The sequence below is a fragment of the Roseicella sp. DB1501 genome (assembly GCF_013112485.1).
Taxonomy (GTDB): domain Bacteria; phylum Pseudomonadota; class Alphaproteobacteria; order Acetobacterales; family Acetobacteraceae; genus Paracraurococcus.
Map to the genome: position 1 here is coordinate 221,065 of NZ_JABFHG010000007.1, position 108,969 is coordinate 330,033.

The window sequence follows — 108,969 nt, forward strand, 5'->3', positions numbered from 1 at the left end:
ATCGCCGGTGAGGTTCACCTCCATCGGGTAGCGCAGGCTGAGCATCCCGGGCTGGATGTCGATCTGCACCCCGCGCGCCTGGCCTTCCTTCGGCAGGAACTCGGAATAGGGGAAGCCGGAGCCGACCATGAGCAGCGTGTCGCAACCGTTCATCAGCTCCCAGCTCGGCCGGGTGCCGAGCAGGCCGATGGAGCCGGTGACCCAGGGCAGGTCGTCCGGCAGCGCCGCCTTGCCGAGCAGCGCCTTGGCAAGGCCAGCCTGCAGCCGGTCGGCCACCGCGATCACCTCGTCGGTCGCCTGCAGCGCCCCCGCACCGACCAGCATGGCGACGCGCTTTCCCTCGTTCAGCACCGCAGCGGCGCGGCGCAGCTCCTCGTCATAGGGCACGACCTTCGGCGCCGCGTAGCCGATGCCGGAATGCACCGTGCCGTGCTTGCGCGGCGGCTCCTCATAGGGCTCGTCCTGCAGGTCGTTGGGGAAGACGAGGGCGGTGACGCGCCGCTCGGCGATGGCGATGCGCACCGCGCGGTCCACCAGGTGGCGGACCTGCGGCGGCGTCATCGCCTGCTGCACGAAGGCGCCGGCGACGTCCTTGAGCATCGCCGGCAGGTCGAGCTCCTGCTGGTAGTGCCCGCCCACCGCCGCGCGCGCCTGCTGCCCGACGATGGCCAGCACCGGCTGGTGGTCGAGCCGCGCATCGTAGAGCCCGGTGACGAGATGCGAGGCGCCGGGGCCGGAGGTGGCGATGCAGACGCCGAGCTCGCCGGTGAACTTGGCATGGGCGGAGGCCATGAAGGCCGCCATCTCCTCATGCCGCACCTGCACGAAGGCGATCTTGTCGGTGCCGAAGCGGTTCAGCGCGCCGAGCAACCCGTTGATGCCGTCGCCGGGATAGCCGAAGACGCGCCGCACGCCCCATTGATGCAGCCGTTCCCAGAAGAAATCACCAACCGTCTGGCTCATGGAGGCGCTCCATCGCTTGGATGGGCCCGCGCGATCATGCCGGCATGGCCCGTGCTCGGGCACTTCAACGGCCCTGACGCGGCAGGGTCGCGAGACGTTCCGGCGCCCAGACCGCGCGCCAGAGCGTGATCGCTTAAGGTGGACTCACCGAAAAGCGTGAATCACGCGCTCAAACAACGGCCTGGACCATGATCCGTGCACCTGTGTGAGCGGATCATGGTCTGGAGCGAAGCGTGGGAGGGCGCGAACGCTCGGACGCGTGAATCCGCCCTGAGAACAAGAAACCACAGCGGGGCAGCATTCAATGCTGAATCCTGCCCCGCTGTAGAAGGGCGGCCTCAGCGCCGCGGCCGGGCTGCGCCGCCGGGCCGGCCATCCAGCCGCCGCAGCGCGCGCCGCAGCAGCCAGCCATGCAGGCCCGCCGCGCGCTCGAGCGCGGCGCGCAGGGTCTTCAGCTCGCCCTCGGCGCGGGAGCGGGCGAGCGCCGCCTCGACAGCCAGGCCGCGCGCCACCTTCTGCCCTTCCTCGAGCTCGGCGATCCGCCGCGCCGCCAGCGGCTCGCCACCGCCCTGCTCGAGCTGCCGGATGCGCGCCTGCGCCTGGGTCAGCTCGCGGCGCAGCCGGTCGATCTCGGCCCGCAACTCGGCGAAACCGCCTTCCGGGACATTGCCCTTCTGGGGGCCGCTCCTGCGGGATGGACGTCGGCTCATGCTTCCTCGCCTCCGAAGCCGCTCAGGCCTCCGCGGCCAGCGCCGCCGGCGCCAGGTCCCAGGCCTTGGCGCCGGGCCCGGGCGGCGTGCAGCGGATCGGCAGGGCGTTCGGCGTGCGAACATTCGGCTCATGCCCGAAGGCGAGCCGCAGCGCGCGGAACAGCGCGCCATGCGCCACCACCAGCACCGGGCCGGGCTGCGCCGTCGCTCGGTTCACCGCCGCGACGGCGCGGGCGAGCAAGGTGGCGAAATCCTCGGCGCCTTCGGGCGTGTAGGTCCCGGCGATCCAGTCGTCGTACCAGTCGCCCATCGGCTTGCCTTCCTGCTCGCCGAAATTGACCTCCTTCAGCCCGTCATCGAGGGCCACCGGCAGGCCGAGCGCCTCGGCGGCGATCTCGGCCGTCCGTCGGGCGCGCAGCAGGGGCGAGGTGACGATGGTGGCGATGCCGCCGATGCCCTGCAGCGTGCGCGCCGCGCGCTCCGCCTGGGCCAGCCCGACCGCGTTCAGCGGAATGTCGGTATGGCCCTGGGAGAGGCCCTGCGCGTTCCAGTCGGTCTCGCCATGGCGAAGAAACCAGAAGGGTATCGGGTTCAGCCTCTCCGCCATGCGGTCCTCATCCTCCTCGTGGGCCGGCCATCGGCCCCAGGGGAGGCCCGCAGCGCGACCGCCGCCCGGCCTCCTGTTGGCGCCGGGAGCCAGGCGCGGTCAAGCCTCAGGCCAGGCCCTCGGCCTTGAGCACCCGCTGCACCGAGGGGCGGGCCTTCATGCGCTCGTAATGCTTCGCCACATTCGCCGGCAGGGGCTTCTTCAGCCGGTCGCCCCACCAGAAGGAGAGATAGAACAGCGCGCTGTCGGCGAAGGAGAAATCGCCGAGCAACCAGTCCTTGCCCTCCAGCGCCTTGTCGAATACGCCGAGGCCCTTGCTGAAGATCTCCTCGCCCCGCGCCTTCACCGCCGGGTGGTCGGCTTCCGAGGGCGCGAAATTCGCAGGACGGAAGATGCGCGAGAAGCCCTGCATGTGCAGGGTGGCGACGGCGTAGTCGGTGAACTCCAGCGCCCGGGCGAGACCATCGGCGCCCTGCGGCAGCAGCTTCGCCTCAGGGAAGGTGCCGGCGAGCCAGACCGCGATCGCCGGATACTCGGTCAGCACGCTGCCATCGTCGCGGACGAGGGTCGGGACCTTGGATTTCGGGTTGATCGCGGTGAAGGCCGGCTGGAATTGGCCGCCCTCCCGCAGGTTGACCGCCTCGGCCTCGTAGGGCGTGCCTATTTCCTCGAGCAGCACATGGATGCCGATGGAACAGGCACCGGGCGAATAATAGAGCTTCATGACGTCCCTCCCCCTGGGTTGGGATGCCGAGGTTACCGCCTGCCAGCCGCTTGCATAACCCGGCACGCTCGCTTCACGCCTACGCGAAGGGGACTTACCAACCCGCCATGATCTGATAGGTTGATGACAAGGCGCCGACGATCCACCGTACTACCGGCCGAACGCACTTACGGGGCCTCGAAGGGAAACCAACAACCGCTTCGGGATCGTCGGCGCCTGTCGGAGCAGGCCTGCCCTTAGTTGAAGAGCGAGGAGACGGAACTCTCGTCCGAAATCCGGCGCACCGCCTCGGCCATGAGCGGGGCGATGGTGATCTGCCGGATGTTCGAGGAGATCCGCACCGCCTCGGTGGCCAGGATGCTGTCCGTCACCGTCATGTTCTCGATCGGCGAGGCGCCCACCCGGGCGACCGCGCCGCCCGAGAAAACCCCGTGCGTCACATAGACCGAGACGCCGTTGGCGCCGTTCTTGATGAGCGCTTCGGCGGCATTGCACAGCGTGCCGCCGGAATCGACGATGTCATCGATCAGGATGCAGTGCCGCCCCTCGACCTCGCCGATCACGTTCATCACCTCGGAGACGCCGGCCCGCGGGCGGCGCTTGTCGATGATGGCGAGATCGGTGTGCAGCCGCGCCGCCAGCGCCCGGGCACGCACCACGCCGCCGACATCAGGTGAGACCACCATCAGCTCGCGGCCGCGGTAGCGCTCCTGGATGTCGCGGGTGAAGAGCGGCGCGGCGAAGAGGTTGTCGACCGGGATGTCGAAGAAGCCCTGGATCTGCGCCGCGTGCAGATCCATCGTCAGCACCCGGTGCGCGCCGGCCGCGGTGATGAGGTTCGCCACCAGCTTGGCAGAGATCGGGGTGCGGGAGCCGGATTTCCGGTCCTGCCGCGCATAGCCGAAATAGGGGATCACGGCCGTGACCCGCCGGGCGCTCGCGCGGCGCAGGGCATCCAGCGTGATCAGCAGCTCCATCAGGTTGTCGTTCGCCGGGTAGCTGGTGCTCTGCACCACGAAGACGTCCTCGCCGCGGACGTTCTCGTTGATCTCGACGAAGACCTCCATATCCGCGAAGCGCCGGATGGAGGCGCTGGTGAGCGGCAGGCCGAGCGCGGCCGCGACCGCTTCTGCCAGGGGCCGGTTGCTGTTGCAGGCGACGATCTTCATGGTCCGCCGGACCCTCTCTCCTCGCGACCCCAGCGCCGCCGATGCACCGCTTTCCGCACGGTGGGCGGGACATATCAAGCTGACGAAACCGTGTAAATCGCACTCGCCGCAGGGCTGTGTCCCGGCGGCCGGGCGGCTTTACCGCTTCGCAACCCTCCATGCGGCAAATCTTGCCCCCCGGCGGCGCCTTGCCCCCGCCTGCCTGCCTATCCCCTGGGCAGCGGCGGCGGCAGGTCCGGCCAGCGCCGGGACGGGTCACAGGAGGTGGCTGCATGGGCGGGGTGATCGCCGGGCTGAAGGCGCTCGGGCCGAAGCGGCTGCTCGCCCTCGGCGGCGTCGGGGTTGTCCTGCTCGGCCTGCTCGCCGTGCTCGCGCTGCGCGCCAGCGAGCCGGAGATGGCGCCGCTCTTCGGGGAATTGGAACCGCGTGACGCCGCCGCGGTGGTTGCCGCGCTGGAGCGGCAGAAGATCCCCTATCGCCTCGCCGCCGGCGGCACCCAGGTGCTGGCCCCGGCCGAGCAGGCGCCGCGGCTCCGCCTGTTGCTGGCGCGCGAGGGGCTGCCGGCCGGCGGCGGCGTCGGCTGGGAGATCTTCGACCGCGGCGAGAGCCTGACCACCACGCCCTTTCAGCAGGATGTGAACAAGCTGCGCGCCCTGGAGGGCGAGCTGGCCCGCACCATCCGCGGCATCGCCGGAGTGCGGGCCGCCCGCGTCCACTTGGTGCTGCCGCGGCGCGAGGCCTTCTCGCGCGAGCGCGGCGAGGCGCAGGCGAGCGTGGTCCTGGCCATGCAGGGCACCCAGCGCCTGGATGCCGAGGGCGTGCAGGCGGTGCTGCACCTCGTCGCCACCGCCGTGCCAGGGCTGAAGCCGCAGCACATCTCGGTCGTCGACAGCCGTGGCACCCTGCTCGCCCGCGGCGGCCAGACCCTCGCCGGCGCCGCCATGACCCAGTCGCAGGAGGAGCTGCGCCGGGCGCAGGAGATGCGCCTCGGCCGCGCCGTGGAGGAGCTGCTGGAGCGCAGCCTCGGCGCCGGACGGGTGCGGGCCGAGGCGACGGTCGAGATGGATTTCGACCGCATCGAGACGCGCGAGGAGCGCTTCGACCCCGAGAATCAGGTCGCCCGCAGCCAGCAGAGCAGCAGCGAGCAGAACCGCGGCGCCGAGCCGCCGCCGACCACCGTCGCCGGCAACCTGCCCGGCACCGAACCCCCAGGCGGCGGCGGGAGCCAGGAGAATCGCTCGGAGGAAACCACGAATTTCGAGATCGGCCGCACCACCCGCAACACGCTGCGCGAGCATCCGGTGATCCGCCGCATCTCCCTCGCCGTGCTGGTCGATGGCGTGACCGAGCCGGCCGAGAGCAGCGGCCCGCCGCGCTGGCGCGAGCGCAGCGCCGAGGAGCTGGCGCGCATCGCCACACTCGCGCGCAGCGCCATCGGCTTCGACGAGAAGCGCGGCGACAAGGTCGAGGTGGTCTCGATGCGCTTCGCCGAGGAAGCACTGGGCGCGGAGCCGCCGGAGCGGTTCCTCGGCCTGCCGCTCTCCCCGGCCCTCGGTACGCGGCTGGTCGAGAGCGCCCTGCTCGCCCTCGTCGCCCTCCTCGCCATCCTGCTGATCGGGCGCCCGATGGTCGGCCGCATCACCGCGAGCCTGATGCCGGTGCCGGCGCTGGCCGGAGCGGGCGGCGCCCTGCCGGGCTCGATGCTGCCCGGTGCGGCGGAGGAGGCCGCGGCGCTACCCGGCGGCGAGACCGCCGCCCTGCCGCCCGGCGCCGCCGGCGAGGGCATGGTCAGCCTCGCGCATGTGCAGGGCCAGATGCGCGCCTCCTCGCTCAACGCCCTCGTCAACCTCGTCCAGAGCCACCCGGACGAGAGCCTTGCGGTCATCCGACGGTGGCTCGACCCGGAGAATGCGCGATGAGCGGCATCCGCCAGATGACCGGGCCGCAGAAGGCGGCCGCCCTGATGCTGGCGCTCGGCGAGGAGCATGCGGCCGCCCTCTTCGCCCGCATGCATGAGGACGAGATCCGCGACCTCTCCGCCGCCATGGCCTCGCTCGGCACCGTGCCGGCCGCGGCGATCGAGGAGCTCTGCCGCGAGTTCGGGGAAAATCTCGGCCAGGCGGGCACGCTGATCGGCAGCTACGAGAGCACCGAGCGGCTGCTCCTCAAGACGCTGCCGAAGGACCGCGTCGCCCAGATCATGGAGGAGATCCGCGGCCCCGCGGGCCGCACCATGTGGGACAAGCTGGGCAACGTGAACGAGGCGGTGCTGGCGAACTACCTGAAGAATGAATACCCGCAGACCGTCGCCGTGGTGCTCACCAAGGTCCGCAGCGACCATGCCGCCCGCGTGCTCTCCCTGCTGCCGGAGGGCTTCGCCATGGAGGTCGTCATGCGCATGCTGCGCATGGAGACGGTGCAGAAGGAGGCGCTCGAGGGCGTCGAGCGCACGCTGAAGGCGGAGTTCATGTCGAACCTCGCCCGCTCGCAGCGGCGCGACGCGCACGAGATGATGGCGGAGATCTTCAATAACCTGGACCGCCAGGCCGAGGGCCGCATCCTCGCCGCACTTGAGGAGCGCAACCGCGAGTCCGCCGAGCGCATCCGCGGCCTCATGTTCACCTTCGAGGACCTGCAGCGCGTCGACGGCGCCGGGCTGCAGGCGCTGCTGCGGGCGGTGGAGAAGGACAAGCTGGCGCTGGCGCTCAAGGGCGCCTCGGAGCAGCTGCGCGAGATGTTCATGCGCAACCTCACCGAGCGCGCCTCCAAGCTGCTGCGCGACGATATCGCCGCGCTCGGCCCGGTGCGGCTGCGCGACGTGGACGAGGCGCAGGCGACCATCGTGCTGCTCGCCAAGGACATGGCGGCGCAGGGCCAGATCCAGCTCCAGGATGGCCGCGAGGAGGAGATGGTGCAGTGAGCGCCGCCTGGCAGCCGATCCGCGCCCCCCTGCCCTTCGCGCCCGCCGCCGGGCTGGCGGCGCCGGCCGATCTCCGCATGGCGCTCGTCATCCCCGATTTCGACGCGCCGGAAGCGCCGCCCTCGTCCGCGCCCGACCCGGCCCTGGCCGAGGCTGCCGCCCGGGACACGGCGGCGCTGGAGGCCAGCCTCGCCGCGGCGCGCGAGGCCGGCCTTGCCGAGGGCGCGGCGCAGGCGCGTGCCGAGGCCGCCGACAGCCTCGCGGCGCGGGAGGCCGTGGCGCTGGAGCGCATCGCCGCGGCGCTCAACGCCGCCGCCACCGAGGCGCGCGACGCGGCGCCGGAGGCGGCCGAGACATTGGCCGGGCTGCTGCTCGCCGCCCTCGATGCCGCGCTGCCCGAAGCGGCGGCGCGGCTGGCGCCGGAGGCGGCGGCCCGGCTCGCCGCTGATCTCCAGCCGCTGCTTGAGGAGGGCATCGCGGTGACGCTGCGCGTCGCGCCGGGCTGCGCCACCGCCGCGGCGGCCCGCATCGGCGATGCGCGGCTGACGGTGACCGAGGACCCGGCGCTGCCGCCGGGCGATGCCGCCGCCGCCTGGCGCGGCGGCGGGGCGGCGCTCTCGCTCGCGGCGCGGCGCCAGGCGGTGGCCGGGCTGCTGCGCGCATTCGATCTGCTGGAGGGATGAGACATGGCCGAGGGCAGTAGCTTCGAAGCGGTGACGGCTGCGGAAGCCGGCAGCGGCCGCGCCGCCATGGGCGCCGCGGCCCGCGACCTCGAGGCGGTCTACGACATTCCCGTGCAGGTCAGCGCCGTGCTCGGCCGCGCCACCATGCAGGTCTCGCAGCTCCTCAAGCTCGGCCGCGGCGCGGTGGTGGAGCTCGACCGCAAGCTCGGCGAGGCAGTGGACATCTACGTCAACAACCGGCTCGTCGCGCGCGGCGAGGTGGTGATGGTGGAGGACAACCGCCTCGGCGTGACGATGACCGAGATCGTCAAATCCGACCGGCAGGGCTGAGCGATGCCGAATCCCGCCCCGGATGCCCGCGCATGACCCGCCTCCTCATCATCGGCGGCCTCGCGGCCGAGCTTGGCCAGGCCGCCCGCATCGCCGCGGCGCGCGGCGCCCGCATCGGCCAGGTGGACGGGCCGGCCGCGGCGCTGGTCCAGCTGCGCTCGGAGGGCGCCGACCTCGTCCTCTGCGACCTCGCGCATGACATCGCCTGGCTGATGGAGCGGCTGGCCGCCGAACGCATCGCCTGCCCGGTCATCGCCTGCGGCCGCAACGCCGATGCCGCGGCTGCGGTGCGCGCTATCCAGGCCGGCGCCCGCGAATTCCTCCCCCTGCCCCCCGATGCCGAGCTCATCGCCGCGATGTTGCAGGCGGTCTCGGGCGAGGCCGAGGGGCCGGTGCACCGCGACCCGATGATGGGCACGCTGCTCGCCCGCGCCGAGGCGCTGGCCCGCGCCGAGGCAAGCATCCTCATCACCGGTGAGAGCGGCACCGGCAAGGAGGTGCTGGCCCGCTACCTCCATGCCCATTCCCGCCGCGCCCGCGGCCCCTTCGTCGCGCTGAACTGCGCCGCCCTGCCCGAGACGCTGCTGGAGAGCGAGCTCTTCGGCCATGAGAAGGGCGCCTTCAGCGGCGCCGTCGCGGCGCGCAAGGGCAAGTTCGAGCAGGCCGATGGCGGCACGCTGCTGCTCGACGAGATCGGCGAGATGGACCCCCGCCTGCAGGCCAAGCTGCTGCGAGTGATCCAGGAGCGCGAGGTGGACCGGCTGGGCGGCACCGCGCCGGTGAAGGTGGATGTCCGTCTGCTGGCCGCGACCAACCGCGACCTCGGCGCCGAGGTGCGGGCGGGGCGGTTCCGGGAGGACCTCTACTTCCGCCTCAACGTCGTCGCGCTGCACATCCCGCCGCTGCGCGAGCGGCCCGGCGATATCGGCGCGCTGGCAGCGCATTTCGCCCGCCGCTTCGCCGAGGCCAACGGGCTGCCGGTGCGGCCCCTCGCGCCGGCCGCCGAGGCGGCGCTGCTGGCGCATCCCTGGCCGGGCAATGTCCGCGAACTGGAGAACACGCTGCACCGCGCGGTGCTGCTGGCCGAGGGCGGCTGGATCGGGCCGGAGGCGATCGAGCTGACGCCCCTGCCGCCGGCCGCGCCGGGCGCCGCCCCGCCGCCCGCCAGCACCGCCGCGGCGGCCGCGCCGGCCGCACCCGGCGGCGTCGCCGGCCTGGTCGGGCGCCGGATGGAGGAGGTGGAGCGCGACCTGATCCTCGAGACGCTGACGCATTGCCTCGGCAATCGCACCCGCGCCGCCGAGATCCTCGGCATCTCGATCCGGACGCTGCGCAACAAGCTGCACGAATACCGCGCCCAGGGCGCCCCCGTGCCGGTCGCGCCCGGCGCCGGGCTGCCGCCGGGCCTGCCGCTCGTTCTTCCCGCCGGGGCGGGCCGCTAGCGCATGGGCAGCCTCGCCCTGCCGGGATGGCTGCGCGAGCTCCGCCTGGGTGGCGACGTCGCGCTCGCCCTCGGCGTCGCGGTGCTGCTGGCGGTGCTCGTGGTGCCGCTGCCGACGCTGCTGCTGGATGCCGCGCTCGCCATCTCCATCACCCTCTCGATCCTGGTGCTGATGGTCGCGCTCTTCCTGCAGCGGCCGCTCGACTTCACCGCCTTTCCGCAGGTGCTGCTGCTCAGCACGCTGCTGCGCCTCGCCCTCAACGTCGCCACCACGCGCAACATCCTCACCCACGGGCATGAGGGGCCGCATTCGGCCGGCCAGGTGGTCGCCGCCTTCGGCGGCTTCCTGATGGGCGGCGACGTCCTGGTCGGCCTGATCGTCTTCGCCATCCTGCTGGTGGTGAATTTCATGGTCGTCACCAAGGGCTCGGGGCGCATCGCCGAGGTGGCGGCGCGCTTCAGCCTGGACGCCATGCCCGGCAAGCAGATGGCGATCGATGCCGATCTCTCCTCCGGCCTGATCGACGAGAAGGAGGCCCGCCGCCGCCGCCGCGAGCTGGAGGAGGAGAGCGCCTTCCACGGCGCCATGGACGGCGCGGCGAAATTCGTCCGCGGCGATGCGATCGCCGGCCTCATCATCACCGCCATCAACCTCGTCGGCGGCCTCGGCATCGCGGTGCTGCGGCAGGAGCTCGGCATCGCCGAGGCGGCCGCCACCTTCTGCATGCTCACCGTCGGCGACGGGCTGGTCAGCCAGATCCCGGCGCTGCTGATCTCGGTCGCGGCCGGCATCGTGGTGACCAAGGGCGGCGGCGAGGAGCGGGCCGACCAGGTGCTGGGCCGACAGCTCGGCGGCGGCTGGAAGCCGATGGCGCTGGCCGCCGGCGCCGCGGCCGTCATGGCGCTGCTGCCGGGCATGCCGCTCATCCCCTTCCTGGCGCTGGCCGGCGCCGCCGGCGCCGTGGCCTGGACGCGGCGGGAGGCGGAGCGGCGCGGCGCGGCGGCCCCGGCCGAGGCGCCGGCCGCCGCGGCCGCCGAGCCGCCGGTCTCCGAAGCGCTGCGGCTTGACCTGCTGCGGCTCGAGCTCGGCTACGGCCTGCTCTCTCTCGCCGCCGGCGAGGCGCCGCGGCTGACCGAGCAGATCAAGGCGCTGCGCCGCTCCATGGCGCAGGAGATGGGTTTCGTCCTGCCCTCCGTGCGCATCCAGGACAATCTCGAACTGCCGCCCGACACCTACATCCTGCGGGTCAAGGAGATCGAGGCGGCGCGCGGCCAGCTCCGCCCGCCGCTGCATCTCGCCATCGATCCCTCGGGCGGCGTCCCGGCCATGGCCGGCGAGCGCACCACCGAGCCGAGCTTCGGCCTGCCCGCCCTCTGGATCGAGGAGGCGCTGCGCGACGAGGCGCTGGCCCGCGGCTGCACCGTGGTCGACTGCGCCGGCGTGCTGGCGACCCACCTGACCGAGGTGGTGCGCGACACCATGCCCGAGCTGCTCTCCTTCGCCGAGACGCAGAAGCTGCTCGACGAGCTGCCGCAGGAGCACCGCAAGCTGGTCTCCGAGCTCATCCCCTCGCAGATCAGCACCAGCGGGTTGCAGCGCGTGCTGCAATCGCTGCTCGCCGAGCGCGTCTCGATCCGCGACCTGCCGACGATCCTCGAGGGCATCCAGGAGGCGGTCGCCGGCGGCAGCCGCGGCATGGCCGGCATCCTGCCGGTGGTGCGGATGCGCCTCGCCCGGCAGCTCTCCGAGGCGGCGCGCGGCCCGGGCGGCTACATCCCGCTCATCGCCCTCTCGCCCAACTGGGAGATCGCCTTCGCCGAGAGCCTGGCGGGCCCGCCGGAGGACCGGCAGCTCGCCATGGCGCCCTCGCGGCTGCAGGAGTTCATGCACCGGCTGCGCGAGGTCTTCGACGCCGCGGCGCAGGCCGGCGAGGCGCCGGTGCTGGTCTGCTCCGGTGCGATCCGTGCCCATGTGCGCGCGATCGTCGAGCGCTTCCGGCCGGCGACCACGGTGCTCAGCCAGGCGGAGATCCATCCGCGCGCCCGCCTCCGCACCTTGGGGAGCATCTAGCGCATGCAGCTGCGCCTGTTCCGCGCTCCGAGGATGGCCGAGGCGATGGCGCAGCTGCGCGCCGCCCTCGGCGAGGAGGCGGTGATCCTCGAGACACGCCGCGTCGCCGGCGGGGTGGAGGTGACGGCGGCCCTGGCCGGGCCGGACGAGGCGGCGGAGGAGCCGGAGCCCTGGCTCATCCCGCCCACGCCGCCGGTGGTCCAGGCGCCGCCGGCGGATCCGGCGCTCGCGCGGCTGCTGGCGCGGCACAACCTGCCGCCGACCCTCGGCGCGCGCCTGAGCGGTGGCGCCGGGCTGGAAGCGGCGCTCGCCGCCTGCCTCGGCTTCGCCGGCCTGCCGGACGCGACGGCGCGGCCGCTGCTGTTGGCCGGGCCGCCGGGCGCGGGCAAGACGCTCTCCTGCGCCAAGCTGGCAACGCGCGCGGTGCTGGCCGGCCGGTCGCCGCTGGTCATCACGACGGATGGCCAGCGGGCCGGCGCCGCCGAGCAGATGGCGGCCTTCACGCGCGTGCTCGGCCTGACGCTCGCCGTGGCGCCGCAGCCCGGCACGCTGGTCAAGGCGCTGGCGCGGCGGCAGCCCGGCCAGCCGGTGCTGATCGACACGGCGGGCTGCGATCCCTTCGATCCGGCGCAGGCGGCGGCGCTGCTCGGGCTCGCGCGCGCCGCCGGCGCCAGCATCCTGCTGGTGCTGCCGGCCGGGCTCGATCCGGCGGAGGCGGCGGAGACGGCCCGCGCCTTCCTGGCCCTCGGCGCCCGGCACCTGCTGCCGACGCGGCTCGACGCGGCGCGCCGCCTGGGCGGGGTGCTGGCCGGCGCCGCGGCGGGACTCGCCCTGACGGAGGCGGGCATCGGGCCGGACCCCGCCGGGGATCTGGTACCGGTCGATCCCGGCTGGCTCGCGGCGCGGCTGCGGCGCGCCTTGCATTCTGAGGAGGTGGCATGACGCAGGCAGCCGAGGATGTCGGGACGCGACAGTTGCATGACGGGCCGGTTGTTCCCCGCCTGATCGCCATCGCCTCAGGCAAGGGCGGCGTCGGCAAGACCTGCCTGGCGATCGGCCTTGCCCAGGCGCTGGCCCAGGCGGGGCGGCGGGTGCTGCTGGTCGATGCCGATCTCGGCCTCGCCAATGTCGATGTGCAGCTCGGCCTCGCCCCGGGCGCCGATCTGGCCGCGGTGCTGGCCGGCCGGCTGAGCGCCGCCGCCGCGGCGGTGCCGCATGAGGCGGGCTTCGCCGTGTTGCCCGGCCGCTCCGGCTCCGGCGCCCTGGCGGGACTCGATGCCGCCATGCTCGGGCGGTTGGAGGTGGCGCTCGGCGCGGCGACCGAGGCATTCGACCTGGTGCTGCTCGATCTCGGCGCCGGGCTCGATGCCTCGGTGCGGCGCCTCGCCGCCCTGGCCGAGCTGCTGCTCGTCGTGGCGACGGAGGAGCCGACCAGCCTCACCGACGCCTATGCCGTGGTGAAGCTGCACCGGCGCGACCGTTCCGGCGGCCTGGCGCGGCTGGTGGTGAACCAGGCCAGCGACCGCGCCGCGGGTGAGCGCACCTGGCGGACGCTCGACCAGGCTTGCAGCCGCTTCCTCGGCGCCGGCCTGCCGCTGGCCGGGGTGGTGCGCCGCGACGCGCGCGTGCCGGATGCGATCCGGCGGCAGGTGCCGCTGCTCACCCGCCATCCGGGTTGTGCGGCGGCACAGGATATCATGCATCTGGCGAGAGCCTTGACGGCATGCCCCCTGGCGCCGTGACCACACTCCTCCCCGTTTTGCAGGCGCGAAGGAAATTGCGTTGCGCTTTCGTGAGTTCCGGGGAGTATGGGGCTTCCAATCCCTTGCTTTCGGGCGGGCGCCCCTGCCTCGCCCCGGAGTTGTCGATGACGTTCCGCCGCCTTCTCCTGGCCGCCACCCTGGTTGCGGCGCCCTTTGCCGTTGCCTGGGCGCAGCCCGTGGAGGGACTCTATCTGGGTGCCGGTGCCGCCCTCTCCTTCACGCCTGACCTGAACGACCATGGGGTGCGGCTCAACACGCAATCGCCCGGGCCCGGCGGCGTCCTCTCGCTCGGCTGGGGCTTCGGCAATGGCTGGCGGGCGGAGATCGAGGGCAATTACCGGTCCGAGCAGGTCGATCATCTCAGCCTGAACGGCGTCCGGGCAGGCAGCTCAGGCACCTATGCCCGCTACGGCGTGATGGCGAACATGCTCTTCGATTTCGACCTGTCCGGCTTCGGCATCGCGCCCAGCACCTACCAGCCCTATCTCGGCTTCGGCGGAGGCTATGTCTGGAACGAGATCCGCAACGCCCGGATGCAGCTTGGCGGCAGCGGCTTCCGCATCGACGACACTGATCCGCAATTCGCCTACCAGGCCATCGTCGGCGGCGCCATCGGCCTCGGCAGCATGGTGCCGGGCCTGTCGCTGACCGCCGAGTACCGCTTCCTCGGCACGCTCGACCCGAAGTTCAACATCAACCGCACCAGCGGGCCGGCGGTCCCCAGCGTTCCCGGCAATTTCGAGCCCGGGAACGTCAATCACTCCGTTCTGCTCGGCCTGCGCTACGCCTTCAACCCGCCGAGGCCGGCCACGCCAGCCCCCGCCCCGCTCCCGGCCGCGCCGATGGAGACGACCCGCACCTATCTGATCTTCTTCGACTGGGACCGTGCCGACCTGACCGAGCGCGCCCGGCAGATCATCACCGATGCGGCGGGCGCCGCGCGGCGGGTGCAAACCACCCGGATCGAGGTGGCCGGCCATGCCGACCGCTCGGGCACGCCGCAATACAACCAGCGCCTGTCGCAGCGCCGCGCTGAGGTCGTCGCCAACGAGTTGGTGCGGCAGGGCATCCAGCGCGAGGAGATCGAGGTCACCGCCTTCGGCGAGACCAAGCCGCTGGTCCCGACCGCCGACGGCGTGCGCGAGCCGCAGAACCGCCGAGTCGAGATCGTCCTGCGCTGAGAGAGGGCACCGAAGGGAGGGATGGGGCCGCCCTGCGGCGGCCTCGCCTCAGCCCAGCACGCGGCCGGCCACGGCATCCAGCTTCGCCAGCAGCGCCGGGTCGCGCATCTCGGGCGCGGTGATGATGGCATGGTCGAGCGCCCGGTCGCAGCCGGCGGGGCACGGGCCGCGCGGCGCGCCAAGGGCCGGCACCACGGCCTTCACCAGCGCCTTGGCCTTGTCGGCATTGCCGAGCAGGACCTTCACCACCTGATCGACCGTGACGTGGTCGTGCTCCGGGTGCCAGCAGTCGAAATCCGTCACCATGGCGACCGTCGCGTAGCAGAGCTCCGCCTCTCGGGCGAGCTTCGCCTCCGGCATGTTGGTCATGCCGATGACGCTGCAGCCCCATTGCCGATACAGCTCGCTCTCCGCCTTGGTGCTGAATTGCGGCCCCTCCATGACGAGATAGGTGCCGCCGCGCGTCACCGGCAGGGCGAGGCCGCGCGCCGCCGTCTCCAGCGCATCGCCGAGGCGCGGGCAAACGGGATGCGCGACGGAGACATGCGCCACGCAGCCGGTGCCGAAGAAGCTCTTCTGCCGGGCGAAGGTGCGGTCGATGAACTGGTCGATGATGACGAAGTGACCCGGCGGCAGGTCCTCGCGCAACGAGCCGACAGCGGAGAGGGAGAGGATCTCGGTGCAGCCGGCCCGCTTCAGCGCGTCGATATTGGCGCGGTAGTTCAGCTCGCTGGGCGGCGTCGGATGGCCGCGACCGTGGCGGGGCAGGAAGACGCAGCGCACGCCCTCGAGCCGGCCGAAGAGCAGCGCATCCGAGGGCGCGCCCCAGGGCGTCTCCACCCGCCGCCATTCCCGCTCCTCGAGCCCGTCGATGTCGTAGAGGCCGGAGCCGCCGATCAGGCCGATGACGGGGGTGATGCGGTCGGACATGGTGGGGCCTCCGGTTGGGCGCGGCTTCGGGGATGAGCTGCCGGTTCTAAGCGGATCGCGGGAAGGCGTGAACGCCCGGACGCATGAATACGATCTTGCAACCACAACCACTGCCATGGAACGGATCGCCCCTGGCCACGCTGCGGCAGCCTGTGTCGTCGGCGATGGGCGATGCCTGCCGCAGCATGGACATGGCATGATCACGGCGAATCGCGCGCCGGCTGGTCCGTATTCGAGGAGTGAGCCCTTTGTCCCGTGTCCTGAGCCTGGCCGCGCTGCTGCTGCCCATTCTTGCCGCTTGCGACCGGCCGCCCTCGCCGATCCCCGATCGCGGCATCGAGCGCGGCACCGCCCTGCCGCCGCCCGGGCTCACCCCGCCGGCCCGCTGAACCGCTTCGATCACGGTCCCGGAATTGCCGAGGGCCGCACGAGGCGGCCCTTGGTCATCGTCCGAAGCTGGCAATGACACCGCAGCTCAGTGCACGTCCGACCAGACCTTGCGCTTGATCGCATAGGCGAAGCCGCCAAGGATGACCAGGAAGATCACCATCTTCACGCCCATCGCCTTGCGCTGCTCAAGCTCCGGCTCGGCCGCCCAGGTCAGGAATTGCGACACGTCGCGCACCATCTGCTCGACGGTCGGCTGCGTGCCGTCGGTGTACTCGACCTGTCCGTCGCTGCTGAGCGGCTGCGCCATGGCGATCTGATGGCCGGCGAAATACTTGTTGTAATTCATGCCGGGCATGAGGGTGACGCCGGGAGGCGGATCCTCGTAGCCGGTCAGCAGGGCGTGCACGTATTGCGCGCCGCCCTCGCGGGCCTTGGTGATGAGCGAGAGGTCCGGCGGCAGGGCGCCGTTATTCGCCGCCCGGGCGGCCTGCTCGTTCGGGAAGGGGCTGTGGAAGCGGTCCGAGGGCCGGCCCGGCCGCTCGAACATCTCGCCCTCGTCGTTCGGCCCGTCCTTCACCTGCACGCTCGCCGCGATGCCGCGCACCTGCGCCTCGGACAGGCCGAGCTCGCGCAGGTTGCGGTAGGAGAGCAGGTGCATCGAGTGGCAGTTCGCGCAGACCTCCTTGTAGACCTGGAAGCCACGCTGGGCCGAGGCCCTGTCGAAATGCCCGAACAGCCCGTCGAAGGAGAAGTTGACATGCGGTAGGGCCTCCCCCCCGCTCGCGGCGCGGGCCGGGAGGGTGCCGAGGCCGGCGCCGGCGAGCAGGCCGGCAGCGACCACGACGGCCTTGAGGGTAGCCTTCACCGGCATCACGCCTTCTCCATGGGCTTGCTCATGGCCCCGACCGGCAGCGGCCCGCCGCCGCGGAGAACGGGCCGCGCGATGCTCTCCGGCAGCGGCAGCGGCCGCTCCAGCCGGCCGAGCAGCGGCAGGATCACGAGGAAGTAGAGGAAGTAATAGGCCGCCGCCACGCGGGCGATGGTGACGAAGGGCTCCTCGGGCGGCTTGCCGCCGCAATAGAGCAGCACGAAGAAGGCGATCAGCCACAGGAAGAGGAAGATCTTCGCCACTGGCCGGAAGCGCATGGAGCGCACCGGCGAGGTGTCAAGCCAGGGCAGGACGAAGAGGATGGCGATCGAGCCGAACATCAGGGCGACGCCGCCGAGCTTGTCCGGCACCGCGCGCAGGATGGCGTAGAAGGGCAGGAAGTACCATTCCGGAACGATATGAGCCGGCGTGACCAGCGGGTTGGCCGGGATGTAGTTGTCCGGATGCCCGAGCATGTTCGGGAAGAAGAAGACCAGGATGGCGAAGACCACGAAATAGGCGATCAGCCCGACGCTGTCCTTGGCCGTGTAGTAGGGGTGGAAGGGCACCGTGTCCTGCGGTCCCTTCGGGTCGATCCCGAGCGGGTTGTTGGAGCCCGTGATGTGCAGCGCCGCGACGTGCAGGAAGACGACGCCGAAGATCACGAAGGGCAGCAGGTAGTGCAGGCTGTAGAAGCGGTTCAGCGTCGGGTTGTCGACCGAGAAACCGCCCCAGAGCCAGGTCACGATGTCCGGCCCGATCAGGGGCAGTGCGCTGAAGAGGTTGGTGATGACCGTCGCGCCCCAGAAGGACATCTGGCCCCAGGGCAGCACGTAGCCCATGAAGGCGGTGGCCATCATCAGCAGGAAAATGACGACGCCGAGCATCCAGAGCAGCTCGCGCGGCGCCTTGTAGGAGCCGTAGTAGAGGCCGCGCCAGATATGGATGTAGACGACGATGAAGAACATCGAGGCGCCGTTGGCGTGCACGTAGCGCAGCAGCCAGCCGAAATTCACGTCGCGCATGATGCGCTCGACGCTGTCGAAGGCCATGCTGGTGTGCGGCGTGTAGTTCATCGCCAGGAAGACGCCGGTCGCGATCATGATCAACAGGTTGACCATGGCGAGGGCGCCGAAATTCCAGAAATAATTGAAGTTCCGGGGCGTCGGGAACGTCCCGTACTCCTTCTGCATCATCGTGATGACGGGCAGGCGCGCGTCGATCCAGCGGAGGACCGGATTGGCGACGTCGCTCTCGTGCAGTCCGCTTGCCATTGCCTGCTCCTCAGCCGATCCGGATCTTGGTGTCGGTTTCGAAGGCGTAGTCCGGGATCGCCAGGTTGGTCGGCGCCGGCCCCTGCCGGATCCGCCCCGAGCTGTCGTAGGCGCTGCCGTGGCAGGGGCAGAACCAGCCGTCGAAGGGCCCCTTGGGATCGGTCGGCTTCTGGCCGAGCGGGACGCAGCCGAGATGCGTGCAGATGCCGATCATCACCAGCCATTCGGGCTTCTTCACCCGGCTCTGGTCGGTCTGCGGGTCGCGCAGCTGGTCGAGCGGGACCGCGCGGGCCTCGTCGATCTCCTTCTGCGTTCGGTGACGGATGAAGATCGGCTTGCCGCGCCAGACGGCGGTGATCGCCGAACCAACCGCGATCGGCGCGATATCGACCTCGGTGGTGGAGAGGGCGAGGACGTCGCGGGCGGGATTCATCGAGCTGATGAAGGGCCAGACCAGCGCGCCGACACCCACGGCGGCGAAGGATGCCGTCACCAATTGCAGGAAGTCGCGCCGGGTCCCGCCATCCTCCGGCGCTCCCGGCGCCATACTATCGGCCATGCCTCTTCGTCCCTGACCTCGGCCGCGCCCGCGTCCCGAGGCGGGACCGGCGGGAACCGACATGCGTTTGGCGTTGCGGGCGCCGCCGGCCCGGGCATGGCCGGGCCTGCGCTACCCTTACGCGACGCGCCGCATATAAAGGGAGGGCGCATGGGGTGGCAATCCACTGGAACCGCAATAGAACCTCGATGGTGCAGGAGGATGCCGTGACCAACGCCTCGGAATCGGCCTTCGGGGCCGCCCTAGGGGCCCCCGCTGGCGCCGCCGCGGAAGGCACGCCCGGACCGGCCGGCGCGGGGCCGGCCTCGCACCCCCTCGCCGCCCGGGCCCGCGCCTGGTTCGAGCGGCTGCGGGACGAGATCGTCGCCGCCTTCGAGTCGATCGAGGATGCGCTGGCGGAGGGGCCGCATGCCCGCCTGCCCCCCGGCCGGTTCGAGCGACGCCCCTGGCAGCGGCCGGAGGGCGGCGGCGGCGTCATGGGCCTGATGCGCGGCCGGGTGTTCGAGAAGGTCGGAGTCAGTGTCTCGACCGTCCATGGCGAGTTCTCTCCCCAGTTCCGCCAGCAGATCCCGGGGGCGGAGGCGGATCCGCGCTTCTTCGCCACCGGCATCTCGCTGGTGGCGCATATGCGCAGCCCAAGGGTGCCGGCGGCGCATTTCAACACCCGCTTCCTGGTGACCACCCGGCCCTGGTTCGGCGGCGGCGGCGACATCACGCCGATGGCGCTGGAGGCGCCCGAGTCGGTGGCCGATGCGGCCCGCTTCCACGGCGCCTTCCGGGAGGCCTGCGATCGGCACGACCCGGCCTACTACCCGCGCTTCAAGGCTTGGTGCGACGAGTATTTCTTCCTGCCGCATCGCGGGGAAACCCGCGGCCTCGGCGGGATCTTCTTCGACTGGCTGGGCGACCGCACGCCCGGCCACGGGCTGGAGGCCGATTTCGCCTTCGTTCAGGATGTCGGCCGCGCCTTCCGCGACGTCTATCCGGCCATCATCCAGGACCGGATGCATGAGCCCTGGACGGCGGCGGAGCGCGAGCACCAGCTCATCCGCCGCGGCCGCTACGTGGAGTTCAACCTGCTGCACGACCGCGGCACGCTGTTCGGCCTGCGCACCGGGGGCAATGTGGACGCCATCCTGATGTCCATGCCGCCCGAGGCGAAATGGCCCTGACGGCGGCCCTGGCCCGGCAACGATACGGAGGAGACGAGGCATGAAGGCCGTTTGGTACGACCGCAACGGCGGGTCCGAGGTGCTGCAGTATGGCGAGCTGCCCACCCCCTCCCCCGGCCCGGGCGAGGTGCTGGTGCGCCTTGCCACCTCCGGCGTGAACCCTTCGGACTGGAAGACCCGCCGCGGCTCCCGCCCCATGGCCTTCCCGCGCGTGGTGCCGCACAGCGACGGCGCCGGGACCATCGAGGCGGTCGGCGAGGGGGTCGACCGCGCCCGCATCGGCGAGCGGGTCTGGATCTGGAACGGCCAGTGGAAGCGCGCCTTCGGCACCGCGGCGGAATACATCGCCCTCCCCGCCATCCAGGCGGTGCCGCTGCCCGAGCATGTCCCCTTCGATGCTGGCGCCTGCCTCGGCATCCCGGCGCTGACCGCCCTGCAGGCGGTGCTGACCGATGGCGGCGTGACCGGCCAGGCGGTGCTGGTCACCGGCGGCGCCGGCTCGGTCGGCCATTACGCCATCCAGTTCGCCCGGCTGCTGGGCGCGGCCCAGGTGATCGCCACTGTCAGCTCGGAGGAGAAGGCGGCGCATGCCCTCTCGGCCGGGGCCGATGCGACCGTCAATTACCGCAGCGAGGACGTGCCCGAGCGGGTCCGCGCCCTCACCCGCGGCGCCGGGGTGCAGCGGGTGGTCGATGTCGACCTGTCCTCGACGGCGGCGCTGCTGCCCGGCCTGCTCGCGCATGGCGGGATCTGCGCCGCCTATGGCTCGAACGGCCCGGATGCGACGATGCTCTTCGGCCCGGCGATCATGCGCGGCATCGCGATTCGCTGGTTCATCGTCTACGAGCTCACCCCGGCGCAGCGCAGCCTGGCGGTGGAGACGCTGCAGGCCTGGCTGCGCGCCGACCTGGTGAGGCATGCCATCGCCGCCCGCGCGCCGCTGGCGGATTGCGCCCGGGCGCATGACGCCGTCGAGGGCGGGCGGCATATCGGCAATGTCGTGCTGGACTGCTGACGCCGGGGCCGGTTGGCGCACTGGCGCTGCCGGCCTCCGCATGCTTGACCGGGGCGAGACCAGGAGACGAGACGCATGAGCGATCAGAAGCAGGGTACGGGAGCGACGGCGGAAGCCGGCAAGCTGGTCACGGTCCATTATACCGGCTGGCTCTACGATGCCGGCGCGCCGGAGACCAAGGGACGAAAGTTCGACAGCTCGCGCGACCGCAACGAGCCCTTCCAGTTCCAGCTCGGCGCCGGCGAGGTCATCGCCGGCTGGGACCAGGGCGTGGCCGGGATGCAGGTCGGCGGCCAGCGCCGCCTCACCATCCCGCCCGAGCTCGGCTATGGCGCCCGTGGCGCCGGCGGCGTCATCCCGCCGAATGCCACGCTGGTCTTCGATGTCGAGCTGCTCGGCGTCGACTAGACCATGATCCGCTCACAGAGGGTCATGGATCATGGTCCAGGCCGTTGCTTGATCGCGTGATTCTCGCTTTTCGGTGAGTCCACCTCAAGCGATCACGCTCTAGACAGCCGGCGCCACCGCGCGCGGGGCGGTCTTCAAGCGTCCATCAAAACCGTCGCTGCCCGTTGTCCTGCCGCGGCTTTGCCGCAGCAGGCTGTGACGGGTCTTGGGGCAGGAGGGGACTCCATGGAACCCCTGCAAAGCCGCGAAGCGATTTTGCGGGGGGTTCTTAAGCAGGCCGCCCGGCGGTCGTGAAGCGCTCCACCGCCTCGCCGCGCCGGTAGACCAGCAGCGTCGCCAGCACCCCGCAGGCGCCGCCGAAGGTCAGCCACAGGCCGGGCGCGGCGCGGTTGCCCGTCGCCTCGATCAGCCAGGTCGAGACCAGCGGCGTGAAGCCGCCGAAGAGGGCGGTGGCGAGGGAATAGGCGAGCGAGAAACCGGCAGTGCGCACCGAGGCCGGCACCACCTCGGTCAGCGCCACCACCATGGCGCCGTTGTAGCTGCCATAGAGGAAGGATAGCCAGAGCAGCGCCAGCAGCATGTTGGCGAAGCTCGCATGCGCGACCAGCCAGGCCAGCACCGGATAGGCCGTCAGCATGGTCAGCGCCGAGAAGCCGAGCAGCAGCGACCGTCGCCCGATGCGGTCGGACAACGCCCCCATCACCGGCAGCCAGATGAGGTTCGAGAGGCCGACGCAGAAGGTCGCCAGCAGGCTGTCGGCCTGGCTCAGATGCAGCACCGTCCGGCCGAAGGTCGGCGTATAGACCGTGATGGTGTAGAAGGCGACGGTCGTCATCGCCACCAGCAGCATGCCGAGCAGGACGATGCGCCAGCCGCGCGCCAGGGTGCCGAGCACCTCGCGCAGCCCGGGCCGGTGCGCCTGCCGCTGGAAGGCCGGCGTCTCCTCCAGCGAGCGGCGGAGATAGAACAGCACCGGGATGATCAGGCAGCCGATGAAGAAGGGCACACGCCAGCCCCAGGCGGCGATGGCGGGGGCATCGAGCACGCGGCTCAGCGCGAAGCCAAGCGCCGCGGCCAGCATGATCGCCACCTGCTGGCTGCCCGACTGCCAGGCGACGAGAAAGCCCTTGCGCCCCGGCCGCGCCATCTCCGCCAGGTAGACCGAGACGCCGCCGAGTTCGACCCCGGCCGAGAAGCCCTGCAGCAGCCGTCCGGCCAGCACCAGCAGCGGCGCCAGCAGGCCGATCGTCGCATGGCCCGGCGTGCAGGCGATCAGCACCGTGCCCACCGCCATCAGCAGCAGGGTGAGGATCAGGCCCTGGCGCCTGCCGATCCGGTCGATATAGGCGCCGAGCAGCACGGCCCCGAGCGGCCGCATCAGGAAGCCGGCGCCGAAGGTGGCGAAGGTCAGCATGAGCGAGGCGAACTGGCTGCCAGCCGGGAAGAAGGCGTGCGCGATGTCGGTCGCGTAGAAGCCGAACAGGAAGAAGTCGAACATCTCGAGGAAATTGCCGCTGGTGACGCGCAGCACCATGGCGAGCGTCGAGCTACCGCGCTCTGCCTCCGCCGCTTCCGCCATGGCACGCCTCCTCTCCCGCCCGGTCTGCGCCGCCATGGCCGCGACCGAATGGGAGAGCATGCGGCCGGGCCGCCGCAACCCGCATGGCGAGGGGATTGCCCTGCCGCAATGCAGTGCGCGTTTTGCGGCGCGGCGCCGCGCGGGCTGGCCGGATGCGGATTCCGCCGCCATCGTCGCGGCGCGGTCGGGCGGCCGTCCGGGACTGTCCGCCCATATTGTCGCCTTGGATGGCCGAAGACTGGAATTACCCCCATGCCCGCCAATGACCTCCCGCCTAGCCTCGTCCTGAAGGAGAGCCCGGCCGGTCCCGCCACGCCTGCATCCGCGGCCACGACGCCCCCGGCGCGCGAAGCCCCCCCGCCGGAGCGGCAGCGCTCGCCCTTCTTCACCCTCTTCCCCTCGATCGTCCTGCCGATGTTCCTGGCGATCGTCGACCAGACGATCATCTCCACCGCCCTGCCGGCGATCGGCAGCGCGCTCGGCCAGGTGGAGCGGCTGTCCTGGATCGTCGTCGCCTATCTGGTGGCCAATACCATCGCCGCCCCGGTCTATGGCCGGCTCGGCGACGCCTTCGGCCGGCCGCGCCTGATGTTCGTGGCGCTCGGCATCTTCCTCCTGGCCTCCGCGCTCTGCGCCATGGCGACCAGCGTCGAGATGCTGGCGGCCTCCCGGATGCTGCAGGGGCTGGGCGGCGGCGGGTTGATGACCCTCTCCCAGGCGCTGGTCGGCGAGGCGGTGCCGCCGCGGGATCGCGGCCGCTACCAGGGCTATCTGGCCGGGGTGATGGTTTGCTCCAGCACCTTCGGGCCGGTGGCGGGCGGCTTCCTGACGCAGCATTTCGGCTGGCGCTCGGTCTTCCTGGTGAACCTGCCGATCGGCCTGCTGGCGGCGCTGCTGCTGCTGCGCCTGCCGCGGCGCGGCGGCAGCGGCGGCCGGGCGCGCTTCGACCGTCTCGGCCTCGCCCTCTTCGTGCTCTTCATCGCGCCGATGCTGCTCGCCCTCGAGGAGGTGCAGCGCTTCGACCTGCGCTCCCTCCTCGTCGCGCTCGGCCTCGCCACCCTCTCCCTCACCGCCCTGGTCCTGCTGCTGCGGCAGGAGAAGCGGGCGAGCGCCCCGCTGCTGCCGATCGCGCTGCTGCGCCAGGGGCCGATCTGGCGCGCCGATGCCATGGCGGCCTGCCACGGCGCGGCGCTGGTCTCGCTCTTCACCTTCCTGCCGATGTACCTGCATGTCGTGCGCGGCACCTCGGCGGCCGAGACCGGGCTGCTGCTGCTGCCGCTCACCATCGCCATCGGCTTCGGCTCCCTGGTCACCGGCCAGCTCGTCAGCCGCAGCGGCAGGACAGCAATCTTCCCCTCCCTCGGCCTCTGCCTCGCCACCGCGACGCTGGTCGGCCTCGGCCTCTGGGCGCCGCATCTCAGCACCCGCGCGGTCGCCTTCGGCTTCGGGCTGAACGCGCTCGGCATGGGCACCGTCATGGGCGTCGTGCAGGTGATGGTGCAGAACGCCGCCGGGCCGCGCATGCTCGGCGCCGCGGCCGGGTCGGTGCAGTTCTCCCGCTCGGTCGGGGCGGCGCTCGGCACGGCGCTGGTCGGCACGGTGCTCTTCGCCACGCTGGCCCTGCAGGGCAGCGGCTCGGCGGAGTTCTTCGTCGACTTCATCCGGCACGGGTCGGAGGCTCTCGCGGCCATCCCGGCGGCGACGCGGGCGCAGCTGCAGGCGGATATCGCCCGCGCCTTCAGCAACGCCTTCCTCACCGTCGCCGGCTTCACCGCCTGCGGCGCCGTGCTGGCATGGTCGATGCCGGTGCGGCGGATCTGAGCGGCCCGGTCGCGGGCCGTTCTACTCGGCCCGCAGCGCCTTGACGCGGGGATCGGCCGAGAGCTCGAGAAGGTCGATCTCCTCCTCGATGACGTGGAAGGCGTCGTCGCCGATCGCGCCGGCCGAGCGCAGCGCCGCCAGGCGCCGGCGCTGCGCCACAACGGCCTCGCGCTGCCGCTGCCAGAGCGCCTCGCCGCTGCCATCCGCGGGGCGCAGCCGCGCGGTGTATTCCTCGCGCAGCAGCGTCGTGGCCGCATCCGCCGGCGCCTGGGTCAGCACGGCGAGCGCCGCCTCGGCGGTCTCCCGCCGGGCCAGCTCCACCTCCCGCTCGACCGCCCCGTCATCCGGCAGGCAGAGCCGCTCCATCAGCCAGCGCAGCGTCATGCCCTGCGCCACCAGCGTCACCAGGGTGACGGCGAAGGCGGTCAGCAGGATCAGGTCGCGATAGGGGAAGGGTTCCGGCAGGGCCAGCGCGGCGGCGAGGGTGACGATGCCGCGCATGCCGCACCAGGAGATGATGACGCCACCCTGCCAGCTCGGCGCCTGCAGTGGGCGCGGCGGCCGCGGCATCGCCATGCCGAAATGCCGGATTTTCCAGCGGATCACGATGTTGTAGCCCATCACCCAGAAGACGCGGACGAGGATCACCGTGGCGCAGGCCGCCGCGGCGAAGCCGAGGTCGCGCCAAGTGCCGCCGTCCAGCCGGTGCAGGATGCCGCGGAGCTGCAGCCCGATCAGGATGAAGGCCAGCATGTTGAGCGCGAGGACGGCGACATCCCATACGGCGTAGGAGGCGATGCGGTGCCGTGCATCCGAGTGCAGCGGCGCCCAGCGCGCGATGGCGATGGCGTTCGCCACCATGGCGATGATGGGCGAGACGCCGAGCCGCTCGGCGAGCACCCACAGCGCGAAGACGCCGAGGAATTGCAGCAGGATGGAGATCGCCGTCTCCTCGATGAAGACGGCCAGGCGGATATAAAGCCAGGCCCAGGCGGCCCCGAGCGCGGCGCCGCCGCCGCAGGTCAGCAGCAGGGTCGGGAGCAGCGCCGCGCCGCTGAAGGCGCCGGTCACCGCGGCCCCCACCGCGACGCGATAGATCAGCAGGGCGGAGGCATCGTTCAGCAGGCTCTCCCCCTCCAGGATCACCAGCACCCGGTGCGGCGGGCGGAGCTGGCGCAGCACCGCCGTCGCGGCCGAGGCGTCGGGCGGCGCGACGATGGCGCCGAGCGCGATCGCCGCCGCCCAGGGCATCCCCGGCTCGATCCAGCGCGCCATGGCGGCGACGGCAAAGGCGGTGCAGAGGACGCAGACCACCACCAGCCCTGCGACCGGCAGCCAGTTGTCCTTCAGGTCGCGCGGCGAGGCATCATAGGCGGCGTCGAGCAGCACGGGCGCGACGAACAGGGCGAGCGCCAGCTCGGGATCGAGCGTCACCTCCGGCAACCCCGGCACCACCGCGCCGAGGGTGCCGGCCAGCGCCATCAGCGCCGGATAGGGGATCTGCAGCCGCCGTGCCGCGAGGCTGAGCAGCGCCCCCGCCAGCAACAGGGCGATGACGATCTCGAAGACCAGCATGCGGGCCTCCCGGGCACGGCCGCGATGAGGGCAGGACGAAGGGCATCGCCTGGGCGGATGTTGCAGGGTGGCCCCTGCCCGGAGCCGGCCGTCATCCTGGCGCGATCAGCCGCCATGCGCATCGGCCATCCGGGCGAGACGCCAGCGCCGGCGCCGCCTGGCCCGCCCACCGCGGCGAGTCGTCCCGCGGCGCCGCGGCCTGCCCCGGTCCTTTCCCTGGGATGACCTATTGCAGGCTGCCCCAGCGCTCCACCGCCGGCTCCGCCGCCGCCCAGCGCCAGCCCGTCTCCTGGCGGCAGAGGCTGGTGACGTACCACTCGCGGGTCAGCTTCGCGCCCTCGCCCTCATCCACCGAGAAAAGGATTTCGCGGCAGGTGGCGAGCGGCGTCTCGATCACTCGCAGCACCCGGACCTCGCCCTGCTCGTTGCCGATCGGCAGGCTGTGGCGGACCTGCCAGGGCCGCGCCTCGCCGATCGGCGCCTCGCCGGCCGCGAGCGCGATCGCCTCCTGCTCCGAGGTGTGCCAGCGGCGGGTGAGGCGGCGCCAGCCCCAATTGGCCACGGCATTGGCGCCGACGCCGACGGCCACGCCGAGCGCGGGATTGCCCGAGCCGGCCGCCGCGGCCGTGCCGGTCGCCGCGCCCACGATATCGCCGAAGGAGCTGCAGCCGCCGAGCAGCGAGGCGGCGAGCAGCACGGCCGGCAACCTCATTGCAGCGAGCCCCAGCGCTCGGTGGCCGGCTCGGCCGTGGCCCATTTCCAGCGCTCGCCGTCGCGGCAGATCGCGGCGAGGTAGAAGGCCTTGGTCAGGTCCTTGCCGCTGCCCTCCTCGACCGAGAAGACGATCTCCTTGCAGTCCAGCGGGCCGGTGCTGATCACCCGGCTGACCGCCACCTGGCCCTGCTCGTTCGGTTCGACCGGAACGGTGTGGTTGGTCTTCCAGGAGGCCGTGCCGCCAACCGGCAGCGGCCCGGCGGCGGCGGCGATACGGTCCTGCTCGGCCCGGTGGGTGCGCCGCTGGGCGTATTGCAACCCGGCGCGGCCGAGCGCCTGCACCCCGAGGCCGATGCCGGTCGTCACCGCCGGGTCGGCGCCGACACCGCTGGCGACGCTGGCGCCGAGGATGCCGGCCACCGTTGAGGTGGTCTCCGTCAGCAGCGCCTGGCAGCCTGGCAGGAGAAGCAGGAGGGCCAGCAGCGCCAGGACGGGCGGCCGGGGGAGCAAGGCGGAGTGCGGCATCGCCGGCGGCAACGCGGGCGGCAGGTGGCGGTTCGCCAGCGCCAGGCACACGCGTGGCCCTTCCTTCCGGCTTTCCATTGCCCTCCCCTCCATGATCCGCTAATGCCGCCGCTGCGCCGGCACCCCTGGAGGCCGGCGCAGCCATGTCCGGGCCCTGGCGCCTCGGGATGGCCATTCTTCCCGAGCAAGCGGAGTTCGACCATGGTCCAAACAATCCGGATCGAGGCCGAGGCGCGCGAGCGGGCCGGTAAGGGGGCGGCGCGTGCGACCCGGCGTGAGGGGCTTGTCCCCGCAGTCATCTATGGCGCGAAGCAGGAGGCGACGCTGGTCGCGCTCGACCCGCGCGACGTGATGAAGGAGCTGCACAAGGGCGGCTGGCAGGGCCACCTCTACGAGGTGGCGGTGAAGGGGGGCGACACGGTCCGCACGCTGATGCGCGACGTGCAGTTCCACCCGGTGACCGACCGGCCGCTGCATGTCGATTTCCAGCGCGTCGCGCCGGGTGCCCGCATCCGCGTCCGCGTGCCGGTGACCTTCCTCAACGAGGAGAGCTGCCCCGGCATCAAGGAGGGCGGCGTGCTGAACATCGTCCGCCGCGAGATCGAGGTGCTGGCCGATCCGGATGCGGTGCCGGAGGCCTTCGAGATCGACCTCGGCGCGGCGACGATCGGCGATTCCCTCCGCTGGTCGGCGGTGAAGGACCGCTTCGGCACCCGCTCGGTGATCGACCGTGACTTCGTCGTCGCCACCATCGCCCCGCCGACGGTGGCCGAGGACGTGGTGGCGCCGGCTGAGCCGGCCCCGGCCCCGGCGGCGCCCGCCAAGGGCAAGAAGAAGTAAGCAGGCGGGCCGGGCCATGATGCTCTGGGTGGGGTTGGGCAATCCCGAGCCCTCCCAGGCACGGCACCGTCACAATATCGGCTTCATGGCGCTGGACGCGATCGCCCGCCGCCATGCCTTCTCCCCCTGGCGGCAGCGCTTCAAGGGGATGATCGCCGAGGGTCTGGTCGGGCGGCAGAAGATCCTCGCCCTCAAGCCGCTCACCTATATGAACGGCTCGGGCGAAGCGGTGCAGCCGGCCGCCGCCTTCCACAAGATCGCACCCGACGGTATCTGGGCCTTCCATGACGAGCTCGACCTCGCCCCCGGCAAGGTCCGGGTGAAGCGGGGCGGCGGCGCGGCCGGCCATAATGGGCTGCGCGACATCCAGCGGGCGCTGGGCACGCCCGACTTCTGGCGGGTCCGGCTCGGCATCGGGCATCCCGGCCACAAGGACCGCGTGACCGGCCACGTGCTCGGCAATTTCGCCAAGGCCGATGATTGGGTGGCGCCGCTGCTCGATGCGGTCGCGGAGGCCGCGCCGCTGCTCGCCGAGGGCAAGCCGGAGGAGTTCATGACCAGGGTCGCCTTCCTCACGCAGGAGACGCGGTGATGGAACCGGAGGAGGTTGCCGACTTCGCCGCCGGCATGGGCGGCCCGGGGCCGGAGGATTTCGCCAATGGCGCCGCGCTGCTCGCCGCCGCCCTGGTGCGCGAGGCCGGTGCCCTGGCGGCTGCCGCCGCGTCGCTGCGCAACGCGGCGGCGGTGGTGCCGGGCGACCCAACGGGCGGGCCGCTTTCCGATATCCGCCGCCAGCGCGGCGCCATGGCGGCCTCGGGCGATGCGGCGATCCGGGCGGCCCTGCTGCTCGAGGCGGCGGAGGTGATCGGACCAGGCGGCGAGACCAGGGCACTGGCCGAGCGGATCGCCACCTCGGCGCGGCGGGCCGGCGTGATGGCGGAGGCGCTCGTGCCCTCGCTGCGCGCGGCGGCGCTGGCGCCGGCGACGGATGATGGCGCGGCCCGCATCGCCGCAGCCAGCATCGCCGCCGCGCTCGCCGCCTCGCTGTCGGGAAGCCGCTAAGCGTTACAAACTGTGGACGGGCGGGCTCGCCCGACGCGGACGGCATGCGGTGGCGACCGTGGCCCGCTTGGCGCCGCCATGCAGGGACGGGCGCGGGCCGCGGCCGCCCGACACGAAATCGGCGCCCGACATCACTGGGGCGTTGTCACCCCGGCCGTGCAGGGCCAAACCGCTTCACATTATCGATTCGGAGAGGCGCGTCACGGCGCCGGGCCCCTGCCCTGCCGCGATCCGCTCCAGCTCAGGAGGTTGCATTGGGCTTCAACTGCGGCATCGTCGGCTTGCCGAATGTGGGAAAATCCACTCTGTTCAACGCGTTGACCGAGACCGCGGCGGCGCAGGCAGCGAATTACCCCTTCTGCACCATCGAGCCCAATATCGGCCGCGTCGGCGTGCCCGATCCGCGGCTCGACACGCTCGCGCGCATCGGCAAGAGCCAGAAGACCGTCCCGACCAGCCTGGAGTTCGTCGACATCGCCGGCCTCGTCCGCGGCGCCAGCAAGGGCGAGGGGCTGGGCAACCAGTTCCTGGCCAATATCCGCGAGGTCGACGCCATTGTGCACGTGCTGCGCTGCTTCGAGGATGGCGACGTCACGCATGTCGAGGGCAGCGTGGATCCGGTGCGCGATGCCGAGACGGTCGAGACCGAGCTCATGCTCGCCGATCTCGAGGGACTGGAGAAGCGCGCCATCGGCCTCGGCAAGCGGGCCCGCGGCGGCGACAAGGAGAGCCAGCAGCAGCTCGCCCTGATCGAGCCGATCGTCAAGGCGCTCCAGGAGGGCCGGCCCGCCCGGACAGCGGTGCCGAAGGGTGAGGAGGCGGCGGCGGCGCGGCTGCAGCTGCTGACCACCAAGCCGGTGCTCTATGTCTGCAACGTCGAGGAAAGCTCGGCCGCGACCGGCAACGCGCATTCGGCGCGGGTCTTCGAGATGGCCGAGCGCGAGGGCAACCGCGCGGTCGTCGTCTCGGCGGCCATCGAGGCCGAGATCAGCCAGATGCCACAGGCCGATCGCGGCGAATTCCTGGCGAGCCTCGGCCTCGAGGATAGCGGCCTCGACCGGGTGATCCGCGCCGGCTACGCGCTGCTCGGCCTGCAGACCTACTTCACCGTGGGCCCCAAGGAGGCGCGCGCCTGGACCATCACCCGCGGCACCAGGGCGCCGCAGGCGGCCGGCGTCATCCATGGCGACTTCGAGCGCGGCTTCATCGCCTGCGAATGCATCGCCTATGACGACTACGTCGCCCTCGGCGGCGAGCAGGGCGCCAAGGAAGCCGGGAAGATGCGCGTCGAGGGCAAGGACTACGTCGTCCGCGACGGCGACATCCTGCTCTTCCGCTTCAACGTCTGAACCGCCGGGCCGGGCATCATGGAAGGGCTGCTCCGCTCGATCCTCGGCGACACCACCATCGCCGGCCTGCCCCTCGCCTTCGTGCTCGGCGCCCTGGTCGGCGCCGAGCGCGAATGGCGGCAGAGCAATGCCGCTGGCCTGCGACCCTGCGTGCTGATCTGCGTCGCCGCGGCGGCCTTCGCCGACCTGATGACGACGCGCGTCGATCCCTCCAATCTCGGCGCCGGCTTCGGCGCGGTGGCGACCGGCGTAGGCTTCCTCGGGGCGGGCGCCATCATGCGGGAGGGGGCAAGCATCCGCGGCCTTTCGACCGCCGCGACCATCTGGTGCGTCGCCGCCATTGGCGCCCAGGCCGGCGCGCAGGAGACGGTCGGCGCCATCTGGCTCACCATTCTCGTCCTGCTGATCAACCTGCTGCTGCGGCCGGTGCAGCGGCTGATCCGTCGCAGGCGACCGCCGAATCCCTCCCCCGAGGATCGGGCGCTCGAGGGCTGAGCCCGGGCTGCAGCCATCACGAGGAAGGGATCGTTGCCGGGACGGCTTCGCGTGCCGCGTGGCGGATGCTTCGCTGCGGCATGTCCAATGCCTGGGAAGATTCTCTTGCCGTCCTCCTGGCCTTCATCCTCGGCGCGGCCATCGGGGCGGAGCGGGAATGGCGGCGGCACCCGGGCGGGCTGCGCTCCTGCGCCCTGGTCGCCGGGGCGGCCTGCGTCTTCGCCCGGGTGGCGGTGAGCCATGGCGGCAGCAATCCCGGCGCCGCGCTCGGCTCCATCGCCACCGGCGTCGGCTTCCTCGGCGCCGGCGTCATCCTGCGCCGCGGCATGACGGTGCGCGGCCTGTCGACAGCCGCGACCTTCTGGGCGGTGGCGGCGGTAGGCACCGCCGCCGGGCTGCTCAAGCCCGGCCTCGCCCTCAGCCTCACCCTGCTGGTCTTCTTCGCGCATGTGCTGCTGCGCCGCCTCTCGAGCTGGATCGAAGACCGGGCGCCGCCATCGCAATCCGGGCCGCGCTGAGGCGCCGCGCCGGGCCCGGGCCTCAGCCGCGCTTGGTCATGATCACGGCGTAGCTGCACAGCCCGTTGCGGTGCTCGCCGAGGAAGCGGCCATCGGTGAAGGTGCCGCTGGTGGCGATGGTGCGGTCGAGATTGTCCGACACGCGCAGGTCCCCCGCCTCCCCCACCGTCCCGGTCAGCACGTGCTGCGTCCGCGGGTTCATCAGCAGCGTGGCGCGCCCCTGCTTCACGGTGAGGGTCCGGTCGGCCATCGGGGCCTGCGGGCAGGCGCGGGTGCGGTCGGGGTTCAGCGTGAACTTGCCGGCATAGGTGCCGTCGAACTCGGTCACCGGCGGCCGCGGCGCGCTGGCCTGCGCCGGACGATCGGGCCGGTCGGCATCGGTCGCCGCGGGGATGACGGTCTCGTTCGCGCAGGCGGCGAGCAGGCACGGCGCCAGCAGCGCCGGGATCAGGATGCGGACAGTCATGGCAATCTCCGTAAGGCTGGTGCGGCAGCGGCGCCGATCCCTCAGGCCGGCCCGTCTTCCGCTGGCGTGTCCTCCGTTGGCGCGCCCGTCTCCGGCGTGTCCCGTCGCGCCCCTTCGAGCAGCGCCCGGCGACGGGCCTCGGCCCGCCGGTCATTCTCCTTCTCGGCCGCGTCGCGGCCGTGCCTGGCCCGGTTCGCGGCGGCCTGCGTCGCGGCCTCCGCCTTGGCCCGGGCCTTCCGCACGCGGTTCAGGTTGACGACATCGCCCATGGCCGCAGGATAGCCCGGTGCAACCCGCGGGGGAACGCCATGACCATCGAGCTGACGGCCGCCGACGGCCATACCCTCTCGGCCTATGTGGCCGGGCCGCAGGATGCGCGGCGCGGCCTGGTGGTCGTGCAGGAGATCTTCGGCGTGAACCGGCACATGCGCCGCGTTTGCGATGACTTCGCGTAGCAGGGCTATGCCGTCATCTGCCCGGCGCTGTTCGACCGGACGCAGCGCGGCGTCGAGCTCGGCTACGGGCCGGAGGACGTGACCCGCAGGCGCGACCTGCGCGGCACCATCGATGCCGGCAAGACGGTGCTCGACATCCTCGCCGCCGCCGCCGCGCTGCCGAAGGCGGCGAAGCGCGGCATCGTCGGCTATTGCTGGGGCGGCACCGTCGCCTGGCACGGGGCGACCCGCACCAGCGCCTTCGACGCGGCGGTCGGCTGGTATGGCGGCGGCATCGCCGCGGCCAGGGACGAGACGCCAACCTGCCCGGTGCAGCTGCATTTCGGCGAGACCGACGCCTCCATCCCGCTCGCCGATGTCGAGGCGATCCGCCAGGCGCGGGTCGGCAAGGCGCCGCCGGTCGAGATCTTCGTCTACCAGGGCGCCGGCCACGGCTTCGGCTGCGAGGAGCGCGGCAGCTACGTGGCGAAGGATGCGGCGCAGGCGCAGGAGCGCACGCTGGCCTTCTTCGCGCAGCATCTGTGAGAACCGGCGGGCTTCGCGGAAACCGGCGCGCCGGGCTCACGTTGCAGGCCCGTTCCAGACCGGCGCGGGAGGCGCGAGATGAGTTCGACGCTGCTGCTGATCATCCTCATCATCCTGTTGCTCGGGGCGCTGCCGACCTGGCCCTATAGCCGCGGCTGGGGCTACTTCCCCTCTGGCACGCTCGGGCTGATCGTGGTGGTCCTAATCATCCTGGCGCTGATGGGCCGCATCTAGAGCGTGATCGCTTGAGGTGGGATCACCGAAAAGCGTGAATCACGCGATCAAACAACGGCCTAGATCGTGATCCGTGAACTGTGTGAGCGGATCATGGTCTAGCGCCCTCCACGGCGGGCATGGCAGGTCGCCCGGCATCCCGGCGGCGATTGCGGAAGAGGCAGAAGCATGGACCAGGGGCTGCAGGAACGGGTGCTGCGCATCGGCGGCAGGGCGTGGCGCGTTGCCGGCCTGGCCGAGGACAGCTTCTTCCAGCACGCCGAGAGCCATGTCGCCGGCATGGCCGAGCTGGCAGCCGTTGCGGCCGCGGTCCTGCCGCCAGACGGCGCCGTGCTCGATATCGGGGCGAATATCGGTCTGTCGGCGCTGGCGCTGGCGCCGCTGGTGCCGCGCGGGCGCATCCTGGCCATTGAGCCCTCACCAGGCTCGGCCATGGCGCTGCGGCACAGCTTGGCCCTGAACGGGCTCGGGGAGCGCGTCACGGTCGCCGAGATGGCGCTCGGCGCCGCGGCGGGCGAGGCGGAATTCCACGATGCCGGCCATTCCGCCGGGGCGCATCTGCTCGATCCTGGCACGCTCGGCGGCGCGGCGCTGCCGAAGCGCCGGGTCCCCATCGGCACGGTCGATTCGCTGGTGGCGGAGTATGGGCTCGACCGGCTGAACTTCGTGAAGATCGATGTCGAGGGTTTCGAGACGGAGGTGCTGGACGGAGCGCGGTCCACCCTGGCGCGCTTCCGGCCGCTGGTCTTCGTCGAGTTCAACGCCTGGACCCTGCAGTGCAACCGCAACGCCAACCCCAGGGCGGTGCTGGAGGACTGGCTGGCGCGCTTCCCGGTCGCGCATGTGCTGCGCGGAGCGGAACCGCCGCTGCGTATCGGGCCCGATACGCTGCTCGCCGTGCTGCACGACCATCTGGTGCTGCGCGGCTGCGCCGACGAGCTCGTTCTCGGCTTCGACGAGGGCTGGGTGGAGCGCTGGCGCCCCGCCTGACGCTTCCTCCTGAAGCCGCGCCGACGGCTCCAGGGGATCGCTCAGTGGGCGACCTGCAGCGCCTCCTCGGCCGCGATGCCGAGGCATTCCTCGATCTGCGCCCGCAGCCGGCGCAGGTTGCGGTGCTGCGCGAAGCTCCGCTTCAACGCCCGTTGCGCCTCGATGCCAAGTGCCGGCAGGTCGCGCGCCGGGCAGCCGATATCGGCGGCGATGCCCGCCAGCAGCCCGGCCAGCGTGCCTTCGAAGGCAGAGGCGGGCGGCGGCTGCACATGGTGCACCGAGAGGCGCGAAAGCAGCGGCGCCGGGATGCCGCGCGTCTCGTTCGCTGCCATCACCCAGACCACATGCCGCAGATCGGCCGTGGTGCGGAGGCATTCGTCGAACCAGTTGGCGGCACTCTCCGGCTCGATCATGGCGAGCAGCGTGTCATGCGCCCGGCCGTTGCTGTCGCGCTGGCCGCCGGCCTTCTCGATCTCGTCGAGGAAGAGCACCGGGTTCGGCGCATGCAGCCGGGCGAGTTCGGCGACCGGCCAGGCGGGCGTCGCGGCCGACCAGCCGCGCGCCGTGCCCTGCAGGCAGCGATTGTCCGTCGCACCGCCGAGGTTGAGGCCAGCGAAGGGCAGGTCGAGGACCTGGGCCAGCCGGCGGGCGAACCAGGTCTTCCCGATGCCGGGCGCCCCAACCAGCAGGATCGGCCGGACCCGCGGCGAGGGCCGGCCGGCATGCGCGGCGAGAGCGAGGGTGCGGCGGATCTCCTTCAGCGGCGCGGCGAAGGCCGGCGCCTGCTCCGCAAGCTGGTCGATGCGTCGCCCGGCATCGCGCGGCACCTGCCGCAGCGGCATCGGTGCGGTCAGCGGCTGGTAGGAGAGCCATTCGACGCGGTCGTTCGGCGGCTCGAAGGGCTGCAGCACCCGCACGGCGTTCGGCAACGGCTTGGGCCGTGGGGGCGGGGGCGGCTCGGCCGCGACGGGCGCCGGCGCCACGGCGGCCGGCAGGCCCAGCGCCTCCGCCAGGCGGCGCTGCAGCGGCCGGCTGCTATCGGGTCCCTGGACATGGCGCAGCCAAAGATCGGCGGAGAGGCGGCTGGCGAGCACGAAATGCCGTAGCCGCGCGGGATTCGCGGCAGCGGCGCCGAGGCCGCGCGCCTCGCTGTGCAGCCGTTGCTGCAGCGCCTCGATGCAGCTCATGGCGCCGAGGCGCGAGAGCGGGCCACCGCGCTCGGTCACGATCCGGGTCGCGGCGAGGACGAGATCGGAGCCCTGGGCGAAGCGGGCGGCGATGGCGCCGAAGCGCAGGGCGAATTCCAGCAAGCCGGCATCGTCGCCGGCCTGCAACGGCCCCTCGCCGATACGGGAGGGAAAGAGCGGGGAACGGAGATGGTCGAGCAGCGCCGCCTCGAGCGCCACCAGCTCCTCGCGCTCGATGGCGAGCCAGAGCCAGAGCGGCGGCGTCCTCTCATCCCCGAAGAGGAGCGCGGAGCCCTGCGGCGTCGTTTCGTTTGTCTGGCAATCGGTGGATGCGGGCACGACGTGGCTGTCAATCTGCGTATCGGGCACGGGCGGAGCTCGCTCCCTAAATTCACGAACTTGAGAGACTAGAGAACATGGTCCTCATACATTTGTGAATACAATTCTACGAAACGAAAGCGGAATGAATTCCGTGGTTGCAACGTGGCGGGAGCCGTCCGTCCAGCATCAGCGGATCACCAGCGCATTCCCTGGCGAGCCGATGCCGCCGCGCAGATGCAGCGGCGCGGCCGTGAAGAAGCCCGTGTAACGGCCGGAGGCGGCGCTGTCCGCGGCCAGTGCCTCGAAGTCGAAGAACTCGCCGATGACCAATCCGAGCCGGGCGATTCCCCAGTGCAACGTCGGCTTCCAGGGGAAATAGGGCCAGGTTTCCACCGTCGGGTTGTCGGCGCAGGTGGCGGCCACGCCCTGGTCCCAAAGGAAGCGCCACATATCCTCCCCGCCCGAGAGGCCGCTGTAATCCTGCCCCTTGTTGGTGCCGCGGATGAGATGGTCGCGCGCATCCAAATCCGGCGTGGCGCGGAAGGCCTCGAGCCAACCGGTGCGGACCAGCAGGATGTCGCCCGGCCGCAGGGCCACGCCCTCGGCGGCGAGGCAGGCGGCGAGGTCCTCGGCCGAGGCGCGACGGCCGCCGAGCGGCCCCCAGTCACGCCCTGTGGCGGCGAAATGCCGGGCGAGATCGGCCAGAACCGCGCGCCCGGCGATGCCGTGGCGGAGCGCCTTGTCGATGCCGTTGCGGCTTTCGGCGCCATGCACCACGGCGCTGAGCGGGGCGTGGTTGTAGAAGCCGTGGTAGGGATCGGCGAAATGGGACAGCCCATCCCACTGCGTGCTGCCCTGCAGCCAGAAGCTGTCCAGCCGGTCGTCGCGGATCAGCCGGCCCGGCTGCTCGTCGGCGATCAGCGTCGGGCTCGGCGCGGTCCGGCGGCGATGGCTGCCCTGATGCGTGGCGCCGAAGGGCTCGTCGAGCGGCAGGTTCAGGTTGAAGCGCCGGCCGTTGCGGATCTCGCTGGCCGCCGCGGCGACCGTCGCATCGGTGATGCGGTTCAGCGTGCCGATCTCATCCTCCGGCCCCCAAACGCCCCAGGCGAGCGGCAGGCCGGAGCCGTCATCGGGTCGGGGCAATTCGTCGTAGCATGGCGGCATTCTTGGCCTCATATCGCCGGCAGGTGACGGCGGATCGTGCCGCCAAGAAGGGAACGCCACAATGCATCCAACGCGACGCGGCCTGCTCTCGGCCGCCGGCGCCGTGCTCCTCGGCCCGGCGAGGCAGGCCCTTGCGGAGACCTGGCCGAGCCGGCCGATTCGCCTCGTGGTCCCCTTCGCCGCGGGCGGCGCCGCCGACAGCGCGGCACGGGCCATCACGCCGGCCATGGCGCAGCGCCTGGGCCAGAGCATCGTCGTCGAGAACCGCACCGGTGCCAGCGGCAGTGTCGGCGGCGGCGCGGTCGCCCAGGCCGCCCCGGATGGCTACACGCTGCTCTGGGACGCCTCCTCGCATCTGGTGAATCCGGCGCTGATGCGGAACCTGCCCTTCGACTACGCCCGCTTCACGCCTGTCTCGCTGGTGGTGAGCTTCCCCGGCGTGCTGGCGGTGAAGCAGGATTTCCCGGCGCGCAGCGTCGCGGAGTTCGTCGCGCTGGCCAAGGAGAAGCCCGGCACGATCAGCGTCGGCACCCAGGGCAATGCCACGGCGGGGCATATCGGCCTGCTGCAATTCTGCCGCCGGGCCGGGATCGAGGTGATCCACGCCCCCTATCGCGGCGGGGCGGAGGCGGCGCGCGACCTGGCCGCCGGCTCGATCGACGCGGTCTTCATCACCACGGTCAGCGCCGGCCCCATCGTCGATAGCGGCCGCGCCCGCTTCCTGGCGGTGACGACGGCGGCGCGCGTCCCGAGCCGAGCCGAGGTGCCGACCCTGTCCGAGAGCGGCTTCCCGGGCTTCGAGTCCAGCGAATGGGCGGCGCTGTTCGGGCCGCACGGCCTGCCCGCACCCATCGTCGGCGGGCTGCACCAGGCGCTCGTCGCGGCGCTGGCCGAGGAGGGGGTGAAACAGCGCCTGACGCAGATCGGCGCGGTGCCGGTCGGCAGCGCGCCGACGGATTTCGCGCGCTTCGTGGCGGAGGGCCGGGCGCAGATGGCGAGCTTGGTGAAGGAGGCGGGCATCCGGCTGGATTGATCCCCCATGCCCTTCGATAGCGGCCTTGCGCCGCGCGGCCATGCCGCCGGCATCCTGCTGATGCTCGCCGCGGTGCTCCTCTTCTCGCTGAACGACGTGCTCGGCAAATGGCTGGTCGCCAGCTACGCGGTCGGGCAGGTGCTGGTGCTGCGCAGCCTGGCCGCGCTCACCGCGCTCTCGCCGCTCGCCTGGCAGCGGCTGCGGCGGGCGCGGTTCCGGGTGGAGCGGCCAGGCCTGCAGATCCTGCGCGTCGCGCTCGGCGCCGGTGAGTCAGCCTGCTTCTACTGGTCCGTCGGCCATATGCCGCTCGCCGATGCCATGACCTACTGGATGGCGGCGCCGGTCATGGTGGCCGGGCTGGCCGCGTTGCTGCTCGGCGAGCGGGTGGATGCGCGGCGCGGGGCGCTGGTGCTGCTCGGCTTCGCGGGCGTCGCCATCGCGCTCGGTGCCGATTTCAACGGACCGCTGCTGCCCTCCCTGGTCGCGCTCGGCGGCGCGCTGCTCTACGCGCTGTTCCTGCTGTGCAGCCGGCAGCTGCGGGAGACGCCGGATGCCCTGCTCGCCACCTTCCAGATGCTCGGCGGGCTCGCCCTCGGCCTGGTGCTACTCGGCTTCAGCGGCTGGCGCGCGCCCGGCCTGACGGATCTAGTCCTGCTGCTGCTGCTCGGCTTGGCGGCGACGCTCGGCCATGTCGGCGTGACCCGGGCGCTGAAGCTGGCGCCGGCCTCCGTGGTGGTGCCTTACCAGTACAGCTTCCTGCTCTGGGCAGCGTTCTTCGGCTGGCTTGTCTGGGGCGACCTGCCGGGCGCCGAGATGCTGGCCGGCGCGGCGCTCATCGTCGCCGCGGGGCTGCTGCTCTACCGGGTGCAGCGGCGCGGCTGATGCCGGCGGCCCCATATGCGAACGGGGCGGCAGGTTGCCCCGCCGCCCCGTCCCGCTCATCCATGCTCCGTGGCGGAGCCGGGGATCAGGCTGCCGCCTGCTCCTCCTCCACCGCCTCGGGCTTCGGGCCGCTATCCTGGCCCTTCGCCGCGGCGTCGCGATCCACCAGCTCGATCACCGCCATGGTTGCGGCATCACCATAGCGCATGCCGGCCTTCAGCACGCGGGTATAGCCGCCGTTGCGGGCCTTGTAGCGCTCGGCGATGGTGGTGAAGAGCTTGTCCACCACCTTCTCGTCCATGATCTGCGCATAGGCCTGACGCCGCGCATGCAGGCCGCCGCGTTTGCCGAGGGTGATGATGCGCTCCACGTAGGGACGCAGCTCCTTCGCCTTCGGCAGGGTGGTGGTGATCTGCTCGTGCTTCAGCAGGCTGGTCGCCATGTTGCGGAACATGGCGATCCGGTGGGCGGAGGTGACGCCGAGCTTCCGGCCGGCAAGTCCGTGACGCATTTTTCCCAGTTCCCAGGTTGCCGGCGGAGCGGCTCACTCATCGAACATTCGTGGCGCCGGAAGGCACCGTTCCTCTCAGAACGGCTCTTCCAGCTTCTTGGCGAGATCCTCGATATTCTCCGGCGGCCAGCCCGTGACGGTCATCCCGAGGCCGAGGCCCATGGAGGCGAGGACCTCCTTGATCTCGTTCAGCGACTTGCGGCCGAAGTTCGGCGTGCGGAGCATCTCCTGCTCCGTCTTCTGCACCAGGTCGCCGATATAGACGATGTTGTCGTTCTTCAGGCAGTTCGCCGAACGGACCGACAGTTCGAGCTCGTCGACCTTGCGGAGCAGGTTACGGTTGAAGGGCAGGTCGTCCCGCTCCTCCTCCACCTTGCGCTCGCGCGGCTCGTCGAAGTTGATGAAGAGCTGCAGCTGGTCCTGCAGGATGCGGGCGGCGAGCGCCACGGCATCCTCCGGCGCGACCGTGCCGTCCGTCTCGACATTCAGGACGAGCTTGTCGTAATCGGTCACCTGGCCGACGCGGGTCGGCTCGACGCGATAGGCGACGCGGCGGACCGGCGAGTAGATGGCATCGACCGGGATCAGCCCGATCGGCGCATCCTCGGGCCGGTTCTGCGCGGCGGGGACATAGCCCTTGCCGGTGTTGACGGTCAGCTCCATCGACAGCTTGGCGCCGTCGTCGAGCGTGCAGATCACCAGGTCGGGGTTGGAGACCTCGATATCGCCCGTCGTCTGGATCTGGCCGGCGGTCACCTCGCCCGGGCCGGTCGCGTTGAGCTGGAGCCGCTTCGGCCCCTCGCCCTGCATCCGGATGGCGAGCTGCTTCACGTTGAGGACGAGGTCGGTGACATCCTCACGCACGCCCTGGATGCTGCTGAACTCGTGCAGCACGCCGTCGATGCGGATGGCAGTCACGGCCGCACCCTGCAGCGAGGACAGCAGCACACGACGCAGCGCATTGCCGAGCGTCATGCCGAAGCCACGCTCCAGCGGCTCGGCCACGATGGTCGCGACGCGCTCCGGATCCGCTCCGGCATCGACCTCGAGCTTCTCCGGACGAATCAGCGACCGCCAATTCCTCTCGATCACCTGCATCTCCTTGCGGCCCCTTCCCGGATCCGTGGCGCCGCTCAGACGCGGCGACGCTTGCGGGGACGGCAGCCGTTGTGCGGGATCGGCGTCACGTCGCGGATCGCGGTGACGTAGAAACCGACTGCCTGCAATGCGCGCAGCGCCGACTCACGTCCCGAACCCGGGCCGCTCACCATGATCTCGAGCTGCTCCATCCCGTGCTCGCGCGCCTTGCGGCCGGCATCCTCGGCCGCGACCTGCGCCGCATAGGGGGTGGACTTCCGGCTGCCCTTGAAGCCCTGGCTGCCCGAGGACGACCAAGCGATCGCGTTGCCTTGGGCGTCCGTGATCGTCACGATGGTGTTGTTGAAGGAGGCCAGCACATGCGCCACGCCGGTGGCGATGTTCTTGCGCTCCTTCTTGCGCGGCGCGCGGGAGCCGCCGCGGGGTTCGCGAGCCATCTTACTTCGTCACCTTCTTCTTGCCGGCGATCGGCACGGCCTTGCCCTTGCGCGTGCGGGCATTGGTGTGGGTGCGCTGCCCGCGGACCGGCAGACCCCGGCGGTGACGGAGGCCGCGATAGCAGGCCATGTCCATCAAACGCTTGATGTTCATCGCCACTTCGCGGCGCAGATCGCCTTCGACCCGGTATTCGCGGTCGATCAGCTCGCGGATCTTGAGGATCTCCTCATCCGTCAGCTGGTTGACGCGGCGCTCCTCCGGGATGCCGAGGGCCTGGCAGATCTCGAGAGCATTCTTCGGCCCAATGCCGTAGATGTAGCGCAGCGAGATCGGCACGCGCTTGTTCGTGGGAATGTTGACACCGGCGATGCGCGCCACTGCTCAGCTCCTGGAGCCTGTCGCTCCTGCTCGACACCGATGGACCGAGGCCACCCTGGCCCCTGCGCCCGATCGGCGAGGTGATCTCCGTTAAACCGACGAACGGCTAAGCGCGGCCAGGGCGGTCTGAAGGCCACCCCTGCCCGCGAGAGGCGCGGACTATAGCCACGCAACCCTGCCCGTCAACCCCAATCCGCTAGCCGGGTGGCCGGGGCCGACCCACGCTAGGCTTTCGGCGGCAGGGGCCCGAGAATGGCCTCGATCTGCCGCGCGACCTCGTCCATCTCGGCCATGCCGTCCACCACCCGCAGGATGCCCTTGGAGGCGTAATAGGGCAGCAGCGGCGCCGTCTGACGGTGATAGGCCTCAAGCCGGGAGGCGACGGTCGCGGCATTGTCGTCGGCCCGGCGGCTGAACTCGGTGCCGCCGCATTGGTCGCAGACCCCCTCGGCCCTGGGGCGCTTGAAGCTGTCGTGGTAGCCCTCGCCGCATTTGGCGCAGGTGAAGCGGCCGGAGATGCGCTCGACCAGCGCCGCGTCGTCCACCTGCAGCTCGATGACGTGCTCGAGCGGCATGGCCTTCTCCTTCAGCACCACGTCCAGGGCCTCGGCCTGCGGCACGGTGCGGGGAAAGCCATCCAGGATGAAGCCCTGCGCCAAGTCAGGCATGGAGACGCGGGCGGCCAGCATGGCGATGATGATGGCATCGGGCACCAGCTCGCCCCGCTCCATGATCGCCTTTGCCTGCTGACCAATCTCGCTGCCCGAGCGGACCTCGGCCCGCAGCATGTCGCCGGTGGAGATCTGCCTGAGGCCGTAGCGATCCTCCAGGCGTTTCGCCTGGGTTCCTTTGCCGGCGCCAGGCGGGCCCAGCAGGATCAGGTTCATACCCGTCTTCCCCCATCATCGCGCGACCGCCCCCATGCCGGCGCCCGCGCCTCCCAAACGGCCTCACCCGGCCGCCCAGAGGCGGCCTTGGGGCACATGCGATCCTAGAGCAGAAGCGCGGCGGCGCGGCACAGGCTTCTGCGGGCCGGCAGGCACTTGGGCCCGCCGCGCCGCTCCCGCTTACCGGCTGCGCGGCGCGCCGCGCCCACCCAGCCGGGCCTTGCGGATCAGCCCCTCATACTGGTGGGCGAAGAGATGCGACTGGACCTGCGCCACCGTATCCATGGTGACCGAGACGATGATGAGCAGGGAGGTGCCGCCGAAATAGAAGGGCACCCCGTAATTGCTGATCAGGATCTCCGGCAGGATGCAGACGAGGCAGAGATAGAGCGCGCCCACCGCGGTCAGCCGGGTCAGCACCCGGTCGAAATAATCCGCCGTGTTCTGCCCGGGCCGGATGCCCGGCACGAAGCCGCCATACTTCTTCAGGTTGTCCGCCGTCTCCACCGGGTTGAAGACCACCGCGGTGTAGAAGAAGGCGAAGAAGATGATGAGCGCCATGTAGAGCGCCATGTAGAGCGGCCGGCCATGCGCCAGCGCGTTCGCCACCGTCTGCAAGACGCCTTCCTGCGTCGGGTCGGCGGCGAAGCCGGCCACGGTTGCCGGCAGCAGCAGCAGGGAGGAGGCGAAGATCGGCGGGATGACGCCCGCGGTGTTCAGCTTGAGCGGCAGGTGCGTCGATTCGCCGCCGAACATGCGGTTGCCGACCTGGCGCTTCGGATACTGCACCGGGATCCGCCGCTGCGCCCGCTCCACGAAGACGACCAGGGCGATGACCCCGAGCGCCACCAGCAGGAAGAAGATGATGAAGACGGTCGAGAGCGCGCCGGTGCGGCCGAGTTCGAGGGTCGAGACCAGGGCATGCGGCAGGTTGGCGACGATGCCCGCGAAGATGATGAGCGAGATGCCGTTGCCGACGCCGCGGGCGGTGATCTGCTCGCCCAGCCACATCAGGAACATGGTGCCGCCGACCAGCGTGATGACGCAGGAAAGGCGGAAGAACATGCCCGGCTCATGCACCGCCGATCCGAAGCTGCCGCGCATGCTCTCGAGCCCGACGGCGATGCCCCAGGCCTGGAACATGGCGATGAAGACGGTGAGGTAGCGGGTGTACTGGTTCAGCTTCTTGCGTCCCGACTCGCCCTCCTTCTTCAGGGCCTCGAGCTGCGGGACGGCGGCGGACATCAGCTGGATGATGATGCTGGCCGAGATGTAGGGCATGATGTTCAGCGCGAACACCGTCATGCGGCCGAGCGCGCCGCCGGTGAACATGTCGAACATGCCGAGGATGCCGCCGCCATGCTGGGCCAGGATCTCGCCCATCACGGCGGCATCGACGCCCGGGACCGGCACATAGGTGCCCAGGCGGTAGACGATCAGTGCACCCAGGGTGAACCAGATGCGCTTCTTGAGCTCGGTGGCCTTGGACAGGACGCCGAGATTCAGATTGGCCGCGAGTTGTTCGGCGGCGGAGGCCATGGGATTGCGAACCCTCCACACGGCTGCGGCGCCCGCAACCAGGGAGGCATCCCCGGCCGTGGCGCCGCTGCCACGATTCCCTGTCTAGGTAGCCCCCGCCCCATGGGGCGGCAAGCAGGATACCCCGCCTAGAACCGCAGGGCCGTCCGTCGCGGCCGCGGCGTGGCCGTGAGCCCGGCCAGCGCCTGCGCCCGCAGACGAGCGGCCCTGCCGCGGCGCCTCAGCCTTCGGCCGGAGCCTCGGCGGGCTGGTTCAGCAAGGTCACGCTGCCCCCCGCCGCCTGCACCGCCGCGATCGCGGAGGCGGAGGCGCCGGAGACGGTGATCGTCACCGCGCGCTTGATCTCGCCTTGGCCAAGCAGGCGAACGCCGGCGAGACGCGTGCCGGTACGGACCACGCCCGCCTCGCGCAGCTTCGCCTCATCGATCGGCTCGCCCGCCGGCAACCGGCCGGACTCGATGGCGCGGTCGAGCGCGCCGAGGTTCAGCGGCGCATATTCCTTGCGGAACAGGTTGACGAAGCCCCGCTTCGGCAGACGCCGATAGATCGGCAGCTGGCCGCCCTCGAAGCCGTTCAGCGACACGCCCTCGCGCGCCTTCTGGCCCTTGACGCCCTTGCCGGAGGTCTTGCCCTTGCCCGAGCCGATGCCGCGGCCAAGGCGCTTGGCCTTGTACCGGGCGCCCGGATTGTCGCGCAACTCATTGAGCTTCATGTCAGTCTCCCACCTTCACCAGGTGGGCCACCTTGCGGATCATGCCACGGACCGCCGGCGTATCCTCCAGCTCCCGCGTACGATGCATCTTGTTGAGACCGAGGCCGATCAGCGTCTCGCGCTGACCAGGCTTGCGGCCGATCGGCGACCCGGTCTGGGTCACCTTCACGGTCTTCTTCTCAGACATTCGGGGCCTCCGCCGCCGCGGCCTCAGCCGCCGGCGCATCCTTGCGCGGGCCGAGCAGGTCCGAGACCTTCTTGCCGCGCCGCGAGGCGACGGCGCGCGGGCTGGTCGAACGCGTCAGCGCCGCGAAGGTCGCCTTGATCATGTTGTGCGGGTTGGTCGAGCCGGTGCACTTGGCGACGACGTCGCCCATGCCGAGCGTCTCGAACACCGCGCGCATCGGACCGCCGGCGATGATGCCGGTGCCCGCCGGGGCCGCCCGCAGGATGACCCGGCCGGCGCCGAACTCGCCGATCACGTCGTGATGCAGCGTCCGGCCTTCCCGCATCGGCACGCGGATCATGGTCCGCTTCGCCTGCTCGGTGGCCTTGCGGATCGCCTCCGGCACCTCGCGCGCCTTGCCCGCACCCCAGCCGACGCGGCCCTTCTGGTCGCCGACGACGACCAGCGCCGCGAAGCTGAAGCGACGGCCACCCTTCACGACCTTGGCGACGCGGTTGATGGTGACGAGCTTGTCCTTCAGCTCGTCGCCGTCCTGGCGCTCCTGCCGGTTGTCCCGCTCGCGGTCACGGCCGCGGCCGCGGCGACGATCGCCGCCCTCGCCGCCATGCTCGCCGCCACCGCCCCTCGGTTCACGTGCCATAGTTTCGGATCCTCAGAACGACAGCCCGCCCTCACGGGCGGCGTCGGCCAGGGCCTTGACCCGGCCATGGTACAGGTAGGGCCCGCGGTCGAAGACCACGGCCGTGACGCCGGCGGCGATCGCCCGCTCGGCCACGCGCTTGCCGACGACCACGGCGGCATCCTTGTCCGCCCCGGTCTTCAGGCTTTCGCGCAGCTCCTTTTCGAGCGTCGAGGCCGCGGCAAGGGTGCGGCCCTCGGCGTCGTCGATCACCTGCGCATAGATGTGGCGTCCGGAGCGGAACACGGAGAGCCGCGGCCGTCCACCGGACTTCAGCTTCAGCTGGTAGCGCAGCCGGGCGCGGCGGCGCTGCTGCAGTGCAAGCTTCTGGGCCATTACTTCTTCTTACCCTCCTTCCGGAGGATGACCTCGTTGTCGTAGCGCACGCCCTTGCCCTTGTAGGGCTCGGGACCGCGATAGGCCCGGATCTCGGCGGCCACCTGACCGACACGCTGCTTGTCGGCGCCGCTCACCTTGATGGCGGTCGGACGCTCGCAGACGATGCTGATCCCGGGCGGGATCGGGTAGCGCACCTCGTGGCTGAAGCCCAGGGCGAGGACCAGGTCCTTGCCCTGCACCGCGGCGCGATAGCCGGTACCGGTGATCTCCATGGACCTGGTGAAGCCCGTGGAGACGCCTGTGACCATGCCGTTGATCAGGCTGCGGGTCGTGCCCCACATGGTGCGGCTGCGGCGGTCGTCCCGCCGCGGCTTCACGGCCACCTGATTGGACTCGACCTCGACCTCGACATCGTCCGTGAGGTCGAGCTTGAGCTCGCCGTTCTTGCCCTTCGCCACGAGGGTCCGGCCTTGCAGCGCCACCTGGACGCCGGCCGGGACCGGGACGGGATACTTGCCGACGCGCGACATTCTTTGCCCCTCCCTCAGAACACGCGGCAGAGGACCTCGCCGCCAACATTGGCGACGCGGGCCTCGGTATCGCTCATCACGCCGCGCGGCGTGGACAGGATGGAGATGCCGAGCCCGTTGTAGAACTTCGGCAGCTCACGGATCTTGGAGTAGACCCGGCGGCCCGGCTTGGAGACGCGGGTGATCTCCTTGATCGCGGGCTCGCCCTCGGAATACTTCAGCTCGATCTCGATGTTGCGCACGCCGGGGCGCAGCTCCTCGACGCGCCAGGCCCGGATGTAGCCTTCACGCTTCAGGACATCGAGCACATCGGTCCGCAACCGGCTGGCGGGGGCGACGCAGCGCGTCTGCCGGGCCCGCTGGGCGTTGCGGATACGGGTGAGCATGTCCCCGAGCGGATCGGATAGCGACATGGCCAGCCCTCCTTACCAGCTCGCCTTGGTCAGGCCGGGAATCTGGCCGGTATTGGCCAGGTCCCGCAGCATGTTCCGGCTGAGCTTGAACTTGCGGTAGTTGCCGCGCGGGCGGCCGGTCAGCTCGCAACGCAGGCGAACGCGAACCTTCGCGCCGTTGCGAGGCAGCTGCGCCAGCTTGAGGGTCGCGTCGAAGCGATCCTCAACCGGCAGGCTGCGGTCCATCACGATGCCCTTCAGCGTGGCGCGCTTCGAAGCATGCGTCGCGGCGAGCTTCGCGCGACGCTTGTTCTTCTCGACTGCCGAAGTCTTGGCCATGCGGTTCTATCCTCCGGAACCTGCTCCCGGGCCTCGGCCCAGGCGGTCTTCCAAGATCAATTCTGGAAAGGAAGCTGGAACGCCTTCAGCAGCGCCTTCGCTTCCTTGTCGGTCTTCGCCGTGGTGACGAACTGGATGTCCATGCCACGCACCGTGTCCACCCGATCGTAGTTGATCTCGGGGAACACGATCTGCTCCTTCAGGCCCATGGCGTAGTTGCCCCGGCCATCGAAGCCGCGATTGCCCGGAATCCCGCGGAAGTCGCGGACGCGCGGCAGGGCCACGGTCACGAGACGATCGAGGAACTCGTACATCCGCGCCTTGCGCAGCGTCACCTTGCAGCCGATCGCCTGGCCTTCGCGGATCTTGAAGCCGGCAATCGCCTTCTTCGCCTTGGTCCGCACCGGCTTCTGGCCGGAGAGCGCCGTCAGGTCCGCGACCGCCGCGTCGAGCTTCTTCTGGTCGCCCGCCGCCTCGCCCACGCCCATGTTGATGACGATCTTCTCGAGCTTCGGCACTTCCATGGGGTTCTTGTAGCCGAACTCCTTGGCGAGCTCGGCGCGAACCACCTCGGTGTAGTACTGCGCCAGGCGCGGCTTCTCAGCCGGCGCCGCAGAGGCCTTGCCGGCCTTCGCCGCCACCGCCTGCACGCGGCCCTCGCCGCCACCTTCGGCGCGCTTCGGGGTCTCGGCCTTGCCGCCGGCCTTTTTCTTCGTGTCGCTCATGCGTCAAGCACCTCGCCCGAGGGCCTCGCCACGCGCACCTTCTTCCCGTCCCCAAGAAGCCGGAAACCCACGCGGGTCGGCTTGTCGGACTTCGGGTCGATCAGCGCCAGGTTGGAGAGGTGGATCGGCGCCTCCTTCTCCTGGATGCCGCCGGGTTGGTTGATCCCCTGCGGCTTGCGGTGACGCTTCACCATGTTCACGCCCTGCACCAGGGCACGGCTCTCCGTCGGGTTCACGGCGAGGACCTCGCCGCGCTTGCCCTTGTCCCGGCCCGTCAGAACCTGGACCCGGTCGCCCTTCTTGATCTTCGCGGCCATGGCCTTACAGGACCTCCGGCGCCAGCGAGATGATCTTCATGTACTTCCGCGCCCGCAGCTCGCGCACAACCGGCCCGAAGATGCGGGTGCCGATCGGCTCGCCCTGCTTGTTGATCAGCACCGCGGCGTTGTTGTCGAAGCGGATCGCCGTGCCGTCAACGCGCCGCACCGGATAGGCGGTGCGGACGATGACGGCGCGATGCACCTCGCCCTTCTTCACCTTGGCGCGCGGGATCGCCTCCTTGACGGAGACGACGATGATGTCGCCCACGCTCGCGGTCTTCCGCTTGGAGCCGCCCAGCACCTTGATGCACTGGACGCGGCGCGCGCCGGAGTTGTCCGCGACATCGAGGTTGGTCTCGGGATGGATCATCTAACCCTCCCTCAGCCCTGCACGGTCGCCGGCTCGGCGAGCGGTTGCCCGTTGCGCTCCACCACCGTCCAGGCCTTGCGCTTGGAGATCGGCGGGCACTCCTCGATCTGCACGACGTCGCCTTCCTTGCAGAGGTTGGCTTCGTCATGCGCGGCATAGCGCTTCGAACGCCGGATGAACTTCTTGTAGAGCGGGTGCATCACGCGACGCTCGACAAGGACGGTGACCGTCTTGTCCATCTTGTCGCTGACCACCCGGCCCGTGAGGACTCGCTTCGGCATCGCCGCCGGTCTCCCCTTAAGCCGTGGGTTGGGATGCTGCCGAGCGCTTGCGCTCGGACAGGACGAATTTGATGCGCGCGATGTCGCGGCGCACCACGCGGACGCGGCCGGTGGCCTCAAGCTGCCCGGTCGCGCGCTGGAAGCGCAGGTTGAACTGCTCCTTGCGCAGGTCAAGGAGCTGCGCCTGCAGCTCATCCGCGGTCTTGGCGCGGATGTCGGCGATCTTGGTCATGGCTTCAGGCCTCCGCGCCGAGGCGCTGCACGATCTTGGTCTTGATCGGCAGCTTGGCGGCGCCGAGCGTCAGCGCCTCCTTGGCGGTATCGACGGACACGCCGTCGATCTCGAACATGATGCGGCCGGGCTTGATCCGCGCCACCCAGTATTCCGGCGCGCCCTTACCAGAGCCCATGCGGACCTCGGCCGGCTTGGTCGAGACCGGGACATCGGGGAAGATCCGGATCCAGACGCGGCCCTGACGCTTCATGGCGCGGGTGATCGCGCGGCGCGCCGCCTCGATCTGCCGCGCGGTCACCCGCTCGGGCTCGAGCGCCTTCAGGCCGAAGCCACCGAAGGACAGGGTAAAGCCGCCTTTGGCGATACCCTTGATCCGGCCCTTATGGGCCTTGCGAAACGTCGTGCGCTTGGGTTGCAGCATCTCACTCTATCCCTCAGCGCTGCGGCGCCTGCTCGGCGGCGCGCTTGTCCTGCGCCATCGGGTCGTGCGCCAGGATCTCGCCCTTGAAGATCCAGACCTTCACGCCGCAGGTGCCGTAGGTGGTCTTCGCGGTCGCCGTGCCGAAATCGATATCCGCGCGCAGCGTGTGCAGCGGCACGCGCCCCTCGCGGTACCACTCCATGCGAGCGATCTCCGCCCCGCCGAGACGGCCGGAGCAATTGATTCGGATGCCGCCAGCGCCGAGGCGCATGGCGCTCTGCACCGCGCGCTTCATGGCGCGGCGGAAGGCCACCCGGCGCTCGAGCTGCTGGGCGATGTTCTCGGCCACCAGCGTCGCGTCGATCTCGGGCTTGCGGATCTCGACGATGTTCAGCGAGACCTCGGCCCCGGCGAGCTTCGCCAGGTCCTTGCGCAACACCTCGATATCGGCGCCCTTCTTGCCGATGACGACGCCCGGCCGCGCGGCGTGAATGGTCACGCGCGGCTTCTTGGCCGGACGCTCGATCACCACACGGGAGACGCCAGCGCCCTTCAGCCGCGTACGCAGCTTGTCGCGGAGCTTCAGGTCCTCGTGCAGCAGCTTCGAGTAGTCCGCATCGGCGAACCAGCGGCTGTCCCAGGTCCGGTTGATGCCGAGCCGGAAGCCGATCGGATTGACTTTGTGACCCATGTTACGCGGCCTCCTGCTCGGCCGTGGCGACCGCCTGCTGCTCGGCCACGACGATCGTCAGATGGCTGAACCACTTCTCGACCCGGGCGGCGCGGCCGCGGCCACGGGCGTGGAAGCGCTTCATCACCTGGGACCGGCCGACCTCGACTCGCGAGACCACGAGCTGGTCGACATCCAGCTGATGGTTGTTCTCGGCGTTGGCGATCGCGCTCTCCAGCGTCTTCTTCACCGTCTGCGCGATGCGGCGCTTGCTGAAGGTCAGCGTGGCCACGGCATCGGAGGCGGTCCGGCCGCGGATCAGCCCCGCGGCCAGGCTCAGCTTGCGCGGCGAGACGCGGATGTTGCGCGTCACAGCCTGCGCCTCGGTCTCGGCGAGCGAGCGTTCGTGCTTCGGCTTGCTCATCGGATCAGCCCCGCTTGGCCTTCTTGTCGGCGCTATGGCCGGTGAAGGTCCGGGTCGGCGAGAACTCGCCGAACTTGTGGCCGACCATGTTCTCCGAGACCTGCACCGGGATGAACTTCTTCCCGTTGTAGACCCCGAAGGTCAGGCCGACGAACTGCGGCAGGATCGTGCTGCGGCGCGACCAGATCCGGATGATCTCGTTGCGCGTCGAGGCACGGGCGGCTTCCGCCTTGTTGAGCAGGTAGCCGTCCACGAACGGCCCCTTCCATACGCTGCGCGGCATCGCGATCAGCCCTTCGTCGCGTGGCGGCGCCGGATGATGAGCCGGTCGGTCCGCTTGTTGTTGCGCGTCTTCGCACCTTTGGTCGGCTTGCCCCAGGGGGTCACCGGATGGCGGCCACCGCTGGTCCGGCCCTCACCACCGCCATGCGGATGGTCGACCGGGTTCATGACGACGCCGCGGTTGTGCGGGCGGCGGCCCAGCCAGCGCGAGCGGCCAGCCTTGCCGATCTGCTGGTTGGAATTGTCCGGGTTGGACACGGCACCGATCGTCGCCATGCATTCGGCGCGCACCGTGCGGAGTTCGCCCGACATCAGCTTGATCTGCGCATAGCCGGCATCCTTGCCGACCAGCTGCACATAGGTCCCAGCCGAGCGCGCGATTTTGCCGCCCGCCCCCGGCTTCATCTCCACATTGTGGATGATGGTGCCGACAGGGATGGCGGCCATCGGCATGGCGTTGCCCGGCTTGATGTCGGCGCGCTCGGCGGCCACCACCTGATCGCCAGCCTTCAGGCGCTGCGGCGCGATGATGTAGGCGAGCTCGCCATCGGCATATTTCAGCAACGCGATCCAGGCAGTGCGGTTGGGATCGTATTCCAGCCGCTCCACCGTCGCCGCCACGCCGAGCTTGGTGCGGCGCTTGAAGTCGACGATGCGATAGGTCTGCTTGTGTCCGCCGCCCCGGAAACGCACCGTGGTGCGGCCATGGTTGTTGCGGCCGCCGGAGGAGTGCTTGCCCTCCGTCAGCTGCTTGACCGGCGCGCCCTTCCAGAGCTCGTCGCGCTTGACGAGGATGGTTCCGCGCAGGCTCGGGGTGACCGGGTTGAAGTTCTTCAGCGCCATGGCGTCACGCGAGTCCCGTCGTGAGGTCGATGCTCTGGCCTTCGGCCAGCTTCACCATCGCCTTCTTCCAGTCCGAGCGCTGGCCCGGACGGCCCCGGAAGCGCTTGGTCTTGCCCTTGACCACCAGCGTGTTGACCGCCAGCACCTTCACGCCGAACAGCTCCTCGACCGCCGCCTTGATCTCGGGCTTGGTCGCCTCGAGGGCCACGCGGAAGGCGAACTGGTTCTGCTCGGAGAGGGCGGTCGCCTTCTCCGTCACCAGCGGCGACAGGATGGTCTGGTACATCCGCTCCTTGGAGAGGAGCGGGCGCGTCGTGGCCTCGCTCATGCCAGGCGCTCCTTCAGGGCCTCGACGCCGGCGCGCGTCACCGCGAGCACGTCGTGCTTGAGGATGTCGTAGACATTGGCGCCGATGGTCGGCAGCACCTGCACATGCGGCAGATTGCGCACGACGCGGCCGAAGCCCTCATCGACCTGCGCATCGACCACCAGCGCCGACTTCCAGCCGAGCGCCTTCACCTGCTTCGCCAGCGCGCCCGTCTTGGGCGTCGCGCCGGCGGATGCGACATCGAGCACCACCAGCTTGCCCTCGGCGGCCTTCTGGCTGAGCGCGGAGATCAGGCCGAGCCGCCGGACCTTCTTGTTCAGCGAATAGCCATGGTCGCGCACGACCGGGCCGTGCACGACGCCGCCAGTGCGGAACTGCGGCGCCCGCAGAGAGCCCTGGCGGGCATTGCCGGTGCCCTTCTGGCGATAGGGCTTCTTGGTCGTGCCAGAGACCTCGCCCATTCCCTTGACCTTGTGCGTGCCGGCACGGCGCTTCGCCAGCTGCCAGTGCACGACGCGGGCCATGATGTCGGCGCGGGGCGCTGCAGCGAACAGCGCCTCCGGCAGCTCGATCTCGCCTGCCGAGCCGTTATCCAGCGTGATGACCGGAACCTGCATCGTTCTCTATCCTCAGGCCCCAGCGTCCGGCGAAGCCGGCGCGTTCGAGGCGATACCCGCCGGGAAGGGCGCATCGGCGTGGCGCGCGCGCTTCACCGCGTCGCGCACCATCACATAGGTGCCCGTCGAGCCCGGCACGGCGCCCTTGATCAGCAGCAGCCCCTTCTCAAGGTCGTGGCCCGCCACCTCCAGGTTCTGGGTGGTGACGCGCTCCTGCCCGAGATGGCCGGCCATCTTCTTGTTCTTGAAGGTCTTGCCCGGATCCTGGCGGTTGCCGGTGGAGCCGTGCGAGCGGTGGCTGATGGACACGCCGTGCGAAGCCTCAAGGCCCGCGAAGTTCCAGCGCTTCATCGCACCGGCGAAGCCCTTGCCCTTGCTGACGCCCGTGACATCGACCTTCTGGCCGGCGACGAAATGCGCTGCGGTCAGACGCGCCCCCGGGTCGATCGCCGCATCCGCGCCGACTCGGAACTCGACGACCTTCAGCGGCGCCTCGACACCAGCCTTGGCATAGTGCCCGCGATTGGCGCGCGTCACGTTCTTCGGCTTGGCCCGGCCGATGCCGAGCTGGACGGCTTCGTAGCCATCCTTCTCGGCATTGCGGCGGGCAATCACACGCACGTCGTCCAGATGCAGGACGGTGACGGGCACCGTGCTGCCGTCATCCTTGAACAGCCGGGTCATGCCCAGCTTCCTGGCGATCAGGCCGGTGCGGCCGGTCTTGGCGGCCATGGTAGATTACTCCCCCTGCCGCTCAGAGCTTGATCTCGACATCCACACCGGCAGCCAGGTCGAGCTTCATCAGCGCGTCCACGGTCTGCGGGGTGGGGTCGACGATATCCAGCAGGCGGCGATGCGTGCGGATCTCGAACTGCTCGCGCGACTTCTTATCGACATGCGGCGAGCGGTTGACGGTGAAGCGCTCGATCTCCGTCGGCAGCGGGATGGGCCCGCGCACCCGTGCGCCCGTCCGCTTCGCGGTGTTGACGATCTCCCGCGTGCTGCCATCGAGCACGCGATGATCGAACGCCTTGAGGCGGATGCGAATATTCTGGCTGTCCATGGGAGACGGACCCAACCTTGCCCTGACTTACTTCGTGATGCCGGCGACGACGCCGGCGCCGACGGTGCGGCCGCCCTCGCGGATGGCGAAGCGCAGGCCCTGGTCCATGGCGATGGGGGCGATGAGCTCGACGTCCATCGTCACGTTGTCGCCCGGCATCACCATCTCGACGCCCTCCGGCAGCTTGACGATGCCGGTCACGTCGGTGGTGCGGAAGTAGAACTGCGGCCGGTAGTTGGTGAAGAACGGCGTGTGCCGCCCCCCCTCCTCCTTGGTCAGGATGTAGGCCTCGGCCTTGAACTGCGTGTGCGGCGTGATCGAGCCGGGCTTGGCCAGGACCTGGCCACGCTCCACGTCCTCGCGCTTCGTGCCGCGCAGCAGCGCCCCGATGTTGTCCCCCGCCTCGCCGCTGTCCAGCAGCTTGCGGAACATCTCAACGCCGGTCACCGTCGTCTTGACCGTGTCCTTCAGGCCGACGATCTCGACTTCCTCACCGACCTTCACGATGCCCCGCTCGACCCGGCCCGTCACCACCGTGCCGCGGCCCGAGATCGAGAACACGTCCTCGATCGGCATCAGGAAGGGCAGGTCCTTCGGCCGCTCCGGCTGCGGGATGTAGCTGTCCACCGCCCGCATCAGCTCCAGCACCGCCTGCTCGCCGATCTCAGGCGTCTTGTCCTCGAGCGCCGCCAGCGCCGAGCCCTTGATGATCGGGATGTCGTCGCCCGGGAACTGGTAGGAGGACAGCAGCTCGCGCACCTCCATCTCCACCAGCTCGACCAGGTCCGGATCGGCCATGTCCATCTTGTTCAGGAACACCACCAGCGCCGGAACGCCAACCTGCCGCGCCAGCAGGATGTGCTCGCGCGTCTGCGGCATCGGGCCGTCCGCCGCCGACACCACCAGGATCGCGCCGTCCATCTGCGCCGCGCCCGTGATCATGTTCTTCACGTAGTCAGCGTGGCCAGGGCAGTCCACATGCGCGTAGTGACGGTTCTGCGTCTCGTACTCGACATGCGCCGTCGAGATCGTGATCCCCCGCGCCTTCTCCTCCGGCGCCTTGTCAATCTGGTCGTAGGCCGTGAACGTCGCACCGCCCGTCTTCGCCAGAACCTTGGTGATCGCCGCCGTCAGCGACGTCTTCCCATGGTCCACGTGACCAATCGTCCCGATGTTGCAGTGCGGCTTCGTCCGCTCAAACTTCGCCTTCGCCATCGTCGTCGTCCTTCGATCGGTGTCCGGATTACCAGCGGTAGTGGCTGAACGCCTTGTTCGCCTCGGCCATCCGGTGCGTGTCCTCGCGCTTCTTCACGGCCGTGCCACGGTTGTTCGCCGCATCCATCAGCTCCGCCGAAAGGCGCTCTTCCATCGTGTTCTCGCCGCGCTTGCGCGACGCATCGATCAGCCAGCGGATCGCCAGGGCCTGCCGGCGCTCCGGCCGCACCTCAACCGGCACTTGGTAGGTGGCGCCGCCGACGCGACGGCTGCGCACCTCGACGGCCGGCTTCACGTTGTCCATCGCCTCATGGAACATGCGCAGCGGGTCGCCATTCGGCCCGACGCGGCGCTTCAAGGTGTCCATGGCGGCGTAGACGATCCGCTCGGCGGTGCTCTTCTTGCCATCATACATCAGCACGTTCATGAAACGGCTGAGAACGATGTCGCCGAATTTCGGATCCGGCAGGACTTCGCGCTTCTGCGCGCTATGGCGGCGAGACATCCGTGCCTCTCCTTACTTCGGCCGCTTCGCGCCGTACAGCGACCGGCGCTGCCTGCGCTTGGCGATGCCCTGGGTGTCCAGCACGCCGCGAAGGATGTGGTAGCGAACGCCCGGAAGATCCTTCACGCGGCCACCCCGGATGAGCACCACGGAGTGCTCCTGCAGGTTGTGGCCCTCGCCGGGGATGTAGCTCACCACCTCGTACCCGTTGGTCAGGCGCACCTTGGCGACCTTACGCAGCGCCGAGTTCGGCTTCTTCGGCGTGGTCGTATAGACGCGCGTGCAGACGCCGCGCTTCTGCGGGCAGGCCTGCAGCGCGGGCACCTTGTTCCGCTTCGCGTTCGGCTCGCGCCCCTGGGCGATGAGCTGGTTGATCGTCGGCATGACGCCCCTTCGAATCCCGTCCGTCCGTCCCGCGGCCGCCGAAAGCCAATGTGCCCGCAGGGAACTGGATTGCTCCCCTGCAGGCGCCCTGACCCGCCCTCGACCTGATGCCGTCCCGAACAGCGGGACCGCGGTGCCGAACGCGCAGCGTTGTGGACCAAACACCTTCGGCAGCCCGCGCGGCGATGCGCGCGGCCGTGCCAAGGGACGGCTACCTACGCGCCGGCCCGTCGAGAGTCAAGCGACGTGGAGCCCCAGAAAGAAAAAGGCCGGGCCCCCTGCGGGACCCGGCCTTTCTCGTTGCAATAGAAGCAGACTATTCGGCGGCCTGCTGGCCGGGCTCCGGCAGAGCCGGGGCCGTTGGCAGGCGCGTGCGGTCGCGCTGCGCCGCCAGGGCCCGCAGCCGGTTCATGACCGAGCCCGTCCCCGCCGGGATCAACCGCCCGACGATGACGTTCTCCTTGAGGCCCGCCAGCGTATCGACCTTGCCGGCCGTCGCCGCCTCGGTCAGCACCCGCGTCGTCTCCTGGAAGGAGGCGGCGCTGATGAAGCTGGTGGTCTGCAGCGAGGCCTTGGTGATGCCCTGCAACACCGGCTCGGCCCGTGCGGGCCGCTCCTTGGCCGCCAGCCGCTTCTCGTTCTCGATGTCGAACTCGATGCGGTCGACCTGCTCGCCGATCAGGAAGGTGGTGTCCCCGGCATCGAGGATCTCCACCTTCTGCAGCATCTGCCGGACGATGACTTCGATATGCTTGTCGTTGATCTTCACGCCTTGCAATCGATAGACGTCCTGGATTTCATTCACCAGGTAGTTCGCCAGGGCCTCGACACCCAGGACCCGCAGGATGTCATGCGGCACGCGGGGGCCGTCGACCAGCGGATCGCCGGCCTTCACGTAGTCGCCCTCCTGCACCGAGACGTGCTTGCCCTTCGGCACCAGGTACTCGCGCGGCACGGGCGGCTCGTCGCCCACCTGGTCGGGCACGACCAGGATGCGGCGCTTTGCCTTATAGTCCTTGCCGAACTCCACACGCCCGTCGATATCCGAAATGATCGCGTGATCCTTCGGACGCCGCGCCTCGAACAGCTCCGCGACGCGCGGCAGACCGCCGGTGATGTCGCGGGTCTTCGAGCTTTCGCGCGGCAGCCGCGCCAGAACGTCGCCCGCCTTCACCGTGCCCCCGTTCTCGACGTTGAGCACCGAGGCCGGCTGCAGGAAGTACTGCTGTACCTGGCCGGGGAATTGCGGATCGTCGGCCGGCGACCGCAGCAGCAGCCGCGGCCGCAGATTGGCGTTCTTCGCCTTGTCGACCGGCTCGCGCACCACCTTGGAGGACAGGCCAGTGACCGGATCCGTCTCCTCGTAGAGCGTCAAGCCCTCAATCAGGTCGGCGAATTCCAGCATGCCTGCCCGCTCGGTGATGATCGGCAGGGTGAAGGGGTCCCACTCGGCCAGCTTCTGGCCGCGCGTGACCGCCGCGCCCTCCTCGGTCAGCAGCCGTGCGCCGTAGGGCACGCGGTAGCGCGCCCGCTCGCGGCCCTGCATGTCGCTCAGGATGATCTCGCAGTTACGGCTCATCACCACCGGTGCGCCGGCGCTGTTGGCAACGACATTGCGGTTGGCGATCTTCACCGTGCCGTCCGAGGTCGCCTCGACCGCCGACTGCTCGGCGCCACGCTGCGCCGCGCCGCCGATATGGAAGGTGCGCATCGTGAGCTGGGTGCCCGGCTCGCCGATCGACTGCGCCGCGATGACGCCGACCGCCTCGCCGACATTCACCGGCGTGCCACGGGCCAGGTCACGCCCGTAGCAATGGCCGCAGACGCCCGACCGCGCATCGCAGGTGAGAACAGAGCGGATATAGACCTCCTCCACCCCCGCCTTCTCGATCCGCTCGGCATCCGGCTCCTCGATCAGCGTGTTGCGCGGCACGATGATCTCGCCCGAGACCGGGTCGGCGATGTCGCGCTGCACGGTCCGGCCGAGGATGCGCTCGGAGAGCGAGGAGATCACCTCGCCGCCATCCATCACCGCGCGCACAGTGATCCCGCGCTCGGTGCCGCAGTCGTTCTCGACGATGATGCAGTCCTGCGCCACGTCGACGAGACGCCGCGTCAGGTAGCCGGAATTCGCCGTCTTCAGCGCCGTGTCGGCCAGACCCTTGCGGGCACCGTGCGTCGAGTTGAAGTACTCGAGGACGGTCAGGCCTTCCTTGAAGCAGTTGATGATCGGCTGCTCGATGATCTCGCCACTCGGCTTCGCCATCAGGCCGCGCATGCCGGCGAGCTGGCGCATCTGCGCGGGCGAGCCGCGAGCGCCGGAATGGGACATCATCCACACCGAATTGGTGGGCTTGCCCGCCTCCTGCTTCGAGATTTCCTTCATCATCGCGGCCGCCACCTCCTCGGTGCAGCGCGACCAGGCATCGACCACCTTGTTGTAGCGCTCGCCCGCGGTGATAAGGCCGTCGAGATACTGCTGCTCGAACTCCTTCACCTCGGCCTTGGTCTTGCCGATCAGCTCCGGCTTGCTGTCCGGGATGACCATGTCGTCCTTGCCGAAGGAGATGCCGGCCTTGGCCGCCTGGCGGAAGCCGAGGCCCATCAGCCGGTCGGCGAAGATCACGCTCTCCTTCTGCCCGCAATGCCGATAGACGGTATCGATGACGTCGGAGATCGACTTCTTCGTCAGCTGGCGGTTCACCAGGCTGTAGGGCGTGCGCGGATCGACCGGCAGCAGGGCGCCCATCATGAGGCGGCCGGCCGTGGTCAGGACCGTCTGCATCTCCTTGCCGCCCGGCTCCCGCGGCGCCGGCACGCGGACATGGATCGCCGTGTGCAGGGTGATGGCGCCGGCGGCGAGCGCCTGCTCCACCTCACCCAGGCCGCGATAGACCTGCGGCCGGAAGGCCAGCGCCTCCTGCTCCTCAGCGGTCAGGTTCTGCCCGCCCTTGCCGTCGATGGCGGCGATCAGCGCCTTCACCTCGGCCACGCGCTTGGAGGCGGCGACGAATTCCGGCGTCTCCAAGGAGAGATAGTAGAGGCCGAGAACGATGTCCTGGCTCGGCACGATGATCGGCTTGCCGTTGGCCGGGCTGAGGATGTTGTTGGTCGACATCATCAGCACGCGGGCTTCGAGCTGCGCCTCAAGGCTCAGCGGCACGTGCACAGCCATCTGGTCGCCGTCGAAATCGGCGTTGAAGGCGGTGCAGACCAGCGGATGCAGCTGGATCGCCTTGCCCTCCACCAGCACCGGTTCGAAGGCCTGGATACCAAGGCGGTGCAGGGTCGGGGCGCGGTTCAGCAGGACCGGGTGCTCGCGGATCACCTCCTCGAGGATGTCCCAGACCTCCGGCCGCTCCTTCTCCACCATCCGCTTCGCGGCCTTGATGGTGGTGGCGTGGCCGTACTTCTCGAGCTTCGAGTAGATGAAGGGCTTGAACAGCTCGAGCGCCATCTTCTTCGGCAGGCCGCATTGGTGCAGCTTCATCTCGGGACCCACGACGATCACCGAGCGGCCGGAATAGTCGACGCGCTTGCCGAGCAGGTTCTGGCGGAACCGGCCCTGCTTGCCCTTCAGCATGTCGCTGAGCGACTTCAGCGGCCGCTTGTTGGCACCAGTGATGGCGCGGCCGCGGCGGCCATTGTCGAACAGCGCGTCCACCGCCTCCTGCAGCATGCGCTTCTCATTGCGGACGATGATGTCCGGGGCGCGCAGCTCGATCAGGCGCTTCAGCCGGTTGTTCCGGTTGATAACGCGGCGGTACAGATCGTTCAGGTCGGAGGTCGCGAAGCGGCCACCATCCAGCGGCACCAACGGGCGCAGCTCAGGCGGGATCACCGGGATGACGCCAAGGATCATCCAGTCCGGCCGCGCGCCGCTCTCGGCGAAGGCCTCGATCAGCTTCAGCCGCTTCACCAGCTTCTTGCGCTTCGCCTCGGAGGTCGTCTCCTTCAGCTCGGCGCGCAGCCGGGTCGCTTCCTTGTCGCATTCGATGCCGGTGAGCATCTGCTTCACCGCCTCGGCGCCGATGCCGACGGAGAAGGCATCCTCGCCGAACTCGTCCATCTTCGTCTGGTACTGCTCCTCGGTCAGAAGCTGGTGCAGCTTCAGATCCGTCAGGCCCGGCTCCAGGACGACGTAGGATTCGAAGTAGAGGACCTTCTCTAGCTCCTTCAGCGACATGTCGACCATCAGGCCGACGCGCGAGGGCAGCGACTTCATGAACCAGATATGCGCGACCGGCGAGGCGAGCTCAATATGGCCCATGCGCTCGCGGCGCACCTTGGCCAGCGTCACCTCGACGCCGCACTTCTCGCAGATGATGCCGCGGAACTTCATCCGCTTGTACTTGCCGCACAGGCACTCGTAGTCCTTGATCGGACCGAAGATGCGCGCGCAGAACAGCCCATCCCTCTCCGGCTTGAAGGTACGGTAGTTGATGGTCTCGGGCTTCTTGATCTCGCCATAGGACCAGGAGCGGATCTGCTCCGGCGAGGCGATCGAGATCTTGATCTGGTCGAAGGTCAGAGCTTGGCCAGTCTGGCCCAGGATCTTCATCAGCTCGTTCATGCGGCCTTCCTTGTGGTCCAGCCTGCCACCCGGGGAGACGGGCGGCGGTGCATTCGGGTCACGGCCCCGGCGCTGCTGCGCCGGGGCGCCGCGGTCAGTTGCCGCGGTTCTCCAAATCGACGTTGAGGCCGAGCGACTTCAGCTCCTTCACCAGGACGTTGAAGCTCTCCGGAATGCCCGCCTCGAAATTGTCCTGGTCGCGGACGATTGCTTCGTAGACCTTGGTCCGGCCGGAGACGTCGTCGGACTTCACCGTCAGCATCTCCTGCAGGGTGTAGGCGGCGCCATAGGCCTCGAGCGCCCAGACCTCCATCTCGCCGAAGCGCTGGCCGCCGAACTGCGCCTTGCCGCCCAACGGCTGCTGGGTGACCAGGCTGTAGGGGCCGATGGAGCGGGCGTGGATCTTGTCGTCCACCAAGTGGTGCAGCTTCAGCATGTAGATGTAGCCGACCGTCACCTTGCGCTCGAACACCTCGCCGGTGCGGCCATCGGTGAGCCAGACCTGCCCCGAGCTGTCGAGCCCGGCGCGCTCCAGCATCCCCTCGATGTCCGACATGCGGGCGCCATCGAAGACCGGCGTCGCGATCGGGATGCCCTTCTTCAGGTTCTCCGCGAGCTCGATCAGCTGATCGTCGTTCATCGGCGCGATGTCGCGCTCGAAGACCTCGTCGCCATAGGTGGTGCGGAGGTGCTCCAGCAGTTCCTCGCGCATCGCCCCGCTGCGGCGGTAATCCTCGACCAGCTCACCCACCTGCCGGCCGAGATTGGCGCAGGCCCAGCCGAGATGCGTCTCGAGGATCTGCCCCACATTCATGCGCGACGGCACGCCGAGAGGGTTCAGCACCAGGTCGACCGACGTGCCGTCCTCGAGGAACGGCATGTCCTCCACCGGCACGACGCGGGAGACGACGCCCTTGTTGCCGTGGCGGCCGGCCATCTTGTCGCCCGGCTGCAGCTTCCGCTTCACCGCGACGAAGACCTTGACCATCTTCATCACGCCGGGCGGCAGCTCGTCGCCGCGCTGCAGCTTCTCGACCTTGCTCTCGAAGCGCTTCTGCAGCCGCTCCACGGCGGCGTCGAACTCGCGCTTCAGCGCCTCGATCTCGACCATCGCCGCATCGTCCTGCACGCCGATCTGGCGCCAGGTCGCCTTAGCGAACTGGTCGAGCACTTCGTCGGTGATGACCGTGCCGGCCTTCACGCCGCGGAAGCCGCCAGAGGCCTTGCGGTTCAGCAGGCGCTCGCGCAGCCGGCTGTGGAAGCTGCGCTCCTGGATCGCCTTCTCGTCGTCGCGGTCCTTGGCGAGCCGCTCGATCTCGGCACGCTCGATCGCCATGGCGCGCTCGTCCTTGTCGACACCGCGGCGGGAAAAGACGCGGACATCGACGATGGTGCCGGCGACGCCCGGCGGCAGGCGCAGCGAGGTGTCGCGTACGTCGGAAGCCTTCTCGCCGAAGATGGCGCGAAGCAGCTTCTCCTCCGGCGTCATCGGGCTCTCGCCCTTCGGCGTCACCTTGCCCACCAGAATGTCGCCAGGCTGCACCTCGGCACCAATATAGACGATGCCGGCCTCGTCGAGGTTACGCAGCGCCTCCTCGCCGACATTCGGGATGTCGCGGGTGATCTCCTCCTGGCCCAGCTTGGTATCGCGGGCCATAACCTCGAACTCCTCGATATGGATCGAGGTGAAGACGTCGTCGCGCGCGATGCGCTCGCTGATCAGGATGCTGTCCTCGAAATTGTAGCCGTTCCACGGCATGAAGGCGACGAGGACGTTGCGGCCGAGCGCCAGCTCGCCGAGCTCGGTGGAGGGGCCGTCGGCGATGATGTCGCCGGCGATCACGGCATCGCCCACCTTCACCAGCGGGCGCTGGTTGATGCAGGTCGACTGGTTGCTGCGCTGGAACTTGCGCAGCCGGTAGATGTCGACGCCGCGCGTGGTGCCGTCATCGCCCGTCGCCCGCACCACGATGCGGGCGCCGTCGATGGAGTCCACCACGCCGTCGCGCCGCGCCACGATGGTCGCGCCGGAATCCCGGGCGACCGCCGCTTCCATGCCGGTGCCGACCAGCGGCGCGTCGGCGCGGACCAGCGGCACCGCCTGGCGCTGCATGTTCGAGCCCATCAGCGCCCGGTTGGCGTCGTCGTTCTCAAGGAAGGGGATCAGCGCCGCGGCCACCGAGACGAGCTGCTTCGGCGAGACGTCGATCGCCGTCACCTCCTCGGGCTTCACCAGACGGAAGTCGCCGCCCTGGCGCACCGAGACCAACTCCGACTTGAACTCGCCCGTCGCGGCATCGACCTCGGCATCGGCCTGGGCAACGACCAGCCGCTCCTCCTCCATGGCGGAGAGGTAGCGCGGATCGCCGACGATCTTGCCGTCCCGCACCAGGCGATAGGGCGTCTCGATGAAGCCGTACTTGTTCACCTTGGCGAAGGTGGCGAGCGAGTTGATGAGGCCAATGTTCGGCCCTTCCGGCGTCTCGATCGGACAGATGCGGCCGTAATGCGTCGGGTGCACGTCGCGTACCTCGAAGCCGGCGCGCTCACGGGTCAGGCCGCCCGGGCCCAGCGCCGAGAGACGCCGCTTGTGCGTCACCTCGGAGAGCGGGTTGGTCTGATCCATGAACTGGCTGAGCTGGCTGGAGCCGAAGAACTCGCGCACCGCCGCCGCCGCCGGCTTGGCGTTGATCAGGTCGTGCGGCATGACGGTGTCGATATCGACCGACCCCATGCGCTCCTTGATCGCGCGCTCCATGCGCAGCAGGCCGACGCGGTACTGGTTTTCCATCAACTCGCCGACCGAGCGCACCCGGCGGTTGCCGAGATTGTCGATGTCGTCGATCTGCCCGCGCCCGTCCTTCAGGTCGAGCAGCACGCGGACGGTGGCGATGATGTCCTGCTTGCGTAGGGTGCGGATGGTGTCCGGCACCTCCTCGGCGGAGAAGCCGAGGCGCATGTTCATCTTCACGCGGCCGACCGAGGAGAGGTCGTAGCGCTCCGGGTCGAAGAACAGGCCGCGGAACAGCGTCTCGGCGGTCTCCGGCGTCGGCGGCTCGCCCGGGCGCATGACCCGGTAGATGTCCATCAGCGCCTCGTCACGGTTGGTGTTCTTGTCCACCGTGAGGGTGTTGCGCATCCAGGGACCGACCGACTGGTCGATGGCAAGCGTCGGCAGCCGCTCCACCCCGGCGCCCTCGATCACCGCCAGCTTCGGCTCGGTCAACTCGTCGCCGGCCTCCGCCCAGATCTCGCCGGTCTGGGTATCGACCAGGTCCTCGGCGACGAAGCGGCCGAGCAGGTCGGCGCGGCCGACCAGCACCTCGGTCGTGCCGCCCTCAGCGATCTTGCGCGCGGCGCGCGGGGTCAGCTTGGCGTCCTTCTCGGCGACCACGGCGCCGGTCCGGGCATCGATCAGCGGCTCCTGCAGCTTCACGCCGCGAAAGGCCTCCGGATCGAAGGGGCGGGACCAGCCCTTGGCGCCGCGGGTGAAGACCACCTGGCCGTAGAACTCGTTCAGGATCTCCTCGGCATCCATGCCGCGGATCTCGCCCGGCTCCAGGCTGGCGCCCTTCTCGACGCGCAGCCGCTCGGTCCAGGCGGAATCGAGAGCGAGGAGGAGCGTCGAGGCCGGCAACTTGCGCTTCCGGTCGATGCGGACATAGCAGATGTCCTTGGCGTCGAACTCGAAGTCGAGCCAGGAGCCGCGATAGGGAATGACGCGGGCGGCGAAGAGGTACTTGCCGCTGCTGTGGGTCTTGCCCTTGTCGTGGTCGAAGAAGACGCCCGGGCTGCGGTGCATCTGGGAGACGATGACGCGCTCGGTGCCGTTGATGATGAAGGTGCCGTTGTCCGTCATGAGCGGCATGTCGCCCATGTAGACATCCTGCTCCTTGATGTCGCGGACGGAACGACTGCCCGTCTCCTCGTCCACGTCCCACACGATGAGACGCAGCCGTACCTTGAGCGGGGCGGCGAAGGTCAGGCCGCGCTGGATGCACTCCTCGACGTCGTATTTCGGCTCTTCCAGCTCGTACTGCACGAATTCGAGCCGGCCGCGGCCCGCGAAGTCGTCGATCGGGAAGACGGACTTGAACACCTCCTGCAGGCCGGCATGCAGCCGCGCATCGGGGTTCACCTCCATCTGGAGGAAGGCCTCGTAGGAAGCCCGCTGCACATCGATGAGGTTCGGCATCGGCGCCACCTCGGGCAGCCGTCCGAAGCTCTTGCGGATGCGCTTGCGCCCGGTGAACGACTTCGTGATAGCGTTCATGCCTGTCCCGTGTCCCTGTCACCCTGGCCAGACGGCCTGGGTCTATCGCGTCCCTGTCCGCCCCGCCCTGCTCCACCGCGGCGGGGGCCACGGGGCGCAGAAATGGCGGCACGGACGGCAACCCAAGGGGGTTCCCGCCCGTACCTCCGCAATCCAGACCCCTGGGCTGGCGACGGACGGCCAACCCAAGGGTAGAAAACCAGCGACTATTACTTAACCTCGACAGTCGCGCCGTTATCCTCAAGCACCTTCTTGATCTTCTGGGCCTCGTCCTTGGACACGCCTTCCTTGACGGTCTTCGGCGCGCCCTCGACCAGATCCTTGGCCTCCTTCAGGCCAAGACCCGTGATGGTGCGGATCTCCTTGATGACGTTGATCTTCTTGTCACCGCCAGCGGCCAGGACGACGGTGAACTCCGTCTGCTCCTCGGCCGCGGCCGGCGCCGCAGCGCCGCCGCCGGCAGGCGCTGCCGCCACCGCGACCGGCGCCGCGGCGGACACGCCCCACTTCTCCTCCAGCATCTTGGAGAGCTCAGCGGCCTCCAGGACGGTCAGGCTGGAGAGCTCGTCAACCAGCTTTGCGAGATCGGCCATATCTGTGTACCTCGTGATCTAATGGCTTGGCTTGCCGTTTGCAACACCCAGGTCCGGCGCTCGGTCTTTCGACCCCGCCCGCCTGGTTCCATCCTCGGTCCGGTCGGCTCCTGCCCGCAGGCATAACCCTCAGGCCGCCTCGTCCTTCTTCGCGAAGGCACTGAACACCCGCGCCAGCTGCGAGCCAGGGGCCTGCAGCACGCCCGCGATGCGCGTCGCCGGGGTCTGAATGAGACCCAGGAGTTGCGCCCGCAGCGTCTCGAGCGAGGGCAGCTCGGACAGCGCCCTCACCCCGTCCGGGGTGAGGGTCTGTTCTCCAAGCGCCCCGCCCAGGATCACGAACTTGTCGTTCCCCTTGGCGAACTCCACGGCCGTCTTGGCCACGGCCACCGGGTCCTTCGACCACGCGAGCGCGGTCGGACCCCGGAGCAGCGGCTTGACGCCCTGGAAGCGGGTGCCGTCGAGGGCGAGGGTGGCCAGCCGGTTCTTCGCGACCTTGTACGTCGCACCAGCGCCCCGCATGCGGCGCCGCAGATCGCTCACATCCGCGACCGTCAGACCCTTGTTCTGGGCGACGAGCACGAAGGAGGTATCGGCGAACACCGCAGAGAGCTGGGCGATGAACTCGCGCTTTTCCGTGCGGTCCAAATCCCGTCTCCAACGATGACCGGCGCCTGGTGGAGGGGCTCCGGCCGGTTCACACGCAAGCCCCGGCAGCGGATCGCCGCCCGGGCCCTGGTTCGCCTGTCTGAGCCGGACCGCCAAGCCATGCACGCCGGCCAGGAGCCTCCTCCCGGCTGGCGCGGATCTCTCGGCACCCCGTCTATCGCTGGCGGGACCATCGCCCCTTCAAAGCCAGCCAGCGGCCCAGGGCCTCCGGCGGCTACCCGCGGTCTCGGACAGGTTTCGGGAGGGGCCGATGGCCCTTCCCTGCCCGCCCGCCCCCGCAGGGGCAGGCGTATTTCATGCGCCGGGCCGCAGGGACCCGGCCGCCCCGATCAGGCCGCCCCGATCAAGCTGCGGGAGCGGCGGCGAGCGAGGCGATGTCGACCTTCACGCCCGGCCCCATGGAGGAGCTCACGGCCACCTTCTTCACGTAGGTGCCCTTGGCGCCGGCCGGCTTGGCCCGCTGGATCGCCTCGATGAAGGCGCGGGCATTCTCGAGCAGCTTCGCCTCGTCGAAGGAAGCCTTGCCGATGCCGGCATGCACGATGCCAGCCTTCTCCGCCCGGAACTCCACCTGGCCGGCCTTGGCCGCGGTCACCGCGCCCTTGACGTCCATGGTGACGGTGCCGAGGCGCGGGTTCGGCATCAGGCCGCGCGGGCCGAGGATCTTACCGAGCCGCCCGACCAGGCCCATCATGTCCGGCGTGGCGATGCAGCGGTCGAAGTCGATCTTGCCTTCCTGCACCGCGGCGGCCAGCTCATCGGCCCCCACCACATCGGCCCCGGCGGCCTGCGCCTCCTCGGCCTTGGCGCCGCGGGCGAAGACGCCGACGCGCACCGTCTTGCCGGTGCCGTTCGGCAGCCCGACCACGCCGCGGACCATCTGATCGGCATGCCGCGGGTCGATGCCGAGATTCATCGAGATCTCGATGGTCTCGTCGAATTTCGCCTTGGCGTTCGCCTTGACGGTGGCGATCGCCTGCTGCAGCGGGATGATCGAGTCGCGGTCGAAGGACGCGTAGATCGCCTTCAGACGCTTGCCCTGCTTCGCCATCGATCAGCCCTCCACCACGGTCATGCCCATGGAGCGGGCCGAGCCGGCGAGCATGCGCACCGCCGCCTCCACGTCATTGGCGTTCATGTCCTTCATCTTGGTCGCGGCGATCTCGCGCAGCTGGGTCTTGGTCACCCGCCCCACATTGCCGCCCTTGCCGGGGGTGGTGCTGCCCTTCTCGATCTTCGCCGCCTTGAGCAGGAAGTAGGTGTTCGGCGGGGTCTTGGTGATGAAGGAGAAGGTGCGATCCGAATAGGCCGTAATCACCACCGGCGTCGGGGTGCCCGGCTCCATCTGCTGGGTCGCCGCGTTGAACTCCTTCACGAACTGCATGATGTTCAGGCCGCGCTGGCCCAGCGCGGGCCCGACCGGCGGAGACGGATTCGCCTTCCCGGCCGGGATCTGCAGCTTGATGTAACCGACGATCTTCTTCGCCATGGCACGTCCCTGGGGTCAGGGAGAGGCGGTACTGACGGCGCCGGAGCCCGCCCGAATGGCATGGCTCCGGGGCGCCTCCCGCATCCCGATGAGGTGAGCGGGCGCCTATGAGCGTCCCGGGCCATGGAGTCAAGCGGAATCAGCGCCCAGCCGGTCTTCGCTGCGAAGGCTGCTCCCGCAGTGCCGCAGGCGTCATGCTGCATCGCAGCAGGCGATGGCCCCTGCCGCACCGGCCCTCGCCCCGGGCCGGTGCCATGGCATGCTGGCAACCGTCCCTATGGCCCGCCTCCCGCGCCTGGAGACTCTGCCTGGGAACCCGGACGCAGGATGGCGGCCTTGATTGTCGGTCTTCTGCCCATGGCGGCCGGTCGCTCGCGGCCGCCATGGGCAGGACACTGGGCGGATCGCGGAGGCGTACCCCTGATGTCTTTTCTTCCCGGCTGGCGGGACTGGCTGTTCTCGGCCCGCTCCTTCGCGGCGGCGAGCCTCGCCCTCTACCTCGCCTTCTGGCTCGACCTGCCGCGGCCCTATTGGGCGGTGGGCACCGTCTACATCGTCATCCAGCCCCTTTCCGGCGCGCTGCGCGCCAAGGCGGCGGCGCGCTTCCTCGGGACCTTCGCCGGGGCCGCCTTCAGCGTCGCGGCGGTGCCCAACCTGGTGGACGCGCCGCCGCTCCTCGCCCTGGTCCTCGCCCTCTGGGTCGCCCTCTGCACCATGGGCTCGCTCTATGACCCGACGCCGCGCAGCTACGCCTTCCGCCTCGCCGGCTATACCGCGGCGCTGGTCGCCTTCCCGGGCGTCGAGGCGCCGGGAGCGATCTTCGACACCGCCCTGGCGAGGGTCGAGGAGATCGGCCTCGGCATCCTCTGCGTCACGCTGATGGACCAGATCTTCCCCCGCCCGGCGACGCCCATGCTGCTCGCCCGGCTGGAGGCCTGGACGGCGAGCATGGCCCGCTTCGGCGCCGAGGCGTTGGCCGGCCGCATGGAGGAGACGCGCTTCATCGTCGAGCGGCGCCGCGTCGCCCGCGACGGCGCGGCGCTCGACGGGCTGTTCCAGGAGGCCCGCTACGAGGATGCCGACCAGCGGGCCGGCCTCGCCTGGGTCCGCGCCCTCAGGGGCCGGGCGCGCACCGTGCCGGCGCTCATCTCGGCGGTCGCCGACCGGGCCCGGGCGCTGCGGCGGGACGATCCGGCCGGCCAGGCGAGCCTCGCGCCGCTGCTCGAGGCCGCGGCCGCCTGGCTCGCCGACACGGCGGATCCGGACCGGCGGCAGGCGGTGCGGGCCGCCGCCCCGGGCCTGCTCGCCCGGCTGCGCGCCGCGGAGCGGGAGGCCGGCGCCGGCACCGGCTGGCCGGCGCTGCTGCGGGAGGGGCTTCTCGCCCGGCTGCGCGAGCTGATCGAGACCTGGTCCCGGTCCCTCGCGCTGGAGCCGCGGGCCGGCGGCCTCGCCGTGCCGCCGCGCGAGGCGGTCGCGCCGGTCACCAGCGCCCATATCGACCCGCTGCTGGTCGGGCTGACGGGGCTTTCGGTGCTCCTCGCCGTGCTCGCCTGCAACGTCGTCTGGATCGCCACCGCCTGGCCGGAGGGGGCGACGGCGACGATGATGGCCGCGGTCGCCACCGCCATGTTCGCCCAGCTCGACGACCCGGCCCCCGCGATCGCCGGCTTCATCACCTGGACCCTCCTCTCCGCGGTCCTCGGCGCGCTCTACCTCTTCGCCGTGCTGCCGGCGATCGACGGCTTCCCGCTGCTGCTCTGCGCCCTTGGCGCCATCTACCTGCCCTTCGGCGCCCTGCATGCCCAGCCGGCCCGCATGGGCATGGCCCTGCCGCTGCTGGTGAACACCGTCGCCCTGATCTCGCTGCAGGAGACCTATGCCGCGGATTTCGCCGGCTACGTCAACGGCGCCGTGGCCCTGCTGTCCGGCTTCCTCGCCGGGCTGGTCAGCATGCGCCTGGTCCGCGCCTTCGGCATCGACTGGCGCATCCGGCGCCTGGTGGCGGCCGACCGGATCGACCTCGCGCGGCTGATCGAGGGGCGGCGGGTCGATCTGCAGCGGAGCGTTGCGATGATGCTCGACCGCTTCGAATTCCTCGCCGGCCGCCTCGGCTCGGCCGATGCGGCGACGCTCGAGGTGAGCGAGCTCGCCGAGCTCCGTGCCGCCATCAACGTGCAGCGGCTGCGGGAGGCGGCGGAACGCCTGCCGCCCGGCCCGGCGGCCGCGGTCGCCGCGGCCCTGCAGGCGGTGCGCGAACAGCTTCGCGGCCGGCTGGCTGAGGCGGCGGTGCTGGCGCGCCTCGATGCCGCGCTGGCGGCCACCACGCCCGACCGGTCGCCGCCGGCCCGCGCCGCCGCCCTCGCCCTCTCCGGCCTGCGCCGCGCCCTCTATCCGGGGGCCGCCGCGCCAAGCCTCGGGCCCGCCCCCACGCCACTGGGGCAGGCCGCATGATCGGCGAGTTCGACCTGCACGGCATCTTCATCCCGGCGCTGCTCGCCTGGTCGGTCCTGGCGCTGCTGGCCAACCTGCTGGCGCGGCGGTTGCTGCAGCATTTCGGCCTCTACCGGCTGATCTGGCACCGGCCGCTCTTCGACCTCGCGCTCTTCGTCATCCTGCTCGGCCTCATCGCCGCCATCGGTACCCGGATCCTCGCATGACCTTCACCCATTCCCTCGGCCAGGCCATCCGCCTCGGCGTCACGCTGGTGGTGGTGGCGGTCGCCGGCCTCATCGGCTGGCAGCTCTGGCGCTACTACATGGAGGAGCCCTGGACGCGCGACGGCCGGATCCGCGCCGAGGTGGTGGGCATCGCCCCCGACGTCTCGGGGCTGGTGACCGAGGTGCTGGTCCGGGACAACCAGCAGGTCCGCCGCGGCGACGTCCTGTTCCGCATCGACCACGACCGCTTCGCCCTGGCGCTGCAGCAGGCAGAGGCGGTGCTTGCCTCCCGCCACGCCACGCTGCTGCAGGCGCAGCGCGACCAGCAGCGCTACACGCGGCTGGACCAGACCGCGGTCTCCATCCAGCGGCAGGAGCAGGCCATCACCGATGCCCAGGTGGCCGAGGCGTCCTGGCGGCAGGCCGAGGCGGACCGCGACGTGGCGCAGCTCAACCTGACGCGGTCGGAGGTGCGGGCGCCGGTGAACGGCTTCGTCACCAACCTGGAATTGCGGCCGGGCGACTATCTCGCCGCCGGCCACGCCGCCCTTGCCCTGGTCGATTCCGACAGCTTCCACGTCGCCGGCTATTTCGAGGAGACGAAGCTGCCGCGCATCCATCCGGGCGACCGCGCCACGGTCCGGGTGATGGGCGAGGCCGGCCTCATCGAGGGCCATGTCGACAGCATCGCCTCCGGCATCACCGACCGCGAGCGGAGCGAGAGCAGCAACCTGCTGGCCAATGTGAACCCGACCTTCAGCTGGGTGCGGCTGGCCCAGCGCGTGCCGGTCAGGATCGCCATCGACCATGTGCCGGAGGGGCTGCGGCTGATCTCCGGGCGGACCGCGACGGTGATGGTGATGCCGCGCGAGGCGGAGGCCGCCGCTGCTCGGTGATGCCCGGCCTCAGGCGATGACGCCATCCCCGAAGGTCGAGCGCCCTTCCAGCGCCCCGTATTGCAGGTAGTGCAGCAGCGGATCGACCCCGGCATTGGCGACATCGGCATAGGCCGCCAGATAGGCGCGGGTGTCGAAGCCGGGCGCCGGATCGCGGCCCTCCCGCCAGCCATAGGCGTCGTAGTGCAGCAGGGGATCGAGACCCGCGGCCTGCACATCGGGATTGGCGGCCAGATAGTCCTTCACCTTGAAGACCGCGTTCGGGTCGCGGCCCTCGCGCCAGCCGCTGCTCTGGTACTGCGCATAGGCGACGGCATCCGGGTCGCCGCCGGCCGCGAGGGCCAGCCGCGCCACGTCGGGATTGGCGAGGAGATAGTATTCGGCATCGAAGGAGCCATGGGTGAAGGAGGCCGGCGCGCCGATGGCGGCATGGATCGCGCGGCCTTCGAACCGGCCGAAGCTGAGATAGTGCACCAGCGGATCGACGCCGGTCGCGGCGACATCCGGATTGCGGGCCAGGTAGAGGCTGGTGTCGAACCAGGCGACGGCGTCGCGCCCTTCCTTCCAGCCGAATTGCTCGAAATGCAGCAGCGGGTTGAGCCCGGCCGTCACGACATCCGGATTGGCGGCGCGGTAGCCGGTGGTGGTGAAGGCGGCGCTGGGATCGAGTCCCGCGCGCCAGCCCCACTGGTTATAGTGATCGACCACGGAGACATGCGCCGCCGCCACCGAGGGGTAGGCCTGGGTGTAGAAGAAGGGATCGAGCAGCGGGTCCCGGTTCACCCCGCTGATCACCGGCAGGCCGATATCCTTCAGCATGGCGAGGTCGAGATCGGAGATCGGGGTGCGCCAGCCATATCTGGCGCCGAGGCCCGTCATCAAGTCGTTGCTGGCCGGCTCGGTACGGGCGTTGCCGACATGGCCGTACTGCTCGCCATTCTTCAGGGTCGTGACGGGCACCGGCGCTCCATAGACGGCGCTGGCCGCGGCGCCGGTGAAGAAGAGCCCACGCGCCGTCTCCACCATGGTCGCGTCCCACCAGGTGGCGGCCCCTAGGGAGAAGCTGCCCGCGTCGTCCCTGAAGCTGATTATGCCGAGGCCGTGGCCGATCTCGTGCATGATGATGGACAGGCCGTCGTATTTGTTGACGGCCGGAGGGCTCGCGGGATCGAGCGAGAACGAAGGCAGGGCCGCCGGGTTGACGGTGATGAAGATGTCGGGGGTTGCGCCGTTCGCGTCCTGGCCTGTCCGCAGTTCTCTGGAGGCGCTTGCCTCATAGACCGGCAGGGCGCCCGTGCGGCCCACCAGCGTATAGAGGCCCGGCCCGCCGGTCGCCAGCGCCATGCCAACGACATTCGGCAATTCCGGCGCCGCGACCGTCACCTGGATATCGATGCTGCCGGCGCCGTAGATATACTGCGACCACTGCGCCGCCGCAGCCGCGACGAGGGCCTGCAACGCGGCATCGTCCGCAGCACCCGCCGCATCGACCACCGAGACGGTATAGGCGAAGGTCATGGCGCGGGCTCCTCCCCGGTTGCGCGCTGGCCATGCCCCCGGAGCAGGGTACCGGCTGGAAAACCCGGCTGAAACCACGACTTAAATCGATGGACCGCCCGGGCGCTGGCAACGCGAAATAAGCCCGAGCCTAGGCCGGATCGGATGCGGCGGGGAACGACAATCGTCCGGCGCCGGCCGCTCAGCGGAAAAGGTTGGTCCGGGCGAGCGCCACCACCTCGTCGCCGCGGCCGCTCAGGATCGCCTTGGCCAGGTAGAGCCCGAAGCCCTTGGCCTGTTCGAGGGTCGCCTTGGGCGGCAGGGCCAGTTCCATGCGGTTGGTCACCACATCGACCAGCGCCGGCCCGTCATGCCGCAACGCCCGCTGCAGCCCCTCGCGCAGATCGGCCGGATCCTCGACCCGGATGCCGAGCAGGCCCGAGGCCTCGGCCACCGCCGCGAAATCCGGATTGCGCAGCGTGGTGCCGGTGTCGAGGAAGCCGCCCGCCTTCATCTCCAGCTCGACGAAGCCAAGCGTGCCGTTGTTCACCACCACGATCTTCACCGGCAGCCCCACCTGCCGCAGGGTGAGGAGGTCGCCCATCAGCATGGCGAAGCCGCCATCGCCGGAAAGCGAGACCACCTGCCGCCCCGGGCTCGCCGCCTGGGCGCCGATCGCCTGCGGCATCGCATTCGCCATCGAGCCATGCCAGAAGGAGCCGAGCAGCCGGCGCCGGCCGTTCATGGTCAGGTAGCGCGCGGCCCAGACCGTCGGCGTGCCGACATCGCAGGTGAAGACGGCATCCTCCGCCGCCACCTCGTCCAGCACCCGGGCCAGGTATTGCGGATGGATCGGCCGCTGGCCGGGATGGCCGACCGCCAGCTCGTCCAGCCCCCTGCGCGCTTCGTAGTAATGCTTGAGCGCACGGTCGAGGAAGCGACGGTCCTGCTTCTCCCGCAGCATCGGCAGCAACACGCCGAGCGTCAGCTTCACGTCGCCGACCACGCCGACATCGACCCGGCAGCGTCGGCCGATCACCTCGCCGCGCAGGTCCACCTGCGCGATGCGGGCCTCGGTCGGGTAGAATTGCCGGTAGGGGAAATCCGTCCCCAGCATCAGCAGCGTCTCGCACTCCTTCATGGCGTGGTAGCCCGAGGAGAAGCCGATCAGCCCGGTCATGCCGACATCGTAGGGATTGTCGTACTCGACATGCTCCTTGCCGCGGAGCGCATGCACCACCGGTGCCTTCAGCGCCGCGGCGAGCGCCACCACCTCGTCATGCGCGCCGGCGCAGCCGCCGCCACAGAGCAGGGTGACGCGCGAGCAGTCGTTCAACATCCGGGCGAGCGCCGCCAGGTCGGCGGGGTTGGGATAGACCTCCGGCAGCGACGGCGCGGCCCAGCGTGCGGGCGGGGAATCGGTGGCCTCGGCCAGGGCCACGTCGCCCGGGATCACCACGACGGCCACGCCGCGCCTGGTCACCGCCTCCCGCATGGCGATCTCGAGCGTGCGGGCGATCTGCCCGACGGTGGCGACCGGGCCGATGTAATGGCTGCAGCCGGCAAAGAGCTGGCGCGGGTCCGTCTCCTGGAAATAGCCGCTGCCAAGCTCATCGCTGGGGATCTGCGCGGCGATGGCCAATACCGGCACCCGGCTGCGGTGGCAGTCGTAGAGGCCGTTGATGAGGTGCAGGTTGCCCGGACCGCAACTGCCGGCGCAGACCGCCAGCTCGCCGGTGAGCTCCGCCTCGGCGCCGGCGGCGAAGGCGGCGGCCTCCTCGTGGCGGACATGCACCCAGTCGATGCCGCCCTTGCGCTGCAGCGAATCGGTCAGCCCGTTCAGGCTGTCGCCGACCACGCCATAGATGCGGCGCACGCCTGCCCTTTGCAGCGTATCGGCGATCAGATCAGCGACGGTAGGCCGGGCCATGCATATCTCTCCTCGGCGGCCGGTCGCGGAGGCGGCGGGCGGCCCCGCCCGGGAGAGAGGCGCGCGACCGGCGATGCTGGCTTGCTGGCCCACCACGCCGGCCGAACGCAGCAGCGGCGCGACGGATCATTGCCAGCGAGACTTACCCGCGCGGGCCGGAGACAGGCCCGCGCCCTGGCGTCAGGCCTTCTCGACCTGGCCGTATTCCAGCTCGACCGGGGTGGAGCGGCCGAAGATGGAGACGCTGACCTTCACCCGGCCACGCTCCTCGTCCACCTCCTCGACCGTGCCCATGAAGCTGGTGAAGGGCCCGTCGGCGACGCGGATCTGCTCGCCCACCTCGAAGATCACGGCAGGCTTGCGCGGCTTCTCCACGCCTTCCTTCACCTGGTTGACGATGCGTTGCGCCTCGGCCTCGGTGATCGGGCTCGGCTTGTTCTTGTTGCCGAGGAAGCCGGTGACCTTCGGCGTGTCCTTCACCAGGTGCCAGGCCTCGTCCGACATCTCCATCTTCACCAGCACGTAGCCGGGGAAGAATTTCCGCTCGGAATTCACCTTCTGGCCGCGACGGACCTCGGTCACCTCCTCGGAGGGGACGAGGATCTCGTCGAACTGCTCGCCGAGACCCTTCTGCGCCGCCTGTTCCTTGATCTGCTGGGCGATCTTCTTCTCGAAGCCCGAATAGACGTGCACCACGTACCAGCGCTTGGCCATCGTTCCGCTCCCCTCACCCCATTCCGAACAGGCTGCGCATGCCGAGCGCGATCACCTGATCGACGACCAGGAAGAACACGGCCGCCAGCGCCGACATCGCCAGCACCAGGCCGGTGGTGATCAGGGTTTCCTTGCGGCTCGGCCAGGTGACCTTCGCCACCTCCGACCGCACGTCCCGGACATACTGCGCGGGATCCAGCTTGGCCAACGCGAGGAACCTTCCCAGGCTACGGGTGAAACGCTTCGCGGGCGGCCGCCCGACCCCGAAGCATGGGGAGGGGCGCCGCCCAGATCAGGACATGGCCCGGCCTCCCGGCAGGGCCGGGCGGGTGGCAGGGGCGGAGGGTCTCGAACCCCCAACCTCCGGTTTTGGAGACCGGCGCTCTAGCCAATTGAGCTACGCCCCTTCACGCCGGGCCAGGGCCGCGACGCGCGGCGACGCCTATAGGGCGGCGGCGCGAGGCTGTCGAGGGGCTGTGGCGCCAGCGCGGCCGGCATCGCCACCCTCCCGACGCAGAAAGGGCGGGCCGACCTGCGACCCGCCCTTCCCATGGTTATGCCTTGCCCTGACTTACTTCGTGATGCCGGCGACGACGCCGGCGCCGACGGTGCGGCCGCCCTCGCGGATGGCGAAGCGCAGGCCCTGGTCCATGGCGATGGGGGCGATGAGCTCGACGTCCATCGTCACGTTGTCGCCCGGCATCACCATCTCGACGCCCTCCGGCAGCTTGACGATGCCGGTCACGTCGGTGGTGCGGAAGTAGAACTGCGGCCGGTAGTTGGTGAAGAACGGCGTGTGCCGCCCCCCCTCCTCCTTGGTCAGGATGTAGGCCTCGGCCTTGAACTGCGTGTGCGGCGTGATCGAGCCGGGCTTGGCCAGGACCTGGCCACGCTCCACGTCCTCGCGCTTCGTGCCGCGCAGCAGCGCCCCGATGTTGTCCCCCGCCTCGCCGCTGTCCAGCAGCTTGCGGAACATCTCAACGCCGGTCACCGTCGTCTTGACCGTGTCCTTCAGGCCGACGATCTCGACTTCCTCACCGACCTTCACGATGCCCCGCTCGACCCGGCCCGTCACCACCGTGCCGCGGCCCGAGATCGAGAACACGTCCTCGATCGGCATCAGGAAGGGCAGGTCCTTCGGCCGCTCCGGCTGCGGGATGTAGCTGTCCACCGCCCGCATCAGCTCCAGCACCGCCTGCTCGCCGATCTCAGGCGTCTTGTCCTCGAGCGCCGCCAGCGCCGAGCCCTTGATGATCGGGATGTCGTCGCCCGGGAACTGGTAGGAGGACAGCAGCTCGCGCACCTCCATCTCCACCAGCTCGACCAGGTCCGGATCGGCCATGTCCATCTTGTTCAGGAACACCACCAGCGCCGGAACGCCAACCTGCCGCGCCAGCAGGATGTGCTCGCGCGTCTGCGGCATCGGGCCGTCCGCCGCCGACACCACCAGGATCGCGCCGTCCATCTGCGCCGCGCCCGTGATCATGTTCTTCACGTAGTCAGCGTGGCCAGGGCAGTCCACATGCGCGTAGTGACGGTTCTGCGTCTCGTACTCGACATGCGCCGTCGAGATCGTGATCCCCCGCGCCTTCTCCTCCGGCGCCTTGTCAATCTGGTCGTAGGCCGTGAACGTCGCACCGCCCGTCTTCGCCAGAACCTTGGTGATCGCCGCCGTCAGCGACGTCTTCCCATGGTCCACGTGACCAATCGTCCCGATGTTGCAGTGCGGCTTCGTCCGCTCAAACTTCGCCTTCGCCATCGTCCGGCTCCGCTACCCCATCTGGCCCATGCGGCCGACCATCGGCGCCAGGGCATCGTCCAGCCCATGAGGGCGAGGCCCGCCGCATCCGCCGCGAAGCTCGCCCCCAGTCCTTCAATGTCGGAACGGGCCGCCCCTGGGACCCATCCGCGCGGGACCGGTCCTGATCTGCGGCGATACCGCTCCGGCCCCTTGCCCGTGCGGTGGAGCGGGTGACGGGAATCGAACCCGCACAACCAGCTTGGAAGGCTGGGGCTCTACCATTGAGCTACACCCGCGCCCAACGCGCCGCTGGTCCAGGGAGCGCCGGCGAACCCGGCGCCGCAGGGATATGGAGGGGGTTGGATTCGAACCAACGTAGGCGCTAGCCAACGGATTTACAGTCCGTCCCCTTTAGCCACTCGGGCACCCCTCCGCAGTCCTGCCTGTATCCCTGCCAGCGGGTGGCGCGGGTTATCCGGTTTCATCATGGCCTGTCAACGTGGCCCGGCGACCGATTCACCTCCGGGCGAGCTTCGTCATGGCTGGACAGCAGCGCCGACCTGGGCAGGATCGCGGCATGCGCCGAGGCCCGCCGCGTAGCGGCTCACCCAACATACCGCGTAGCGGCACTTCCAACCCGCCGCGTAGCGGCCCTTCCAAGGCACCGCGTGGCGGCTTTTCCAACACGCCGCATGGCGGCCCGTCGAACCCCTCCCGCGGGGGCCCGAAGGGGCCGGCGCCGCACGCCCCGCCGCGCGCGCCCCGGCATTCGCCGCATGGCGGCCCCGACCGGGCTGGCCCGCGCGTGGCCGGCCTGCCGAGCGGCGGGGGGGTCTGGCTGCACGGGCTGCACGCCGTCGCCGCCGCGCTCGGCAATCCGGCGCGGCGGCTGCGGCGCCTGCTGCTGACCGCGGAGGCCGAGACGGCGCTGGCCGCCCGCCTGCCCGGCCCCTGGCGGATCGCCGCCGAGCGCGTCGAGCGCGGCCAGCTCGCCGGCCTGCTGGCGGAGGATGCGGTGCACCAGGGCGTGGCCCTGCTGGCCGAGCCGCTGCCCGCCATGCCGCTCGACCGGGCGCTGGAGCACGGGCACGGCCCGGTCCTCGTCCTCGACCAGGTGACCGATCCGCGCAATGTCGGCGCCATCCTCCGCTCCGCTGCCGCCTTCGGCGCCGCGGCGCTGGTGCTGCAGGACCGGCACGCGCCGCCCGAGACCGGCGCGCTGGCCCGCGCCGCCTCCGGCGCGCTGGAGCTCGTGCCGGTGGTGCGCGAGGTGAATCTGGCGCGGGCGATCGACGCCCTGAAGAAGGCCGGGCTCTGGGTGGTCGGCCTCGCCGGCGAGGCGCCGGTGACCCTGGCCCAGGCCGGGCTCGGCGGCCGTCGGGTGGCGCTGGTGCTCGGCGCCGAGGGCGAGGGCATGCGGCGGCTGACGCGCGAGCATTGCGACGAGCTCTGCCGCCTGCCCATCGCGCCGGAGATGGAGAGCCTGAACGTCTCGGCCGCCGCGGCGGTCGCGCTCTACGAGCTCGCCCGCGGCTGAGGGCCAGCTTGCCTCGATTGCCACGCCCGCGCATGAGAAGGCCGACAGAAGGGAGGAAACGACCATGAGCGCAGCCGCAGAGACGATCCTCGCCGCCCGCAAGGCGCGCCGGGTGCTCGCGCCGCTCGGCGCCGCGGCGCCCGGGACGCCGGAGGCGGGCTATGCCGTGCAGCGGGCGGTCGCCGAGGGCCAGGGCGCGGTGCCGCCGGCCGGCTTCAAGATCGGCGCGACGACGAAGCAGATGCAGGACTATCTCGGCCTCTCCGGCCCGGCCGCCGGCTTCGTGCCGCGCAGCAGCCTCAACCCGGACGGCGCCGAGTTCCGCTTCGCCGATTTCCTCAACCCCGGCGTCGAATGCGAGTTCGGCGTGCGGCTCGGGCGCGACCTGCCCTTCGGCCTGACGACGCGCGAGCAGGCGGCGGCGGCCGTGGCCGAGATCTTCCCGGCGATCGAGATCGTCGAGAAGCGCTATGGCGATCTGGCGGCGCTCGGCACGCCGACGCTCATCGCCGACCAGGTCTTCCATGCCTCGGGCGTGCTCGGCCGGCCGGTGGCCAATTGGCGCGATCTCGATCTCGGCGCGGCGAAGGGCACCTTCCATGTCGGCGGCAAGGTCGTGGGCTCGGGCCATGGCCGCGACCTGCTCGGGCATCCGCTGGAGGCGCTGGCCTGGCTGGCGGGCTCCGGCGCGGCCAAGGTCTTCGGCGGGCTGAAGGCCGGGCATGTGGTCTGGCTCGGCTCGGTCACGCCGCCGATCTGGCTGGAGGGCCCCTGCGAGGTGATCGCCGAGTTCGACCTGCTGGGGACGGCACGGCTCCGCTTCGTCTGATCGAAGCCGGTTGTTAACCCCGGCCGGGCAGGATGGCCGCGCTGCCCATCCGGGGCGGCCGCAGCAGATTTTGCCCGCCAGGATGGCGCGCCGGAATGGAAACCCCATGCCGCACGCCGACTGGATTGCCCTGACCGATGACCAGCAGCTCGCCCTGGCGCGGGAAGCCCTACGCCGCGCCGCCGAGACGCTGGCCGACCACGCCGAGGTGCTGGCGACCGAGATGGATGACGGGATGCTCGCCGATCGCGGCGGCCCGGATTCGCTTCGCCTTTTCGCCGCGGTGATCCGCGCCACCAACCGCGATGCTTTCGGCCCGATAGGCCAGGCCTGATCGGCCGTCCTGGAGCCGACGGGCCGGCGTGATGGACCCTGCCGTCGCCCCGGGGTATGAGGCGGGCAGGCCGGGTTAGCACAGCGGTAGTGCAGCGGTTTTGTAAACCGAAGGTCGGGGGTTCGATCCCCTCACCCGGCACCAGCCTCTCCGACACCTCGCCTCGGAAGATCGTTTCGGGCCGCATTGTCGGGCCGTACGCCGATCCCGGCTCTCCGCCTCTGAGAGGCGGCTCCTTCTTCGCGCTGGCCGGTATCCGGCCCAGCCAGCCCCACGATCACCGTAGCGAGAGCCGTTCGGGCAACGACGGACGAATTGGGACATCCGGGCGCTGTAGACGGCGTGCTCCCGGAAGGATCGCCGTGCCCGCCCGTCCGCCCCGCAACCTGCCCCTCGCGCCGGAGGTGTCAGCCCCTGCCGGCGGCATCACCTCGGGGCCGTTCCCCAGCCTGCGGCGGCCCCGACGCGGAGAATCGGCCGGTGACGCCGTCCCGTGACCGAAGCCCCGTTTCCCGTCAACGGCAACGAGACAACCCGGCGCGAGCTCGTCGCGCTCAGGGCCGAGGCGGCGCGCTTGGGCGAGGCGCTCCGCGAAGCCGAGCGGCGGGAGGCCTGCGGCCGGGACGCCCTGACGGCGGAGCGCCTCCGGCATGAGGGCGAGCTGGCCGCGGCCCGGGCGGAGGTGGCCGCTGCCCAGGCCAGGCTTGCGGCGGTCACCACGGAACTCGACCGCATCCTGGCCGACGACCGGGCGGCAGCGCTTGCCATGCGGGAGAGCGGGACGGATTACCGTGCCCTGTTCGATGCTCGGGATGACGGCTCCTGCATCGTCGAGGTGTTGTTCGACTCCACCGGGCGCGCCGAGGATTACCGCTTCCTCGAGGTCAACGCCGCCTTCGAGCGACAGACGGGCCTGCGGGGCGCCGTCGGGCGGCGGGCGCGGGAACTGGCGTCGACGCTCGAGGAGCACTGGTTCGAGACCTGTGGCCGCGTCGCGCTGACCGGCGAGGCGGCGCGCTTCGTCAACAATGCCGCCGCCCTCGGCAATCGCTGGTACGATGTCTGCGCGTTCCGCATTGGCCAGCCCGGGCAGCACCGGGTCGCCATCCTCTTCACCGACACCACCGGGCTGCGCCTGGCCGAAGGGGCGCTGCGCGAGGGCGAGGCGCGGCAGGCCTTCCTCCTGACGGTCGCCGATGCGCTGCGGCCCCTCGCCGACCCGGCCGAGATCGAGGGCGAGGCCTGCCGGCTCTTGGCCGAGCGGCTGGCCGTGGACCGGGCCTATTACGTCGAGCTGGACGAGGCCGCCGGCACCGCGCAGGTCACGCGCGACTTCGTGCGCGGCGACGCGCCCTCGTTCGCGGGGCAGCACCGGATCGCGGACTTCGCCTGGTCGGTCGCCATCCTCCGCCGTGGCGAGTGCCATGTCGTTGCCGACACGCAGGCCGCCTCCGACCTCGTGCCGCCCGCGGACCGCCCCGCCTGCGCCGCGCTCGGGATCATCGCCTGCATGGGGACGCCGCTGATCAAGGACGGAAGGCTGATCGGCGCCCTCTGCGTGACCGCCGCCCGCCCGCGCGCCTGGACCCGGGATGAGGTCGAGCTCCTCTGCGAGGTCGGCGAGCGGGCCTGGGCCGCCATCGAGCGCGTCCGGGCGGGGACGCGGCTGCGCGAGAGCGAGGCCTGGCTCGCCGGCGAGAAGGAGGCCTTCCAGGCCGCCGCCAGCGGGGCGCCGCTGGCCGTCGCGCTGGCGGCCCTCATCCGCACCGCCGCGGCGCAGCTGGGCGGCGGCGCGGGCTGCGCCTTCTACGTCGCCGACCGCGAGGCGGCGGTGCTGCGCCAGGTGGCCGGCAGGCCGGACGCCTATGCGGAATGCGGGGAGGGCTGCCGGATCGGCGCCGACTCGCTCGCCTGCGGCCTGGCCGCCCATACCGGCCAGCCGGTCATCACGCCCGACGTGACCCGCGAGCCGCGGTGGCGGTCCTGGCTCTGGATGGCGGAGAAGCACGGCTATCGCGGCTGCTGGTCCTTCCCGATCGAGACCCTGGAAGGGCGGGTCGTGGGGACCTTCGCCGCCCACTTCCCCACCGAACGCACGCCGACGCCGCGCGATCTCGATCTCGCCGCCGTCCTGGCGCGGGCGGCGGCGGTCATCATCGCCCGGCATCAGGAGGCCGAGGACCGCATCCAGGTCGAGGCGGCGCTGCGGGCGAGCGAGGAGAGGTTCCGCGGCTTCGCGGAGAACTCGGCCGATGTCCTCTGGATCACCAATGGCGACGGCAGCCGCCTGGAATACCTCTCGCCGGCCTTCGAGCGGATCTTCGGCGAGCCGCGCGCCCGCATCCTGGCGGATCTTGGCCGCTTCATGGAGCTGGTGCATCCCGAGGACCGGGGAGAGCTGTCCCGCTACCTGCCGCAGGCGCTGGCCGGCGAGGTGGCCGTCGCGCATTACCGCGTGGTCCGCCCCTCCGACGGCCGCGTCGTGCATCTGCGCGACACCGGCTTCCCGATCCGTGATGCGAACGGGGCGGTTGTCCGCGCCGCCGGCATCGTCCAGGACGTGAGCGACCTGCACGAGGCGGCGGCGGCGCGGGAGGCGGAGAAGGAGCGCTTCCGCACCCTGGCCGAGGGCCTGCCGCAGCTGGTCTGGCGCGCGGCGCCGAATGGCCGTTGGACCTGGGCGAGCCCGCAATGGAAGGCCTATACCGGCCAGACGGAGGCGGGCAGCGCGGGCGATGGCTGGCTGGCCGCGTTGCATCCGGCGGACCGCGCGACGGCGGGGGAAGCCTGGGACGCAGCGGAGCGCCTTGGGGTCTACCAGGCCGACTTCCGGGTCCGCCATGCGGGCACGGGCCGCCATGCCTGGTTCCAGACGCGTGGCGTGCCGTTGCGGGATGCCGGGGGGGCGCTCGTCGAATGGATCGGCGCCTGCGCCAATATCGACGAGCAGGTCCGGGCGCGGGAGACCCTGGCACGGAGCGCGGAGGAGCTCGACGAGCGGGTGCGGCAGCGCACCGCCGAGCTGCTGGCCGCCGAGGCGGCGCTGCACCAGGCCCAGAAGATGGAGGCGATCGGCCAGCTCACGGGCGGCATCGCGCATGACTTCAACAACATGCTGCAGGGCGTCGTCGGCGGCCTCGACATGGCGCGACGGCGGCTGGACGCGGGACGCAGCGCGGATGTGGCCCGCTACACCGATGCGGCGCGGGATGCGGCGGTCCGCGCGGCGGGCCTGACGCGCCGGTTGCTGGCCTTCGCCCGGCGCCAGCAGCTCCAGCCGCGTCCGCTCGACCCTAATGCGCTCGTCCGGGGCATGGAGGAGCTGCTGCGCCGCTCCGTGGGGCCGGCGGTGGCGGTGGAGCTTCGGTTGCGCGACGGCGCCGGCCATGTGCTCTGCGATCCGAGCGAGCTGGAAAGCGCGGTGCTGAACCTCTGCATCAACGCGCGCGACGCCATGCGCGGCGGCGGCAGGCTCACCATCGCGACCGACAGCCTGCGGCTGTCGGTCGCGGAGATCGCGCCGCACGAGGGCGCGGCGCCCGGCGAGTTCGTCTCCATCCGCGTCACCGATACCGGCACCGGCATGATGCCGGAGATCCTGGCGCATGTGCTGGAGCCGTTCTTCACCACCAAGCCGCAGGGCGAGGGCACCGGTCTCGGTCTCAGCCAGGTCTACGGCTTCGTGCGGCAGTCCGGCGGCCTGCTGCGCCTCGACAGCGCGCCCGGCCGCGGCACGACGGTGCAGATCCTGCTGCCCCGCCGGGAGCCCGAGGCGGCCTCCGCCGGGTCGGAGGCGACGGGCGACGTGGCGGACCGCGCCGGCCACGGCGAGACGGTGCTGATGGTGGACGACGAGACCGCGGTCCGCACGCCGGCGGCGGAGCGGCTACGCGATCTCGGCTACCGCGTCGTCGAGGCCGGGAACGGGCCGGAGGCGGTCCGGCTCCTCGAGGAAGGGCTTCGCCCGGATATCCTCGTCACCGATGTGGGCCTGCCGAACGGCATGGATGGCCGCGCCGTGGCGGAGGAGCTGGAGCGGCGCTGGCCGGGCCTGCCGGTGGTGTTCGCCACGGGCTACGCGCATGTCGCGCTGCCCGACGATGCCATGGTGGTCACCAAGCCCTTCGACCTGGACACCTTGGCGGCGCGCATCGTGGAGCTGCGCCGCCGCATCCGCTGACGGGGCCGCGCGAGGCGCCGAACCCAACCGGCCTCCCATGGACGGCCACTGCATTGTTCTGCACTGCAAAGGCGCTCGAACCTGGCCGATAGCGGCGACGGAAATCCCGGCAACTTCGCGAGTGGCCGCGAGAAGGCCGCCGAGGCCGGCCGGAAGAGCGGGCAGCACTGATCGACCGGCCCGCGGGTTGCGGAGAAGCCAACCGATGGACGGGCTCGCTTCTCCTGTGCCCTGACGCGTTGCGTCGCGACCTGCCAGAGGCACCCTGTCAAGCCGCAGCGCCCGGCCGGGTTTACGGCCAGGGAGCCCGGCGATCCTCCGACGATGCCTGGACCGATGGCCCCGCCGGGCCCTGCGCCCGCTTGCAGCCCCCTGGTGCCGGCGGCGTTGTCGCGCCACGTCATCGACACAGCCGGGCTCTCGCACAGGCCATGACCAACGCTTCCAGCATCAAGATCAACCGCGCCCCCGTCCTCACCCTCTGGGCTGCGGTGGTGGCCGAGCGGCTCGGCCATCCGCCGGAGACCGCCCTCAGCCTCGCCAGCGCGGTCGCCGGCACCGCCGCCCATGCCAAGGCCCGCCGGCTCGGCATCGCCGAGGCATCGCGGGAGGCGCAGCCGGCGCCGGCCGAGGAAAGCGTGCAGTTGCTCGGCCGGGCGATCCGCCTCGCCCATGACGAGGACGGCGTGGTCCTGGCCGCGGGCGATGGGCGGCCGGCCCCCGCGGCGCCGGTCCGGGCTTATGTCGAGCGAGCCTTCGGCCGGCACCTGCCGGCGGTGCGGCAGGCGATGGAGGCCCTCGCTGCCCGCCACGCGCCGGAGGAACTCAACCGCATCGGCTTCCGCCTCTACGAGCACTTCCGGCCGGAGGTGCCCGCCGATATCCGCGGCTGGGGCGCCCGGGGGGTGCTCGAGCTCGGCCGGATCCGCGAGGCCGACCGGGCCTGACCCTGCCGGCGCGTCAGCCCCGGCCGAAGGGCGCCGCCGCGCCCGGTGCGAGCTCGGCCATCACCTGGCGGAAGGCGTCGCGGTAGTCGGTGGCGACGCGGAGATCGACGCCATCCTCGAGCGCATCGGTCGAGAGCCCCGGCCAGGGTCCGAAATGCCGCCCGAGGCCGAAGCCGCGCCGCCCGCCGCCGCCGAAGGCGAAGACCGTCCCGGCCCGGCCATGATCGGTGCCGCCGCTGCGGTTGGCGCGCAGCCGCCGCCCGAACTCGCTGGTCACCAGCACCGTCCAGCGGCGCGGCAGGTCCCGCAGATCGGCATCGAGCGCGGCGAGGCCGCGGCTCAGCAGCCGCACCCTGGCCTCGAAGCGGCCGGCCTGGCCGTCATGCGTGTCCCAGCCGCCGAGATCGAGGGCCGCCGCGGCGAGGCCGGGCTGCAGCCGCGCCACCTGGGCGATGGTGGCGAGGCCGCGCCCGAACTCGGCGGCCGGGCCGTAATCGGCGCCATTCGCCGGCACATAGGGCAATGGCTGGCCTCCAGGATCGCGCGGCAGCGCCCGGTCCAGGCTTCGCAGCCGGACCAGCGCGTCACGACCGGCCAGCGCCATCGGCCCGCCGGGCCGCGCATGCAGCGCCTCGAGCATCGCCGCGCCGAAGGCGCCGCCCGGCAGGTCGAGGCCGCGCGCCAGGCCCGGCACCGCCAGGCCGCGATGCCCGCCGGCGAGTTCCGCGGGCAGGCGTTCCTGCCCCGCCAGCGCCGCCATCGGCGCCGGGCCGCTCGCCCGTTCCGCCCAGGCGGCCAGCCAGCCGGCGCGACCCGCCGCCTCCCCCGTATGCCCCTGCCCCAGGCCCATCATCGCCTGCGCCTCGAAATGGCTGCGCGTCGGCTGCGGCACGCCGGCCGCCGGCCAGATGGCCATCCGGCCCTGGCGCCAGATCGCGGCGAGGCCTGCCGCCTCGGGATGCAGCCGGAAATCCGTCGCCGGCGAGGCGTCGAGCCGCTCGCCCGCCCGCTCACCCTCGGCGGCGTTGCGCAGCGTCGGGACGCGCAGCGCGACGAAATCGGCATCGTCGGCGGGCGAGAGGAAGTGCAGCCCGTCCATCCCGCCGCGCAGGAAGACGAAGATCAGCAGCGGCACCTCCGTCGCCGCCGCCGGCTGGGCGAAGGCCATGCCGCGCAGTCCCGGCGCGGCGGCGGTGGCGAGGCCGGCCCGCAGCAGGCCGCGGCGGCCGAGCAGCATCGTCATGGTCCGCGCATCCCTCCGCTTGAAGCGCCTGTCAGAACCGTCGCTGTCCGTTGTCCTGTCGCGGCTTTGCCGCGGCAGGCTGTGACGCGGCTTGGGCAGGGGGGCTCCACGGGTGCCCCGCAAAGCCGCGCAGCGGTCTCGTGGGGGGGTCTTAGGCCCATTGGAAAGCCGGCGCGGTCAGCACCCAGCCGGCCAGTTCCGCCACCTCGCCCGGGCCGGGGCGCGGGTTGCGGCCGGCGCCGGTCCAGACCGCCGCCACCGTCTCCGCCACCGGCCCTCCGCCTGGCCCGAGGGCGAGCTGTGCCAGATACGCGGCCACTGCCCCTGCCGGCTGCCTGGCCAGGATCTGGGCGAGCAGCGCATCGTCATGGCCCAGCCCGGTGCGGGCCAGGGAGAGCAGCATCGTCCAGCGGGCCCTGAGCGCCCCGGCGCCATCGTATTGCGTGGCGTCCAGCGGCTGGCCGTCCGGCGAGGGCCAGCCGAAAAGGAGCTGCCCGGCCGCCGCCATCTGGCCGAAGACCGCCGGGCCGGCGAAGGGCAGCCCATAGGCCCGCATCGCCGCGGCGACGGCATCGAGCGGCCGGCGCATGCGCCCGAGCGCCGGATCGCCGATCTCCGGCCCGGCGAGCACGGCGCGCACCACGCGGGCGATCTGGTCCGGCGCGGCGGCGTGCTGGCGGAAGGCGGCCACCGCCCGCGCCAGGACCGGCTCCGGCACGCTGCCCTGCGGCGTGGCGCCGACCAGCCAGCGCGCCAGCTTGGCGCAGACGAAGCGCGCCGTCGCCGGATGCCCGGCCAGCAGGTCGAGCACCGCGCGGCCATGCGCCATGGGGCCGGCGAAGGGGTCGAGCTGCCGGCCGAGGACCTGCTTCTGGTAGGGGTCGTGCCAGGCTTCGACGAAGAGGAACTCGCCGGTATCCGGCAGCCGCCACCCGGGGCCGACCGGCTGCCCCGCCGCCACACTCCAGCCGGTGAAGGCGCGCGCCGCCTCCCAGACATCGGCATCGACATAGCCCGCTGGATGCCCTGCGGCGTTGCGCGGCACGTCGCGGTTGCTGCGCGCCGCGCCGAAATAGGCGGGCCGGCCCAGCGTGTGCAGCTCCAGCAGCTCCCGGGCGTAGTTCTCGTTCGGCGCGCCGGCGCGCGAGCTCTGGTTGTTGAGGTAGTAGAGCATTGCCGGCGCCGTCGCGGTCGCCTCCAGCAGGGCGCGGAAATTCCCGAGCGCCTGGCCGCGGATGCGCCGGTCGTAGTCGATGAGCGAGACGCTGACCTGGCCGCCGGCGACGCTGCCGACCGAGAAATGGTCGTGCCAGAACTCCACCAGCCGCTCACGCAGCTGCGCCTCGGCCGCCACCTTGCGGAGCAGGGTGGCGGTCATCAGCTCGACGCGGCCGCGATCCACCTCGGGCGGCGGCACCGGCCGGTCCTGGCGCGGGGAGAAGCGGTAATTCTCGCTCTGGCTCATCGCCAGCCGGGTCAGCGGCCGCTCCTCCTCCAGCGCCGGCCAGCGCCCTTCCGCAGCGGCGTAGCGGATCGGCAGGCGGATGGCGGCGAGCTGCGCCGCAAGGGCGGGCTCCTCCGCCGGCAGGGCGAGCTGGCGGTCGAGCCAGGGGCCAAGGCCGCCGCGGGCCAGCGCCTCCGCCTCGCCCGGACGGGCGCCGTAGGCGGCACGCGCGAGGATGCGATGGGCAGCGTCGAGGCTGGGTGCCGATGCGGCCAAGGCAGTCTCCTGGCGAAGCCGGTCGCTCCGGAACGATAGCCAAACGCTAGGCTCCGGCCGGCACGCAGGTCGAATGAAGTCGGGTGAAGAAATGTCACATGTCTTAACGCCGGACCGGTTCTGCCGCCGGACACCCGCTGGACACCCGCCCTGGCCTGGACTATCCGCCCGGCATGCGTGCTGACGCCGAATCCCTGAACGAGCAGATCACCGCCTCGGTGTCCCTGCTGAGGAGGCATCTTTGACTGGGATGCCGCCCTTCGCCGCCTCGACGAGCTGAACGCCCGGGCCGAGGACCCCAGCCTCTGGAACGACGCCGCCGCGGCACAGGCGCTGATGCGCGAGCGCGGCCGCATCGCCGACCAGGTGGAAGGCGTGCGCAAGCTTGAACAGGCGGTGCGCGATGCGCTGGAGCTGATCGAGCTGGCGGAGGCGGAGGCGGACAGCGCGACCGCCGATGCCGCCGTCGCCGACCTCAAGGCCCTGGCTGCCGAGGCCAAGCGGCGCGAGATCGAGAGCCTGCTCTCGGGCGAGGCCGATGCCAACGACGCCTATCTGGAAGTGAATGCCGGAGCTGGCGGCACCGAGGCGCAGGACTGGGCCGAGATGCTGCTACGCATGTACCAGCGCTGGGCCGAGCAGCATGGCTACAAGGTCTCGCTGACCGAGCGGAGCGACGGCGAGGAGGCGGGCGTGAAGTCGGCCACCATCCAGGTGAGCGGCCCGAACGCCTATGGCTGGCTGAAGACCGAGAGCGGCGTGCACCGCCTGGTGCGCATCAGCCCCTTCGGCGGCAACGACAAGCGCCAGACCAGCTTCGCCAGCGTCTATGTCTATCCGGTGGTCGACGACAGGATCGAGATCGAGATCAACCCGGCCGACCTGAAGACCGACACCTTCCGCGCCTCCGGCGCCGGCGGCCAGCACGTGAACAAGACGGAATCCGGCGTGCGCTTCACCCATCTGCCGACCGGCATCGTGGTGGCCTCCACCCAGGATCGCAGCCAGCACCGCAACCGCGCCATCGCCATGGAGATGCTGAAGGCCCGCCTCTACGAGCTTGAGCTCTCGAAGCGCGAGGCGGTCGCGGCGGGCGTCGAGGCCGGCAAGACCGATATCGGCTGGGGCCACCAGATCCGGAATTACGTGCTGCAGCCCTATCAGCTGGTGAAGGACCTGCGGACCAACCTGGAGAAGGGCAACCCGGCCTCGGTCCTCGACGGCGACCTGGACGACTTCATGGCAGCGGCGCTGGCGGCCCGGGTCGGCGCCACCCGCTCTGAGGCGAGCGCAAACGCGCGTTGAGTCGCGGTGCGGCGGGGCCCCTCGCCTGACCCCAGGCGGCCCAGGCCGCGCCGTCGGGACCGTCCCACCGGGCGGCGCCCAGGCCTCGCGATCACGGATGCGGGTCGCGCCGCCCCCCGTTCTGCAGCCGCAAGGTCACGCCCTGCCGCACCGAAGGATGCCGTAGCGAGATCTCGCCGGTGCGGATCGCCGCCTGCCAGCCGCAGCTGCGGGCATGCCGCATCAGATTGGCGGGCAGGCGAATGACTCCCTCCGGGGCTCGACGGCTCGAGACCAGGATGCGGTCGGTGGCGAACTCCACACGCCAGCCATCGCGCTGGGCCATGCGGAGAAGCGTGGAGAGGACAGACCAATCGGTCCGGTCGAAGGCGGGCTGCATGTGTCGAGGCTAATGACCGGCGCAGCACGGCGTTCCGATGCCCGCGTAAAAGTGCGGCCGGGCGGCCAGTCCGCCGCTGCGTGCTCTGGCCGCGGAGTCTTTCGATCAACTTTTACCTTTTACACAGGGGTGAGTTTTCTATCTGCAAGGCCAGGCCGGATGCGGGTTCTGTTCGTCCACCAGAATTTCCCGGCGCAGTACCGCCATGTGGCGCCGGCCCTGGCGCGCCGCCCGGGGGTGCAGGTGCTGGCCCTGTCCGAGACGGCCGGGGAGACACTGCCTGGCGTCCGGCATGTCCGCTACAAGCCGCCGGCAACGGGGCAGGAGGGCACGCATCGCTACCTGCGCCGGCTGGAGAACGCCACCTATCGCGGGCAGCAGGTCGCCCGCGCCTGCCTCGCGCTGAAGGAGCACGGCTTCACCCCCGACCTGGTCTGCTGCCATCCCGGCTGGGGCGAAGGCCTCTTCCTGCGTGATGTCTGGGCGGATGCGCGCATGCTCTACTACTACGAGTTCTACTACGCCGCCGCCGGCGGGGATGTCGGCTTCGATCCGCCCGGTCAGCCGCTGCCGATCGACGATGCCTGCCGGATCCGGATGCTGAACGCCAATCACCTGCTCTGCCTGCAGGCTTCGGATTGGGGACATACGGCGACGCGCTGGCAGGCGAGCCGCTTCCCCGGCTGGGCGCGGCAGCGCCTCTCCGTGGTGCATGAGGGCATCGACACCGGGACCATCCGGCGTCTGCCGGACCCCCGCTTCCGCCTGCCGAACGGCGCCGTGCTGCGGCCGGGCGACGAGGTGGTGACCTTCGTCGGCCGCGGGCTCGAACCCTATCGCGGCTTCCCGACCTTCATGCGGGCGCTGCCGGCGATCCTCGCGGAGCGGCCCGCTGCCCAGGTGGTGCTGGTCGGCGGCGACGAGCCGCATTACGGCAGTCGGCCACGCGAGGGCGGCGCCACCTGGCGGGAGGTGATGCTGGCCGAGCTCGGCGACCGGCTCGACCTCTCGCGGGTGCATTTCACCGGCAAGATCCCGCATGCCGAACTGCAGGCCTTGCTCGGCCTCTCCTCGGCGCATGTCTACCTGACCTATCCCTTCGTGCTGTCCTGGTCGATGCTGGAAGCCATGGCGAATGAGTGCCTGGTCATCGGCTCCGCCACGCCGCCGGTGCAGGAGGTCATCGAGGATGGTCGCAACGGCCTCCTGGTCGATTTCCATTCGCCTGAGCAGGTGGCGGCGGCGGTGGTGCGGGCGCTGGCCCGGCCCGAGGCCTACCTTCCGCTGCGGGCCGCGGCGCGACGCAGCATCCTCGATCACTACGATCTTCATTCCCGCTGCCTACCGGATCTGATTAGGCTGATCGACGCCGTCGCGGCCGGACAGTCACCAGCGGATTTTGATGCTTTGGTTGAGTAGGATTCTGTTCGTAGAAAATTATTAGGGAGAGCCAGGTGCCGCGGCCGCGGCGCAGCATGGCCCAACTCTCGCCTGCTTCCGGGCGCTTGTTCGGGTGGGCTCCAGATACGAAGGGCGGCTCAGCAGTGATCGTTCCGGTGATCCTTTCGGGTGGTACGGGCACCCGGCTCTGGCCCCTCTCGCGCGAGGGCTATCCGAAGCAGTTCTGGCCGCTGGTCTCGGCCCGGACCATGCTGCAGGAGACGGCGTCGCGCGCGACCGGTGCGGATTTCGCGCCGCCCATGGTCGTCTGCAACGAGGCGCACCGCTTCCTCGTCGCCGAGCAGCTGCGCGAGGCGGAGATCGAGGGCGCGCGCATCCTGCTCGAGCCGGCGGGCCGCAACAGCGCCCCGGCGATTGCCGCCGCCGCCCTGCTGCAGGCCGCCGAGAACCCGGATGCGGTGCTCTGGCTGATGGCCGCCGATGCAGCCATCGCCGATCTGCCGGCGCTGCATGAGGCGCTCGACCAAGCGGTCGAGGCGGCCCGCGCCGGGCTGATCGTCACCTTCGGGATGAAGCCGACGGCGCCCGAGACCGGCTACGGCTATATCGAGGTGGGCGCCGCGCTCGCCGGGGTGCCGGGCGTGCATTCGGTGGCGCGCTTCGTCGAGAAGCCGAGTGCGCAACGGGCCGCGGATTTCGTCTCCGGCCGCCGGCATCTCTGGAACAGCGGCATGTTCGTCGCCACCGCCGCGACGCTGGTCGCCGAGCTGAAGCGCTACGCGCCGGAAGTGCTCGGCAGCGTCAAGGCCTCGCTCGCCGCCGCGCAGCGCGACCTCGGCTTCGTCCGGCTCGGCGCCACGGCCTTCAAGGCGGCGCCGGCGATCTCCATCGATTATGCGGTGATGGAGAAGACCACCCTCGCCGCGGTGGTGCCGGCCGATCTCGGCTGGTCCGATCTCGGCTCCTGGGCCGCGATGTGGGACGCCTCGGAGAAGGACGCGCGCGGCAACGTGGCGCAGGGCCCGGTCGAGATGGTCGACAGCGACGGCTGCTATGTCCGCTCCGAGGGCATCCTCACCGGCATCGTCGGGCTGAAGGACACGGTGGTGGTGACCACCGAGGACGCGGTGCTGGTGATGCCGCGCAGCCGGGCGCAGGACGTGAAGCTGCTGGTCGAGAAGCTGCGCGCCGCCGGCCGCAAGGAGGCAACCGAGCATCGCCGCATCTACCGCCCCTGGGGGCATTACGAGGGGCTGATCCAGGGCGACCGCTTCCAGGTGAAGAAGATCCAGGTCCGCCCGGGCCAGAAGCTCTCGCTGCAGAAGCATTTCCACCGCGCCGAGCACTGGGTGGTGGTGAACGGCACCGCCGTGGTGCAGCGGGATGCCGAATCGCATCTGCTGCGGGAGAACGAGAGCATCTACCTGCCGCTCGGCTGCATCCACCGGCTCGAGAATCCGGGCATGATCCCGCTGACCCTCATCGAGGTGCAGTCCGGCGCCTATCTCGGCGAGGACGACATCGTTCGCATCGAGGACACCTACGGTCGGAGTTGAAGGACCAGGCAAGGTCTTGCTGCGCGTTCAACCATAAGCTGTCGCCGCTTCCCGCATAAGCTGCCCATTCCTTGAAAAGCGAAGGTTTTTCAAGGTTGCCGGTGAAAGGCTTATGCCGGCTCGGCGAGAAGCATGAGGCTGTACGTGAGAAGGCGGAGAGCGAGTTTGCGAGCCTCGTCTCCGCGCGCGGTCAGGGCCAAGCCGAGGCGGCGCCTGTACCGGCCGAAGCCGCTCTCGGCGTGCCGGCGCCGATTGTAGAGAGCGTTCGAGAACCACGCTGCATCGCGCGGTAGCCCACATCGCCGAGGGCCGTGTGGCTGGAGTGACGTCGGGGGAATCCGGGCTTGAGCCGTTCTCCCCCGGCACCGCCCTGAGGATGAGATGCGTGTGGGCGTGGGTGACGACGGCGAGCTTAGGCCAGATGTGCCGCCGGTGGCCCAACTCTGCGACGGATGCCCGATCGATCAGGCCGCACTCACGAACTCGCCGGGCCACCGGCGCGTAGTGGATCACTGAGGCAGAAGCGCGAGGTCTCCTCTCGAACTGCGCCTGGCTCGCAGCAATTGGAGGCGCTTCACCCCTGCGATTTCAGAAAGGCAATTACATTCTTCCGCTGCGTCTCATCCTTCAGCCCCGGGAAGGACATCTTTGTGCCAGGCACGACGCCGCGTGGATTCTCAAGGTAGGTGTTCAGGTTCTCCTCAGTCCAGATCCATCCTTCCTCACCCTTGGCCTTCATGGCGGGTGAATAGGAATAGCTTGCGACGCTGGCGGCCTTCCGGCCCACCACGCCGTGCAGGTTGGGGCCGACGCCATTGCGGCCATTGTCTTCGATGACGTGGCAGACACGGCACTGGCTGAACACGCGTTGTCCTGCGGCCGCATCCTGCGCCGCCGCGGGGAGGCTATGTATAGCGCCGAGGGCGATCCCGATCGTCAATATGGCCCGCTTCATGCAACCTTCCTCTGGCTGGTAGCGACGCGTTGCGGCGTGTCTCCCGGCCAGGCGCGCGGCGCCGTCCCGCGGGCCCTCCTGGAGCATCCCAGCAGCGGCAATGCCGTGGCTGGGTATGCTCACTGCGCGGCGTTCTCCTGCACCTCTCGCAGCTCTGGATAATCGCGCAGCATCGGGGCGCCGTAGAGGGGCTTGTAGGCGCCGCGATGGCAGGTCGAGCAGTTCGCCTTCAACGCGTCGCCCAGCGGCCCGTGGCGCTCCGGCGGCATGACATCCCGCAGCGGCTCGATGTAGTTGCCGTTGACGTCGCGCAGCATGCGTATGCCGTGCCAGGCCGTCGCCCGCGGCGGGCTGCTCTCGTCCCAGTCCCAGAAGGCGCGGCTGTTGTGGCAATAAGTGCAGTTCACGCCGAGGGACTCGGCGAAGTGCACCATCAGCCCATAGGTCCATTCGGTCTGCTTGATGGAGCTGCGCTGCGCGGCGGCGGCATCCGGGCGCGTCAGCACGCGGATCTCGTGATCCTGCAGCAGGAAGGGCGTGAACACGTCATAGGGCAGCGAGGTGAGGCCGACCGAAGGTGCCGCGAGGTTCTGGCCCGTCGAGGATTCCAGCAGGCCCGTCGTGCGGCCCTGCGCCGGCATGGTGGACCAGACCGCCGCCGGCACGGGCTGCCCACGATGGCAGGTATAGCAGGTTACGCCCGTCTCCCCGACATGCGACTGCCAGGTGCTGTTGATCCGGTGCACCATCTGCAGCATCCGGCGGGAGACGATCTTGGTGTAGCGGTCGTCCGCAGCCAGGTTTTCCGGGTTGTGGCAATAGTTGCAGCCGCCGTTGGGCAGGGAATCGTCGGGCGCGACCCAGTTCGTCATCGCCTGCATCACCCGCAGGAACTGGGCGTTCGAAAGCCCCCCCAGGACCTTGACGTTCTCGTAGATCTCGGAAGCGCGCGGCCCGTCATTGTCAGCTGGATCGAGTACCTCCGGCAATTGTACGGCGGCAAGGTTCGCTGCCACCGTTCGCGGGTTGTAGACCAGCTCCATGCCCGTGCCGCGGAAGCCGCGCTGCACCGACTCCACCGGCGGCCGCTCGAAGGTGGTGAGCACGATGGCCAGGATGACCAGCGCCGCCACCGAGGACGAGAAGCCGAGCACGAAATTCCTGCCGAAGCCGTTCATCGCGCTGCTCCCGTCGTCAGTGCCGGATCGGCGACATGCGGCCAGACGGCGGGATAGGCCGGCGCATAGCCGTGCTTGATCGCCCACAGGTACCAGTTGTCGACCACCGTGCCGGTCAGCAGGATGCCGATGCCGCCCGTCAGCGGGCACAGCACGGCGAACCACCAGGCCCAGCGATGGATGCTCTCGAAGCTCGCATTGAAGCCCATGGTCCAGCGCCAGAAGAGGGCGCAGCGCTCATGCGCGGTTCCCCGGTCGATCACCTGCTCGACCTCCCGCTCGGAGCCGAACCGCCCGGCGGCGAGGATGGTCGCGCCATGCATGGCGAAGAGCAGGGTCGAGCCATAGAGGAAGACGATCGAGAGAGCGTGGAACGGGTTGTAGAAGAGATTGCCGTAACGGATGGAGAAGGCCGCGGTCCAGTCGAGATGCGGGAAGATGCCGAAGGGCACCGCCTCTCCCCAGCTGCCCATCAGCAGCGGCCGGATGAAGCCCAGCACCAGGTAGAGCCAGATCGCCGCAGCGAAGGCCCAGGCCGTATGCGTGCCGAGGCCGAGCTGGCGCGAGCGCTGGTACACCCGCAGCCACCACAGCAGGATCGACAGCGTGAGGAAGAAGCCGGCCATCAGCCACCAGCCCCCTTCCTGCAAGGGTGGCAGGCGAAGCCCCCAATGCGGCGCCGGCGGCTCGAGCGCCAGCCAGGGAAGCTGGCGGATGAACTGCACCGGGTCCCAGTTCACCGACGCCCACATGTTGAGGCCGATGATCTCGATGGCGACGAAGCCGCAGATCAGCGACATCAATCCGAGCCACCCGAGATAGATCGGCCCGACCTGCGCGTCGCCGATCCGCCCGAGGAGATGCGAGAAGGAGGCCTGGCCGCCGCGCGGCTCGTCCACCCGCGCGATCGGCACCCCGGAATAAGCGGGCCCGCGCACCTGAACGCGGGTGAAGAGGTTCTGGTACTCATAACTCATGGCGTACGCCCCTCCTCCGGCGGATCTCCTGTCCGCGCTTCTCAGCCCAGCTGGTGTCGCCTCCCGTACCGCCTCAGCTCCAGATCGGCAGGCGCAGCCACCAGCCCCACCATTCCGGCCAGCCTCGGGTCCAGAACGGGCCGCTGATGACGATGCACACCGCGCTCCAGACACCGGCGCTCAGCGCCAGGAACAGGCCGAGGCGGTGGATGCCGAGCGTACCGACCGAGTAGCCGATGACATCGCGGTAGAAGGTGTTCTCGTGCTCCGCCGTCTTCACCGGCTCGCCCTTCTTCGGGTTCAGCGCGGCGAGGACCAGCGAGGCGTGCAGCGAGAGCGCAAAGGTCGTGGTGAAGAAGAAGGTCACCGCGATCATGTGCGCGGGATTGTAGTGGAAGTGCAGATACTGGTAGCCGACGTTGGAAACCCAATCGAGGTGGCTCCAGATGCCATAGGGGAAGCCGTGCCCCCAGCCGCCCATCAGCACCGGCCGCACCACCACGAGCGTGACATAGGCCAGGATGGCGACGCTGAAGGCGACCGGGATGTGGTATCCCATGGCCAGCTTGCGGGCGATCTCGGCCTGCCGCAGCGCCCAGGAGCAGAAGGCGCCGATGGCGCAGACCGTGATCGCCTGCCACAGCCCGCCGGCCTTGAGCGGCGCGAAGCCGAGGCCGTAGCTGAGATCCGGCGGCGGGATGTTGATCAGCCAGATATTGAAGGTGCCCTGGATCGCGGCGCCGTACAGGATCAGCGCCGTGCCGAGCGCGCTGAAGAAGATCGTCGTGACGCCGAAGAAGCCGACGTAGAAGGGGCCGACCCAGAAATCGAACAGGTCACCCCCCAGCAGGGTCCCGCCACGGACGCGGTACTTCCTCTCGTAGCTCAGCATCGCCATGCCGCGATCCTCCTTCGCTCGGCCGCCCTGGCCTTGGGCGGGGCCGGGAGCCCCGCCCGCTGTTTCGTCGGGACGACGACGCTACCGTGTCGTCCCCGGCGCCGGTCCGGGCAGCGGGGTCATCTGTCCCGCCGTGGCCCCGGGGGCGGCCGTCCGACGCGCTCCCTCCAACCAGTTGAACCTGTCGGTGCTGAGCAGGATGAAGTGGATCAGCAGCGCCAGGACCAGCAGGAAGGTGAAGAGCGCGACCAGCGCCCGCCTCGGATCGAAAAGCAGCCAAATCCGCCACATGGTCTGTCCCTCCCTAAGTGAGCATCGAGAGCACGCTGGTCGCGCCATCCAGCAGCGAGCTGCGATACCCCTCGGGCCCGGGCAGCCACGGGCGCCACTGCCAGACCAGGAAGTGGGCGATGATGGCGATCACCGTGAAGACGATGAAGCTGGTGACGAAGATGCTGTGGAACTCCCTCGCCTCCGGCTCCGTGAGCCCCGACAAGGAGACATCCTTCTTGTCCCTTGTGTCAGACATGCTGGCACCTCTCGGTATTTGGCCTCTCGGCCGTTGCCGCGCGGGTCCCGTGCGGCCGGGATCGTCGCAGCGCTCTGCGTCGCGGACGATGGCGGGGGCCAGGGCGGCTCACGGCACGCCCTCCTCGAGAAGCGAGCGGGCGAGGCTCTCGGCCGTCACGCGCCGCTCGCCGGCGGCACGGGCCTTCCGCTCCGCTTGCTCGCGCAGGCGCTTGGCCGCGGAGATGCGCAGCAGGAAGGGCTCGGCCTGCAGCCGCTCCTCCAGCATCTCGAGAGCCGCCTCGTCCCAGCTTTCCGCGACGCGTGCCGGCGTGGGATCGATCCGATCGAGCTCGGTGCCGAGCGGCAGGATGTGGAACAGCGCGTCGAAGAGCGCGTTGCAGTATTCCTGCACCACATAGGCGGCGCCGGCATAGCCCATGAAGGGCGTGCCGGTGCTCCGCCGGATGATCGCGCCGGGGAAGGAGGCGGGGATGTAGATGGCGCGGCTGCGCAGCTCGGCCGCGTACATGCGCTCGTTGTAGGAACCGAAGAGCACCAGCGGCGGCGTGTCGCGCATCGCCTGGCGCACCGCCGCGTTGTCGGGCTTCTCCCCGGGCCGCCGGGCGAAGGAGAAGGCGCAGGGGATGCCGAGCTCCTCCTCCAGCAGCCGGCGCAGGCCGCGCTCATAGGTCTCGGTCGCCACCACCGCGAAGGCGGCGCTGGCGAAGAAGTCCTGCGTCACACTTCGCCAGAGGTCCCACAAGACCTTCAGCGTGGTGTGCTTCTCGCGCTCGATGAAGGGCTCCGGATCTAGGCCGGTCAGCTCCCCCAGCTTGCGCAGGAAATTGGTCGTGGCGAAGACGCCCATGGGCGCCATCAACCAGGGCCGCTCCAGCGTCTCGCAGAGCCGCCGCCCGAATTCGCGGTAGAGGCAGATGTTGACGTCGGCATCGGGCAGCCGGGCGATGTCCTCGATATGGCTGCCGAGGGGGAAGACGAGGTTCACCACGCAGCCCATGCCCTCCACCAGGCGGCGGACCTCGGCGAGGTCGGAGGGCATGTTGAAGGTGCCGTAGATCGGCCCGATGAGATTGACGCGCGGCGGCTCGCCGGGCTTGCGCGTGCGCGGCCGGGTCTTCCCGCGCCGGTCGCCGAACTCCGTCCAGAGCCAGTTGATGGCGCGGTCGGCCGCCTGCCACTGGTCCTCGTCGATGGTGCGCGGGATGAAGCGGCGCAGGTTGCTGCCCTCGGGCGTGACGCCGCCGCCGATCATCTCGGCGATGGAGCCGGTGACGACGACGGCCGGCAGGTCCGGGTCCTGGGTGCCGGCGGCCCGCCGCAGCGCGCCCTCCGTGCCGTTCTGCGAAAGCGCATCCTCGTCGAGGCCGGTGACCACGATGGGCAGCTCATGCGGCGGCAACGCATCCGTGTAGTGCAGCACCGCCGTCACCGGCAGGTTCTCGCAGCCGACCGGCCCGTCGATCACCACGCGCAGCCCGCGCAGCGCGGTGAAGGCGTAGACCGCGCCCCAATAGCCGCCGGCACGGTCGTGATCGAGCACGAGCATGGCCATCAGCTCCCCACCGCCTCGTCCGCCTTCACCCGCATGGCGCGCAGCTTGCGCTGCCGCTCGCGGAAGCCGGGCGGATCGGCGGGCTTGCCGGCGAAGCCGTAGCCCGCGGCATCGCGCGCGCCGACGCCCTCGAAGAAGGACACCATGCGGGAGAAGCGGCCGGACTGGCGCGTCTGCGCCGCGACGATGCCGGCCAGCGCGCCGGCGCCGGCGGGGCCGAAGAGCGGCCGGGCCGAGACCATGTTGGTGAAATAGAGCGCCGGGACGCCCTGCTCCTTGGCCGCCTGCACCAGCGGCGTGGTGCCGAGGGCGAGGTCGGGACGCACCTCGCGCATCGCCGCGAGGTCCTGCTCCAGCGAGGCGCGGTACTGCACATGCGCGCCCCGCGCCTCCAGCCAGGTGCGATCCGGCTCGCTCCATTCGGTGCGCGGCAGGGCGGTGCCGATATAGGGCACCTCGGCGCCGGCCTCGATCAGCAGCCTGGCGACCAGCAGCTCGGAGCCCTCGTAGCCGGAGACCGTCACCCGCGCCTGGATCGGATGGCGTGCCAGGGCGGCGCGAATCGCCGCGACGGCCTGGTCGGTCGCCGCGCCGATGCGCGCGGCGGGTAGGCCGGCAGCGCGGCCGATCGCCTCCAGCCAAGCGGCGCTGCCCTCGGCGCCCACCGGGCCGGAGCCGATGACCGGCCGCCCGGCGGCGCGGAACTCGCGCAGCGTCGCCGTGTAGAAGGGATGCAGCGCAGCGGCCGCGACGCAATCGAGCGAGGCGTAGAGATCGCGCCACTCGCGGGCCGGCAGCGGCGGCGCCAGGCCGAGCCCCATGGGCCGCAGCAGCGCGGCGATGCCGGGCGGATCAGCCGGGAACAGCTCGCCGATCGGCGCCACCAGGGGTTCGCCCTCCTGCCGGTCGCGCGGCCGCGCCACCGGCCCCGCCTCGGCCTCCAGCCGCGCCGTCCGCAGCATGGCGCCCGCCAGCACGTCCTTCGCCTCGGCATGCGTCGGCACGCCGAAGCCGGGCACGTCGATGCCGATGATGCGCACGCCGTCGATCTGGCGCGGCAACCGGTCCAACGGCACGCCGGAGGCGGTGGGGACGCAGAGGTTGATCACCACCACCGCGTCATGCTCCTCCGGCCGGGCGCTCGCCCGGACCGCATCACGGATGTCCTCGAACAGCCGGCCGGTGACGAGCGTCTCCGAGTTGAAGGGCACGTAACCCACCGTGCGGCGCGCGCCGTAGAAATGGCTGGTGAAGGTGAGGCCGTAGACGCAGCAGGCCGAGCCGGAGAGGATCGTCGCGACCCGGCGCATCCGCAGCCCAACGCGCAGCGCGCCGAAGGCGGGGCACATGGATTGCGGCTGGTCGTGCGGGCCGCGCGGATAGTCGGCCAGCATCCGGTCGAGCGCCGCGCTCTTGCCGGCGGCGCGGGCGGCGGCCTGCATGGTCTCCCGACCGCCATGGCAGCCCTCGCCCGGCGGCAGCGTGGGGGGCGCCGCGGGGGGTGGGACGTCGCTCATTCAGACGCTTCCCTCGTAGACGACCTCGAGCGAGGGGCGCGCCAGCGTCTCCGTGGCGCACATATCCGCCATGGTCGCGGGCTGCAGCACCACGTCGCGGCCGACCGCATCGCCCGAGAAGAGGCCGAGCAATGCCTCCTGGGTCAGGGGCGTCGGCCGCAGCGGCGGGGCCTCCGCCACGCGCAGGCCGAGCGCGTCGAAGAGCGGCGCCCAGCGCCCGCCCGGCCGGCCGATGATCTCATAATTGGCGCTCTTGCGGCGGATGTCCTCGTCGGCCGGGATCGCGGCCAGCACCGGGATGCCGGCGGCCTGGGCGAAGGCCTGCGCCTCGCCGGTGCCGTCATCCTTGTTCACGACCATGCCGGCCACGCCGACATTGCCGCCGAGCCGGCGGAAATACTCGACCGCCGAGCAGACATTGTTCGCCACGTAGAGCGACTGCAGGTCGTTCGACCCGACGACGATCACCTTCTGGCACATGTCGCGCGCGATCGGCAGGCCGAAGCCGCCGCAGACCACGTCGCCCAGGAAGTCGAGCAGCACGTAGTCGAAGCCCCAGTCGTGGAAGCCAAGCTTCTCCAGCAGCTCGAAGCCGTGGATGATGCCGCGGCCGCCGCAGCCGCGCCCGACCTCGGGCCCGCCGAGCTCCATGGCGAAAACGCCGTCGCGCTTGAAGCAGACATCGCCGATCTGCACCGCCTCGCCCGCCGCCTTCTTGCGCGAGGAGGTCTCGATGATGGTCGGGCAGCTCCGTCCGCCGAAGAGCAGCGAGGTCGTGTCGCTCTTCGGGTCGCAGCCGATCAGCAGCACCCGCTTGCCCTGCTGGGCGAGCATGTAGCTGAGATTGGCCAGGGTGAAGGATTTGCCGATGCCGCCCTTGCCGTAGATGGCGATCACCTGCGTCGTCCGGGAGGCCGGCCCGTCCGCGACCCGCGCGGGCGCCTGCGCCGCCTCCGCGCGCAGCCGCCCGTGCAGGCTCGCCATCGGCTGTGCCGAACCGGCGGAGACGAGGGGTGCGTTCATGCGGTACCTCTCCAGTCCAGGACCATCTTCAGGCAGGCGGAATCGCCGAAGGCGGTGCGATAGGCCGCCTCGGCTTCGCTCGCGGCGCGGCGATGGGTGATCAGGCCGTCGAGCGAGAGCCGCCCCTCCGCCACCAGCCGGGAGACGGCGAGCAGATCCTCGGGCTTCCATTCCGCGGCGACGCGGATGCGCGCCTCCCGCAGGAAAGCGGGCGGGAAGGCGAAGCGGAGCGGCTCGGCATAGAAGCCGGCGAGCACCACCTCGCCGCCCGGCGCCAGCCGCGCGATCAACGTGTCCAGCAGGGCCGGATCGCCGCTCGCATCGTAGATCGCGCGGTAGTCGCACCGCTCATCCGCTTCCGGCTGCAGCACGGCATAGCCCGCGGCGCCCGCGGCGCGGACCGGATCGCGCTCCCAGACCGCCGGCGGCGAGGCACCGGCGAGCGGCGCGAGCCGCGCCAGCAGGCGCCCGAGCACGCCGTGCCCAACGACGAGATCGGGCGGCAGGCAGCGTGGCGCTGAGAGCGCGTGCCAGGCCGTCGCCGCCAGCGCCAGCAGGACGCCCTGCTCGCCGAGCCCGGCCTCGATGCGAATCGCGCGCGCCGCGGGCAGGACGAGGCGCGAGGCAGCGCCGCCGAACAGCCCGCGCACCGCGCCGAAGCAGCGCGCACCGGGGACGAAGACGGGATCGCCGGGCCGCAGCCCGGCGGAGGGCCCGGCGGCGGCGACGCGGCCGACCGATTCGTAGCCGGGCACCAACGGGTAGCCGAGGCCGGGGAAGGGCGGCATCCGGCCGGACCAGAGAAGGCGTTCCGTGCCGGTGCTGATGCCGCTCCAGGCGACCTCGACCACCACATCCGCCTCGCCCGGAGGCGAGAGGCTGAGCCGGCGGAGCGCCAGGCGCTCTGGTTCTTCGAGGATCACGGCCATGGCGTCCACGGCAGGACTCCGCGTGCTGACGTATGTCAGTTTAGTATGACTAATTTTTATGTCAATTTTATCTGACAGATGAGGCCTGCCACATCGGCGCGATCGGTCGGGCCTCATGTCGCCAGCCTCGCCAGCATCACCCGCACCAGCAGCGGCGTGCCGGTGTGCAGCAGGCGCGGCGGCGCGAAGCCGGCGGCACGCAGCAGGCCGTCGATCTCCTCTGGCCGACGCGGCCGGCCCTGGCCCATCGCCAGCAGGTAGAAGCCGAAATACGCCTCGCCGGCGGGCTCAGCCTCCGGCGTGCCTGCCATCGGCTCGGCGAGCAGCAGCCTGCCCCCCGGCGGCAGCGCCCGCCGCACGGCCCGCAGGATGGCGAGGGCGGCGGCATCGTCGTGGTCGTGCAACACGCGCACCAGCGAGATCAGGTCGGCGCCGCCAGGCAGCGGGTCGCGCAGGAAGTCGCCGCCGATCGCGCTCGCCCGGCCTTCGAGCCCCGCCCGGGCGAAGCGGGCCCGCGCCCGCGCGGCCACGGCCGGAAGGTCGAAGAGCAGGAGCCGGAGATGCGGCGCGCGGGCGGCGGCGGCGGCCAGGAACACGCCCTCCCCGCCGCCCAGGTCGAGCAGGCAGCGATGCGCGCGCAGCGGCGCGACGTCGAGGACCTCCTCGGCGATCATCGCCTGGGAGGCCGCCATCAGCGTGGAATAGGCCGCTACCGCCTCGGCATCGAGCGCATCGGGTCGCTCCCGCCCGGCATAGGGCCAGAGCCGCGCGAGATCCGTCGCCCCGTGCCGCTCGCCGCGCAGCAGCGCCACCGGGTCACTCAGATCGGCGTAGAGCGCCGCATGGTGCTCCACCATCGCCACCAGCCCGGCATTGTCGATCAGGGCCGCGCCGAGCGAGCCAAGCGCGAAGCGCCCGCCGCGCCGCCGCGCCACCAGGCCCAGCGAGGCGGCCGCGCCGAGCAGCCGCTGCGCCGCCGCCTCGCCGAGGCCGAGGCGCGGCGCCAGGGCGGCGGCGTCCATCGGCCCCTCGGCGCGCAGCAGCTCACAGAGCCGCAGCCGCACGCAGGCCAGCAGCACCTGCGAATAGACGAAGCCGGCGCAGAGATCGAAGAGCGCCCGCGTCCGCCGCCGCGCCACCGGCCGCGTGAGCGGAAAGCGCGCCGCCCAGCGGCGGAAGCGCGGATTCGCCACCAGCCCTTCGCGCAGGTCGCGCAGGCGATCCAGCGCGCCCGGCAGCATGGACGGGGCGATGACCCGCGCGGCCATGCCGCCGGCTCAGGCCGCGCTGCGGCTGAGGCTGCGCGGCGTCAGCCGCCGGGCCTCGCTGCGGACGAGCGCACGCAGCTCGGCGGCGCCATGACAGGCGGGAATGGTCGCCGCCGCCTCGGCCACCAGCGCCTCAAGCCGCTGCACCGCCGCCGGGATGCCCAGCGCCAGGGCAAGGCTCGGCCGGCCGAGCGCCGCATCGCGCCCCGCGGGCTTGCCCAGCTCCTCTGGATCGGCGACCACGTCGCGGATGTCGTCCGCCGCCTGGTAAGCCTCGCCGAGACGCTCGCCGAAGCACCGCCAGGGCGCCAGCTCGGTCGCACCGGCGCAGGCCGCGCCCGCCGCGGCCGCCGCCGCGAAGAGCGCGCCGGTCTTCTGCCGGTGATAGGCCTCGAGCGCGGCGACCGGCTCGCATTCCCAGGACTGCCCGGCGACGATGCCATGCGGCACCCCGACGCCCTGCCCAACCGCCGCCAACACCGCGGGCAGCCGCGCCGCAGCGCCGTCGCCCCCCTGCGCCAGGGTCTGGAAGGCGAGGACGATCAGCGCATCGCCCGCCAGCAGGGCCAGCGGCACGCCGAAGGCGCGATGCACGGACGGACGGCCGCGCCGTTCGGCGGCATCGTCGAAGCAGGGCAGGTCGTCATGCACCAGCGACGCGCAGTGCAGCAGCTCGATCGCGGCCGCGGCGGCGTCGGTCAGGACCGGGGCATCCTCGCCGCAGGCCGCGGCGACGGCGAGGCAGAGGCGCGGGCGCACCCTGGCGCCTCGAGGAAACACGGCGTGGCGCAGCGCGGCGGCGAGGCGTGGCGGCGCGTCGTCGGCTTCGGCCCGCGCCACCGCGGTCTCAAGGCTGCGCTCGATCCGGGTGACGCCGTCCATTGCCGCCCTCCGCTACGCCGCGTGTCCCGGATCGGGCCGCCAGCGATTGTCGTTTTTGTTTGACGATTATGACTGTCAACTTCTATTGACACATGAGTCAAGCGCAAATTGCGGGGCCCTCCTCATGCGCACCGAACGCGTCGCGGTGATCGGCGCCGGCATCGGCGGCTTGGTCGCGGCCCTCACTCTCGCGGCGCGGGGGCTCGATGTCGTCGTGCTGGAACGCGCCGCGACACCCGGCGGCAAGATGCGCGAGGTCCTGCTCGGCGATGCGCGCATCGATGCCGGCCCGACGGTCTTCACCATGCGCTGGGTCTTCGAGGAGATCTTCCGCGAGGCGGGCGCCAGCCTCGACGAGCATGTGTCGCTGCGCCCGGCCGCGGTGCTGGCGCGCCATGCCTGGGACAGCGGCGGCCGGCTCGATCTCCACGCCGATATCGACCGCTCGGCCGAGGCGATCGGCGCCTTTGCCGGCCCGGCGGCGGCGCAGGGCTACCTCGCCTTCTGCGAGCGCGCGCGCCGCATCTGGTCCACGTTGGAACGGCCCTTCATCCGCGCGCCGCGCCCGTCCATGCTGTCGCTGATCACCGCCGCCTGGCCGGCCGGGCTGGCGGAGCTCTGGGGCGTCTCGCCCTTCGCCACGCTCTGGCGCGCCCTGGGCGACCATTTCAGCGACCCGCGGCTGCGCCAGCTCTTCGGGCGCTACTCCACCTATTGCGGCGCCTCGCCCTTTCTCGCGCCGGCGACGCTGATGCTGATCGCGCATGTGGAGCAGCAGGGGGTCTGGCTGGTCGAAGGCGGTATGCAGCGGGTGGCCGAGGCGCTGGCCGGCCTGGCCGCCGCCCGCGGGGCGCGGCTGCGCTACGGCGCCGAGGTGGCGGAGATCCTCGTCGGTGGCGGCCGCGTCTCCGGCCTGCGACTCGCCGATGGCGAAAGGCTGCCCGTCGACGCCGCCATCCTGAACGCCGACCTGGCCGCGCTCGCCGCCGGCCTGTTCGGCGCCGCGCCGGCCCGCGCGGCGCCGCTGCGGGGCGAGCGCTCCCTCTCGGCCGTCACCTGGGCGATGCTGGCCGAGGCCGAGGGCTTCCCGCTGGCGCGGCACACGGTGTTCTTCTCCGCGGCCTATGCGGCCGAGTTCGACCGCATCTTCAACCAGCAGCGCTTGCCCGCGCATCCCACCGTCTATGCCTGCGCGCAGGACCGCGACGATGCCGGGGCCAGGGATGGAGGCGGGCAGGCCGGCGGGCCGGAGCGGCTGCTGCTGCTCGTCAACGCGCCGCCCATCGGAGACCGGCGCGCCTTCACCCCAGCGGAGATCGAGGAATGCGAGAGGGCGAGTTTCAGCCTGATGCGGCGCTGCGGCCTCACCCTGCGGCCGAAGGCGACGGCGATGACCACGCCGGCGGAATTCGAGCGGCTGTTCCCGGCGACGGGGGGGGCCCTCTACGGCCGGGCGCTGCATGGCTGGCAGGCGAGCTTCCAGCGTCCGGGCGCCCGGACGGCGCTGCCGGGCCTGTATCTCTGCGGCGGCAGCACGCATCCGGGGGCGGGGGTGCCGATGGCGGCGCTATCCGGCCGTCAGGCGGCGGAGAGCCTGCGGGCGGACCTCGGTTCGACCGGCCCGTCCCGCCGCGCGGCTATGCCTGGTGGTACCTCGACGGGCTGAGCGATGACGGGCGGCACGGGCTGACGATCATCGCCTTCATCGGCAGCGTCTTCTCGCCCTGGTATGCCTGGGCGCGGCGCAACGGCCGGGAGGCGGAGCCGGCGGCGCATTGCGCGCTCAACATCGCGCTCTATGGCGGGACCCGCCGCTGGGCGATGACCGAGCGGCGCAGCGCCGCGCTCGGCCGCAGCGATGCCAGCCTGCGGATCGGGCCGAGCGCCCTGCACTGGGATGGCGACGTGCTGACGGCGGAATTCGCGGAGAGCGCCGCGCCGCTCCCGCGCCCGGTCCGCGGCCGCGTCCGGCTGCGGCCGGAAGCGCCCGGCCATCGCGGCTTCCTCCTCGATGCCGCGGGACGGCACCGCTGGCGGCCCATCGCGGCGGCGGCGCGGGTGGAGGTGGAGCTCGACCAGCCGCGGCTGCGCTGGTCCGGGCCCGGCTATTTCGACAGCAATGACGGCGATGCGCCGCTGGAGGAGGATTTCCGCCGCTGGGACTGGTGCCGCGCCCCGCTCCGCCGGGGTGCCGCCGTGCTCTACAACGTCGTGCGCCGAGACGGCAGCGCGCAGTCCCTGGCGCTGCGCGTCCATCCCTCGGGCGCCATCGAGGACATGCCGGCGCCGCCGGTCGCGGCCCTGCCGCGCAGCCGCTGGTGGCTGGACCGCCCGACGCGCGCCGATCCCGGCCCGGCGCCGCGGGTAGTGCAGACCCTGCAGGATGCGCCCTTCTATGCCCGCTCGGTGATCGAGACGCGGCTCTGCGGCGAAGCGGCGACGGCGGTGCATGAGAGCCTGGACCTGGACCGCTTCCGCGCCCCCTGGGTGCAGGCGATGCTGCCCTTCCGCATCCCGCGTGCCCTGCGCTGACGTCGCGGCGCCCGCCATACCCACGGCCGTTGATGGTGACCCATCAATGGCCCCTCAATCGCCGGGCGGGTTGCTCCGCAACCCTTGGCTAGGCGGCATAAGCCGTGGCGCCCGTTCGGGCGCTCAGCCCTCCTCGCCCCGGGCGCGGGCCCGGGCGATGGCGCGGCGCACTGCGACCAACTCGGCCACCGCCAGGGCCAGTCCCAGCAGCAGGAACACGCCCCATTCCCAGCGCGCGAGCGCCCCCCCGTCCATGGTCAGGCCCGGCGGAGGGCGTCTGGGGGCGCGGTCAGCGTCGCGGCGGGTTTCGTTCGCCCGAGCCGAGCGGATGCTCCACCGGCTTATCTTCGCCGCGCTTGGCGCGGCTGCGGCGGATCGAGAGGAATTGCCAGATGCCGATGGCCAGCGCGGCCACCAGCGTCATGCCGAATTGCCAGCTCAGGAAGAAATTCCAACTCATGATCGTCCCCGTGTGATGGGAAGCCTCAAAGCCAGAGCGCGGCAGCGGGCCGTGCAACGGCAGGGTCAGGTGTCATTTGATCGCGACACGGCACCGCGTCAGCGCCGCGAGACCGGTAGGCGATAGCGGGTGCGGCAGCGGACCCAGATGTCGTAGGCCAGCAGCAGGAACAGGAAGCCGCCCAGGTCGAGGAGCGAGAAGCCGCCGCCACCGGTCATGGCATAGGCCAGCAGCACCTGGGCCCCCGCCACGACGAGCCCGAGGCTGATGATCGGCGGCATCAGCTCGCCCATCAGCACCAGAGAGGGCTGCAGCGGCGCCGGGCTCAGCCCCCGCGCCAGGGCCTCGCGCGCCCTGGCCCGCCTTGCCTGCGCCGACCAGAGCAGCCAGGCGCCGGCGGCGAAGAGCCCCAGTCCGGCCCAATGGGCCATGCATGCCTCCTCTCACGCCAGGACCGCGCCGCCCCGGGTGCCGGCGCGTCACCCCGCCTGGGCCGGATCGGACCATCCCCGCAGGCCGGCGAGCCGGTGCTCGCGGTCGCGCCGTTCCAGCCGCTCGAAAAGATGCAGCACCCGGGCCAGCCGCGCCGGGATGTCGAAGGCGCCGGGTCGCGACGGCTCCGGCGGTGCCGCCTGCGCGAGGCTGGCCTGCAGCAGGAAGCGGGTGGCCGCGAGCGGCGGCCGCTCGGCCGCCGGCACGGCGCGCAGGGCCAGGCCGGCACTGCGCAGCAGCAGCACGGCCTTGCGCCCGCCCGGCACCACCGCCCGGCTGGCGACGGAATCGAGGCCCTGCCGTTCCACCTGCCGCCCGATCTCCGCATAGAGCAGCCGCGCCGCGGCGATGCCGGGACGGCAATCGGCCGGCAGCCCGGCGATGCCGGATTCGGCCCGGGCATAGAGCACCTCCGCGCGGCGCAGCAGCCGGGCGACGATCCCGCCGAGGGCGGGCGTGAAGGCCGGCGCGGCGAGGAAGGCCTCCGGCGCGATGCCGGCGGTCCGCATCCAGGTCAGCGGCAGGTACAGCCGGCCGGCGCGCGCATCCTCGCCGGTATCGCGGGCGATGTTGGTGAGCTGCATCGCCACGCCGAGATCGGCCGCGCGCGCCAGCGCCTCCGGTCCGCGCGCGCCCATCAGCAGCGCCATCATGGCGCCGACCGACCCGGCGACCCGCGCCGCATAGGATTCCAGCGCCGCCAGCGTCTCGTAGCGGCGCCCCTCGGCATCCCAGGCCAGGCCTTCGAGCAGCGCCACCGGCAGGGCGCGTGGGATGCCGTGCTGCGCCACGACGAGGGCGAAGGCGCGATCCGCCGGCAGGGGACGCGGCCGACCGGCATAGGCGGCCTGCAGGCGTTCCTGCAGCCGGGCCGGGGCGGCACGCCGCGCCGCCTCGCCGGCGCCGTCGACGGCATCATCGGCCAGGCGGCAGAAGGCGTAGAGCGCGGCGGCCGGGCGCGCCACCCGCCGCGGCAGCAGCAGCGACGCCATCTGGAAGCTGCGCGAGCCGTCGCGCAGCAGGGCGCGGCAGGCGGCGAGGTCGGCGCGCGCCGCGGCCGCGGCGGCCGGGCTGTCAGGCCAGCGCATGGGCATGCGGCACCACCCTGTCGAGGATCCGGGCCGAGGAGAGCACGCCCGGCAGCCCCGCACCGGGATGCGTCCCCGCCCCCACCAGGTAGAGCCGCTCCACCTCCTCGCTGCGGTTGTGCGGCCGGAACCAGGCGCTCTGCAGCAGGATCGGCTCGAGGCCGAAGCCGGCGCCGCGGAAGGCGAGGAGATCCTCGGCAAAGTCGAGAGGCGTGGCGATGCGGGAGGTCACCACGGCATCCTCGACGCCCGGCAGCACCGTCTCCGACAGGCGGCGCGCCACGGCGCGGCGGAAGGGCTCCGCCTCCCGCCGCCAGTCGATCCCGGCGCCGAGATGCGGCACCGGCACCAGGGCGTAGAAGGCATCGGCGCCCGGCGGCGCCATGGCGGGATCGGTGGCCGTCGGCCGGTGCAGATAGAGGCTGAAATCCGCCGGCAGCACGCGGCGGCGGAAGATGTCGTCCAGCAGGCCGCGATAGCGCGGGCCGAGCAGGATGGTGTGGTGGTCCACCGCCGGGTAGCGCCGGTGCGTGCCGAAATACCAGACGAAGAGGCCCATGGAGTAGCGCGCCCGCTCCAGCCGCGGATCGGTCCAGCGG

The 108,969-nt window shown here is 70.9% G+C and carries 114 protein-coding genes, 4 tRNA genes and 2 pseudogenes (2 of these 120 cut by a window edge); 39 read left to right on the forward strand and 81 right to left on the reverse strand.

Going from position 1 to position 108,969, the window contains the following annotated elements:
- The 5 genes from HJG45_RS15720 to HJG45_RS15740 all read right to left on the reverse strand — a co-directional run.
- Positions 1-963, reverse strand: partial view of a thiamine pyrophosphate-requiring protein gene (locus HJG45_RS15720; RefSeq protein ID WP_171613046.1) — the 5' portion only. 828 nt of this gene lie to the left of the window's left edge; the window shows 963 of its 1,791 coding nt (coding positions 1-963); the start codon lies at positions 961-963; its stop codon lies beyond the left edge, outside the window.
- A 338-nt stretch (positions 964-1,301) separates the two neighbouring features.
- Positions 1,302-1,673 carry a hypothetical protein gene (locus HJG45_RS15725; protein WP_171613047.1) on the reverse strand — a complete coding sequence of 124 codons (372 nt, stop codon included), beginning with the start codon at positions 1,671-1,673 and terminating at the stop codon, positions 1,302-1,304.
- A gap of 22 nt (positions 1,674-1,695) precedes the next feature.
- The gene (locus HJG45_RS15730) at positions 1,696-2,280 is read right to left on the reverse strand and encodes a histidine phosphatase family protein (protein WP_171613048.1); all 585 of its coding nucleotides are present in this window, start codon (positions 2,278-2,280) and stop codon (positions 1,696-1,698) included.
- A gap of 106 nt (positions 2,281-2,386) precedes the next feature.
- Positions 2,387-3,004, reverse strand: coding sequence for a glutathione S-transferase family protein (locus HJG45_RS15735; protein ID WP_171613049.1), 618 nt, complete (start codon positions 3,002-3,004; stop codon positions 2,387-2,389).
- Between the two features lie 236 nt (positions 3,005-3,240).
- Complete coding sequence (locus tag HJG45_RS15740; RefSeq protein WP_171613050.1) at positions 3,241-4,173, reverse strand: ribose-phosphate pyrophosphokinase; 933 nt, start codon at positions 4,171-4,173, stop codon at positions 3,241-3,243.
- Positions 4,174-4,445: 272 nt separating this feature from the next.
- Between HJG45_RS15740 and fliF the strand changes: the two genes are divergently transcribed.
- The 9 genes from fliF to HJG45_RS15785 all read left to right on the forward strand — a co-directional run bounded on the left by fliF (position 4,446) and on the right by HJG45_RS15785 (position 14,562).
- Positions 4,446-6,092, forward strand: a complete 1,647-nt coding sequence (gene fliF, locus HJG45_RS15745) for a flagellar basal-body MS-ring/collar protein FliF (RefSeq protein WP_171613051.1) — start codon at positions 4,446-4,448, stop codon at positions 6,090-6,092.
- Positions 6,089-7,093 (forward strand): flagellar motor switch protein FliG, encoded by a 1,005-nt coding sequence (fliG, locus tag HJG45_RS15750; protein ID WP_171613052.1) that lies wholly within the window; start codon positions 6,089-6,091, stop codon positions 7,091-7,093. The genes fliF and fliG overlap by 4 nt, the downstream gene beginning before the upstream one ends.
- Positions 7,090-7,776, forward strand: coding sequence for a hypothetical protein (locus HJG45_RS15755; RefSeq protein ID WP_171613053.1), 687 nt, complete (start codon positions 7,090-7,092; stop codon positions 7,774-7,776). The genes fliG and HJG45_RS15755 overlap by 4 nt, the downstream gene beginning before the upstream one ends.
- A gap of 66 nt (positions 7,777-7,842) precedes the next feature.
- Complete coding sequence (fliN, locus tag HJG45_RS15760; protein WP_254452566.1) at positions 7,843-8,106, forward strand: flagellar motor switch protein FliN; 264 nt, start codon at positions 7,843-7,845, stop codon at positions 8,104-8,106.
- A 32-nt stretch (positions 8,107-8,138) separates the two neighbouring features.
- Complete coding sequence (locus tag HJG45_RS15765; RefSeq protein WP_171613055.1) at positions 8,139-9,548, forward strand: sigma-54-dependent Fis family transcriptional regulator; 1,410 nt, start codon at positions 8,139-8,141, stop codon at positions 9,546-9,548.
- 3 nt (positions 9,549-9,551) lie between these two features.
- On the forward strand, positions 9,552-11,618 hold the full coding sequence (gene flhA / locus HJG45_RS15770; protein WP_171613056.1) for a flagellar biosynthesis protein FlhA: 2,067 nt from the start codon (positions 9,552-9,554) through the stop codon (positions 11,616-11,618).
- Between the two features lie 3 nt (positions 11,619-11,621).
- On the forward strand, positions 11,622-12,560 hold the full coding sequence (locus HJG45_RS15775) for a GTPase (protein ID WP_171613057.1): 939 nt from the start codon (positions 11,622-11,624) through the stop codon (positions 12,558-12,560).
- Positions 12,557-13,360 (forward strand): AAA family ATPase, encoded by an 804-nt coding sequence (locus HJG45_RS15780; protein ID WP_171613058.1) that lies wholly within the window; start codon positions 12,557-12,559, stop codon positions 13,358-13,360. The genes HJG45_RS15775 and HJG45_RS15780 overlap by 4 nt, the downstream gene beginning before the upstream one ends.
- A 125-nt stretch (positions 13,361-13,485) precedes the next feature.
- Positions 13,486-14,562, forward strand: a complete 1,077-nt coding sequence (locus HJG45_RS15785; protein WP_171613059.1) for an OmpA family protein — start codon at positions 13,486-13,488, stop codon at positions 14,560-14,562.
- A 48-nt stretch (positions 14,563-14,610) separates the two neighbouring features.
- Here the strand turns inward: HJG45_RS15785 and HJG45_RS15790 are convergent, their stop codons facing one another.
- Positions 14,611-15,492, reverse strand: coding sequence for an S-methyl-5'-thioadenosine phosphorylase (locus tag HJG45_RS15790; protein WP_171613060.1), 882 nt, complete (start codon positions 15,490-15,492; stop codon positions 14,611-14,613).
- A 248-nt stretch (positions 15,493-15,740) separates the two neighbouring features.
- Here HJG45_RS15790 and HJG45_RS15795 point away from each other — a divergent pair, with 248 nt between their 5' ends.
- Positions 15,741-15,881, forward strand: a complete 141-nt coding sequence (locus tag HJG45_RS15795; RefSeq protein ID WP_171613061.1) for a hypothetical protein — start codon at positions 15,741-15,743, stop codon at positions 15,879-15,881.
- An 86-nt stretch (positions 15,882-15,967) separates the two neighbouring features.
- Here the strand turns inward: HJG45_RS15795 and HJG45_RS15800 are convergent, their stop codons facing one another.
- From HJG45_RS15800 to petA, 3 genes are read right to left on the reverse strand one after another with little or no spacing between them, the layout of a single operon-like run.
- Positions 15,968-16,753 (reverse strand): cytochrome c1, encoded by a 786-nt coding sequence (locus tag HJG45_RS15800; protein ID WP_171613062.1) that lies wholly within the window; start codon positions 16,751-16,753, stop codon positions 15,968-15,970.
- Positions 16,753-18,024 carry a cytochrome b/b6 gene (locus tag HJG45_RS15805; protein WP_171613063.1) on the reverse strand — a complete coding sequence of 424 codons (1,272 nt, stop codon included), beginning with the start codon at positions 18,022-18,024 and terminating at the stop codon, positions 16,753-16,755. Before HJG45_RS15805 ends, HJG45_RS15800 begins: the two co-directional genes overlap by 1 nt.
- Positions 18,025-18,034: 10 nt before the next feature.
- Positions 18,035-18,583 carry a ubiquinol-cytochrome c reductase iron-sulfur subunit gene (gene petA / locus HJG45_RS15810; protein WP_171613064.1) on the reverse strand — a complete coding sequence of 183 codons (549 nt, stop codon included), beginning with the start codon at positions 18,581-18,583 and terminating at the stop codon, positions 18,035-18,037.
- Positions 18,584-18,789: 206 nt separating this feature from the next.
- Here petA and hemF point away from each other — a divergent pair, with 206 nt between their 5' ends.
- The 3 genes from hemF to HJG45_RS15825 all read left to right on the forward strand — a co-directional run bounded on the left by hemF (position 18,790) and on the right by HJG45_RS15825 (position 21,178).
- A complete protein-coding gene (gene hemF, locus HJG45_RS15815) occupies positions 18,790-19,755 on the forward strand; it encodes an oxygen-dependent coproporphyrinogen oxidase (protein WP_368040609.1) in 966 nt (321 codons plus the stop codon).
- A 40-nt stretch (positions 19,756-19,795) separates the two neighbouring features.
- Positions 19,796-20,770, forward strand: a complete 975-nt coding sequence (locus HJG45_RS15820) for an NADPH:quinone reductase (RefSeq protein ID WP_171613065.1) — start codon at positions 19,796-19,798, stop codon at positions 20,768-20,770.
- A 75-nt stretch (positions 20,771-20,845) separates the two neighbouring features.
- Positions 20,846-21,178: an FKBP-type peptidyl-prolyl cis-trans isomerase gene (locus HJG45_RS15825; protein WP_171613066.1), complete on the forward strand. Its 333-nt coding sequence runs from the start codon at positions 20,846-20,848 to the stop codon at positions 21,176-21,178.
- Between the two features lie 268 nt (positions 21,179-21,446).
- On the opposite strand, the gene HJG45_RS15830 is transcribed toward HJG45_RS15825, so the two are convergent.
- The gene (locus HJG45_RS15830) at positions 21,447-22,757 is read right to left on the reverse strand and encodes an MFS transporter (protein ID WP_171613067.1); all 1,311 of its coding nucleotides are present in this window, start codon (positions 22,755-22,757) and stop codon (positions 21,447-21,449) included.
- A 252-nt stretch (positions 22,758-23,009) separates the two neighbouring features.
- On the opposite strand from HJG45_RS15830, the gene HJG45_RS15835 reads away from it, so the two are divergent.
- Positions 23,010-24,578 carry an MFS transporter gene (locus HJG45_RS15835; RefSeq protein WP_171613068.1) on the forward strand — a complete coding sequence of 523 codons (1,569 nt, stop codon included), beginning with the start codon at positions 23,010-23,012 and terminating at the stop codon, positions 24,576-24,578.
- A 21-nt stretch (positions 24,579-24,599) separates the two neighbouring features.
- Here the strand turns inward: HJG45_RS15835 and HJG45_RS15840 are convergent, their stop codons facing one another.
- From HJG45_RS15840 to HJG45_RS15850, 3 genes are all read right to left on the reverse strand, one after another.
- A complete protein-coding gene (locus HJG45_RS15840; RefSeq protein WP_171613069.1) occupies positions 24,600-26,153 on the reverse strand; it encodes a sodium:proton antiporter in 1,554 nt (517 codons plus the stop codon).
- A gap of 226 nt (positions 26,154-26,379) precedes the next feature.
- A complete protein-coding gene (locus HJG45_RS15845; RefSeq protein ID WP_217362940.1) occupies positions 26,380-26,865 on the reverse strand; it encodes a hypothetical protein in 486 nt (161 codons plus the stop codon).
- Entirely contained in the window at positions 26,862-27,443 is a 582-nt protein-coding gene (locus HJG45_RS15850; protein WP_368040610.1) for a hypothetical protein, read from the reverse strand. Before HJG45_RS15850 ends, HJG45_RS15845 begins: the two co-directional genes overlap by 4 nt.
- A 150-nt stretch (positions 27,444-27,593) precedes the next feature.
- On the opposite strand from HJG45_RS15850, the gene HJG45_RS15855 reads away from it, so the two are divergent.
- The 6 genes from HJG45_RS15855 to HJG45_RS15880 all read left to right on the forward strand — a co-directional run bounded on the left by HJG45_RS15855 (position 27,594) and on the right by HJG45_RS15880 (position 31,656).
- A complete protein-coding gene (locus HJG45_RS15855; protein ID WP_171613071.1) occupies positions 27,594-28,232 on the forward strand; it encodes a 50S ribosomal protein L25/general stress protein Ctc in 639 nt (212 codons plus the stop codon).
- Positions 28,233-28,248: 16 nt separating this feature from the next.
- A complete protein-coding gene (pth, locus tag HJG45_RS15860) occupies positions 28,249-28,824 on the forward strand; it encodes an aminoacyl-tRNA hydrolase (protein WP_171613072.1) in 576 nt (191 codons plus the stop codon).
- Entirely contained in the window at positions 28,824-29,294 is a 471-nt protein-coding gene (locus HJG45_RS15865) for a hypothetical protein (protein ID WP_171613073.1), read from the forward strand. The genes pth and HJG45_RS15865 overlap by 1 nt, the downstream gene beginning before the upstream one ends.
- 254 nt (positions 29,295-29,548) lie before the next feature.
- On the forward strand, positions 29,549-30,643 hold the full coding sequence (ychF, locus tag HJG45_RS15870; protein WP_171613074.1) for a redox-regulated ATPase YchF: 1,095 nt from the start codon (positions 29,549-29,551) through the stop codon (positions 30,641-30,643).
- Between the two features lie 18 nt (positions 30,644-30,661).
- Entirely contained in the window at positions 30,662-31,138 is a 477-nt protein-coding gene (locus HJG45_RS15875; RefSeq protein WP_171613075.1) for an MgtC/SapB family protein, read from the forward strand.
- Between the two features lie 80 nt (positions 31,139-31,218).
- A complete protein-coding gene (locus tag HJG45_RS15880; RefSeq protein ID WP_171613076.1) occupies positions 31,219-31,656 on the forward strand; it encodes an MgtC/SapB family protein in 438 nt (145 codons plus the stop codon).
- Positions 31,657-31,678: 22 nt separating this feature from the next.
- Here HJG45_RS15880 and HJG45_RS15885 read toward each other — a convergent pair whose 3' ends face one another.
- Positions 31,679-32,122, reverse strand: coding sequence for a hypothetical protein (locus tag HJG45_RS15885; RefSeq protein WP_171613077.1), 444 nt, complete (start codon positions 32,120-32,122; stop codon positions 31,679-31,681).
- Positions 32,123-32,163: 41 nt separating this feature from the next.
- The gene (locus HJG45_RS15890; RefSeq protein WP_171613078.1) at positions 32,164-32,391 is read right to left on the reverse strand and encodes a DUF4169 family protein; all 228 of its coding nucleotides are present in this window, start codon (positions 32,389-32,391) and stop codon (positions 32,164-32,166) included.
- A 39-nt stretch (positions 32,392-32,430) separates the two neighbouring features.
- Between HJG45_RS15890 and HJG45_RS15895 the strand changes: the two are divergent.
- From HJG45_RS15895 to HJG45_RS15905, 3 genes and pseudogenes are all read left to right on the forward strand, one after another.
- A pseudogene (locus HJG45_RS15895) lies at positions 32,431-33,102 on the forward strand (dienelactone hydrolase family protein).
- 78 nt (positions 33,103-33,180) lie between these two features.
- The gene (locus HJG45_RS15900) at positions 33,181-33,336 is read left to right on the forward strand and encodes a DUF3309 domain-containing protein (RefSeq protein WP_171613079.1); all 156 of its coding nucleotides are present in this window, start codon (positions 33,181-33,183) and stop codon (positions 33,334-33,336) included.
- A 168-nt stretch (positions 33,337-33,504) separates the two neighbouring features.
- Positions 33,505-34,326, forward strand: coding sequence for an FkbM family methyltransferase (locus tag HJG45_RS15905; protein WP_171613080.1), 822 nt, complete (start codon positions 33,505-33,507; stop codon positions 34,324-34,326).
- A 41-nt stretch (positions 34,327-34,367) separates the two neighbouring features.
- Here the strand turns inward: HJG45_RS15905 and HJG45_RS29460 are convergent, their stop codons facing one another.
- Positions 34,368-35,882, reverse strand: a complete 1,515-nt coding sequence (locus HJG45_RS29460) for an AAA family ATPase (RefSeq protein WP_171613081.1) — start codon at positions 35,880-35,882, stop codon at positions 34,368-34,370.
- A gap of 138 nt (positions 35,883-36,020) precedes the next feature.
- Positions 36,021-36,998, reverse strand: a complete 978-nt coding sequence (locus HJG45_RS15915) for a cyclase family protein (RefSeq protein ID WP_171613082.1) — start codon at positions 36,996-36,998, stop codon at positions 36,021-36,023.
- Between the two features lie 61 nt (positions 36,999-37,059).
- On the opposite strand from HJG45_RS15915, the gene HJG45_RS15920 reads away from it, so the two are divergent.
- Both HJG45_RS15920 and HJG45_RS15925 read left to right on the forward strand, forming a co-directional pair.
- A complete protein-coding gene (locus HJG45_RS15920) occupies positions 37,060-38,031 on the forward strand; it encodes a tripartite tricarboxylate transporter substrate binding protein (protein ID WP_171613083.1) in 972 nt (323 codons plus the stop codon).
- Between the two features lie 6 nt (positions 38,032-38,037).
- Positions 38,038-38,913 carry a DMT family transporter gene (locus HJG45_RS15925; protein WP_171613084.1) on the forward strand — a complete coding sequence of 292 codons (876 nt, stop codon included), beginning with the start codon at positions 38,038-38,040 and terminating at the stop codon, positions 38,911-38,913.
- Positions 38,914-38,998: 85 nt separating this feature from the next.
- Here the strand turns inward: HJG45_RS15925 and rplQ are convergent, their stop codons facing one another.
- The 36 genes and pseudogenes from rplQ to rplK all read right to left on the reverse strand — a co-directional run bounded on the left by rplQ (position 38,999) and on the right by rplK (position 67,222).
- Complete coding sequence (gene rplQ / locus HJG45_RS15930; protein ID WP_171613085.1) at positions 38,999-39,424, reverse strand: 50S ribosomal protein L17; 426 nt, start codon at positions 39,422-39,424, stop codon at positions 38,999-39,001.
- Positions 39,425-39,499: 75 nt separating this feature from the next.
- Entirely contained in the window at positions 39,500-40,516 is a 1,017-nt protein-coding gene (locus HJG45_RS15935) for a DNA-directed RNA polymerase subunit alpha (protein WP_368040611.1), read from the reverse strand.
- 41 nt (positions 40,517-40,557) lie between these two features.
- Positions 40,558-40,955: pseudogene (gene rpsK, locus HJG45_RS15940) on the reverse strand (30S ribosomal protein S11); the annotation flags it as partial.
- 5 nt (positions 40,956-40,960) lie between these two features.
- Positions 40,961-41,338 carry a 30S ribosomal protein S13 gene (rpsM, locus tag HJG45_RS15945; RefSeq protein ID WP_171613087.1) on the reverse strand — a complete coding sequence of 126 codons (378 nt, stop codon included), beginning with the start codon at positions 41,336-41,338 and terminating at the stop codon, positions 40,961-40,963.
- Between the two features lie 224 nt (positions 41,339-41,562).
- Complete coding sequence (locus HJG45_RS15950; RefSeq protein ID WP_171613088.1) at positions 41,563-42,225, reverse strand: adenylate kinase; 663 nt, start codon at positions 42,223-42,225, stop codon at positions 41,563-41,565.
- A 180-nt stretch (positions 42,226-42,405) separates the two neighbouring features.
- A complete protein-coding gene (gene secY, locus HJG45_RS15955) occupies positions 42,406-43,764 on the reverse strand; it encodes a preprotein translocase subunit SecY (RefSeq protein WP_171613089.1) in 1,359 nt (452 codons plus the stop codon).
- 220 nt (positions 43,765-43,984) lie between these two features.
- A complete protein-coding gene (gene rplO / locus HJG45_RS15960; RefSeq protein ID WP_171613090.1) occupies positions 43,985-44,476 on the reverse strand; it encodes a 50S ribosomal protein L15 in 492 nt (163 codons plus the stop codon).
- A gap of 1 nt (position 44,477) precedes the next feature.
- Positions 44,478-44,663 carry a 50S ribosomal protein L30 gene (gene rpmD, locus HJG45_RS15965; protein ID WP_171613091.1) on the reverse strand — a complete coding sequence of 62 codons (186 nt, stop codon included), beginning with the start codon at positions 44,661-44,663 and terminating at the stop codon, positions 44,478-44,480.
- Positions 44,656-45,303 (reverse strand): 30S ribosomal protein S5, encoded by a 648-nt coding sequence (gene rpsE, locus HJG45_RS15970; RefSeq protein WP_171613092.1) that lies wholly within the window; start codon positions 45,301-45,303, stop codon positions 44,656-44,658. The genes rpmD and rpsE overlap by 8 nt, the downstream gene beginning before the upstream one ends.
- 12 nt (positions 45,304-45,315) lie before the next feature.
- A complete protein-coding gene (gene rplR / locus HJG45_RS15975) occupies positions 45,316-45,678 on the reverse strand; it encodes a 50S ribosomal protein L18 (RefSeq protein WP_171613093.1) in 363 nt (120 codons plus the stop codon).
- Entirely contained in the window at positions 45,678-46,211 is a 534-nt protein-coding gene (gene rplF / locus HJG45_RS15980) for a 50S ribosomal protein L6 (RefSeq protein WP_171613094.1), read from the reverse strand. The genes rplR and rplF overlap by 1 nt, the downstream gene beginning before the upstream one ends.
- Positions 46,212-46,225: 14 nt before the next feature.
- Complete coding sequence (gene rpsH / locus HJG45_RS15985; protein WP_171613095.1) at positions 46,226-46,624, reverse strand: 30S ribosomal protein S8; 399 nt, start codon at positions 46,622-46,624, stop codon at positions 46,226-46,228.
- A 12-nt stretch (positions 46,625-46,636) separates the two neighbouring features.
- Positions 46,637-46,942 carry a 30S ribosomal protein S14 gene (rpsN, locus tag HJG45_RS15990; RefSeq protein WP_171613096.1) on the reverse strand — a complete coding sequence of 102 codons (306 nt, stop codon included), beginning with the start codon at positions 46,940-46,942 and terminating at the stop codon, positions 46,637-46,639.
- Positions 46,943-46,998: 56 nt separating this feature from the next.
- Positions 46,999-47,667 (reverse strand): 50S ribosomal protein L5, encoded by a 669-nt coding sequence (rplE, locus tag HJG45_RS15995; protein ID WP_171613097.1) that lies wholly within the window; start codon positions 47,665-47,667, stop codon positions 46,999-47,001.
- Positions 47,664-47,984, reverse strand: coding sequence for a 50S ribosomal protein L24 (gene rplX, locus HJG45_RS16000; protein WP_171613098.1), 321 nt, complete (start codon positions 47,982-47,984; stop codon positions 47,664-47,666). The genes rplE and rplX overlap by 4 nt, the downstream gene beginning before the upstream one ends.
- Positions 47,985-47,988: 4 nt before the next feature.
- Positions 47,989-48,357, reverse strand: coding sequence for a 50S ribosomal protein L14 (gene rplN, locus HJG45_RS16005; RefSeq protein ID WP_111470101.1), 369 nt, complete (start codon positions 48,355-48,357; stop codon positions 47,989-47,991).
- 11 nt (positions 48,358-48,368) lie between these two features.
- Complete coding sequence (gene rpsQ / locus HJG45_RS16010) at positions 48,369-48,638, reverse strand: 30S ribosomal protein S17 (RefSeq protein WP_171613099.1); 270 nt, start codon at positions 48,636-48,638, stop codon at positions 48,369-48,371.
- Positions 48,639-48,654: 16 nt separating this feature from the next.
- Positions 48,655-48,870 carry a 50S ribosomal protein L29 gene (gene rpmC / locus HJG45_RS16015; RefSeq protein WP_171613100.1) on the reverse strand — a complete coding sequence of 72 codons (216 nt, stop codon included), beginning with the start codon at positions 48,868-48,870 and terminating at the stop codon, positions 48,655-48,657.
- A 4-nt stretch (positions 48,871-48,874) separates the two neighbouring features.
- Positions 48,875-49,294, reverse strand: a complete 420-nt coding sequence (rplP, locus tag HJG45_RS16020; protein ID WP_111470104.1) for a 50S ribosomal protein L16 — start codon at positions 49,292-49,294, stop codon at positions 48,875-48,877.
- 13 nt (positions 49,295-49,307) lie between these two features.
- Positions 49,308-49,985, reverse strand: a complete 678-nt coding sequence (gene rpsC / locus HJG45_RS16025) for a 30S ribosomal protein S3 (RefSeq protein WP_171613101.1) — start codon at positions 49,983-49,985, stop codon at positions 49,308-49,310.
- Position 49,986: 1 nt separating this feature from the next.
- The gene (rplV, locus tag HJG45_RS16030) at positions 49,987-50,388 is read right to left on the reverse strand and encodes a 50S ribosomal protein L22 (RefSeq protein ID WP_171613102.1); all 402 of its coding nucleotides are present in this window, start codon (positions 50,386-50,388) and stop codon (positions 49,987-49,989) included.
- Positions 50,389-50,392: 4 nt separating this feature from the next.
- Positions 50,393-50,671, reverse strand: coding sequence for a 30S ribosomal protein S19 (gene rpsS, locus HJG45_RS16035; RefSeq protein ID WP_171613103.1), 279 nt, complete (start codon positions 50,669-50,671; stop codon positions 50,393-50,395).
- A 5-nt stretch (positions 50,672-50,676) separates the two neighbouring features.
- Positions 50,677-51,513, reverse strand: a complete 837-nt coding sequence (rplB, locus tag HJG45_RS16040) for a 50S ribosomal protein L2 (protein ID WP_111470108.1) — start codon at positions 51,511-51,513, stop codon at positions 50,677-50,679.
- A gap of 4 nt (positions 51,514-51,517) precedes the next feature.
- Complete coding sequence (locus HJG45_RS16045) at positions 51,518-51,841, reverse strand: 50S ribosomal protein L23 (protein ID WP_171613104.1); 324 nt, start codon at positions 51,839-51,841, stop codon at positions 51,518-51,520.
- The gene (gene rplD / locus HJG45_RS16050) at positions 51,838-52,458 is read right to left on the reverse strand and encodes a 50S ribosomal protein L4 (protein ID WP_171613105.1); all 621 of its coding nucleotides are present in this window, start codon (positions 52,456-52,458) and stop codon (positions 51,838-51,840) included. Before rplD ends, HJG45_RS16045 begins: the two co-directional genes overlap by 4 nt.
- A 12-nt stretch (positions 52,459-52,470) precedes the next feature.
- On the reverse strand, positions 52,471-53,190 hold the full coding sequence (rplC, locus tag HJG45_RS16055) for a 50S ribosomal protein L3 (RefSeq protein ID WP_171613106.1): 720 nt from the start codon (positions 53,188-53,190) through the stop codon (positions 52,471-52,473).
- 22 nt (positions 53,191-53,212) lie between these two features.
- Entirely contained in the window at positions 53,213-53,521 is a 309-nt protein-coding gene (gene rpsJ / locus HJG45_RS16060; protein ID WP_007004401.1) for a 30S ribosomal protein S10, read from the reverse strand.
- A gap of 27 nt (positions 53,522-53,548) precedes the next feature.
- Positions 53,549-54,736: an elongation factor Tu gene (gene tuf / locus HJG45_RS16065; RefSeq protein ID WP_171613107.1), complete on the reverse strand. Its 1,188-nt coding sequence runs from the start codon at positions 54,734-54,736 to the stop codon at positions 53,549-53,551.
- A 28-nt stretch (positions 54,737-54,764) separates the two neighbouring features.
- On the reverse strand, positions 54,765-55,241 hold the full coding sequence (gene rpsG / locus HJG45_RS16070) for a 30S ribosomal protein S7 (RefSeq protein WP_171613108.1): 477 nt from the start codon (positions 55,239-55,241) through the stop codon (positions 54,765-54,767).
- 12 nt (positions 55,242-55,253) lie between these two features.
- The gene (gene rpsL / locus HJG45_RS16075; RefSeq protein WP_111472698.1) at positions 55,254-55,625 is read right to left on the reverse strand and encodes a 30S ribosomal protein S12; all 372 of its coding nucleotides are present in this window, start codon (positions 55,623-55,625) and stop codon (positions 55,254-55,256) included.
- A gap of 316 nt (positions 55,626-55,941) precedes the next feature.
- Entirely contained in the window at positions 55,942-60,198 is a 4,257-nt protein-coding gene (gene rpoC, locus HJG45_RS16080) for a DNA-directed RNA polymerase subunit beta' (RefSeq protein ID WP_171613109.1), read from the reverse strand.
- A gap of 94 nt (positions 60,199-60,292) precedes the next feature.
- Positions 60,293-64,471: a DNA-directed RNA polymerase subunit beta gene (gene rpoB, locus HJG45_RS16085; protein ID WP_171613110.1), complete on the reverse strand. Its 4,179-nt coding sequence runs from the start codon at positions 64,469-64,471 to the stop codon at positions 60,293-60,295.
- A 209-nt stretch (positions 64,472-64,680) separates the two neighbouring features.
- Positions 64,681-65,064, reverse strand: a complete 384-nt coding sequence (gene rplL / locus HJG45_RS16090) for a 50S ribosomal protein L7/L12 (protein WP_171613111.1) — start codon at positions 65,062-65,064, stop codon at positions 64,681-64,683.
- A 129-nt stretch (positions 65,065-65,193) separates the two neighbouring features.
- On the reverse strand, positions 65,194-65,712 hold the full coding sequence (rplJ, locus tag HJG45_RS16095) for a 50S ribosomal protein L10 (RefSeq protein WP_171613112.1): 519 nt from the start codon (positions 65,710-65,712) through the stop codon (positions 65,194-65,196).
- Between the two features lie 364 nt (positions 65,713-66,076).
- The gene (rplA, locus tag HJG45_RS16100) at positions 66,077-66,784 is read right to left on the reverse strand and encodes a 50S ribosomal protein L1 (protein ID WP_171613113.1); all 708 of its coding nucleotides are present in this window, start codon (positions 66,782-66,784) and stop codon (positions 66,077-66,079) included.
- Positions 66,785-66,787: 3 nt separating this feature from the next.
- Positions 66,788-67,222: a 50S ribosomal protein L11 gene (gene rplK / locus HJG45_RS16105; RefSeq protein ID WP_171613114.1), complete on the reverse strand. Its 435-nt coding sequence runs from the start codon at positions 67,220-67,222 to the stop codon at positions 66,788-66,790.
- 423 nt (positions 67,223-67,645) lie between these two features.
- Between rplK and HJG45_RS16110 the strand changes: the two genes are divergently transcribed.
- The 3 genes from HJG45_RS16110 to HJG45_RS16120 are packed head-to-tail and all read left to right on the forward strand — an operon-like array spanning position 67,646 to position 70,775.
- Complete coding sequence (locus HJG45_RS16110) at positions 67,646-69,673, forward strand: FUSC family protein (protein ID WP_171613115.1); 2,028 nt, start codon at positions 67,646-67,648, stop codon at positions 69,671-69,673.
- Entirely contained in the window at positions 69,670-69,879 is a 210-nt protein-coding gene (locus HJG45_RS16115) for a DUF1656 domain-containing protein (protein ID WP_171613116.1), read from the forward strand. The genes HJG45_RS16110 and HJG45_RS16115 overlap by 4 nt, the downstream gene beginning before the upstream one ends.
- Positions 69,876-70,775 (forward strand): HlyD family secretion protein, encoded by a 900-nt coding sequence (locus tag HJG45_RS16120; protein WP_171613117.1) that lies wholly within the window; start codon positions 69,876-69,878, stop codon positions 70,773-70,775. Before HJG45_RS16115 ends, HJG45_RS16120 begins: the two co-directional genes overlap by 4 nt.
- Before the next feature lie 9 nt (positions 70,776-70,784).
- Here the strand turns inward: HJG45_RS16120 and HJG45_RS16125 are convergent, their stop codons facing one another.
- The 8 genes from HJG45_RS16125 to HJG45_RS16160 form a co-directional block, all read right to left on the reverse strand.
- Positions 70,785-72,293: a hypothetical protein gene (locus HJG45_RS16125; protein WP_171613118.1), complete on the reverse strand. Its 1,509-nt coding sequence runs from the start codon at positions 72,291-72,293 to the stop codon at positions 70,785-70,787.
- A gap of 181 nt (positions 72,294-72,474) precedes the next feature.
- Complete coding sequence (gene poxB / locus HJG45_RS16130; RefSeq protein WP_171613119.1) at positions 72,475-74,202, reverse strand: ubiquinone-dependent pyruvate dehydrogenase; 1,728 nt, start codon at positions 74,200-74,202, stop codon at positions 72,475-72,477.
- A gap of 180 nt (positions 74,203-74,382) precedes the next feature.
- Positions 74,383-74,916: a transcription termination/antitermination protein NusG gene (nusG, locus tag HJG45_RS16135; RefSeq protein ID WP_171613120.1), complete on the reverse strand. Its 534-nt coding sequence runs from the start codon at positions 74,914-74,916 to the stop codon at positions 74,383-74,385.
- Positions 74,917-74,929: 13 nt separating this feature from the next.
- Positions 74,930-75,124, reverse strand: coding sequence for a preprotein translocase subunit SecE (gene secE, locus HJG45_RS16140; protein ID WP_171613121.1), 195 nt, complete (start codon positions 75,122-75,124; stop codon positions 74,930-74,932).
- A gap of 122 nt (positions 75,125-75,246) precedes the next feature.
- A tRNA-Trp gene (locus tag HJG45_RS16145) sits at positions 75,247-75,323 on the reverse strand.
- Between the two features lie 164 nt (positions 75,324-75,487).
- A complete protein-coding gene (tuf, locus tag HJG45_RS16150; RefSeq protein ID WP_171613107.1) occupies positions 75,488-76,675 on the reverse strand; it encodes an elongation factor Tu in 1,188 nt (395 codons plus the stop codon).
- A gap of 204 nt (positions 76,676-76,879) precedes the next feature.
- Positions 76,880-76,953: transfer RNA gene (locus tag HJG45_RS16155), tRNA-Gly, on the reverse strand.
- Between the two features lie 54 nt (positions 76,954-77,007).
- A tRNA-Tyr gene (locus tag HJG45_RS16160) sits at positions 77,008-77,090 on the reverse strand.
- 372 nt (positions 77,091-77,462) lie between these two features.
- Between HJG45_RS16160 and rlmB the strand changes: the two genes are divergently transcribed.
- The 6 genes from rlmB to HJG45_RS16195 all read left to right on the forward strand — a co-directional run bounded on the left by rlmB (position 77,463) and on the right by HJG45_RS16195 (position 84,484).
- On the forward strand, positions 77,463-78,194 hold the full coding sequence (gene rlmB / locus HJG45_RS16165) for a 23S rRNA (guanosine(2251)-2'-O)-methyltransferase RlmB (RefSeq protein ID WP_368040612.1): 732 nt from the start codon (positions 77,463-77,465) through the stop codon (positions 78,192-78,194).
- 64 nt (positions 78,195-78,258) lie between these two features.
- Entirely contained in the window at positions 78,259-79,023 is a 765-nt protein-coding gene (locus HJG45_RS16170; RefSeq protein WP_171613123.1) for a 2-keto-4-pentenoate hydratase, read from the forward strand.
- A 106-nt stretch (positions 79,024-79,129) separates the two neighbouring features.
- Positions 79,130-79,357 (forward strand): hypothetical protein, encoded by a 228-nt coding sequence (locus HJG45_RS16175; protein WP_171613124.1) that lies wholly within the window; start codon positions 79,130-79,132, stop codon positions 79,355-79,357.
- 69 nt (positions 79,358-79,426) lie between these two features.
- A tRNA-Thr gene (locus HJG45_RS16180) sits at positions 79,427-79,501 on the forward strand.
- 349 nt (positions 79,502-79,850) lie between these two features.
- Entirely contained in the window at positions 79,851-83,537 is a 3,687-nt protein-coding gene (locus HJG45_RS16185) for a PAS domain S-box protein (RefSeq protein WP_171613125.1), read from the forward strand.
- A 431-nt stretch (positions 83,538-83,968) separates the two neighbouring features.
- Entirely contained in the window at positions 83,969-84,484 is a 516-nt protein-coding gene (locus HJG45_RS16195; protein WP_171613126.1) for a hypothetical protein, read from the forward strand.
- A 13-nt stretch (positions 84,485-84,497) separates the two neighbouring features.
- On the opposite strand, the gene HJG45_RS29235 is transcribed toward HJG45_RS16195, so the two are convergent.
- A complete protein-coding gene (locus tag HJG45_RS29235) occupies positions 84,498-85,727 on the reverse strand; it encodes a DUF1501 domain-containing protein (protein ID WP_171613127.1) in 1,230 nt (409 codons plus the stop codon).
- Positions 85,728-85,878: 151 nt separating this feature from the next.
- The gene (locus tag HJG45_RS16205; RefSeq protein ID WP_171613128.1) at positions 85,879-87,447 is read right to left on the reverse strand and encodes a DUF1800 domain-containing protein; all 1,569 of its coding nucleotides are present in this window, start codon (positions 87,445-87,447) and stop codon (positions 85,879-85,881) included.
- Between the two features lie 173 nt (positions 87,448-87,620).
- Between HJG45_RS16205 and prfB the strand changes: the two genes are divergently transcribed.
- Positions 87,621-88,752 (forward strand): peptide chain release factor 2 gene (gene prfB, locus HJG45_RS16210; RefSeq protein WP_171613129.1). Its coding sequence is split into 2 segments (ribosomal slippage): positions 87,621-87,689 and positions 87,691-88,752, totalling 1,131 coding nucleotides; the frame shifts between segments, so codons are not numbered across the junction.
- A gap of 91 nt (positions 88,753-88,843) precedes the next feature.
- On the opposite strand, the gene HJG45_RS16215 is transcribed toward prfB, so the two are convergent.
- Positions 88,844-89,131 carry a hypothetical protein gene (locus HJG45_RS16215; protein ID WP_171613130.1) on the reverse strand — a complete coding sequence of 96 codons (288 nt, stop codon included), beginning with the start codon at positions 89,129-89,131 and terminating at the stop codon, positions 88,844-88,846.
- Between the two features lie 159 nt (positions 89,132-89,290).
- Here HJG45_RS16215 and HJG45_RS16220 point away from each other — a divergent pair, with 159 nt between their 5' ends.
- Both HJG45_RS16220 and HJG45_RS16225 read left to right on the forward strand, forming a co-directional pair.
- Positions 89,291-90,550, forward strand: a complete 1,260-nt coding sequence (locus HJG45_RS16220) for a glycosyltransferase (protein WP_171613131.1) — start codon at positions 89,291-89,293, stop codon at positions 90,548-90,550.
- Positions 90,551-90,687: 137 nt separating this feature from the next.
- Positions 90,688-92,088: a mannose-1-phosphate guanylyltransferase/mannose-6-phosphate isomerase gene (locus HJG45_RS16225; protein WP_368040613.1), complete on the forward strand. Its 1,401-nt coding sequence runs from the start codon at positions 90,688-90,690 to the stop codon at positions 92,086-92,088.
- A 574-nt stretch (positions 92,089-92,662) separates the two neighbouring features.
- On the opposite strand, the gene HJG45_RS16230 is transcribed toward HJG45_RS16225, so the two are convergent.
- The 12 genes from HJG45_RS16230 to HJG45_RS16285 all read right to left on the reverse strand — a co-directional run bounded on the left by HJG45_RS16230 (position 92,663) and on the right by HJG45_RS16285 (position 103,798).
- A complete protein-coding gene (locus HJG45_RS16230; RefSeq protein WP_171613132.1) occupies positions 92,663-93,043 on the reverse strand; it encodes a cytochrome c family protein in 381 nt (126 codons plus the stop codon).
- A gap of 119 nt (positions 93,044-93,162) precedes the next feature.
- A complete protein-coding gene (gene pufC / locus HJG45_RS16235; RefSeq protein ID WP_171613133.1) occupies positions 93,163-94,221 on the reverse strand; it encodes a photosynthetic reaction center cytochrome PufC in 1,059 nt (352 codons plus the stop codon).
- On the reverse strand, positions 94,218-95,198 hold the full coding sequence (gene pufM / locus HJG45_RS16240) for a photosynthetic reaction center subunit M (protein ID WP_171613134.1): 981 nt from the start codon (positions 95,196-95,198) through the stop codon (positions 94,218-94,220). The genes pufC and pufM overlap by 4 nt, the downstream gene beginning before the upstream one ends.
- Positions 95,199-95,271: 73 nt before the next feature.
- A complete protein-coding gene (gene pufL, locus HJG45_RS16245; protein ID WP_171613135.1) occupies positions 95,272-96,096 on the reverse strand; it encodes a photosynthetic reaction center subunit L in 825 nt (274 codons plus the stop codon).
- Between the two features lie 81 nt (positions 96,097-96,177).
- A complete protein-coding gene (pufA, locus tag HJG45_RS16250) occupies positions 96,178-96,387 on the reverse strand; it encodes a light-harvesting antenna LH1, alpha subunit (protein WP_171613136.1) in 210 nt (69 codons plus the stop codon).
- A gap of 13 nt (positions 96,388-96,400) precedes the next feature.
- Positions 96,401-96,592 carry a light-harvesting antenna LH1, beta subunit gene (gene pufB / locus HJG45_RS16255; protein WP_408902022.1) on the reverse strand — a complete coding sequence of 64 codons (192 nt, stop codon included), beginning with the start codon at positions 96,590-96,592 and terminating at the stop codon, positions 96,401-96,403.
- Positions 96,593-96,733: 141 nt separating this feature from the next.
- Positions 96,734-98,173: a chlorophyllide a reductase subunit Z gene (gene bchZ / locus HJG45_RS16260; RefSeq protein WP_171613138.1), complete on the reverse strand. Its 1,440-nt coding sequence runs from the start codon at positions 98,171-98,173 to the stop codon at positions 96,734-96,736.
- 5 nt (positions 98,174-98,178) lie between these two features.
- Entirely contained in the window at positions 98,179-99,696 is a 1,518-nt protein-coding gene (gene bchY / locus HJG45_RS16265) for a chlorophyllide a reductase subunit Y (RefSeq protein ID WP_171613139.1), read from the reverse strand.
- Entirely contained in the window at positions 99,697-100,719 is a 1,023-nt protein-coding gene (locus HJG45_RS16270; protein ID WP_254452552.1) for a chlorophyllide a reductase iron protein subunit X, read from the reverse strand.
- Positions 100,716-101,657: a chlorophyll synthesis pathway protein BchC gene (bchC, locus tag HJG45_RS16275; protein ID WP_171613140.1), complete on the reverse strand. Its 942-nt coding sequence runs from the start codon at positions 101,655-101,657 to the stop codon at positions 100,716-100,718. The genes HJG45_RS16270 and bchC overlap by 4 nt, the downstream gene beginning before the upstream one ends.
- A gap of 104 nt (positions 101,658-101,761) precedes the next feature.
- The gene (locus HJG45_RS16280) at positions 101,762-102,916 is read right to left on the reverse strand and encodes a methyltransferase (RefSeq protein WP_171613141.1); all 1,155 of its coding nucleotides are present in this window, start codon (positions 102,914-102,916) and stop codon (positions 101,762-101,764) included.
- A gap of 9 nt (positions 102,917-102,925) precedes the next feature.
- Positions 102,926-103,798, reverse strand: coding sequence for a polyprenyl synthetase family protein (locus HJG45_RS16285; protein ID WP_171613142.1), 873 nt, complete (start codon positions 103,796-103,798; stop codon positions 102,926-102,928).
- Between the two features lie 124 nt (positions 103,799-103,922).
- On the opposite strand from HJG45_RS16285, the gene crtD reads away from it, so the two are divergent.
- Positions 103,923-105,464, forward strand: a complete 1,542-nt coding sequence (crtD, locus tag HJG45_RS16290; RefSeq protein WP_171613143.1) for a 1-hydroxycarotenoid 3,4-desaturase CrtD — start codon at positions 103,923-103,925, stop codon at positions 105,462-105,464.
- A 155-nt stretch (positions 105,465-105,619) separates the two neighbouring features.
- On the forward strand, positions 105,620-106,330 hold the full coding sequence (locus HJG45_RS16295; protein WP_254452553.1) for a carotenoid 1,2-hydratase: 711 nt from the start codon (positions 105,620-105,622) through the stop codon (positions 106,328-106,330).
- A gap of 123 nt (positions 106,331-106,453) precedes the next feature.
- Here HJG45_RS16295 and HJG45_RS29240 read toward each other — a convergent pair whose 3' ends face one another.
- From HJG45_RS29240 to HJG45_RS16315, 5 genes are all read right to left on the reverse strand, one after another.
- Positions 106,454-106,585, reverse strand: coding sequence for a hypothetical protein (locus HJG45_RS29240; protein WP_302479766.1), 132 nt, complete (start codon positions 106,583-106,585; stop codon positions 106,454-106,456).
- A gap of 34 nt (positions 106,586-106,619) precedes the next feature.
- On the reverse strand, positions 106,620-106,790 hold the full coding sequence (locus HJG45_RS16300) for a hypothetical protein (RefSeq protein WP_171613144.1): 171 nt from the start codon (positions 106,788-106,790) through the stop codon (positions 106,620-106,622).
- 98 nt (positions 106,791-106,888) lie between these two features.
- Positions 106,889-107,221 carry a hypothetical protein gene (locus HJG45_RS16305; protein WP_171613145.1) on the reverse strand — a complete coding sequence of 111 codons (333 nt, stop codon included), beginning with the start codon at positions 107,219-107,221 and terminating at the stop codon, positions 106,889-106,891.
- A gap of 48 nt (positions 107,222-107,269) precedes the next feature.
- Positions 107,270-108,376, reverse strand: coding sequence for a squalene/phytoene synthase family protein (locus tag HJG45_RS16310; RefSeq protein ID WP_171613146.1), 1,107 nt, complete (start codon positions 108,374-108,376; stop codon positions 107,270-107,272).
- Positions 108,357-108,969, reverse strand: partial view of a phytoene desaturase gene (locus tag HJG45_RS16315; protein ID WP_171613147.1) — the final stretch only. The gene runs 929 nt beyond the window's last position; the window shows 613 of its 1,542 coding nt (coding positions 930-1,542); its start codon lies beyond the right edge, outside the window; its stop codon occupies positions 108,357-108,359. The genes HJG45_RS16310 and HJG45_RS16315 overlap by 20 nt, the downstream gene beginning before the upstream one ends.

What these genes read in the sequence shown, in the direction of transcription:
- HJG45_RS15725 (WP_171613047.1), bottom strand. Translation starts at nt 1,673, where the DNA reads ATGAGCCGACGTCCATCCCGCAGGAGCGGCCCCCAGAAGGGCAATGTC.
- HJG45_RS15730 (WP_171613048.1), bottom strand. Translation starts at nt 2,280, where the DNA reads ATGGCGGAGAGGCTGAACCCGATACCCTTCTGGTTTCTTCGCCATGGC.
- HJG45_RS15735 (WP_171613049.1), bottom strand. Translation starts at nt 3,004, where the DNA reads ATGAAGCTCTATTATTCGCCCGGTGCCTGTTCCATCGGCATCCATGTG.
- HJG45_RS15740 (WP_171613050.1), bottom strand. Translation starts at nt 4,173, where the DNA reads ATGAAGATCGTCGCCTGCAACAGCAACCGGCCCCTGGCAGAAGCGGTC.
- fliF (WP_171613051.1), top strand. Translation starts at nt 4,446, where the DNA reads ATGGGCGGGGTGATCGCCGGGCTGAAGGCGCTCGGGCCGAAGCGGCTG.
- fliG (WP_171613052.1), top strand. Translation starts at nt 6,089, where the DNA reads ATGAGCGGCATCCGCCAGATGACCGGGCCGCAGAAGGCGGCCGCCCTG.
- fliN (WP_254452566.1), top strand. Translation starts at nt 7,843, where the DNA reads ATGGGCGCCGCGGCCCGCGACCTCGAGGCGGTCTACGACATTCCCGTG.
- HJG45_RS15765 (WP_171613055.1), top strand. Translation starts at nt 8,139, where the DNA reads ATGACCCGCCTCCTCATCATCGGCGGCCTCGCGGCCGAGCTTGGCCAG.
- flhA (WP_171613056.1), top strand. Translation starts at nt 9,552, where the DNA reads ATGGGCAGCCTCGCCCTGCCGGGATGGCTGCGCGAGCTCCGCCTGGGT.
- HJG45_RS15775 (WP_171613057.1), top strand. Translation starts at nt 11,622, where the DNA reads ATGCAGCTGCGCCTGTTCCGCGCTCCGAGGATGGCCGAGGCGATGGCG.
- HJG45_RS15780 (WP_171613058.1), top strand. Translation starts at nt 12,557, where the DNA reads ATGACGCAGGCAGCCGAGGATGTCGGGACGCGACAGTTGCATGACGGG.
- HJG45_RS15785 (WP_171613059.1), top strand. Translation starts at nt 13,486, where the DNA reads ATGACGTTCCGCCGCCTTCTCCTGGCCGCCACCCTGGTTGCGGCGCCC.
- HJG45_RS15790 (WP_171613060.1), bottom strand. Translation starts at nt 15,492, where the DNA reads ATGTCCGACCGCATCACCCCCGTCATCGGCCTGATCGGCGGCTCCGGC.
- HJG45_RS15800 (WP_171613062.1), bottom strand. Translation starts at nt 16,753, where the DNA reads ATGCCGGTGAAGGCTACCCTCAAGGCCGTCGTGGTCGCTGCCGGCCTG.
- HJG45_RS15805 (WP_171613063.1), bottom strand. Translation starts at nt 18,024, where the DNA reads ATGGCAAGCGGACTGCACGAGAGCGACGTCGCCAATCCGGTCCTCCGC.
- petA (WP_171613064.1), bottom strand. Translation starts at nt 18,583, where the DNA reads ATGGCCGATAGTATGGCGCCGGGAGCGCCGGAGGATGGCGGGACCCGG.
- HJG45_RS15820 (WP_171613065.1), top strand. Translation starts at nt 19,796, where the DNA reads ATGAAGGCCGTTTGGTACGACCGCAACGGCGGGTCCGAGGTGCTGCAG.
- HJG45_RS15825 (WP_171613066.1), top strand. Translation starts at nt 20,846, where the DNA reads ATGAGCGATCAGAAGCAGGGTACGGGAGCGACGGCGGAAGCCGGCAAG.
- HJG45_RS15830 (WP_171613067.1), bottom strand. Translation starts at nt 22,757, where the DNA reads ATGGCGGAAGCGGCGGAGGCAGAGCGCGGTAGCTCGACGCTCGCCATG.
- HJG45_RS15835 (WP_171613068.1), top strand. Translation starts at nt 23,010, where the DNA reads ATGCCCGCCAATGACCTCCCGCCTAGCCTCGTCCTGAAGGAGAGCCCG.
- HJG45_RS15840 (WP_171613069.1), bottom strand. Translation starts at nt 26,153, where the DNA reads ATGCTGGTCTTCGAGATCGTCATCGCCCTGTTGCTGGCGGGGGCGCTG.
- HJG45_RS15845 (WP_217362940.1), bottom strand. Translation starts at nt 26,865, where the DNA reads ATGAGGTTGCCGGCCGTGCTGCTCGCCGCCTCGCTGCTCGGCGGCTGC.
- HJG45_RS15855 (WP_171613071.1), top strand. Translation starts at nt 27,594, where the DNA reads ATGGTCCAAACAATCCGGATCGAGGCCGAGGCGCGCGAGCGGGCCGGT.
- pth (WP_171613072.1), top strand. Translation starts at nt 28,249, where the DNA reads ATGATGCTCTGGGTGGGGTTGGGCAATCCCGAGCCCTCCCAGGCACGG.
- HJG45_RS15865 (WP_171613073.1), top strand. Translation starts at nt 28,824, where the DNA reads ATGGAACCGGAGGAGGTTGCCGACTTCGCCGCCGGCATGGGCGGCCCG.
- HJG45_RS15875 (WP_171613075.1), top strand. Translation starts at nt 30,662, where the DNA reads ATGGAAGGGCTGCTCCGCTCGATCCTCGGCGACACCACCATCGCCGGC.
- HJG45_RS15880 (WP_171613076.1), top strand. Translation starts at nt 31,219, where the DNA reads ATGTCCAATGCCTGGGAAGATTCTCTTGCCGTCCTCCTGGCCTTCATC.
- HJG45_RS15885 (WP_171613077.1), bottom strand. Translation starts at nt 32,122, where the DNA reads ATGACTGTCCGCATCCTGATCCCGGCGCTGCTGGCGCCGTGCCTGCTC.
- HJG45_RS15890 (WP_171613078.1), bottom strand. Translation starts at nt 32,391, where the DNA reads ATGGGCGATGTCGTCAACCTGAACCGCGTGCGGAAGGCCCGGGCCAAG.
- HJG45_RS15900 (WP_171613079.1), top strand. Translation starts at nt 33,181, where the DNA reads ATGAGTTCGACGCTGCTGCTGATCATCCTCATCATCCTGTTGCTCGGG.
- HJG45_RS15905 (WP_171613080.1), top strand. Translation starts at nt 33,505, where the DNA reads ATGGACCAGGGGCTGCAGGAACGGGTGCTGCGCATCGGCGGCAGGGCG.
- HJG45_RS15915 (WP_171613082.1), bottom strand. Translation starts at nt 36,998, where the DNA reads ATGCCGCCATGCTACGACGAATTGCCCCGACCCGATGACGGCTCCGGC.
- HJG45_RS15920 (WP_171613083.1), top strand. Translation starts at nt 37,060, where the DNA reads ATGCATCCAACGCGACGCGGCCTGCTCTCGGCCGCCGGCGCCGTGCTC.
- HJG45_RS15925 (WP_171613084.1), top strand. Translation starts at nt 38,038, where the DNA reads ATGCCCTTCGATAGCGGCCTTGCGCCGCGCGGCCATGCCGCCGGCATC.
- rplQ (WP_171613085.1), bottom strand. Translation starts at nt 39,424, where the DNA reads ATGCGTCACGGACTTGCCGGCCGGAAGCTCGGCGTCACCTCCGCCCAC.
- HJG45_RS15950 (WP_171613088.1), bottom strand. Translation starts at nt 42,225, where the DNA reads ATGAACCTGATCCTGCTGGGCCCGCCTGGCGCCGGCAAAGGAACCCAG.
- secY (WP_171613089.1), bottom strand. Translation starts at nt 43,764, where the DNA reads ATGGCCTCCGCCGCCGAACAACTCGCGGCCAATCTGAATCTCGGCGTC.
- rplO (WP_171613090.1), bottom strand. Translation starts at nt 44,476, where the DNA reads ATGAAGCTCAATGAGTTGCGCGACAATCCGGGCGCCCGGTACAAGGCC.
- rpmD (WP_171613091.1), bottom strand. Translation starts at nt 44,663, where the DNA reads ATGTCTGAGAAGAAGACCGTGAAGGTGACCCAGACCGGGTCGCCGATC.
- rpsE (WP_171613092.1), bottom strand. Translation starts at nt 45,303, where the DNA reads ATGGCACGTGAACCGAGGGGCGGTGGCGGCGAGCATGGCGGCGAGGGC.
- rplR (WP_171613093.1), bottom strand. Translation starts at nt 45,678, where the DNA reads ATGGCCCAGAAGCTTGCACTGCAGCAGCGCCGCCGCGCCCGGCTGCGC.
- rplF (WP_171613094.1), bottom strand. Translation starts at nt 46,211, where the DNA reads ATGTCGCGCGTCGGCAAGTATCCCGTCCCGGTCCCGGCCGGCGTCCAG.
- rpsH (WP_171613095.1), bottom strand. Translation starts at nt 46,624, where the DNA reads ATGTCGCTATCCGATCCGCTCGGGGACATGCTCACCCGTATCCGCAAC.
- rpsN (WP_171613096.1), bottom strand. Translation starts at nt 46,942, where the DNA reads ATGGCCAAGACTTCGGCAGTCGAGAAGAACAAGCGTCGCGCGAAGCTC.
- rplE (WP_171613097.1), bottom strand. Translation starts at nt 47,667, where the DNA reads ATGAGCGACACGAAGAAAAAGGCCGGCGGCAAGGCCGAGACCCCGAAG.
- rplX (WP_171613098.1), bottom strand. Translation starts at nt 47,984, where the DNA reads ATGGCCGCGAAGATCAAGAAGGGCGACCGGGTCCAGGTTCTGACGGGC.
- rplN (WP_111470101.1), bottom strand. Translation starts at nt 48,357, where the DNA reads ATGATCCATCCCGAGACCAACCTCGATGTCGCGGACAACTCCGGCGCG.
- rpsQ (WP_171613099.1), bottom strand. Translation starts at nt 48,638, where the DNA reads ATGCCGAAGCGAGTCCTCACGGGCCGGGTGGTCAGCGACAAGATGGAC.
- rpmC (WP_171613100.1), bottom strand. Translation starts at nt 48,870, where the DNA reads ATGACCAAGATCGCCGACATCCGCGCCAAGACCGCGGATGAGCTGCAG.
- rplP (WP_111470104.1), bottom strand. Translation starts at nt 49,294, where the DNA reads ATGCTGCAACCCAAGCGCACGACGTTTCGCAAGGCCCATAAGGGCCGG.
- rpsC (WP_171613101.1), bottom strand. Translation starts at nt 49,985, where the DNA reads ATGGGTCACAAAGTCAATCCGATCGGCTTCCGGCTCGGCATCAACCGG.
- rplV (WP_171613102.1), bottom strand. Translation starts at nt 50,388, where the DNA reads ATGAGCAAGCCGAAGCACGAACGCTCGCTCGCCGAGACCGAGGCGCAG.
- rpsS (WP_171613103.1), bottom strand. Translation starts at nt 50,671, where the DNA reads ATGCCGCGCAGCGTATGGAAGGGGCCGTTCGTGGACGGCTACCTGCTC.
- rplB (WP_111470108.1), bottom strand. Translation starts at nt 51,513, where the DNA reads ATGGCGCTGAAGAACTTCAACCCGGTCACCCCGAGCCTGCGCGGAACC.
- HJG45_RS16045 (WP_171613104.1), bottom strand. Translation starts at nt 51,841, where the DNA reads ATGAGCGAGGCCACGACGCGCCCGCTCCTCTCCAAGGAGCGGATGTAC.
- rplD (WP_171613105.1), bottom strand. Translation starts at nt 52,458, where the DNA reads ATGCAGGTTCCGGTCATCACGCTGGATAACGGCTCGGCAGGCGAGATC.
- rplC (WP_171613106.1), bottom strand. Translation starts at nt 53,190, where the DNA reads ATGGCCGCCAAGACCGGCCGCACCGGCCTGATCGCCAGGAAGCTGGGC.
- rpsJ (WP_007004401.1), bottom strand. Translation starts at nt 53,521, where the DNA reads ATGGACAGCCAGAATATTCGCATCCGCCTCAAGGCGTTCGATCATCGC.
- tuf (WP_171613107.1), bottom strand. Translation starts at nt 54,736, where the DNA reads ATGGCGAAGGCGAAGTTTGAGCGGACGAAGCCGCACTGCAACATCGGG.
- rpsG (WP_171613108.1), bottom strand. Translation starts at nt 55,241, where the DNA reads ATGTCTCGCCGCCATAGCGCGCAGAAGCGCGAAGTCCTGCCGGATCCG.
- rpsL (WP_111472698.1), bottom strand. Translation starts at nt 55,625, where the DNA reads ATGCCGACGATCAACCAGCTCATCGCCCAGGGGCGCGAGCCGAACGCG.
- rpoC (WP_171613109.1), bottom strand. Translation starts at nt 60,198, where the DNA reads ATGAACGAGCTGATGAAGATCCTGGGCCAGACTGGCCAAGCTCTGACC.
- rpoB (WP_171613110.1), bottom strand. Translation starts at nt 64,471, where the DNA reads ATGAACGCTATCACGAAGTCGTTCACCGGGCGCAAGCGCATCCGCAAG.
- rplL (WP_171613111.1), bottom strand. Translation starts at nt 65,064, where the DNA reads ATGGCCGATCTCGCAAAGCTGGTTGACGAGCTCTCCAGCCTGACCGTC.
- rplA (WP_171613113.1), bottom strand. Translation starts at nt 66,784, where the DNA reads ATGGCGAAGCAGGGCAAGCGTCTGAAGGCGATCTACGCGTCCTTCGAC.
- rplK (WP_171613114.1), bottom strand. Translation starts at nt 67,222, where the DNA reads ATGGCGAAGAAGATCGTCGGTTACATCAAGCTGCAGATCCCGGCCGGG.
- HJG45_RS16110 (WP_171613115.1), top strand. Translation starts at nt 67,646, where the DNA reads ATGTCTTTTCTTCCCGGCTGGCGGGACTGGCTGTTCTCGGCCCGCTCC.
- HJG45_RS16115 (WP_171613116.1), top strand. Translation starts at nt 69,670, where the DNA reads ATGATCGGCGAGTTCGACCTGCACGGCATCTTCATCCCGGCGCTGCTC.
- HJG45_RS16120 (WP_171613117.1), top strand. Translation starts at nt 69,876, where the DNA reads ATGACCTTCACCCATTCCCTCGGCCAGGCCATCCGCCTCGGCGTCACG.
- HJG45_RS16125 (WP_171613118.1), bottom strand. Translation starts at nt 72,293, where the DNA reads ATGACCTTCGCCTATACCGTCTCGGTGGTCGATGCGGCGGGTGCTGCG.
- poxB (WP_171613119.1), bottom strand. Translation starts at nt 74,202, where the DNA reads ATGGCCCGGCCTACCGTCGCTGATCTGATCGCCGATACGCTGCAAAGG.
- nusG (WP_171613120.1), bottom strand. Translation starts at nt 74,916, where the DNA reads ATGGCCAAGCGCTGGTACGTGGTGCACGTCTATTCGGGCTTCGAGAAG.
- tuf (WP_171613107.1), bottom strand. Translation starts at nt 76,675, where the DNA reads ATGGCGAAGGCGAAGTTTGAGCGGACGAAGCCGCACTGCAACATCGGG.
- HJG45_RS16170 (WP_171613123.1), top strand. Translation starts at nt 78,259, where the DNA reads ATGAGCGCAGCCGCAGAGACGATCCTCGCCGCCCGCAAGGCGCGCCGG.
- HJG45_RS16175 (WP_171613124.1), top strand. Translation starts at nt 79,130, where the DNA reads ATGCCGCACGCCGACTGGATTGCCCTGACCGATGACCAGCAGCTCGCC.
- HJG45_RS16195 (WP_171613126.1), top strand. Translation starts at nt 83,969, where the DNA reads ATGACCAACGCTTCCAGCATCAAGATCAACCGCGCCCCCGTCCTCACC.
- HJG45_RS29235 (WP_171613127.1), bottom strand. Translation starts at nt 85,727, where the DNA reads ATGACGATGCTGCTCGGCCGCCGCGGCCTGCTGCGGGCCGGCCTCGCC.
- HJG45_RS16215 (WP_171613130.1), bottom strand. Translation starts at nt 89,131, where the DNA reads ATGCAGCCCGCCTTCGACCGGACCGATTGGTCTGTCCTCTCCACGCTT.
- HJG45_RS16220 (WP_171613131.1), top strand. Translation starts at nt 89,291, where the DNA reads ATGCGGGTTCTGTTCGTCCACCAGAATTTCCCGGCGCAGTACCGCCAT.
- HJG45_RS16230 (WP_171613132.1), bottom strand. Translation starts at nt 93,043, where the DNA reads ATGAAGCGGGCCATATTGACGATCGGGATCGCCCTCGGCGCTATACAT.
- pufC (WP_171613133.1), bottom strand. Translation starts at nt 94,221, where the DNA reads ATGAACGGCTTCGGCAGGAATTTCGTGCTCGGCTTCTCGTCCTCGGTG.
- pufM (WP_171613134.1), bottom strand. Translation starts at nt 95,198, where the DNA reads ATGAGTTATGAGTACCAGAACCTCTTCACCCGCGTTCAGGTGCGCGGG.
- pufL (WP_171613135.1), bottom strand. Translation starts at nt 96,096, where the DNA reads ATGGCGATGCTGAGCTACGAGAGGAAGTACCGCGTCCGTGGCGGGACC.
- pufA (WP_171613136.1), bottom strand. Translation starts at nt 96,387, where the DNA reads ATGTGGCGGATTTGGCTGCTTTTCGATCCGAGGCGGGCGCTGGTCGCG.
- bchZ (WP_171613138.1), bottom strand. Translation starts at nt 98,173, where the DNA reads ATGCTCGTGCTCGATCACGACCGTGCCGGCGGCTATTGGGGCGCGGTC.
- bchY (WP_171613139.1), bottom strand. Translation starts at nt 99,696, where the DNA reads ATGAGCGACGTCCCACCCCCCGCGGCGCCCCCCACGCTGCCGCCGGGC.
- HJG45_RS16270 (WP_254452552.1), bottom strand. Translation starts at nt 100,719, where the DNA reads ATGAACGCACCCCTCGTCTCCGCCGGTTCGGCACAGCCGATGGCGAGC.
- HJG45_RS16280 (WP_171613141.1), bottom strand. Translation starts at nt 102,916, where the DNA reads ATGGCCGCGCGGGTCATCGCCCCGTCCATGCTGCCGGGCGCGCTGGAT.
- HJG45_RS16285 (WP_171613142.1), bottom strand. Translation starts at nt 103,798, where the DNA reads ATGGACGGCGTCACCCGGATCGAGCGCAGCCTTGAGACCGCGGTGGCG.
- crtD (WP_171613143.1), top strand. Translation starts at nt 103,923, where the DNA reads ATGCGCACCGAACGCGTCGCGGTGATCGGCGCCGGCATCGGCGGCTTG.
- HJG45_RS16295 (WP_254452553.1), top strand. Translation starts at nt 105,620, where the DNA reads ATGACCGAGCGGCGCAGCGCCGCGCTCGGCCGCAGCGATGCCAGCCTG.
- HJG45_RS29240 (WP_302479766.1), bottom strand. Translation starts at nt 106,585, where the DNA reads ATGGACGGGGGGGCGCTCGCGCGCTGGGAATGGGGCGTGTTCCTGCTG.
- HJG45_RS16300 (WP_171613144.1), bottom strand. Translation starts at nt 106,790, where the DNA reads ATGAGTTGGAATTTCTTCCTGAGCTGGCAATTCGGCATGACGCTGGTG.
- HJG45_RS16305 (WP_171613145.1), bottom strand. Translation starts at nt 107,221, where the DNA reads ATGGCCCATTGGGCCGGACTGGGGCTCTTCGCCGCCGGCGCCTGGCTG.
- HJG45_RS16310 (WP_171613146.1), bottom strand. Translation starts at nt 108,376, where the DNA reads ATGCCCATGCGCTGGCCTGACAGCCCGGCCGCCGCGGCCGCGGCGCGC.